This window comes from Pelomonas sp. Root405 (genome assembly GCF_001425165.1).
Taxonomy (GTDB): Bacteria; Pseudomonadota; Gammaproteobacteria; order Burkholderiales; family Burkholderiaceae_C; genus Pelomonas.
This window is the reverse complement of record NZ_LMDU01000013.1, coordinates 280744-396086: the sequence shown is the minus strand read 5'-3', so window position 1 is coordinate 396086 and position 115343 is coordinate 280744. Positions and strand designations below refer to the sequence as shown.

Sequence of the window (115343 nt, the reverse complement as noted above, 5' to 3'; positions counted from 1 at the left end):
TTGGCATCGGCGACCAGATCCTGGACCTGACCGGCTGGGGCATCACCGACCTGAACGCCGTGATGGCACGGCCGAGCAGCGAGCGCCTCGCTTTGCGGCATCGGCTGTTCGACGCCTTGAAACAAGGCGCGCTGGAACTGGAGCTTGCGCTGGTGCCACAGGCCCTCGCCGAGTACGCGCTGCCTTGCCGCATTGGCGACTACACCGACTTCTACACCGGCATCCACCACGCCCGCGCCATCGGCAAGCTGTTCCGGCCGGACAACCCCTTGTTGCCCAACTACCAGTGGGTACCCATCGGCTACCACGGTCGCAGTTCCTCCATCGTCGTCAGCGGCACGCCGCTGCGCCGTCCCAAGGGTCAGGTCAAGCCGCCGGATGCCGACGTGCCCGTCTTCAAGGCCAGCGCACGCGTGGACTGCGAACTTGAACTGGGCCTGTTCGTCGGCCCCGGCAATGCGCTGGGTGAACCCTTCGGTATCGACGAGGCGGACGAGCATGCTTTCGGCCTGACGCTGCTCAATGACTGGTCGGCCCGCGATATCCAGCCCTGGGAGTACCAGCCGCTCGGCCCCTTCCTGGCCAAGAACTTTGGCACGACGATCTCGCCGTGGATCGTCACGATGGAAGCGCTGGCGCCATTCCGCATCCCGTTCACGCGGCCTGAAGGCGACCCGCAGCCATTGCCCTATCTGGACTCGCCTGCGCATCGCGCGAGTGCGAGCTTCGACATCGAATTGGAAGTCTGGTTCAAGACCCCTTCGATGGCCGAACCCACGCGACTTTCACGCTCCAACCTGCGCCACGCCTATTGGTCGCTGGCGCAAATGCTGACGCACCACGCCAGCAACGGCTGCAACCTGCAGCCGGGCGATCTGCTGGGCACGGGCACCATCAGCGGCCCGGCGCCTGAGGAAGCCGGCTCGCTGCTAGAGCTGACCGGTGGCGGCAAGCAGCCAATCACGCTGCCCAACGGCGAGACGCGCACCTTCGTGCTCGATGGCGACACGCTCGGCCTGCGTGCCTTCGGCGAGAAACCAGGCTTTCGCCGCATCGGCTTCGGCGCGTGTGACGGCAGCGTGCTTCCGGCGTTGCCGTAAGCAGCGTGGAGAAGCACTGCCTGCAGCTCTGCCGGGTCGCGGAGAGGGGGCGGCTGCTGACCCCGTTGCAGTCGAGAGCAAGAGCGCCGGACCGCAGTGCAGCGCATCGTGAGCGGTCATCGAAGAATTCAACATCGCCTCTCCCTGCTCATAACCTCCTCACTGTCCCGGGTAAGGCGTGTGGGCGTACCGGCTCGGTGTTGAAGACTCAAAATCCTTACGCAATGCGTAGTGCCACGCGCAAGTTCCGGTAGTCTTTGGGCGATTCAAGGGCGGACAGCATCATCAAGCTGGCCTATCAAATCTTGTATAGCTGCCACGAACTGGCTGCGACATGTGGCGCGGTATGTGGCGCGGTATGTTCAGGATCTGCCGCACCAGCGCGATGAGCTGCTTGGCGCCGAGGTCGTTGATGTCGATGCCGACCTCCATCAGTTCGTCCCGAGCGCAGGCAAGCGGCGAAGCCGAATTGGAGAAGGGGAGGTCGGATTCCCCCACAGCGGATGCGCGATCAGTGCCGGGCTTCTTTTTTGTACGCAGCCATGAAAACGTTCGCCCGCTTCAACACACCGACGCTGTGAAATTGGACTTCCCCTGCGAACCCTGCTGCGCGAGTACTTGCGATCCATTGGGTCAGCAGTTCGGCGCTCGGAATGACATCCGGTCCTAGTGCCAACAGCATGCCGGGAAACACCCGGTTCGTCTGATCCGGTGGCACGTGGGCGCGCGTATCGGCCAACAGCTTTTCGTACCCGGCCGCGTCGCGTCGGTAGAGCTGGGGCAGCAACTCGTCGACCAGGCCAGCGCGCATCCATGCCGGCCAGTCCTGCAGATATTCATCAAGCGCCCAAGGGTACGGGCTGGGTGACAAGCTCAGTACGGCGCTTGGTCGTACGGCCTTGACGGCGGCATGCCATCGTTTGAGGAAAGCGGTCAACCGATCCGCGCGGAATTGCAGCCAGCGCGGGTCTCGGTCGCCGGGCAGCGGCTGGCCGGGCTGCCAGCCATAGTCCTTGAGCACTTGGTCGTGATATCCGCCACTGCTGGGCGATGCAGGCAGGCGGTCGTCGCCTTGCACGCCGTGCAAGCGCGGGTAGCGCGCCAGCAGCTCGGTGCTGAGGTCGATCATCAGCTGCTGCAGTTCGGGGTCAAACGCGTTCATCCAGTGGAAGCCGTTCTTCACCAGGGGCTTACCGTCACGCGTCAAGCCTAGCCAGTCGGGCCGGTGCTTAAGCAGGCCGCTGGGCGCCGTACCACTGCCGTAGTGGCTCGCGAAGCCCAGCTCCAGCCAAGCGACAACGCGCAGACCCAGCGGCTGCGCTTCGTCGAGCACCTCCTGCAAGGCGTCGCGGCTGCCAAGGCTCTCGAACTGGCGCTCGCCGGTGATGCGTGCCATGCGTTCTGACGGATACAGCGTGCGCCCTGTCATCAGCGCCACAACATAGACCGTGTTCAGCCCGGCGCGCTTGAAGGTTTGCAGATCGGCGCGCATGGCCTCGCGGCTGGTCCAGAACTGGTTGTGCTGAGGACCGGCCACCCATACGCCGCGTACCGGCTCCGCGGCCGATGCGTCGAGCGTGAAGCTCAGGGCCAGAGCGGCCACAAGCGTGCGCAGCGGATTCCGAGACTTGATATGCATGGTTTCGAGGCCATTGGCCTAAATAGGTGAGATCCGTCCTGCCGCGGACTTTACCGATGGCAAGAAGAAATCTCAACCATTGGCTTAGGGTTGGTCTCGATGTGGTCCTGGTATTGGTATGGACAATGGTCTACATTGAACTCGCCACATCTGCGTCCAAGGAACCAACCATGTCTCTTCAACGTCTGACCCTCGTCGCCACGGCCGCCGCCATGCTCGCGATGACTCCGCTGGCTTCGGCCCAGCAGGCCCCGGCGCCCGCCCAGCTTGAGCAGGTGGTGGTGACCGGAATCCGCGCTTCGCTGGAAGCATCGATCAAGACCAAGCGAAACGCGCTGACCAACATCGAGGCCGTGACAGCTGAAGACATCGGCAAGTTGCCCGACAAAAACATCGCCGACTCGCTATCCCGGCTTGCGGGTATCCAGGTGACACACGGCTCAGCTTTTGCCTTCGACGAGGCGGAGCGCGTGCAGATCCGCGGCACGCCGGCCAAGCTCAACCTCATCACCATCAACGGCCATTCGCTGTCAAGTGGCGACTGGTTTCTGGGCGACCAGAACGCGACGACGCGCGCTGTCGGCTTTGGCATGCTGCCGTCGCAGCTGATCGGCAAGGCCATCGTCTACAAGAACGGCCAGGCCGACATCACGGAGGGCGGCATCGGCGGCGCGGTGGACGTGCAGACGCGCAAGCCGCTGGACCTGCGCAGCGGGCTGACTGCCGAGGCCGCGCTCGGCGCGGTGCACACGACGCTGGCAGGAAAGACCGACCCGCAGGCGAGCTTGCTGGTGGGTTGGCGCAACACGGCACGCACGCTGGGCGTGCTGGCCCAGGTGTTCCGCGAGGACCGCAGCCTTCGTCGCGATGGCATTGAAAACTTCGGCGTGACCTCGCTCACGACGCAGGCTGCCACCAATCCGGCCAGCTGCTTCGTGCCGCAGGGTGCACCTGCCGGGACCGCGCCCATCTGCGGCAATGCCGATCTCAAGGGCAAGCGCATGCCGGCCAACATCGCTTCGGCGCTGTTCGAAGGTGAGCGCCAGCGCCGCGGCGGCTTTCTGGCCGTGCAAGTCAAGCCAACCCAGGACCTGGACCTCACCGCTACTGCCTTCCACTCCCAGCTGGATGCGAGCAACTACAACAGCAACACCTTCAACTTCATCGGCACGTTGGTCGCTAACGGCGCCATCCTGAGCAACGTGAAGACCGACGGCGACGTAGTGACGGCTGCAACCGTCAACCCCAACCCGGCCCGCGTCACCGCCGCGTCGGCCACGGGTGGCGATGCGGCACTGCAGTCCGGCCACCAGGTGAGGCTGGGCGCCGGCTCCACAGCCGCCTTCTACGATCTGGACGCCGCCTTCCGCGCCACCGACCGCCTGCGCTTCAACGGCAAGATCGGCTTTACCAAGGGCACGGGCGAAACGCAGACCAGCCCCGGCCTGCTGTTCCGCAGCTTCAACAAGACGCTGAACTACGAGATGCTCGGCAACGAGGGCGTGAACTGGAGCGCCAGTGGCGTGAGTCTGAACGACCTCAGCCAGGGCTGGAAGGTCATCAGCGACATCCAGGCCGTGTTCAGGACACAGGACCAGGACCGCTATGTCTACCTCAACGGCGAGTACGACCTGGAGGAGGGCGGTTTCTTCAGCCGCCTCAAGTTCGGCACGCGCTCGGGCAACCATCGCAACAGCAAAGACCAGATCAACGGCGCCTGGAACTTCGTCACGACCGGCAACGGCATCCCGAGCCAGGCGCAAATGGACGCCCAGTTCCCCATCGCCAGCCTACCCATCAACGGTGGCCGCTATCCGGGCGACTACGGCGCCGGCATCACTGGGAACTTCCCGCGCGACATGCTGCGGCTGGACCGCGGCGCCATGGCGAGCATCAACAGCCTCATCAACTACGACCCGGTGCTGAACAAGAACTGGACCGGAAGCTACATCGTCAACGAGAAGACGACGGCGCTGTACGCCATGGCCGAGTTCGAGTCGGGCGCGTTGAGCGGCAATGTGGGTACGCGGCTGGTGACCACGGACGTCAACAGCGTCTTCTACCAGGCCGTGGCGGCCAACAAGGTGTGCCCCGCGCTGGCCGCCAGCTGCCCGTCCAAGGTCGGCGTTCCGGTGACCAACCCGATCGGCAGCTCGCGGCTGTCGGGCTACATGGAGCAGCAGATCACCACCAGCCATAGCGCCCTGCTGCCCAGCCTGAACCTGCGCTACGAGTTCAACAATAACCTGCTGGGCCGCTTCTCGGCCAGCCGCACCATGGCCCGCCCCGAATACTCCGAGCTTGCCGGCGCCGTCAGCCAGAACAACCTCGTCACGCCCAAGACCGCCAGCTCGGGCAACCCCAACCTCAAGCCCACGATGGGCAGCAACGTCGACGCGTCGCTGGCCTGGTACGCCAGCCCGCGCGCCTATGTGCAGGCAGGCGTGTTCCACCAGTCCTTGCAGAACTACGTCAAGCGCGGCAGCAGCTCGGTCACGCTGATCAATCTGGATACTCAGCAACCCGAGGCCTACCTTGCCAACAGCTTCATCGGCCGCAAGGCCAAGCTCAAGGGTTTCGAGTTCAGCGGCGAGACCCCCATCGCCGCGGGCTTCGGCGTCATCGCCAACCTGACGCATGTCGACGGCAAGGACGAGGACGGCGCCAAGGTCATCGGCACGTCGAAGTGGACCTACAACCTGCGCGGCTACTACGAGGCCGGCTCGCTGACTGCCAGCCTGGCCTGGAACTACCGCACCGACTACCCGGTCAGCTACATCGGCAACGGACTCATCACGCCGGGCACGGCCACCGCGGCGCGCAACGACCTGAACTATGCCGACGCGCAAGGCAGCCTGGCCGCGTCGCTCGGCTGGCGAATCAACCCGACCTTCAGCGCGCAGCTCGACGCGACCAACCTTAACAACCCGACGCGCTACTACTACTCGGCCACCGAGACCATGCCGCTGGGCTGGTACCGCAACGGCCGCCAAGTCTTCCTGAGCTTGCGCGCCAAGCTCTGATCAATCCCTTTCGTTGTCTCCTCGTTGTTGGGGCGCCGCTGGCGCCCCCTTTTTTTACTGTTCACATGAGCCCGATCCTGAAGTGCCGCATGGAGGTCGGCCGTGACCACGGACCGAGCACCCCAGCGTAGCCGGCAAAATTGCGGCATCGACAACCGCCGGAATCCGCATGCTTCATGTCGGTCTGCTGGGCTTTGGCTATGCGAGCCAAACCTTTCATGCGCCTCTCATCCAAGCCGTTCCCGGCCTGAAGATCACCGCGGTCAGCAGCAGCGACCCGGCGAAGGTCCATCGGTCGTTGGGCGCTGACGTGACGGTCTATGGCGAAGCCGAAGCCTTGATCGCCTCCGCCGATGTGGACCTGGTGGTAATCGCGACACCGAATCTGACCCACCACGCGCTGGCCTCTGCGGCCTTGGAGGCCGGCAGGCATGTCGTCGTTGACAAGCCATTCACGGCGAGCGCTGACCAAGCCGAAATGTTGATCGCCTTGGCGCAGACGCGGGCGCGTCACCTGAGCGTCTTTCACAACCGGCGATGGGACAGCACCGTCCTGACGGTCCGCAAGCTGCTGCAGGCCGACACGCTGGGCGCCCTTCGCCATGCGCGCATGCATTTCGATCGCTATCGGCCGCAGCCGCGCATCCGGTGGCGCGAGGCGGCGGGCGAGGGCGGCGGGTTGTGGATGGATTTGGGACCGCATCTGCTCGACGAAGCGCTGCAGTACTTCGGCTGGCCGAAGGCGATCCAACTCGATCTCGCCTTGTTAAGGCCGCAGGCGCAGATCGACGACCATTTCCAGGCGGTATTGCGCTACGCCGACGGCTTGAGAGTCACGCTCCACGCGAGCAATGTGGCGGCCGCCCCGGGCCCGCGGATTGAACTGCATGGCCTGAAGGGGAGCTATGTCAAACGTGGCGTCGACCGACAGGAGGATGCCTTGAAGGAGGGACTTCGGCCGCAGCTCGACGCGCCAGGTGAATGGGGCGCCGACCCCGACGACGGTGAGTTGGCAGTCATGGAAGGCGACACGCTGGTCAGGCGGACGGTGGCTACGGAGCGAGGGGCTTATCCCCAGTACTACCGACAGGTTCGAGACCTGCTCCTGGGACATGGCGCCAATCCGGTGCCTGCTGAAGAAGCGCTGGATGTCATGCGATTGCTGGACCTGGGGCTCGGCAGTGCACGGATGAGAAGCGAAGTGCCCGCTGAGAGGTCGATGGGCACCGTCGCCTGATGAGTCGACGGGCCAGAGCCTCTCGGTGGATTCACCGGCAGACGCCCGTTTTCATCCCCTTGCTGCACGCCCAGGCCGCCATGCCGGCCGAAACGCCGTCGAACAGGTCGGCCGCCCAGTCGCGTCCGTTCTCGATGCGGCCAACGCGGTCCTCGATGTCGATCGCGCGGCTGACCTCCATGATGCTCACGGCGGGCGTGTACTCCGCGGCGCGCTCGATCAGCGGGTGCCAGGCCTGGGACGAACCCTCCACCTCGGACCCACCGCCCCGCACGCGCGGTCCGCGGTTGCCCAGGCCGACTCGAGCATAGAAGGGGGCGATGCGCTGCTGAATCGCTTCCTCCCACGCCGCATCGCGCGCATGCAGGCCCGTCACCAGCATCTGCGCGCCGGGCAGCGGGTTGGCGTCGTTCGCGTTGTGGGCGTCGGCGGTCAGCAGCACCACCTGCACATGCCGGTTGCCCTTGGCCACGCCGGCGATGAAATGCTCCAGCCCCTGGAAGCCTTCCAGGCTTTCGCCATACATCTGGATGGTCGGCAGCAACACATGAAAGCCGAGCGCGCGCAGGCGCTTGGCCATCTCGTGCTGCGTGATCTCGTTCCAGACGCGGCCGATGTTGCGCCCGTTGACGATGGCGCCGGGTTGGCGGCCATTGCTGGTGTACTGCTGGGGCAGCACCGCGATGGGCTTGTCGGTCGCGATGGGGATCGCCTTCACGTCGGCATGCGTCCAGTGCTGGCCGGTGTAGTTGAACTGCACGCGGTAGTCGCCGCTGCCGGCGGTGAAGGCATAGGCCGTCGTCGATGCGGCAGACGGCGCATGCGTGCCGCTGCCGGCGGCGAGTGCGGCACTGAACAGGCCGAGGGCGAGCGATCGGTTCAAACGCATGGCAACAGGTCTAGAAGTAAACAATGCGCCGCGACGAGCGCGGTCCGTCAGTCGACAAGGCGGCGCTCACGCCCGCAGCGCCTCGGCCCACAGCAGCGCCTGCAGCCGCTCTTCCCAGACGGGAAAGCTGCTGCGCCGGCCGGGATGGGTGGCGGGGTCGGCGCCAGTGCCGCCGACGACGTAGACGATGCCGCAGCCGCGCCGTGGCGCCATGAGCAGGGCCGACACCAGCCCGTAGGCAAAGCCCAGGTGCCCCCACGCTCGCACCCCGCCGCCGGGCACGAGGCGGTCGCCCCAGCCCGGGCGGCTGCGGTCGATGAAGTGCTGCAGACCGACGCCCCAGGCCTGGAATATGCCGCCGGCCTCATCGCCATTGCGGCCGTCGGCGCGCCAGCTCTCGGTCATCAGCGTGCGGACGCTGGCTTCGCTTAAGAATCGCTCGCCGCCGACGCGCCCGCCGTCCATCAGCATGCCCATCAGTACGCCCAGGTCGCAGACGCGCGTGCGCAGCCGCCCCTGCGGCCCGTACAAGCCGCCGCGGCTGCCCGGCTCGTAGGCCGCGCCGTCGGCCAGCAGCCGCTGCGGCGGCGCGGCATAGAAGTCATCGGCCTGCGCGTGCCATGGCCCGCTTGGCCACCAGGGGCCGCCTTCGGACGGCGCCTTGCGGTAGAGCGTCGCGACTTGGCCGAGCTGGCCTGGCGGTAGCCGTGCCGGGTCGAAGCCGCCCTGCATGCCCAGCGGCCCCAGCACTTCGTCCTGCATCAGTTGGTCAAAGCGCGTGCCGGTCGCCCGCTCCATGGCCGCGGCCAGCACGGCGAAGTTGATGTTGGCGTACTCGAACCAGCGGCCCGGCAGACGTCCATTCCATGTCGGCCCCGGCTGCCCGAGCAGGCGGCGCAGGTTCACGCGCGGGTCGGTGAAGTCGTCGCCACCGTCGCTCAGGCCGCTGCGATGGCACAACAGCAGGCGCGGTGTCAGCGGCTGGTGCAGCGGGTAGCCCAGCAGGTCACCGACGTCTGCGTCCAGGTCGAACCGCCCCCCCTGCACCAGTCGCATGGCGGCCACCGCCACGACCAGCTTGGTGACGGACGCGATGCGAAACAGTGTGTCGCGCGTGACCGGCAGGTCCGGTGCGATGCGCCTTCGGCCGAACTGCCCTTCGAAAACGACGCGGCTGTGGCGGCGCACCAGCACCGACAGGCTGGCCAGCGGCTGTTGCGGGTCGTCGACGAGGGCGGCGAGGGCGCGGTCGAGCGGGGTGTTGTGGGCGAGGGCGGTCACGGTTGGCAGGGTGAGCAGGCCCACCAGGGTGCGACGGCGCACGCCCGGTGGCAGACGGCGGCAGGCGCTATTGGAAGACATGCATCAGCAGGTCGTCACCGCGGCCGGTGTCGGTGATGACGGCCTCGAAGGCCGCGGCCGGGTACTTGACGCCCTTGCCGGTGCGCGTGGTGTCGTAACGCTTGGAGTACTTCACGCCGTCCCACACGCCGTAGGGGTCGTTGACGATGTAGTTGGCGCCGTCAAAGCCGATCACCTCCATGATGTGCCCCGGCTCGGTGAACCAGCCGTGGATGACGACCGGCTTGCCCGCCTGCACCAGGCTGCGCAGTTGCGCGATGCTGCCGGCGCCCGTCCACGCGTCGCGGATGGGCGAGCCGGCCAGTGCGGCCTCGGCGTTGAAGATGCTCGCCATGGACGCGGGCGCGCCGGTGATGCCGTACTTATCGTAGAGATAGTCCGGCGTGCGGCGGCCGAGCCGGGCGGGGTCGGTGATCTTGTGGAAGTCCAGCGCCATCGCCAGCGATGTGATGTTGCAGGCGCGCCAGCCTTCCGAGCGATTTTCGTTCTGGTTGTAGTACGGGAACATCGTCTGCGGCGGCGGCGTGCCCTTCAGGCTCAGGTAGAAGTCGCCGGACCAGCGCTGCTGCAGGCAGGCGAGGCCGCCACCCTTCTGCTGGCAGCTGGTCGCCAGCGAGGTGGGGAAGGGCCCGAACACATTCAATGGGTTGCCCGACGGCGCAGCACCTTCCACGCACAGGCCGGAGAAGCGTGCGTCGGCCGCCGAGCTGCCGCGCGGGCAGGTGGCGCTGCCACGGGCCGACTGCGTCATCGCAAGGCTCCAGCGCGCGGCGCGAAGGGTCACGGTGTTGCCGGCATAGGCCAGCGCGCGCTGCTCGGTGCAGGAGCCGCCGCCGCCCAGGCGCTGGCATTCATTGACCATGGCCGCGGTGAACGGGCCGTACGCGCTCTGTGCGTCGGCGCAGAAACCCAGACTGCCGTTGAAGCTGGCGCCGTCCGGGCAACTGGTGGTGGCGGGCGGCGGCGGCGGGTCGGCAGGGCCGCTCTTCAGCGCGTAGTTGCCGGCGCTGCAGGCCGTTGGCTCCCACTGCGTCTGCTGCCAGTTCATCGCCCCCATGGTGTCCCACTGATTCATGGGCACGGCGCCTCCAGGCACCACCCACAGCGAGGCATGCGGGCCGGCGACCTTGAAGAAGCTGTTCTGCAGCGCCGCCGATGTCGTGCCCTTCTCGTTGGAGCCGATGTGCCAGACCGGCTTGTTGGCGCCCATGCTGCGGTACTCGCAATTGCCCGTCTCGATCCAGCGCTTCGGATCTGCGGCATAGCCCGTGCCCCAAACGTCGAGGTAGGTCTGCGGCATGTGGGCGTCGACATATCGGTCGATGATGTCCATGCGCATGCCGTGGTCCTTGGGGTTGCCCCAGGTCGTGGCAGCCAAGTACCAGTCGCCCTTGATCCAGCCCTTGGCGCGTGCATTGGCCTGGGCCGCCGAGAAGGACTGCAGCAGGGTCTCCAGCGACGCGGTCTGGCCGTCAAACTCCTTTTCCAGATCCAGCACAAAGCCCTGGTAGCCGTACTGCGCCGCGAGGGTCAGGGCTTGCGCCTGCGCGGCGTCGTTGCCTGGGTAGTTGTAGGACCAGGCCCAGGGCTCGATGCCGCGCGCCTTGTAGATSTCGGTGGTCGCCGTCGAGCAGGCGTCGGGAAACCAAGCGCAGCTGTTCATGCCGTCGGCAATTTTGATGAAGATGCGCTTCACGCCGACCGACTTCAGCCGGTCGGCCAGTTGCGCATGCGTCATGCCGGTGTTGGCGATCAGGAACAGCCAGGCGCCGAACTTGTTGGCGGGCGTGCCGGCCGAGGCCAGCGCCAGGTAGAAGGACGCGCTCCAGCGGTTGGTGTAGCAGGCGGGGCCGCCTGAGGCCGCCACGCATTTCGCGATGAGGCTGGCGTCGAACGGGCCGAAAACGTTCTTGCCAGCGGCCAGCGTCTCGGTGCAGCGGTTGGTGACCAGCGGGTCGGGCACGCTGCCTTGCGGGCAAGCCGCGGTGCCACGCAGGGCCTGCGTGAAACCGCGGCTCCAGCGCGGCAGGTTGACCGTCGCGCCGCCGACCGCATAGGGCTTGAGCTCGGTGCAGGCTGGGCCGCCGCCCGTGGCCGAGCACTGGTTGGCCATCGCCTGCGTGAAGGGGCCATACGCATTCGCCGCATCGGCGCAGAAGCCCAATGCGGCGTCGAACGCCGTGCCGTCGGGGCACACCGCGTGCGCACTCGTCGCCAGTCCGGTCAGCACCGCGGCCAACCAACGCTTTGCACCCATGTCGTCTCCTTGGGGGTTGCTGCGTACCGCCGGTGCGGCCGCTGCGGAAAATCCTAGGAGGCGGTTGGCGCGGTCGAAGCAACGTTCGATGCGAGTCCCATAACCGGCGTGAATTTCCCGTGACAACCCCGACAGGGTGATCCCGCAAAAGCAGCCGCCCGGACCCTGTCAGCGGGCGCTGAGTGTCGGAATCCGCAAGCTGCGATGTCGTGTTCGAGCGCCGCTAGCGGCCCGCGCGGCAGCTGGCCAGGTGGTCCACCAGGCCCTCGATGAAGAGCGTCAGCTTGCGCCGACCGCGCTGGCCCTGCGGGTAGACGGCCCACAGCTCTGGCGCGCCGTAGGCATCGCTCTCGAAGCGCCAGTCCTCCAGGCAGGTCTGCAGCTGCCCGGAGCGCAGCTCGGGCCCCACCAGCCAGTCGAAGCAGGGCAACAGCCCCTCGCCGGCGCGCAGGCTGGCCAGCAGGAACTCGTCGCTGTTGGCCATCACCGGGCCTTTGGGCACGATGCAGTGCGACTCGTCGCCTCGGTGGAAGCGCCAGCGCGAATCCAGCGGGCTGCAACGAAAGCCGAGGCAGACATGGCGCGCCAGCGCCGCCGGCGACTGGGGGCAGCCGTGGCGCTCGAAGTAGGCCGGCGCGCCGACGAGGTGGACGCGGTTGCTGCCCAGCGCCCGGCCGATCAGGCCCGCGGCCGTGCCCTGGTCGTGCCGCAGCGCCAGGTCGAAGCCGTCGCGGATGGGATCGAGGTCGACGTCGCTGAGCTCCACGTCGATCTCTACCTCCGGGTGGCGCTGGCGGAAGCTCACCACATAGCTCGCCAGCACCGCGTGGCCGAGCAGCACCGAAGCGGTGATGCGTAGCCGCCCGCTGACCCGGCCGGCCAGCTCGGCGATCTGGTCGGCGGCGGCAAGCAGGCGCTCCTGCGTCTCGCGTGCGACCTCGGCATAGACCCGGCCGGCATCGGTCAGCCGCAACGGGCGGGCGGCATGTTCCACCAGCGCCTGGCCGACCTCTTCTTCTAGGCCGCGAATGATCTTGGACAGGGCGGACGGGGTGCGGTGCAGGCGGCTCGCGGCCTGGGCGAGGCTACCGCACTGCTGGAGCTGGAGCAGGACTTCCAGCGGGTTCAGGGCATCGCGGGGCATGGCGCATGTTCGCCCAGCCTCGGCCGTTGCGCATTCGGCCAAACGCGGGTCGTGTGGCGGAAAGCAGAGCTGTCGGATTCCGACCGCTGTTGCGCCCCGGCCGTCGACAACATCCGCTCCCAGCTGCACTGCCCAGCTCAACGACAACAGCCGGAGAGAGATCCATGAAACGACGCCCCGCCTTGCATCCCCTTGCCGCCAGCATGCTGCTGAGCGTGGGCTATGCGCACGCCCAAGTGGTGGAGCCGCCGGCGCAGGCGGCGTCGGCGCCGAAGGCCGACAAGGCCGAGAAGGCAGAGAAGGCGCCCAGCGACCGCAGCAAGCTCGACACCGTCATCGTGACCGCCAGCAAGCGCGAGGAGGCGGCGCACAAGCTGGCCATCAACATCGAGGCGCTGTCCGAGAACAAGCTGCGCGAGGAGAACATCACCGACCTGAAGTCGTTGATCGCCGCCAGCCCTGGCATCGAGGCGCCCGCCAACGGCGCGCGCTTCACCGACTCGGTCACCGTGCGCGGCCTCAACGTCTCGTCGGTCAGCGCCAACAACATCGAGTGGTTCACCCGTTCCACGCTGTCCTATTACCTCGACGACACGCCGCTGCCCGACATCGGCCTGCGCATCAAGGACGTGGCCCGCGTCGAGACCCTGCTCGGACCGCAGGGCACGCTGTACGGCGGCGGCGCGCTCGGCGGCACGGTGCGCTACATCACCAACCGCCCCAAGACGGACCGCGTGCAGGCGCGGCTGTCCACCAGCTTCTACCAAACGCGCGGCGGCGGCGTTTCCAACGACACCGACGGCATGGTCAACATGCCGCTCGGCGACGACCTGGCGCTGCGCTTCTCCTTCGCGAGGCTGGACGAGAAGGGCCGCACCGACCGCTACGCCTGCACACCAAGCTATCTCGCGTCCTCACCGTGGAAGGCCAAGTCCGACGCCGGCCAGTGCGTCTACAAGGACGACGACTGGGTCAAGACCAACACCGGCCGCCTGGCGTTGCTGTGGAAGGCCACGCCGGACCTGAGCTTCACGGTGTCGTACGCCCAGCAATCCCAGCTCGCCCACGGCAGCACCGGCGCGCAGCTGCTGCCCGCCACCGGCAACCCCGGCCGCTATATCGCGCAGATGGCCTTCGACAACCAGACCGTGCTGTCGCCTTACCCTGAGTTCACCGACCGCGACATCGAGGTCGCCACGCTGGAGATCGACTGGAAGCTGGCCGGTGCGCGGCTGCATTCGGCCACGTCCAGCTACAGCGACAGCCGCGTGGGGCAGGGCGACTATCTCGGCACGGGTTCCTTCTTCTACGGCGACCTGGGCTATTCGCGCTTTCGCCTGGGCAGCGCCAGCTGGGCCGGCAACACCGCCTACATGACCTACGACAACCAGTACCGCGGCACGGTGCACGAGACCCGCGTCGTCTCCGACCCCGGCGTCTGGAGCTGGGTGGCGGGCCTGTACTTGTCGGACCAGAAGCGCAGCCAGCAGTACAGCGAATGGATGCCCGGCCTGGAGCAGCTGAAGACGCCGGGCCGGGGCCGCACCGACGAGGGCTATACGGAGAACCAGGCGAGCAACTACCGCGAGACCGCGCTGTTCGGCGAGATTCACTGGAAGGGCATTGACCGCCTGACGCTGACCGCCGGCGCGCGCATGTTCGGTTACAAGGACCGCGCCGATACGCAGGTGGAGGATTACGCCTTCGACCTCGTCACCGGCAATGTGCAGAACCAGGAGAAGACCAGCGGCAAGAGCTACTACAAGCTCAACGCCGCCTACCAGCTGACGAACGACCTGCTGACCTACGCCACCTTCTCGCAGGGCTTCCGCCGCGGCGGCGCCAACGGCTTCCGCGCCCAGGCCGGCCAGCAGGTCGACCCGGCCACGCGCCGCTACCTGCCCGACAGCACGGACAATCTGGAGCTGGGCATCAAGGGCTTCCTGCTGGACCGCACCGTCTATGTGCAGGCCAACGTCTACCGGCTGAACTGGAAAGACCCGCAGACCTACTTCTCGCAGGACGTCAACGGCTTCCCGGTCTGGGGCACCACCAACGGACCGAAGGCCTACTCGCAAGGCGTCGAGCTGCAGGGGCGCTGGCGGGTCATTTCGGACCTGGAGCTGACGGCGGCCACGACTTACTCCGAAGCGAAGTGGGACGGCAGCAAGACGGTGTGCCTGTACGCCAACGCCACCGAATGCCGCACCTACGAGAAGGGCGGCGAGCTGGGCGGCAGCGCGCCGTGGAAGCACACGCTCGGCGTGCGCTGGAGCGGCGGCACCGACAACGGGCTGGACTGGTGGGTGGCGCTGAACGCGCGCCACATCGCCAACAAGGCCAGCGACCGCGGCGATGCCCCCGGCGAGACAGTATTCTCCTACCCCGCCTACACCACGCTGGCGCTGCGCGGCGGCCTGAGCTTCGGCGACTGGGACTTCTCCGGCTGGGTCAACAACCTGACCGATACCCGCCCGCTGGTCTCCTTCCAGGGCACCTCGGCCGTAGCCCAGCGCGTCGGCCTTCGGGCCATCTACCTGACGCCGCGCACCGTGGGCCTGAGCGCCAGCTACCGCTTCCGCTGACGCGCGCTTCCTGACCCGCGGCCCCTTCTGCTGGCATGAAGCCGCCTGTCTTAGCGCATCCAGGACGCCACCCTTGAGCCGCATCACCGACATCGAAGCCCACAGCTTCGAGCAGATCCCCGCGTCCGCCCGCCAGGCGCGGCCGGTGGACTTGTTCCGCCTGCTGTTCGGGGGTTGCAACACCTTCTCGACGTCGGTGTTGGGCAGCTTCCCCATCCTGGTCGGGTTGTCGTTCCGGGATGGCGCCTGTGCCATCACCGTTGGCCTGTTGGTGGGTGCCGCGCTGCTCGCCCCCATGAGCCTGTTCGGCCCGCGCAACGGCACCAACGACCCGGTCTCGTCGGGCGCCCACTTCGGCATCCGCGGCCGGCTGGTGGGGTCCTTCCTGCTGCTGCTCACGGCCATCGCCTTCTTCTCGCTAGCGGTCTGGAGCTCGGGCGACGCGCTGGTCGGCGGAGCCCATGCCTTCATGAGCCTGCCTGTCACGCCGCTGACACTGAGCCTGGCCTATGCCTTTTTCGCGGCGCTGGTGGTTGTCATCTGCATCTACGGCTTCCAGTTCATGCTGTGGGTCAACAAGATCGCGGTGTGGGCCGCGAGCCTGCTTTTCCTGTTGGCGCTGCTGGCCTTCGCGCCGTCGTTCGACCCGGCCTATGCGGGCAGCCTCCAGCGCGGCGACGCGGCCTACTGGCCGGCGGTCGTTGCCTCGGCGACGGTGGCGGCCAGCAACCCGCTGTCCTTCGCATCGACGCTGGGCGACTGGGGCCGCTACATCCCGGCGCAGACGCCGCGCCATCGGCTGATGGCCGCCGTGCTGCTGGCTCAAGGCGCCACGCTGCTGCCGCTGCTGTTCGGCCTGTGCACAGCCACGCTGATGGCAGTGCAGGCGCCGCAGTACATCCAGGCCAGCGACTACATCGGCGGCCTCATCGCCATCTCGCCCGGCTGGCTGCTGTTGCCGGTCTGCCTCATCGCCATCGTCGGCGGCGTGTCCACCGGCACGACGGCGCTATATGGGTCGGGCCTGGACGTGGCCAGCATGCTGCCACGTCACTTCAGCCGCGCCGGCGGCACTTTGGCGGTCGGCCTGCTGAGCGTTGCCATCATCTTCCTCGGCCGCTTCGTCTTCAACCTGGTCGAGAGCGTGTCGACCTTCGCGACCGTCATCGGCGCGGCCACCTGCCCGTGGCTGGCCATCATGGTGATCGGCTTCGTCACGCGCCGCGGTCACTACCTGCCGGGCGATCTGCAGGTCTTCAATCGCGGCCGGCGCGGCGGCCACTACTCGTTCACGCGCGGCTGGAACCTGCGCGCCATGGTCGCCTGGTGGGTGGCGACGCTACTTGGCCTGCTGTTCGCCCAGGTGCCCGGCCGCTTCACCGGGCCGCTGAACGCGGCGACCGGCGGGCTGGACCTCAGCCTGCCCGTGTCACTCGTGGCCGGCGGCGGCCTCTATCTGGCGCTGCTGTGGCGCTTCCCGGAGCCCGACGCTGTCTATGGGCCGCGCGGCCGCCTGCTGGTGCCGGCCGGCACGCAGGGCGCCAACGCTGCAGCCCCGCGGTCCTCCTCTGTATCGCCATGAACCCCCACGCCCACTTCAACCAGCCGCTCGGCGGCAACGACATGCCGCGCTTCGCCGGCATCGCCACCATGATGCGGCTGCCGCAGGCGACCGACACGCAGGGGCTGAACGCCTGCTTCGTTGGCGTGCCGCTGGACATCGGCACCTCCAACCGCCCGGGCGCCCGCTTCGGGCCGCGCCAGATCCGCGCCGAGTCCGTGCTGCTGCGGCCCTACAACATGGCCACGCGCGCAGCGCCCTTCGATTCGCTGCAGGTGGCCGACATCGGCGACGTGGCCACCAACCCCTACGACCTGAAGGACTCGGTGCGCCTCATCGAGGCTGCCTACACCGGCATCGTCGCCACCGGCTGCCGGCCCATCACGCTGGGCGGCGACCACACCATCGCCTGGCCCATCCTACGTGCGCTCGCGGCCCGCCACGGCCCCGTCGCGGTGGTGCATGTAGATGCGCACGCCGACGTCAACGACACGATGTACGGCGAGAAGATCGCCCACGGCACGCCGTTTCGCCGCGCCGTGGAAGACGGCCTGCTGCAGTGCGACCGCGTCACGCAGATCGGCCTGCGCGGCACCGGCTATCACGCCGACGACTTTGACTGGTGCCGGCAGCAGGGCTTCACCGTCGTGCAGGCCGAGGCCTGCTGGCACCGCTCTCTCGCGCCGTTGATGGAAGAAATCAGGCAGCGCGTGGGCGACGCGCCGGTCTACCTCAGCTTCGACATCGACGGCCTGGATCCGGCCTTCGCGCCCGGCACCGGCACGCCGGAGATCGGCGGGCTGACCGTCATGCAGGCGCTGGAAATCATCCGCGGCCTGCGCGGCCTGAACCTCGTCGGCGCCGATGTGGTCGAGGTGTCTCCGCCCTATGACACCACGGGCACCACGGCGCTCGTGGCCGCCAACCTCGCCTTCGAGGCGCTCTGCGTGATGCCGGGCGTCTCTTACCGGTAACCCGATAGTCATGAGCATCTGTTCTTACCCCTGCGCCCGGGTGGGGCGCGACATCCTGTACGCCGCCGACGACAGCACGCCGGTGTTCGCTGCGTGCGATGGCTCGCTATTTGCCTGGCAGGGCACCGCGACGGCTGCACAGATCGACCAGGCGGTGGCGGCCGCCCGCGCCGCCTGGCCTGCCTGGCGCAGCACCACGGCGGCCCAACGCGGCGCGCTTCTGCGCGCCGTGGCCGAGCGCATCGAGACCGAGCGCGAGACGCTGGTGCAGTTGCAGATGCGGGTCAACGGCAAGCCTCGCTTCGAGGCCGAGCTCGACGTCGGCGACGCCGCGGCGTGCTTCGCCTTCTACGCCGAGCTTTGCCTGCGCGGCGACGCCTTCGCCGTCGAACCCGTTGCCGTGCCCGACGCCACCGTGAGCGCCCGCCGCCGCCACGAGCCGGTCGGCGTCGCGGCGCTGGTGGTGCCCTGGAACTTTCCCATCGTCACGACCGCCTGGAAGCTCGCGCCGGCACTTGCCACGGGCTGTACCGTCGTGCTCAAGCCGTCGGAGCTGACCTCGCCCGCCGAGCATGCGCTGCTGGACATCCTCGACCGCGTCGGGCTGCCGGCGGGTGTCGTCAACATGGTCTGCGGCGGGGCAGCGGTAGGCGCTGCGCTGGTGGCGCATCCAGGCGTCGACAAGATCAGCTTTACCGGCAGCACTGCCGTCGGGCGGCAGGTCATGAAGGTGGCGGCCGACCATCTCAAGCGCGTCACGCTGGAGCTGGGCGGCAAGTCGGCCCTCATCGTCCGCGAGGACGCCGACCTGGCCCTGGCCGTCAGTCTTGCCGTTGGCGGCGCGTTCACGAACGCGGGCCAAATGTGCTCGGCCACGTCGCGCATCCTGGTCCACCAGCGCGTGCATGCCCGCTTCCTGCGCGAGTTCGGCGCGGCCGTGCAGGCGCTCATGACCGGCCCGCCGGGCAAGCCTGGCTGTGCCATGGGGCCGCTGATCTCCAGCCAGCACCGCGCGCGCGTTCAAGCTCTTGTCAACCAGGGCCTGGCGGCTGGCGCGGACGTGCTATTCAGCGGCCGCGTGGCCGATGGCGCGGGCGACGGCTACTTCATGGCGCCGCTGATCGTCGCGCCGGCCAGCGAGCAGAACCCGCTGTGGCAGGACGAGATCTTCGGCCCCGTCGCGTGCGTGCGCCCCTTCGACACAGATGCCGAAGCGCTGGCCGCCGCCAACGCCACCGCCTACGGCCTGGTGGCCACCGTCGTGACCCGCAGCGCCGAGGCCGCCGACCTGTACCAGGGCGAGCTGCGCGCCGGCCTGGTGTGGGTCAACACGCCGCAGCTGATCTTTCCGCAGGTCTGCTGGGGCGGACTGGGCGCCAGCGGCCTCGGCCGCGAGCTGGGCCTCGAAGGCCTGCGCGCCTTCCAGGAACTCCGGCATGCCGTCGCCGCCCGACCGGCCTGACCTCGTCTCCACTTTCAGGGAACCTCATGACCAAACTGATCCGCGACATCACCCGCCTCGGCCCGCGAGTCGGCGACCACGCCAAGCTTGACTACGGCATGGACGAGGACGACTGGTGTGCGTTGCGCGGTACCGCCAGCGGCTACACCGTGGGCTGGTGGGAGGGGCGCGTCGGCGCCGTTGACTTCCCCGCGACCACGGCCGACGAGATCGTCTGGCTGGCCGAGGGCCATATCGCGCTGACCGACGAGGCCGGCGGCCGCATCGAGTTCCGCGGTGGCGACAGCTACCGCCTGCCCGCTGGCTTCGCGGGCCGTTGGGAGACGCTGGCGGATGCCAGGAAGTTCTATGTCCTGCTGGACCCGGCTTGACGGATCGCGCATGGCTGTCTCCTTGCTTCGGGCGTTAGACACGCCGGCACCGCCCGCCGTGCGCCCGGCCGACCTCGCCGATGCGTTCGCGCACACGCGGTTGATGCCCTACTGGCTGGACACGCCCGATGCGCCGCCACCGGTGCCACCGCTGCAGGGCGACACGCGGGCCGACCTGCTCATCGTCGGCGGCGGCTTCACGGGCCTGTGGGCCGCCATCCAGGCCAAGGAGCTGATGCCCGAGCTGGATGTGGTGCTCATCGAGGCCGGCCGCGTGGCGCATGGCGCCTCGGGGCGGGCCGGGGGCATCGTGTCCACGTCCATCATGCATGGCCTGCCCAATGCCGTGCGCGTGTTCCCCGATGACATCGAGCAGCTGGAAGCCTTCGGCCAGGTCAACCTTGACGGCTTCGAGGCGGCGCTGCAGCGTTATGGCATCGACGCGGAGGCCGAATGGAATGGAGAGATGACCGTGGCTGTCGACGACGCCCACATGGCCCAGCTGCGCGCCGACCACGAGCTGCACCGCCACTATGGCCACAACGTCGTGCTGCTGGACCGCGCGCAGACCGCCGAGCACCTGCGTTCGCCGCTGTTCGCCGGTGCGCTGTGGTCGCGCGACCGCAGCGGCACCGTGCATCCCGCCAAGCTGGCCTGGGGCCTGCGGCGCGCTGCGCTGTCCCTGGGCGTGCGCATCCACGAGGGCACGCCGCTGACCGGCAGCCGCGACCGCGGCAGCCATGTGGAGGTGACGACCCCCGGCGGCAGCATCACCGCGCGGCGGGTGCTGTTCGGCACCGGCACGGCCGAGGTGGGCGTGCGCGACATCCAGCGCCGCGTCATGGCCGTGCGTGACCATGTGCTGGCCACCGAGCCACTGACCGAGGAACAGCTCGCCCGCATTGGCTGGACCCAGCGCCAGGGCATCTACGACACCCGCACCCAGCTCAACTACTTCCGCCTGACCCGGGCCAACAACATCATCTTCGGCGGCCTCGTCAGCTACCACTTCGGCGGCAACGCAGAGCCGGCACAGGACGGCTGCAAGCCCACCTACTACCGGCTGGCCCAGGCCTTCTACCGCACCTTCCCGCAACTGGCGGACGTGAGGTTCTCGCATGCCTGGGGCGGCCCCATCGACTACTGCTCGCGCGGCTCGGTGTTCGCCAAGCCCTACCTTGGCGGCAAGGCCGTGTTCGTGGCCGGCTACACCGGCTTCGGCATCGGCGCCAGCCGCTTCGGCGCGCTGATGGGGCTGAACATGCTGTTCGACCGCCCCAGCCCGGAGCGCCAGCTCGGCGTCGCCCGCCAAAGCCCCGCCTGGATTCCGCCCGAGCCGCTGCGCTGGCTGGGCGCTCGCATCACCTTCCACGCCTTCGACGGCGCCGACACCGAGGGCGGCTGGAAGCGCGCCTGGATCAAGGGCATCAAGGCCCTCGGCTTTCCCATGTGAACCCCGTCATGTCTGAACAACACCTCACCAATGCCGACTGGCATGCCCGGCGCCTGGCCGCCACGCCACGTGGCGTCGCCGTGCTGCAGCCCTTCTTCGCCGCCCGCGCGCTGAACGCCGAGCTGTGGGACGTGGAAGGCCGGCGCTACATCGACTTCGCCAGCGGCATCGCCGTGCTGAATACGGGCCACTGCCACCCACGCGTGCAGGCCGCGCTGCGCGAGCAGCTGGAGCAGTTCCACCACACGGCATACCAGGTCGTGCCCTACGCGTCGTACGTCGCGCTGGCCGAGCGCATCAACGCGCTGGCGCCCAGCGCCGGGTCGAAGAAGACGGCCTTCTTCACGACCGGTGCCGAGGCCGTCGAGAACGCCGTCAAGATTGCCCGCGCTGCCACCGGCCGCCCCGGCGTCATTGCCTTCGACGGCAGCTTTCATGGCCGCACGCTGATGGGCATGGCACTGACCGGCAAGGTGGCGCCGTACAAGCGCGGCTTCGGCCCGTTCCCGGCCGAGGTGCACCACGCGCCCTTCCCAAGCGCGCTCGACGGCATCAGCGTCGAGCAGGCGCTGCACGGCTTGCGGCGGCTGTTCAGTACCAGCATCGACCCGGCCCGCGTCGCCGCGTTCATCTTCGAGCCAGTGCAAGGGGAGGGCGGTTTCCGCGTAGCGCCCGAGGCCTTCATCCAGGGGCTACGCCGAATTGCGGATGAACAAAGCATCCTCCTCATCGCCGACGAGATCCAGACCGGCTTTGCGCGCACTGGCCGCTGGTTCGCCAGCCACCACCACAGCGTGCCCATCGATCTGATGTGCTTTGCGAAGAGCCTAGCCGGTGGCATGCCGCTGTCAGGTGTGTGTGGCAGCGCCGAGTTGATGGATGCGGCCGAGCCCGGTGGCCTGGGCGGCACCTACGCCGGCAACCCGCTGGCCCTGGCGGCGGCGCACGCGGTGCTGGATGTCATCGAGGAGGAGGGCCTGTGCGAACGCGCTGAGCGGCTCGGCCGGGCGCTGCGCGAGCACCTGGCGGCGCTGCAGCCGCGCGTACCCGCGTTGGCCGAGGTACGCGGAATGGGCAGCATGGTGGCGGCTGAGTTCCGTTGTCCAACCAGCGGCGCTCCCGATCCGGACTTCACGCGTCGAGTGCAGGCGGCCGCGCTGCGGCGCGGGCTCATCCTGCTCACCTGCGGGCAGCACGGCAACGTCATCCGCTTCCTGCATCCGCTGACCACACCCGATGCGGTGTTCGACGAGGCGCTCGGCATCCTGGCCGAGGCGCTGATCGCCGCCGATGAGGATGCGATGCTGGGAACCACTTCGACCGCCAGATAAGCACATGCCGATGAAAGCCTCGATCCCAGTCTTCTTGCTGGCTGCAGCGGTTCACCTGTCCGCGGCTGCACAGGCCCCGATGGGCCTTTCAAGCGCCGATGCGTCGTGGAACGAATTGCGCTTGAAGTCCGACGTCGCCGGTCTCGACCGGCTTCTCGCGCCGGATTGGCTGCTGACGCATTCTGACGGCCGGGTGCAGGACAAGCGCGATTACCTGGGCGAACTGGCGAGCCGGGGCCGGACCAATCAGGTCATCCTGAACGAGGACGTGGTGGTCCGAGGCTACGGCAACACCGCCGTCGTCACCGGCGTGAGCGTGCAGTCCGGCGTGAGCCAGGGGACGCCGTGGAGCGGTCGATTCCGGTTCACCCGCGTCTGGGTCCTGGTCGACAACAGCTGGAAGATGGTGTCATCGCATTCGTCGCGCATCAGCTCGCCGCCGGACAGCTCGAACGCCGCAGTGCGGTGATGGATGCAGCCGTCCGCCAGCCACAGCGACCTTGGCCGTTTCACTCGTCCTTGGGTGGCCAGCGAAGCTCGGTTGCGTGGCGCAGCCGCCCCGATAGGGCGTGATCCCCGCGCTGCAGCGCGTTCCCGGCAAGCACGACCGTCCCGGCGTGTGCCTCTATCTTCTGGAGAAGATAGGCGACGTCGAGGTTGGCATAGCGATCATGGCTGTCGCGGACGTCGCTGCGCTTGCCGAACAACGCATCAGCCTCGTCGATGAACAACACCGCGCCACTCGCCTCAGCCGCCGCGAAAACGCGATTCAGGTTCTTCTCGGTCTCCGCGATGAACCGGCTGACCACCCGACGCAGGTCAACCCTCACGACGCTGCGATCCACCGTGCGGGCAAGCGCTTCAACAACCTGCGTGCTGTCGGTGCCGGGCGTAACCCTCAGGATGACCGTGCCCGCACGCGCCGTGCCGAGGTGGCGCAGTTGCGCGACGTAGTCGGCTGGCAAAGCGAGACGCTTCAAACGCAATGGGAACCTGTTGACCTTGCGCATGCTGCCTCCCTGGTGTGACGGACGATTCTCGCCTCGTTGGCTTGGTGGACCAGGACACCCGCCTTGCATGCCGCCTGGATCCTTTGCGCGCTACGGCAAGCGGCTTCCGGGCGGCGATGCCAACCCACCGCGGGAATTTGACTCTAAGTTCGGCATTTGAATCGTCCAGCTGCGGGAGCGAGGTCGCGTCTCCCGCTGACAATTGTTAGAGGCTTTTCGCCCAATTCGCTTGACCCACGCGGAGCTAGTCGGCCTCCGCTCTCGGAAGTAGTCATGACAACCATCGGTCGCGCACTTGTCGCCGCGCTTTTCGTCTTCAGCCTGGCCCACGCCAGCGCTCAGTCACACAACACCGCCACGCAAGACACTGAGCTTTCCAAGCGGACAAAAAAACTTGGCGTCTTGGTCGTATCAGGCTACCGGGCGCACGTGATCAAACGGGGCACGCTGATGAACATAGGCAAGCTCGGGAAGTTCGCTTCCTATGACGAGCCTAGATTGGCCGATGCCATCTTCAACGCCGTGTCCATGCAGATCCGGCAGGAAGAGCGATATGAGATCAGCCGCGTGCGCATCGAACCAGAAGCGGCTCGCAACATTGCAACAGAGATCTATGAGAAATACCGCCTGCCCAATGTCTGGGGCAAGCTGCTGACGCCGTACTACGAGTCATGCGACTGCGATGCACTTTTGGTCGTCACGGACGGGCCGTCGGAGAACCCGTTCAGCGAAACGGCGCCCAGCGTGGGCCCAAGCTTCTCCTCGAAAGCTGCCGTCTCCAATTCTGGGGATCCGATCAAATCCCACATGCGCCTCGGGCTGCTGCTCATGCTTGCCGACCCGGTCGAGAAGCGAGCCGTCCGTCACTCCCTGATGTCCGACGTGCCGGACTACAGCGAGGACGTTCAGCGGTACTGGCCGAGCTCTGACACCCAAGTACCCCAGGAATATTGGGGGCGTCTCGTTGCCTATGTGGACTCACCCACCAAGGCCTACCAGAAAGCGCTGTTCTGGATCGGGCTGCGTCCTTCCTGCGCCCTGCCGTATTTCAACAGTTCCCCTTTCGCTCAGCAACGCGGCCAGCAACCGCCAGAGGTGTTGCCCGGGACCGATCCGAGCAAGTGTCAACCTGCGCCCTGAGGGCACGCGTTCCTTGGGCTGTCGCAGGACTGAAAGCCGACGGTGACCGGTGACCGTCGCCTCACTTGGGCGACGAACTCAGCGTTCGCACTGAGACGTCGCAATCCGCATCCCCGCCTCAAACACCGCCCCCGCCGGCAGCTTGTGCAACTGCGGCTTGGCCAGCAGCGCATGCGGCGACGCTGCGTCGTCGTCCCGCCCCCACCAGGGCTCGATGCAGATGAAGGGCGCCCCCGGCCGCGCCCACAGGCCCAGCGTCGGTGCGCCGCGGAACTGCAGGCGCAGGCGCTCGCCGTGGCGGCGGTGCACAAGCGCGACCCAGGATGAGCGCACAGGGTCGAGGATGACGGCGTCGCGGTCGAACAGGTGGGGATGCAGCTGCAGGCTGCCCGGCGCGTCCCAGCGGAAGGGCTCCGCGGTCGCGGCGCGCAGGCCCCAGGGCGGTGGATCGGGCTGCAGCCGCCAGACCGACGCGGCTTCGGGCCGCTCGAACTGCAGGCGCCAGCCGTCCAGCCGGCCCGGCAGCGCAAAGCCCGGGTGGGCGCCGAAGCCGAAAGGTAATGTCTCGTCGCCGTCGTTGTGCACGGCGATGTCCATGGCCAGGCCGTCGGCATCGAGCCGGTAACTGACAAGCAGGCGGAAGTCGAAGGGATAGAGCTTGCGCGTGCGCTCGCTGGCGCGCAGCTGCAGCTGCACGCTGTCGGGCGCCTGGGCGAGCAGGTCGAAGGCCTGCGAGGCGGCAAAGCCGTGCAGCGGCATCTCATGCCAGCGGCCACGGTGCGAGAAGCCGCCGTCGCGCAAGCGGCCGACGACCGGGAACAGCCAGGGCGCCGTCTGCTGCCAATGGCCGGCGCGCGGCTGCCACATCAGCTCGTCGCCGTCACGGGTGAAGGACTGCAGCTCGGCTCCCAGCGCAGCGATGCTCGCTGTCAGCGGCCCATGCGACAGCGCGATGGTTGGGGTCATGCCGCCAGCCGCTGGCCCTCGGCATCGAAGGCATAGACCCTGGCGGCGTCCGGCTGCAGGGCAAGCGCCCCGCCGGGCTCCACGCGCTGCGAACCATCCAGTAGCACGCACAGCCTGCCCAGGTGTTCGGTCTGCGCATAGAGATAGCTGATGGCGCCCAGCCGCTCGACATGCACCGCCTTGGCCGGTACCGCACCGGGCGTGTCTGCGCTCACGCAGCGCCAGTGCTCGGGGCGCACACCCAGGCGTGCCGCGCCAGCGGGCGCCAGCGCGGGCAGGGCCTGCGCGTCGAAGAGGTTGATGGCCGGCGAGCCGATGAAGCCGGCGACGAAGGCATTGGCCGGCTCGCGGTAGAGGTCCAGTGGCGCGCCGATCTGCTCGATGCGGCCGTCGCGCAGCACGACGATGCGGTCGGCCAGGGTCATGGCTTCGACCTGGTCGTGGGTGACGTAGACCATCGGCGCGCCCAGCTCGCGGTGCAGGGCGGCCAGCTCCACGCGCATGTGCAGGCGCAGTTCGGCGTCGAGGTTGCTCAGCGGTTCGTCGAACAGGAAGATGCGCGGCTGCTGCACCAGCGCGCGGCCGATGGCCACGCGCTGGCACTGGCCGCCGCTGAGTTCGCCGGGCTTGCGCTGCAGATAGGGCGCCAGCTTGAGCACGCTGACGGCGCGCTCCAGCTTGTGCGCCATCTCCGCCTTGGGCACGCCGCGCATGCGCATGCCGAAGCTGAGGTTCTGCGCCACGGTCATATGCGGGTAGAGCGCGTAGCTCTGGAACACCATGGCCAGGCCGCGCGCGCTGGGCGCGGCGTGGGTGCAGTCCTTGCCGTCGATGAGGAGCTGGCCACCGCTGGGCGTCTCCAGCCCGGCGATCAGTCGCAGTAGCGTGCTCTTGCCGCAGCCCGAAGGGCCGACGAAGACGAGAAACTCGCCGCCGTGCAGCTGCAGGTCGATGCCGTGCAGGATGGTGGTGTTGCCGAACTGCTTGCGCAGGCCGCGGAGTTCAAGCGTGGGGCTCATGGGGCAAGGCGTGCGGTGAGTTCGGAAGGCCAGGCGGTGGGAATGCCGTCGCTTTGCAGGCGCTGCTGCAATGCCGCAACAACCTCGGCGTTGGCATGCAAGGCGGCAGGCGTCAACTGGTCGTTCAACAGCGTGACGGCGATGTGGGCGGCGACCTCGCCCGCTAACCACTCGGTCGGATGTACGCGCGTGCTGGCATTGGCCAGGTGGGTGACGGACAGGTTCTTGCAGGCCGGCAGCAGGTTGTCCACCTCGGTGCCCAGGAAGACGCCCAACGGCAGCACATAGGGCCGGCCCTTGGCGTTCAGCCCCATGCCGCTCTTTACAGTGGGATGGATGTCCAGGTTGTACCAGGCGATGCCGACGCTCTGCGGATGGGTCATGGCGGTCAACGCGCCGGTGCTGAGGTCGTTCTGCGTCAGCGTTTCCAGCCCGACCAGGCGGCGCGATTCACGCACGTAGATCGCCTGCGCCAGCCCGTCGCGCGTACCGGTCACGTCGGACGCGGGTTGTAGCTCTGGGTGGCCGGCTTCCACCTGCAGCCAGTGCAGCAGGCACAGGCTCAGCTCGCGCGCGGCGGTGCCGATCTCGGCGGGCGTCAGGTTGCCGTCCAGCAGCGGGTGCAGCGCGTAGTCGTTCTGCGCCCAGTTGATGAGGGACACGTCGGGCTGCGGCGGTTGCCACTGATGTTCGGCAACGACGCGGCGGTAGCGCCACCAGTCCAGCGTGGCGCCATTGGCAAACAGCGGCAGGCGCGCCACCTCGCCGACGCGGCTGCCGGGCATGAACTCGCTGAGCTGCGCGAAGCCGTAGTGCGGCACGACGTGCTGGCGCCAGAAGTCGTAGGCCGGCGGCTTGGCGCAGATGGGGCCGGGGCCGGCATGGCGGCGCAGCGCCAACACCCAGGTGACGGGCTGCTGGTCCAGCGGGTCGGACTCGGCGGGCGCCAGCGGCTCGTTGAATTCGGCGCGCGACTCCTTGCCCAGGCGGTAGCGCAGGCCAGCAAGCTTGAGCAGCTCGCCCGTCTCGGTGGCGTCGATGACCATGTCGGCGTCGATGCGCTCGCCGTCGATGTCCACCCCCATGATGCGCCGGCAGTCGCGGTGTACACGGGTGGGCCAGCCGCGGCGCTGCGGCACGTCGGTCAGCAGTGTCTGCAAGTGCGTATGGGCGACCGCGGGCTCGATGCAAAGCCGCGACACCCAGCCGTCGCCGGGGTTGCAGCCTTCCGTCATCGTGGCGGCGTCCTGGAAGCCGGGCTGCGCGCGGTAGTGGTCGTGCATCCCATCGCGAAAGGCGCGGTAGCGCCGAGTGCAACCGCCCAGCTCGATCAGGCGGTGCTCGTCAGGCGGCACGGCCTGGCTGGTGAGCTGGCCGCCGATCCAGTCGTGCTGGGTGATGAGCAGCGGTTGTAGGCCGAGTTCGCGCGCGGTGTGCGCGGCCAGCACGCCGCCCAGCGAGTCACCGACGATGAGGACTTGCGCTTTCTTCATTGGACGTCCAGGCCGATCTCGAAGCTGCGGCGCCAGGGCAGCCAGGCGCGTTTCACGCGCTGCGGGAAGCCCATCGTGGCCAGCCAGGCGTTCGCGTCCTCCACCATCAGCGCCTGCGCCTGTTGCGCCAGCGCGGTAGCGGGCATGGCGGCCTCGTCGACGCGGTCGCGCAGCGTCTGGCGAAGCCGGGCCTGCCATTGCAGGTCTTCGGCCAGGCGCAGGGCGACGACGGCCTGGTTGGCCGGTGTGGCCCAGCGGCCGCGCGCCAGCACGAGCTGGGCGAGCAGCGAGCCGATGCGGTTGCTCGACGTGTTCCAGCCCGCATAGCCGGCCAGCGTGTGCAGCGGCAGATGGGCGGCCAGCTCGGCGACAAAAGCCGGATCGCCGCCATTGGCATGCGCATCGTCGGCCACGGCGACGGCGTGCGCCGAGGCCAGCCGCGGCCAGATGCCGGCGTCCACGCCCACGCGTGCGGTCAGCGGTTTGCGCATCGCCCAGTCGCCCTGGGCACTGCCCTGGCTGTGCACCAGCAACAGCAGCTCGGCGTCGTCGTCCTCAGCGGCCTGCACGGCGCCCACGGCCTGCAGCTGGGCGGCGAGGGCATCGGGCAGCGGGCGATCTTCGTACAGCGGCACCAGGCGCTGCCAGTGCGCGGCGTCGGTCGGCAGCACGTTCACGCGCAAGGGCGGGTCGCCGCGCAGGCGGCCGACGACCCAGGCCGACAGCGTGTGCATGACCTCGTCGGCGCCGGGGTAGATCAACACGCGGTCCAGCAGCCTGCGGCGTGCGGCCTCGGCCTGCAGCGCGCGGCGCTCGGCGATGTTGAAGCCGTACTCGGCCGTGTCGTCCTGCGGTAGCACCAGGCGGTCGATGACGTCTTGTTCGACCAGTTCCAGTGCCGCGAGGTTGATGGCGAAGTTGCGCGCGCGGGTGGCGCGGTAGTCAGCGCGGATGGCGTCGGGCACGCGGGCCGCCGCGACCGCGGCGGCTGCCTGGCTCGCGGCGTCGCCGGTCAACGCATGTCGGTCGGTGTGGAAGCTCCAGGTCCACAGGTCCAGGCCGTGCGGGTTCCAGTAGGGCTTTTCCTCGTCGGCCATGCAGTTGCTGGAGATGCGCATCGTCGCGGCGAAGGCGGTCAGCGGCACGCCGGGGCGCTTGAGCTCGCGCAGCATCGTGAGGCGCTCTCGCAGAGAAGCCTCGGCATCGTCAATGAAGCGGCTGGGGATCAGGCCGCCATAGACCAGCATGTCCAGGCTCAGCACCCAGCCGGCGGCGTCGTCGACCTGGTCGCGCAGCCACTGGGCGAGGTGGTCGCGGTCGGCGGGGATGCGGAAGTCGCCGAGTTCATCGATTGCCGGGCAGCGCAGCTCGAAACCTTGGGTGAGCGCGACGAGCTGCTGCACCTGGGCACGCACGACAGGTCGGCCGTCCACGGGCAGGCCAACGACGGTCTTCATGCGGGCCTCCGGTATGTGGCGATCTGGTGCGCCGTCAGCGCGGCGGGGCCGGTCCAGCCGGGCGGGGCACCGCTGACGGGTTCGTCGAGCGGGTTCCACACGCGCAGTTCCAGCGCATTGCCCACGCGGCGAAGGCTGCTAGGCACGAGGCGAGCGTCCGGCAGCGTGAACGGCTCGCGCCAGGCGTCGTGGCGGTGGCCCGCCAGCACCAGCAGAGGGCGGCGCAGGCGAAGTGCGCGTTGCAGAAGCGCATCGGCATTCAGCGCGAAGGCGAAGGGCGTGACGCCGTCGAAGCCACGCTGTGCGCCGGGTGTGGGCAGATCGGGCCCGGCACCAGCGCCGCGCGTGACGAGGTCGCGACGCGACAGCCAGCCGACGGCGCGCTGCAGGGTCACGGCGAGCGCGTCACCCTCGTGCGGCCCGTCGACAATCTCGAACTCCTGCAGGCCCCGGTGCACGATCGAGACCGAGCCGGCCTGCATGGCCGACAGACTAGGGTTCACGGCCACGGCCATCTCGCGTTGCGGGACGGGCGCGGCCGGGTAAGCGGCCTTGACCACAGGGCGGCGCGTCCAGTGGAAGGCCGTATCGCCGGCGGCGTCGAGCAGCGTCTCGCCAGCCGAGAACACGAGGCGTGTGCGCTGGTCCTGGGCGGCGGTCGAATGCGTGAGCTGCGCTTCGACCCAGGGTGAGCCGTCGGTCAGCAGCACCAGCTCGCCGCGCGTGGTGACGCGCTCGGCGCCGGGGCCACGGCGGTCGTCGGCCAGTGCGCGCGGCTGCTCGAAGGCAAAGCCGACGCGCAGCTGCGTGAACGGGCCGCTGCGGCGCAGGCCCAAGGGCTCGAAGCGCGCATGCCAGTGGCGGTCCGGTTGCGCGGGTGGCGCGAAGTTGTAACTGTCGCCCGCGTCCAGCTCGGTGTGCAGCAGCAGCTGCAGTCGGCCCTGCCAACGCAGGGCGCCGCCGTCGTCCAGTGAGAAGCCGGCGACAGCCAGCGGGCCGTTCACCGGCGTTTCACACGCAAGCACTGCTGCACCTGCTGCGGTCGGATCGCAGGCTTCCAGCCGCAGGGCGATGGCCTGCATCCCTTGCAGCGGCAGCGCGATGCGCAGGGTCAGTCGATGGCCGATCACCGGCTCGGGGAAGTCATCCAGCGGCGACCGCAGCGAGCGCGCCGCGGCCACGCCCAGCCAATGTAGGGGCACGGGTATGCCATCGGCATCCAGGACGCGCACGGCGGCCGGCTTGGGGCCTTGTAGCAGCGGCTCGACGGCCTGCCAACCCTCAGTAGCCAAGGGCAGCGGGTTGAACAGCGTGAACGTGGCGTCGTCGGCAAACACCGACGCGCCCGTGCCTTCATGCCGCGAGGCACTTTGCAGCCCCGCTGCGTGCAAGGCGCCGCCGTTCAACGCACTGAGGCGCTGGTCCAGCGACACCAGCCGCGCCTGCATCTCGTCATGCACCTCGTCCACGCTGCAGCCGCAGATCGAGTCGTGTGCCTGTTGCTGGATCAGGCGCTTCCAGCTCTCGGTCAGCGCATGCGCAGGCGGCGTGACGCCTTGCAGCCAGGCCCACAGCGGCTCGGTCTCGCCGAGCAGACGGTCTTCCAGGCGCTGGTGCAGGTCTTTCAAGTAGCGGCGGGTGGACAGCACGTCGGGCAGCACAAAACTCTGCGCGTTGTCGCGCAGCTCGCCACGCAGCCCGGGCCGGTCCGCCGTGCCCACGGCCTCCAGGTGCTGTTGCAGGCTGTGCTGCACGAGCTCGTAGCGGTCCTGGCTCGCGTTGAATTCGGTGATGCGCCGGGACAGGTCGCTGTGCGGCGCGAGGTGGTCGCCGCCTTGCGTCAGCAGCAGCACACCAGTCAGGCTGCGCGGGGCAATGGCCTCCAGATTGCGCGTCAGCGCGCTTTGCCAATCCGGCAGGTTCAGCGGGTGCTGGTAGTAGCCCTGGGTTAGGTAGATGGCGTCGACCTCACTTCCATCGGGCGCCGCCCAGCGGAACTCGGCATGGCGCAGGTCGATGCCACGCCAGGTGACGGCGGACGTGATGCCGTGCTGGCGCAGCAGCTGCGGCATCTGCGCGATGTGGCCGAAGCTGTCGGGCAGGTAGCCGATGCGCTGCGCATGGCCGAATTTTTCGGCCAGCGCCAGGCCGATCTCCAGGTTGCGCCACAGCGACTCGCCGCTGACGAGGAACTCGTCGGCCATCACGTACCAGGGGCCCAGCGCGATGCGCCCGGCACGCGCATGGGTCAGCACACGCGCAGCGAGCGCCGGTTCTGCCTCGGCCAGCAGGTCTTCCAGCGCGCAGACCTGGCCGTCGAACAGGAAGTGCGCGAGGCGCCCATCGTCGAGCTGGTCGCACACGCGCTCCATGACGGCCAGCAGCCGGCCGGCGAAAGTCTGCTGCGGGAAATACCACTCGCGGTCCCAATGCGTCTGCACGACGACGCTGACGCGGTAAGGCTTGGGCAATGTCACTGCTTCACGGCGCCCTTGAGCGCCCCCTCGATGAAGAACTTCTGGCTGAACGCGAACACGACGAGCACGGGAATGAGGCTGAACACCGCGCCGGCGGCCACCAGGCGCCAGTCAAGGGAGAACAGGCCGGCCAGACGGTTCACGCCCAGCGGCAGCGTGAAACGGGCGGGGTCGTCGTTCAGGATCAGCGGCCACAGGAAGTCGCCCCAGGCCGCGATGAAGGTGAAGACGGCCAGCGTGGCGAGTTGCGGGCGCACCAGCGGCAGGCAGACGAAGGCCCAGATGCGGAACCGCCCGACGCCTTCCATCACTGCCGCCTCTTCCAGGGCACGCGGGATCGCGTCGAAGGCCTGGCGCATCAGGAAGATGCCGAAGGCCGTGCAGGCATGTGGCAGCACCAGGCCGATGAGCGTGTTGCGCAGGCCCAGGCTCAGCGCCAGTTGGTAGACGGGGATCATCAGCAGCTGGAAGGGCAGCATCATGCTGGCCAGCAACGCGCCGAAGACGAGGGGCTTGGCGCGGAAGTCGATGCGCGCCAGCGCATAGCCGGCCAGCGACGCGAAGCACAGGTTGCAGGCCACGGCCAGCAGCGCTACCTCCAAGCTGTTGAGCAGGTAGCTGAACATCGGCTGGCTCTGCAGCACGCGCTTGAAGTTCTCCAGCGTCGGCTGGGCCGGCAGCAGCTGCGGCGGCTGGGCGAACAGGTTCTCGGCCGGGCCCTTCAGCGAGGTGGACAGCAGCCACAGGAAGGGGCCGATGGTGACGACTGCCCAGGCGACCAATGCCAGGTAGCGCAGCAGCTTGCTCATGCCTTTTTCCGCAGCAGGCGCAACTGCAGCAGCGACAGCGCCAGCGTGATGACGAACAGCGCCATGCCGGCCGCGGCGGCCTGCCCCATCTCGAACTCGACGAAGGCCGTCTCGTAGATGAAATACACCAGCGTCTTGGTGGCCGCCATCGGCCCGCCCTGGGTCATCACATAGATCTCCTCGAAGACCTTCATGGCTGCGATGGACGACATGACGGCGACGATGGCCATGCTGGGCCGCAGCAGCGGCACGGTGATGTGCCAGAACTGCTGCCAGGCGCTCACGCCTTCCAGCGCTGCCACCTCGTAGAGCGAGCGCGGGATGCCCTGCAGGCCGGCCAGGTAGATGATCATGTAATAGCCCATGCCGCTCCACAGCGTGACGGCCATCACGGCGAAGATCGCAACGCCAGGGTCGGTCAGGAAGGCGACGGGCGTATCGACCAGGCCCACCGCGAGCAGCGCGTGGTTGAGCAGGCCCTTTTCCTCGTAGACCCATTTCCAGATCAGGCCGGAGATGACCAGCGAGGTCACCACCGGCAGGTAGAACAGCGCGCGGAACAGCCGGATGCCCGGCAGCGCGGCATTCACGCCCACGGCGAGCACGATGGGCAGCAGCACCAACAGCGGCACCACGACGACGAGGTAAAGCAGGCTGTTGCGCAGCGCAGCCCAGAAGAAGGGGTCGGCCGCCAGGCGCGCGTAGTTGTCCACGCCGACGAAGCGGGTCGGCGTGATCATGTTGTAGTCGGTGAAGCTCAGCCACAACGCCTGCGCGGCCGGGTAGAGCACGAAGCCGCCGAGCAGGCTGCAAGCAGGCAGCAGGAATATCAGGGTGACCCAGGGCTTCTCTTTCATGCCAGAGTCTCCCAGGCCATGCGGGCGGCGCCCAGCAAACCGGCGCGCGACCCGAGTTCGGCGGGCTGCACGTCCAGCGGCAGGTCCGCCAGCTCAGGCGTGAGCAGCGGCCACCAGTGCTCACGGGCGTCGATCATGCCGCCGCCGATCAACACGCGGCCGGGGTCGAAGGCCCAGTGCAAGTTGCGCAGCTGCAGGGCCAGCAGGTCGACCCAGGCCTGCAGCGCCGCCTTGGCGGCCGGGTCGCCCAGCCTGGCGATGACCTCGCGACCATCGGCAGCGCCGCCATGCAGGCGGGCCAGGCCCGTGCCCGACAACAGCGACTCCAGCGGTACGCGGTGGCCTTGATGCAGCCATTCGGTGCGGCCGAGATGGCCGGCGAGTTGACCGTGGCCCTCGTGCAGGCGGCCATCGACGAGGAAGGCGGCGCCCAGGCCGGTGCCCAGCGTCAGCAGCGCACCGTGGCGACAATCGCGCAGGGCACCCAGCCAGCTCTCGCCGATGAGCGCCGCATGCACGTCGTTGCGCGCCGCGATAGGCAGATGGAACCCGGCTAGCTCGGCGCGCAGCGCGGTGCCTTTCCAGCCGGGCAGGGCGTCGGTGGCGTCGATGACGCGGGCGGTCTTTGGGTCGATGACGCCGGCAAGCGACAGGCCGATGGCGCGCGGTCGCGCGCCGCCCTGGACCTGCTCCAGCAGCTGGCGCAGGGCTTCGCAAACGGCGGCCGCGCCGCTTTGCGCCGGCGTCGCCACCTCGAACAGCCGCGAGGTGGCACCTTCAGCGTCGACGAGCGCCGCAAGGATCTTGGTGCCGCCCAGGTCCGCCGCCAGCACGCAGTCCGGCGTCATGGCTTGCATCCCAGCAGGTTCGCCCATTGCGCTGTGACGGTCTGAAGGGCGGATGGAAGGCTCTGCTTGCCCAGCATCTGCGATTGCAGCTGGATGGCAAAGCTGTTGCGCAGCTTGCTGTAAGCGCGCATGGGCGGCACCAGCACCTGGCCGTGCTGCACCAGCGCTGCCGACAGCGCCCGCGCACGGTCTGTCAGGTCGCGGCTGGCCGGCGTCGTCGACAGGAAGGGGTCCGCATAGCTCGCCCTGGCGCTGGGCAGCACCGGGACGGCGCGCGCGAATGCCAGCTGGTTGTCGGCGTTGCTGACGAATGCGGCGAATTCGAAGGCAGCCTGCTTGTGACCGGAGGCCTGCGGCACGGCGAGATTCATGACGGCGAGGTTGGGTGGCACGCCGGGCCTGGCCAGCGGCGGCGCAATGTCGATGTCCGCATAGAGGCCGGCATTGCTGGTCTTGATGAAGTTGAGGAATTGCATGCCGGTGGAGATCATGGCCACCTCGCCCGCGACGAAGAGCTCGACCGCCTTGCGATGCCCTTCGGTGACGACGTTGCGCGGCACCAGCCGCTGCTGATACAGGTCGCGATAGAAGCCGAAGGCGGCGGCGCCGTCGGCGTTGTTAAAGCCGGGGCAGCCGCGCGCGTCCAGTAGCGGCGCGCCCATCGCAACCAGCGTCTCCAACGGGTGTGAGCCATCCAGCGCAGGAAAGTAGGCATGGCGCCCCTTCGCGGCCAGACGTGGTGCGGCGGCCAGCAGTTCGGCATGTGAGCGCGGCACGGCGGTAACGCCGGCGTCCCGCAGCAGGCTCGGGCGGTGCAGCGTGAGGTTGACCGTCACGTACCAGGGCAGGGCGAAGGTCTTGCCGGCCAGGCGGTTGCCGGCCCAGGCTGCGGGCAGGTAGCTGGCGACCTGGTCCGGCGTCAGGTATTGCTCGGGCTCGGCCAGCGCACCGAATTCGGCGAGTTTGGCGGCGAACTGCGGGTTCAGATTGACGACATCGGGTGCCTGGCCGGCCGCGATCGCCGTCAACACCTTGCGCTCCATCTCAGCCCAGGGCAGGTCCACCCACTTGACGCGGGTGCCCGGGTGAGCGGCCTCGTAGCGCGCGATCAGCCCCTGCATGTAGCCGTCGAGCTGCGGCGACAGCTGCATGGTCCAGAACTCCAGGCTGCGGCCGTGGGCGCCGGTGGTCAGCAGTGCGGAGGCCGCAATGAGAAGGAAATGGCGTTTCATGTCAGAGGCTGGCACCTTACCTGAACCAAAGCACGGCGGCAAGCAAATGGTATACAAATGGTCTCTTTTCAATCATCCATGAAAAGGCTATATTGGCCGCGTATTTGGTCCAGGACAATCTGCCTGGAAGTTAGACCAATAGAAGGCCATGCATGCCGTCAGACCGAGCCCTGAAACGACAGCAGCTGAAGGAACAGCTGCTGACCCTGGTGGAACAGCACAGCGGTGGCCGCCTCCCGCCTGAGCGCGAGCTGTCGGAGCGCTTGGGCGTGGCCCGCGAGACGTTGCGCCGTGCCCTGAGCGACCTGGAGCACGAGGGCCTGCTAGACCGCCGACAGGGCGCCGGTACCTTCGTCAGTGGTCAGCCGGTGATCAAGCAACTGCAGCTGATGAGCTTCAGCGAGGACATGCGCGAGCGCGGCCTCACGCCCAGCAGCGAGGTGCTCAGCGTGAAGGAGCTGGGCGCCAACGCCAAGCTCGCGCAGAAGCTCAAGCTGACACCGGGTGCCGCGTTGATGGAGCTCAAGCGCCTGCGCTTTGCGAACGAAGAGCCGATGGCGCTGGAGACCGTCTACCTGATCAAGGCGCGGGCACCCGAGGTGGATGCCGAGCAGCTGCGCACCGGCTCGCTGTACGAGCTGCTGCAGCGTTCGGGCGTCGTGATCCGAAGCGCGGTGCAGGAGGTACAGGCCACCGTCCTCAGCGAAGAGGAGGCCGACCTGCTCGAAGTACCGCCGTTCTCGCCGTCGCTGCTGGTGGAGCGCCTGGTGCTGAGCAACACCGGTGAGATCGTCGAGTTCGCCCGCACGCTGTATCGGGCGGACCGCTACCGCTTCGAGGTGAATGTGCTGCGTGCGCCTCAAAGTGTGTCGGGGGATGTCGAGTGACCTTGGAGGAGCTGGACAAGCGCCTGCGGCGGGGCTTGGTGGTGAGTTGCCAGCCCGTTGACGACGGCCCCTTGGACCATGACGAAGTCGTTGCGCGCATGGCTGAGGCGGCCCTGAGCGGCGGCGCCCAGGGCTTGCGCATAGAGGGCGCGGCGCGGCTGGCTCATGTGCGGCGGCGTCTGGCGGCGGCGCTGTTGATCGGCATCGTCAAGCGCTCGCTGCCGGGCAGCCCCGTGCGCATCACGCCGGAGGCCGCCGACGTGCAGGCGCTGGCCGATGCAGGTGCCGATGTGATCGCCATCGACGCCACGGCCCGCCCACGGCCGGCCACCGTCGAGGCGCTGCTGGGCGCCATCCGCTCCCGCGGTTGCCTGGCCATGGCCGACTGCGCGACTCTGGCCGAAGGCCGCGAGGCAGTTCGGCTGGGCTTCGACATCGTGGGCACGACGCTGAGCGGTTACACGGGCGGCCCTGTGCCCACCGATCCCGACTGGTCGCTGCTCCAGCAACTGGCCGCCGAGCACCCGCGGGTGATGGCCGAGGGGCGCATCCATACGCCGGCTCAAGTCCGCGAGGCCCTGGCGCTGGGGGCCTGGGCCGTGACCGTCGGCACCGCCATCACCCGCACGGAACTTGTCACTCAGTGGTTTGCTGCCAGCGGACAGGTCTTGTGACGGCTCCCGCTGGCGAAGGCGGTTCGGTATCTTCATGCGAACGCTGACCGGGCTGGCATGACGGTGGCCGTGCGCGATCCGGCTCTGGACGCGCTGCGCGGCCTTGCCGTGCTCGGCATGGTCCTCAGCGGCAGCGTTGGCTTCGGAGGGGCGCTGCCGGCGTGGATGTATCACGCCCAGTTACCGCCACCCACGCACCGCTTCATCCCGACGCTGGCGGGGCTCACGTGGGTGGACCTGGTCTTCCCGATGTTCCTGTTCGCGCTGGGCGCTGCGGTACCGGTGGCCTTGCGGGACCAGCCGCTGGGCCTGGCCGCACGCAGCGGACTGCGACGGTTTGCGCTCTTGCTGTTCTTTGCCCTCTTCACGCAGCAGTTCAAAACGGCGCATGTGAGCCCCTGGTTGTCGCTCGCTGCGTTTTTCCTGCTGGGCCTGCTGGTGGTGCGGCGCGTATCGCCGCGGGTGAAAGTGTTTGCCTGGGCGGCCATCGCCGCGACGTGGGGGTGGGTGGGCGTTGACCCGTCGCGTCACGACATCATTCTTGTCGTGCTGGCGGCCATGGCCGGCGTCGGCACGCTGCTTTGGGCGGCAACGCGTGGTGGCCGCGAGGCCTGGCGCTGGTGGGCGCTGCTGGCCGTCGTCGCCGTCATGCTGGCGCCGCCTGAGGCGTGGACGCGCGCGTTCATCTGGACGCCGGCCGATTGGGCCTGGCGATTCGCCTTCCTCAAGTACCTGCTTATCGTCGTGCCCGGCATGGCGATGGGTGATGCGCTGGCGCGTGGCGAGGCGGCCAACCGCGACCGCCTGCTGGGGGCGTTGGCGGCGCTGGTCGTGCTGACCAATCTCGCGCTGCTGCAAGCCCGAGAGCCCGCGCTGAACGCGCTGTTGACCGCGCCATTACTCGCCTGGGGCGCCATGCGCGCGGCGCGCGAGGGTGGCTTCGCGGCGCGCGCCTGGCCGATGGCCGCCGGCCTGGTGCTGCTGGCACTGCTGCTGGAGCCGCTGCAGGGCGGCATCCGCAAGGACCCTTCTACTTTCAGCTACCAGGTGCTGACGGCGGGGCTGAGCGCATTGCTCCTTGTCGCGCTGCAGACGGTGCGCGGCTGGGGGCTTGCCGCCGCGCTGGGGCGCAACCCGATGCTGGCCTATGTGGCTGGAAGCCTGTGTATCTTGCCGCTGCTGCAGCTGACCGGCCTGCTTCCGCTGTGGAACGCGCTCAACGGCTCGGCCGCCCTGGCTTTGCTGAAGGGCGTGCTGTTCACTGGAGCAGTGGCCGCGTTGACGCTTGCAGCCAATCGCCTTGGCTGGATGTGGCGGGCTTGATGCGCTGCCCGCTTCTCATGCTTGCCCAGGCCTCGCTGTCAACGCCCAGGGCTGAGATGCACGCCCCGATCTGGCGGACCACCGCCACATGGCCGCGCGCGGTGCTGGCGCTGAGACCGCTGGGCTGACGCCATGAGCCGCGCACGTGCGCCGCCCCGGAACGCCCTGGCAGCTGTACGTCATCCCGGTCATCAACGTCTTTGCCTCGTGAGTCCCACCATGAATGTCGTTCCACGCGCTTCTTCCCTGCTCCTTTTGCTGATCGCCGCGCCCGCCATGGCCCAGACCTGGCACTCGGGCCTGCTCGCCACCAACCAGAAGGTGGCCGACAACCTGCTGCATCCGCTGTCTATCGGCTATGGCGGCTATCCCATCTGGAAAAGCAATAACCCCGAGATCTTCCGCGGCACCGGCTGGCTCATGCAGGACGCCCGCGTGGACTCGACGCGGGGCGGCAGCGCCTATGCGCTGCCCGGCTGCCACAACGCCTACCTCTTCCACATCAACCAGAAGGGCTCGGCCGGCACGCTGCACCTGATCGCCACCAACCCCAACAACGCGACCATCACCGTCAGCGCCAAGGGCTCGATGTACACGAACGCGCAGAAGCCGCTGACGGGCCAGGGTACCGGCCAGAGCTTCTTCGTCGCCAAGGATTGGCTGAACGGCAGCTTCGGCACCAGCTTCAGCGGCCGCTCGGTCGGTGCCTTCCAGGGCACGGAGATCGCCAAGCTGGCGATGAACAACAACAACATGCTCGACGGGCGTTTTGAGGTTTGCGGCAGCCAGCCGATCTACCTCTACAGCGTCGTCACCAGCAGCGGCAGCACGCAGGACGCGATAAACGCCACCCAGGGCGGGTCGGCCGTCGGCGACATCAAGCCGGAGGGCAGCAATGCCTATGGGCGAGAAGCAGGTGTGTTCGACAAGAGCCTGGTGGCCGGCACCACCACGGTCGCGCTGCCTGCCGGCACCGGCCTGCACACGGCCTATGCGTTCAACACGGCGTCCAAGTTCAACGCCAACCTGCAGGACCAGACCCGCCCGGCCTTCTACCGCCTGGCTGACTCCACCAGCCGCAGCTACGGCAACTATGGCCACAAGTACGACGTGACCCTGCGTGTCACCAATGGCAACGCCCAGGCGCGGACGGTGCGGCTGTCCTTCGCCTCCAGCTTCACGGCCGCCACCGACACGCCGAGCTTCACCTTCAACAGCCCGGCGACGCTCAACGGCAATGCAGTGACGCTCTGGACGACACCGACCCAGCCGCGCCAGGTACTGGGCACCTACACCGTGCCGGCCAACGGCAGCACGGATCTGCGTCTCACCACCTTCATTGCAGGCCTGGGTACAGCGGGGCAGCAGCTTGTAGTTGAGGTGCTGTAGCGACCATCGCGCTACGCCGGGCAGGCCGGCGCCAGTGGCGGCATTGGCCGTGCATCCGGTGCGTGATCGTCGATTCCTATGCAAGTCGTTGCATACGAATGCATAGAAAATCTATATGAACCGTTGCACGCGCTGTCTGTCAAGTAAGCAGGTAGTAAAGCGCTTTAGCCCGCGCCACTGACGAACCAACCAACGGCTAGGGTTTTCCTTGTGCATACGCATGCAACAAAGCTTTTAGGATGAATCCATGACGCAGATCAAGTCCAGTCCAGCGCAGAGCGAGTTGCCCTTCACGCTGCCGCCGCGCCCACCGATCACGCGGATTCGCCAGGTCGATCCGATGAGCCTGCGCGCACACAAGCCGGCACGGCTGCAGCCGATGGCTGGCTTCGAGGACGGCTACGCCGACATCGTCGACTTCATCGTCCGCATCACCGAAGAGATTTGGGTGGACCGCGCCGTCGGTCGCATCTACGAGACGTACGACCACGCCTGCACCATCTACTCGCCTTACGGTGTGGTGCGCTCTGTGCAGGAGGTCGTGGCCTCCACAGTGATGACGCTCAACGGATTCCCTGACGGCGAGCTTCACCATGTCAACGTGGCCTGGGACGGCGATGAGGAGCAGGGCTTCTACACCTCGCATTTGGGCTACAGCCGCTCCACCAACCTGGGCGCGTCGAGCTGGGGGCCGCCCACGGGCAAGCGCATTGGCGTGCACTTTGTGGCCGACTGCGTGACCCGTGGCAATTTCGTCCACACCGAATGGCTGGTGCGCGACAACGGCGCCGCAGTCCGGCAGCTCGGCTTGGACGCGCACGAGGTGGCCCGCCGCATCGCGCAGAACAAGCCCGCCAGCCAGTTGGTGCATTCCAGCCCGACGCCGCTCTTGGGCCAGGCGCCGCGGCCGGCGCTGCAAGCCGCCGACAACGGCGTGGAGAGCTGGGCGCGCGTGATGTTCGACCAGCTCTGGAACCAGCGCCGTCTGGACCGCCTGGGCCAGTACTTCAGCACCGACTCCATCTGCCACGCCGGTGGCGGCCGGGTGGCGGCGGGTCTGCGCAATCAGCAGGCGCTGATGCTGCTGATCCTTGGCGCCGTGCCCGATGCCGTCATGCAGGTCGACAAGGTGACGTGGTCCGACGAGACCGACGGGGTCATCGTTGCCGTGCGCTGGCGCCTGGAAGGCAGCAGCCAGCCCGGCGCGCTGTTCGGCGACTGCCCCGCGAACAAGCCGGTGCTGCTCAACGGCATGAGCCACCTGCGCCTGAACGGCGCGCGCGTGGTCGAGCACTGGATGATTTTTGACGAGATCGGTGCCCTGGCCGGCATCTACCGCGCATGACCCACTCCGTTGCCTGGAACCAGCACCCGCAGGTGCGCTCGCCCGTCGGCCGGACCATCGGCGACCTGCTGCAGGTGCGCGAGCGCCAGCAGCCGCTGCAGGGCTTCGACGCCGTCTACAGCGACTTCGTCGACTACATCGTCCGCTGCACCCACCGCATCTGGGAAGAGAAGGACATCGGCCTGTGCCGCACGCACTACGGTGAAGACGTGGTCATGCACACCCTGGCCGGGCCAGCGCGGGGGCGCGAGGCCGTCGTGCAGGGCACGCTGGGCGCGCTGGCCGCCTACGCCGACCGCCAAGTGGTCGCCGAGGACGTGATCTGGAGCGAGGACGCACCGGCCACGTTCTATTCGTCGCACCGGATCACCAGCCGCTCGACGCTGGAGGGCCGGGACGCTCTGTACGGCAATGCCGTCCCTGGCGCCGCGCAGATGGCAACGACCGTGGCTGACTGCCTGGTGCGCGAGAACCTCATCGTCGAGGAATGGCTATTCCGCGACAACGCACGGGCCGCGCTGCAGATGGGCCATTCGCCGCGCGAGGTGGCCCAGGCCCAGGCCGAGGCCGACCGCGTGGGAGACGGCTCGCGCCACGCCTGGCGCCGCGAATGGATGCAGAAGGTGCGCGCCGCTGAACAGGCCTGGCCCGAGGCAGGCCATCCGGCCGAAAGCCCGATGCGCATGCTGCGCGCCGCCTGGGGCGACGACCTGTACGGCCAAGCTGCAGCGGGCGTGTCGCCCAGCATCGAGGTGCGCTGGCCGACCGGCCGGCGTGGCTGGGGGCGTGGCTATTTGATCGGCTGTTTGGTCCAGCTGCGCGCGCAGCTGCACGACTTCCACTTCAACATCGAGCATTGGGCCGCTCGACCGCTGCCCAACGACGAAGTGGCGGTCGCGCTGCGCTGGGCCGCCTGTGGGGTGCACGCCAGCCCGGGGGCATGGGGGCCTGCCAGCGGGCGGGACATCCTCGTCGCCGGTAGCAGCCACTATGTGCTGCGCGCGGGGCGCATCGTGCGCGACCAGACCGTTTTCGATGAACTGGCCGTGTTGCGCCAGGTGCTGGGCGGCCTGGGTACCGACGTTCCGGCGGAGGGCCAGCCATGAATGCCGTGACGAGCGCCACCACAAGTCTGCTGACCCAGCTCGACGGCCTACTGCGCGGCCTGCCGGGCAGCACGGTGCCGCTGGCCAACACCTTGAGCGTGCAGGCCTTGGGCGTCGAGACCTTTGGGCGCACCGATGCGCTGGACCTGTTCGCCCGCCACCCCTTGGTGCTGTCGCCCACGCCCCATGTGCTGGCTGCGCCCGGCGCGCTGATGGTGCTGGACGTGACGCCCGAGGGGCGAGCCATCGGCGTGTTCGCCGATGTGGCCGATGGCGTGCTGACACGGCTGTGGGTGGTCGGCGCGACGGCGGACGACGCCATGGCCGAGCCGGGTGTGCCGGTGGCCAGCGACGACTTCCTGAGCCAGGACCGCAGCGACTGTGCCGGCGACCCGCAAGACCATCCCCATCTGGGCGCCCGTGCCTGGCCCCAGGTACAGGCCGGCGCGGCGGCAGCGCTGCAGTCACTGCCTTCGATGGGCGAGCCGGCCGCCGCCAGCAGCAGCCGCGCGGTCGTCGTGCGCGCCTTCAGCAGCGAAGACTCGTTTGCCGCGCTGTACACGCTGCGCGTCCTGCAACCCGGCGTGCCGCGGCAGGCCCATCGCCGCTGGGCGCTGGTGGCCGGCCGCATCGGCGCCGATGGCAGCTTGCTGCACCGCCGTCTCGCCGTCTCCGATCCCTGGCCCGTGCCTGCGCCGGTCCTGTTCTGACCCTTCAAACCCCACTCGTAAAGCGAGGAAGTCATGCTGCGTTCAATCCACCGCCTGCCCACGCTGCGCCCGACCGCGCTGGCTGCCTTTGCGCTGACCACGATGGCCTTGCCCGCGGGCGCGCAGACCGCGGCGCCGCCTGCGGCACCCGCAAGTGCGCCGGCCTCGGCCAAGCAGGGCGAGGCCTCGGTCGCGCTTGACACGGTGGTCGTCACCGTGCAGCGTCGCGCCGAGACCCTGCAGTCGGTGCCTCTGTCGGTCTCGGCCCTGTCCGGCGAGCAGATCAAGAACGCCGCGGTGAACTCGCCGGAGCGCCTGGAACAGCTGGTACCTGGCCTGCGCATGGGCCGGTCCGGCTCCGATGTGCGGCCAGCCATGCGGGGCACCTACACCGAGAACGTGTCGGCCACGAGCGACCCGCGCTTCGGCATCTATGTCGACGACATCTACCAGTCGCGCACCAGCCAGGTCCCGCCCATCATCGACCTTGCACGCGTCGAGGTGCAGAAGGGCCCGCAGGGCACGCTCTACGGCCGCAACAGCTTCGGCGGCAACCTGGTCTTTCACTCGGCGCTGCCTACTGACGAGCTCGAAGGCGGCATCGATCTGGGCGTCGGCAACTTCCTCGGTCACCGCGCCGAGGGCTTCGTCAACGTGCCGATTGCCGACGGCATCGCCGTGCGCTTTGCCGCGCTGTCGGAGCGCACCAAGGGCTATGTCAAGAACATCGGCAGCGGCAACGACATCGGCGGCGAGTCTCAGAAATTCATCCGCGGCACGCTGCGCATCGCGCCGCCGTCGATTCCTGCCCTTGAGGTCCTGCTGCGCGCCAGCTATCAAGACCTTGGCGGCGAGGGCCAGGCCGGCTTCGGGCAGAAGTACAAAGGCACGCTGGTCGATGCCAGCCTGATCCGTGCGCCCGGTCAGCCGCTGACCTACAACGGCATCACCTACCAGCTGCCCAACGGCTTCAATGGCAACAGCTTCACCGGCACGCCGCTGCTGGTCGACTCCCGTTTTCGTGACGGCATCCCCGACATTAACGGCGCCGACATTGGCATTCCGACGCTGGACGACCCCTACACGGTCAACTACGCGGGCGACATCTTCCGAAACGGCTCGCAGAAGAACCTGGGCGCGACCATCACCTACGACGCTGGCGCGGTGCGGCTGCGCTCGATCACCAGCTTTGCCGACTTCGACCTCATCCGCACTGGCGGCAGCCTGACGCCGGTGCTGCTGAACTACTCGTACCAGGAGACGCTGGCCAAGACCTATACGCAGGAGTTCCAGCTGCTGTCGAAGGACGACAAGCCGGACGCGCTGCGCTGGATCGTCGGCGCCTATTTCTTCGACGACAAGGCCAGCGACCGCAGCGTCACCAATGTCAACCGCGCCTACGTCACCGCCACCGCGCCTGCCGGCGACAAGTATTTCCCGTTCGGCTTCACGCTGCTGCCTTCGGGCGCGGGCCTGGACCAGCGCACGGGCTTCGACAGCTTCGGCGCCTTCCAGAACAAGACCCGCTCCACGGCCGCCTACGGCCAGCTGTCGTACACGCTCTGGGACCAGCTCACGCTCACCGGCGGGCTGCGCCACACCCGCGACGAGAAGGAGGTGCTGTCCTCGCGCTTCAACGCCAGCCCCACCGGGCCGGGCGCCTACTTCGTGCACAACGTCGACGACCCGGTCAACTACAGCTGCGGCGGCTTCGTGCCGGCCAACGCTGCGTCGGTGTCGCAGTCGACCACGGCGGTGGCCCAGGCCTACAACTTCGTCTGCGCCGGCAACGTCTACAGCTACACCAACTACCGCGTGGCGGCCGACTACAAGTTCAACGCCGACCACATGGTCTACAGCAGCTACTCGACGGGCACGCACGCCGGCGGCTTCAACTCCGGTGCTGTAGCCATCGGTGGCGTCCCGACGCTGCTGCCCTTTGCGCCCGAGAAGGTCAAAGCCTTCGAGGTGGGCTCCAAGAACACGCTGCTGGACCGCAAGCTCACGCTCAATGTCGCGGCGTACGTCAACGACTACACCGACCTGCACGCCCAGACCTCGATCCCCAACCCCAACGCACCACAGACCTCCGTGATCGCCCTGGTGCAGAACGTCGGCAAGGACCGCGCCTACGGCGTGGACCTCGAAGCGACCTATCGCCCCACGCGTGACCTGCGTCTGTCATTGGCCTACAACTACCTGAATGCCAAGCAGCTCGACTACGGCGTCAACACCTTCAATTTTGGCGGCGCGGCGGGCTTTTGCGGCATCACGCCGGACTGCGTGCCGGGCAGCGGCGAGGCGAACACGGTGCAGGGCACGCCCTTCCCGAATGCACGGACCGACCCGAACCGCTTCGTGCCGGTCGTCGATGCCAACGGCAACCAGGTGGTCTCGGGCGGCGTGCCGCAGTACCGCTACGTCCTGGCCGGCAAGGGCCGTGACGGTACCAAGTACACGGCACAGCGCGCCTTCTCGCCCAAGCACACCGTGCAGCTCGGCCTGGCCTACACCCTGCCGCTCGGCGCCCTAGGCACGCTGACTCCCGAGGTGCAGACCTACTACAACTCCGGCTACATCCTCACCGACCTGACACCGGGCTACGGCGACAACAAGGCCTTCACCAAAACCGACCTGCGGCTGACCTACCGCAGCCTCGACGGCGACTACACCTTCCAGCTCTACGTCAACAACGTCGAGAACGAGGCCACCATCTCGCGGGCCGTCTACGGCAACCACCGCTCGATGCTGGTGAGCTACGCGCCGCCGCGCAGCTACGGCGCGCGCCTGGCGGTGCGCTTCTGATCGGCCGCGAACCGGCCGTCACTTGCCCAGCTACGCCCATGACGAGCGCCATTGCCCCGCCGATCACCTGGCGCATGAAATATGCGTACGGGATCGGCAGCACCGCCGAGTCCATCGTCATCACGACGACCAGCATGTTCCTCATGCTGTTCTACAACCAGGTGCGTGGGCTCGACCCGGCCATGATCGGCATCGCGCTGGCCATCGGCCTGGCCGTCAATGCGGTGTTCGATCCGCTCGTCGGCTCCTGGTCGGACCGCACGCGCAGCCGCTGGGGGCGCCGGCATCCCTTCATGTTTGCGTCGATGCTGCCGGCCGCGTTCCTGTTCTATGCGCTGTTCAATCCGCCGGACTCGCTGGGCAGCACCGGCCAGCTGGTGTGGCTGACGGTGTTCAACGTGCTGCTGCTGCAGGCCATGACGGTGTTCCACACGCCCCACCTGGCACTGGGCAGCGAGATGAGCGAGGACTACCTCGAGCGCACCAGCATCATGAACGTGAACACGTTCTTCCTGTGGATAGGCGACACGACGGGCTGGCTGCTGTGCTTCCTGGTGTTCTTTCGCGCAACGGCCGAGTTTCCCAACGGCGCGCTCGACCCCAGCCGCTGGCCGGTGTTCTCCGTGACTATCGCCTGCATTGTGCTGGTGTGCCTGTTCTTCTCCAGCCAGGTCACCAAGCGACGCATTCCCTACCTGCTGCAACCGGCCGCTGCCACGCCCGGCTTCAGCGCGGGCGAATGGGCGCGGGACATCTGGCGCGTACTGCGCAACCGCAATTACGTCGTGCTGCTCATCGGCTTCTTTTTCCTGTCGCTGATGACGGGCGTGCGCGGCGGGCTGTGGATCTACAACGCCACCTACTTCTGGCAGCTCAGCAACGACAAGCTGGCCTTCTTCGCCGTCGGCAGCCTGTTCGGCTATCTGTTCGCGGCCTTTTGCGTCAAGCGGCTGCACGCGCGTTTCGACAAGCGCTGGACGGGCATGCTCGCGCTGCTGGTCTATTGCATCGGCCCGGCCATCCCAATGGCGCTGGGCTACTTCGGCATCCTGTCGGCCCAGACGCCGGGGCTGCTGTGGATCCTGATCGCGTTCTCACTGCTGCAGCACGCGCCCTACAGCATCATGACGACGACCGTGTACTCAGCGCTGGCCGACATCGCCGACGAGTGTGAGCTGAAGTACGGTTTGCGGCAGGAAGGCACGCTGTACGCCACGCGCACCTTCTTTGCGCGGGTCGACCAGGCGCTCGGCACGGCGCTGGCCGGCTGGGTGCTGGCCGTCATCGCCTTCCCGGCCAAGGCCACGCCCGGCCAGGTGCCCGAGCCGGTGCTGACCGGCCTGGCGCTGGCGTTCATGCTGTCCGTCGTCCCGGGCGTCGTGGCCAGCGTGTTCTACGGGATGCTCAAGGTCACCCGCGCCACGCACGACGCAACGCGTGAAGCCATCGACGCCCGCAAGCGGGTCGAAGTAGCTGCCGATATCTCTGCCGACACCGGCGCAAATGCTCTCACCGGCCCACGCCCCCCTGCTGCCAACTTAGCGAGCTGAGCCTGCCATGACCACCACCGATTTCGCCGCCAACAAGCGCCGCCTTGCCGAGTTCCTGAACCAGCTCTCCGAAGCGAACGGCACCGGCATCGATACCGTCCTGGAAGCACACTGTGCGCCCGACACCGTCTGGCGCGTCTTCCACCCCTTCAACGACCTGCAGGGCAATGCCGAGGCGGCCGCCAAGCTGTGGGCGCCGCTGCGCGAAGCCTTCCCTGACTGGGAGGCGCGCATGGCCTTCTTCATCGCCGGTCAGTACGAAGGCCGCGACGTCGTCAGCAGCTGGGGCGTGCTGATGGGCAACCTGGCCAAGCCGTGGCTGGGCATTGCGCCGACGCATGGCCTGTGTGCACTGCGATTCGGGATCAACGCAGTGTTCCGCGAGGGGCGCATCGTCAAGGTTTATGTGCTGCTGGACATCATCGACCTGATGCGCCAAGCCGGCCTGTACCCGCTGCGCCGCATGCCCGGCTCGGCCGAGGCCTGGGCCTTCCCGCCCTGCGACAGCGGGGCCAGCGCCAGCAGCGTGGACGCCGAACTGGGCGCGGTCACGCTAACGGCAGTGCGCGAAATGCAGATGGGCCTGGCCAAGGGCGACGACCTCAAGAACCTGGCCGGCACGCGCAGCAAGCACAGCCCGCACTGGCACAAGGACATGATGTGGTACGGCCCTGCCGGCATCGGCAGCAGCCGTGGGCAGAAGGGATTCCTGGACTTTCACGGCGCACTATTCATCCAGGCCTTCCCCGACCGCGAGGGCATCGTGCGCGATCACTCGGGCCCCGAGGACGCGCATGGCCACTACATCCGAGCTGGCGACGGCCACTTCGCCGTCACGGCTGGCTGGCCATCGCTCTATGGCACGCATCTGGGCGGCCAGTGGCTCGGTCTGCCGCCTTCCGGACGCCGCGTTGAGATGCGCGTGGCCGACTGGTACCGCACCGACCGTCACGGCAAGATCATCGACAACTGGGTCATGATCGATGTGCTGCACATCCTTCAGCAGATGGGCTTGGATGTCCTCGACGACCTCCGCTACATCGTCGACCCCAGCTTGAATCGGTGGCCGGGATGAAGTGTCGCCGCCTCGCGCCCTCCCTGTCCGCCGCCGCGTCGATGCACGCGACCGCCAACCCGTCTTTGCACTAAGGAGTTCTCCATGATCCGCTACCTCAAGCGCGGCGCCAGCGCCACCGCATTGGCCGAGGCCGATGCGAAGGTCCGCGCCACCGTCGAAGGCATCCTGAAGGATGTCGAAGCCCATGGCGACGCTGCTGTGCGCCGCTACTCGCAGCAATTCGACCAGTGGGACCCGGCCGACTTCACGCTGTCGCAGGCCGCCATCGAAGCCGCCGTCAAGCAGCTCAGCCCGCGTGAGCTGGAGGACATCCGCTTCGCGCAGACGCAGGTGCGCAACTTCGCGCAGATCCAGCGCGACTCGATGAAGGACGTCGAGGTCGAGACCCTGCCCGGCGTGGTGCTCGGCCACAAGCACATCCCCGTCAACGCGGTGGGCTGCTATGTACCCGGCGGCAAGTACCCGCTCATCGCTTCGGCCCACATGAGTGTGCTGACGGCCAAGGTGGCCGGCGTGAAGCGCATCGTCGCCACGGCGCCGCCCTACCAGGGCGAGCCGCACCCGGCCATCGTCGCAGCGATGCACTTTGCCGGCGCTGACCAAATCCTAGTGCTTGGTGGCGTGCAGGCCGTTGCAGCCATGGCCATCGGCACCGAGAGCGTCAAGGCCGTCGACATGTTGGTTGGCCCCGGCAACATGTACGTCGCCGAGGCCAAGCGGCAGCTGTTCGGCCGGGTCGGCATCGACCTCTTTGCGGGGCCGACCGAGACGCTGGTCATCGCCGACGACTCCGTGGACGGCGAGATCTGCGCCGTGGACCTGCTGGGCCAGGCCGAGCACGGCCCGACCACGCCCGCGGTGCTGTTGACCACCAGCGAAAAGCTGGCCCGCGACACCATCGCCCAGGTGGAGCGCCAGCTCGAACGCCTGCCCACCGCCGGCATCGCGCGGCAGGCCTGGGCCGTGCACGGCGAAGTCATCGTGTGCGACACCGACGAGGAGATGCTGGCCGAGGCAGACCGCATCGCCAGTGAGCATGTGCAAGTCATGACGCGCGACCCTGACTGGTTCCTGCAGCGCATGACCAACTTTGGCGCGTTGTTCCTGGGCCCACGCACCAACGTCAGCTTCGGCGACAAGGTCATCGGCACTAACCACACCCTGCCCACCAACAAGGCCGCGCGCTACACCGGCGGCCTGTGGGTCGGCAAGTTCATGAAGACCTGCACCTACCAGCGCGTGACGACCGACGCTGCCAGCGCGGCAATAGGCGCCGTGTGCTCGCGCCTGTGCCACATGGAGAACTTCGCCGGGCACGGCGAGCAGGCCAACATCCGCGTGCGCCGCTACGGCCAGCAGCCCGACCTGGCATGGTACGAGCCCGTTGCCGCTGCAGGTTGACTAGCGCTCGAACCAGGCCATGATGATCAAGCTGCCCCGTATCCCCAGCTTGCGCCTGGACGGCCGACGCGCCCTGGTCACGGGCGCCGGCCGCGGGCTGGGCTTGGCCTGTGCCGCGGCGCTGGCCGAAGCCGGCGCTGAGGTGTGGCTGGCCGCCCGCGGCAGTGCCGAAGTGGAGGCCGCCGCGCAGGCCCTGCGTGCGCGCGGCGACCGCGCCCATGCGCTGGTGCTGGACGTGACCGACGTCGCAGCCACCGCACGCGCCGTGGCCGAGCACGGCCCCTTCCAGGTGCTGGTCAACAACGCCGGCACCAACCGCCCCAAGCCCTTCGAGCAGGTGAGGGAGGACGACGTGGACGCCTTGCTTGCGCTGAACACCAAGGCGGCATTCTTCGTGGCTCGTGCCGTGGCCATGGGGCTCAAGAAGGCCGGCTTGCCCGGCAGCATCATCCAGATGTCGTCGCAGATGGGCCACGTGGGTGGCGTCGACCGCAGCATCTACTGCATGACCAAGCACGCGCTGGAAGGCATGAGCAAGGCCATGGCGCTGGAGTTGGGCCCCTTTGGCGTGCGCGTCAACACGGTCTGCCCGACCTTCATCGAGACGCCCATGACCCACGACTGGCTGGCCACGCCAGCCTTCCGGGAGCTGGTGCTGGCCAAGATCCCGATGGGCCGAGTTGGCCGGGTCGAAGACGTCATGGGAGCGGTGCTTTTCCTGGCCGGGGACGCCGCCGCATTGGTGACCGGTTCCGCCCTGATGGTCGATGGTGGCTGGACCGCGTCATGATGATGGCCCCCAGACCGCCCCGCCGCCCGGTGTCCTCCGTGAGCAAGAACAGCGTTACTTCCATCGACGTCGCCCGCCTCGCCGAGGTGTCCCAGTCCGCCGTCAGCCGTACCTTCACGCCCGGCGCCAGCGTCGCGCCCGAGACACGCGCCCGTGTGCTGGAGGCCGCGCGCAAGCTAGGTTACCGGCCCAACGCCATCGCCAGCACGCTGAGCACGCGGCGCAGCCGCATGATCGCCGTGGTGCTGTCCAACCTGCAGAACCAGTTCTACCCGGTCGTCATCGAGACGCTGTCGCAGCGTCTGCAGAAGGACGGTTATCACGTCCTGCTCTTTATCACCGAAACCGAGGACGCCGATGAGCTGCTGCTGGAGCTGATGCGCTACCAGGTCGACGGCATCGTCATGGCGTCCACCCACCTGTCTTCGGGCCTGGCGCAGCAGATGGAGGATGCGCGGGTGCCGGTGGTGATGTTCAACCGCACCGCCAGCAAGGGCAGCATCAGCACGGTCAGTTCTGACAACTTCGGCGGCGGCAAGGCCGTGGCGCACTTCCTTGCCGATGGTGGCCACCAGCGCGTCGCCTACCTGGCCGGCGCCGAAGATTCCTCCACCAACCAGGACCGCGAAGCCGGCCTGCGCGCCGGGCTGTCGGAGCGCGGCCTACGGGTGGTGGCGCGGGCGGTCGGCAACTACGAGTTCGACCGCGCAGCCCAGGCCACGCACGAGCTGTTCGACGGCCTCATTAACAGCGCAGAGCGGCCCGATGCGCTGTTCGTGGCCAGCGACCATATGGCATTCGCCGCCATCGACACCCTGCGCACGCTCGGCCTGCGCGTGCCCGAGGACGTGTCGGTCGTCGGCTTCGACAACGTGCCCCAGGCCGCCTGGGGCGCCTACGGCCTGACCACCATTGAACAAAGCGCTGTGCCCATGATCGAGGCGACGGTGCGCATGCTTCTGCAGCAACTCGAGGACGACGCCGTCACCCGCGATCACGTCGTGGTGCCTACGCGCCTGGTGGTGCGCACCTCGGCCCGGCTCGCGCCTCCCCAATCACCCCCCTGAGCCCTGGTCCATCCACGGGGCTCGATCGAGCTGTACCCATGATCCTGACCGCCTCCGAAGTCGCGCGCCGGCACATCCGCCGCGCGCAATACGTCTCTTGCGACGAAGCCTTCGTCGACGTGCGCCTTCCCGGCAGCACGCCCAAGGAGAACTACTCTATCGTCGGGCCCGGCGTGACACAGAACCCCACTCAGGTCGTCAATCTGCGTGAGGCGCATGGCTTCAACATCGGCGCGGCTGGCATGGGCCCGGGCATCACCAACAGCTTGCATCTGCACTTCACCGCGGAGGTCTTCATCGCGTGTGAGGGCACATTCAGGCTCCGCTGGGGCGCTGATGGCCTGGAGGGCGAGGCGGTGCTGGAGGAGGGCGACATCATCTGCATGCCCACCTGGATGTTCCGCGGCTTCTCCAACTCCGGCAGCCGGCACGGCTTCTTGATGACGGTACTTGGCGGTGATGACACCGGCGGCATCATCTGGAGCCCCGACGTGCTGAAGCGAGCGCGCAGCACCGGCCTGTATCTGGGGCGGGACAACCAGCTCATCGACGTGCCGCCCGGCAGCGCGCCGCCAGCGCCGGAGACCTTGCTTCCGCTCATGCCTGACGACGAGGTGGCTGCCTTGCGGCGCTGGTCCGAGGGGGAGCTGATGCAGCGCTGCGTGCGGCCGGCCGATCGGGACTTTCGCCCAGCCACGCTCGACACCGCGCTGCCCGGCCATGGCTGGCAGATCGCCCCGGTCATCGGCTGGGGCATCAGCCAGCACCGTGAGCACCGTCCCGCCGTCACCGACCTGCAGGGCTTCTCCGTCGAATGGATAAAGGTGCCGGCAGGGCAGCGCACCGCGTCGTTTGAGCTGGACCAGACCGCCGTGCTCATCCACGCGGACGGATCACTCGCTGTGAGCTTCAATGACGGCAGTGACGCCGTACATACCGAGCTCGGGCCTTGGGACACCTTGTCTATGCCGGCCGGCAGCCGCCGGCAGTTCATCAACAGCGGCACGCAGGACGCGCACGCACTACTGGTCGTGACCGGCGACGCGCCCAAGCGCCCGATGTTCGACGCCGCCGTGCACACCGCAGCGGCACTGGCCGACCTGGCCCTGGACGCCGGCGGCCGGCTGGCGCGCAAGAGCCTGCTGCCGCCCGCGATGTCGGTGTGACGCCAGCGCCGTTGATCGCGCTGCCGGGCACCTTGCTGGACAGCCGCAGCCTGGCCTTGATGCTGTCCGGTCTCAGCGCGAAGACGCTGGTGCTTGGCGAGGCCGATGGGCTCGATGACGAAGCCGACCGTCTGGCCGCGCAAGCTCACGCGCCCGCCATCTGGGTCGGTCATTCGCTGGGCGGCATCGTGGCGCTGCACCTGGCGCGGCGCCACCCGGGTCGCGTCGCCGCGCTGGTTCTGCTGGCGTCCAACGCTAGGGCAGGGCGCGACACCCCGGAGGCGCGCCGCGCCGCGCATTGGGAGCTGGCGCAACGCCACGGGCTCGCGCGGCTTGCGCGCGATGAACTGGCACCGGCCTACGGGCTGGTTCCTGGCGACGCGATGGTCGCATCGCTGGCTGAACAGGCTGAATGTGTCGGGCTGGCGCGGTTTCGTCGCCAGTTGAGCTATGCGCGCGAACGCCCCGGCCTGCTGGCGCCACCGCACTGGCTGACCTGCCCAGTGCTGGCGCTCAGCGGTGAACGCGACGGCCTGTGCCCACCCGGGCACAGCTGTGAATTGATTGCTCTGGTGCAACCGCCAGCATGCGGCGAGCACCACATGCTGGCCGATGCGGGCCACCTGTTCCCGATGCAGCAGGCGCCGTTGGCAGCGCTGGTGCTGCATCGCTTCCTCACCTCACTCGGACAAGGCGTCATATGAAGAGCAATCGACTGCTCGAGATCTTTCGCAGCAGCCAGGCCGCCGTGGCGGGGTGGATGAGCTTGGATTCAGCCTACGCCGCGGAGCTGGTGGGCTGCAGCGGCTTCGATGCGGTGGTGGTTGACTGCCAGCACGGCATGGCGGGCCACGCGCAGATGGTGGCCATGCTGCAGGCGCTGTCGCACACGCCGGCCGTGCCGCTCGTGCGTGTCAGCCAGAACAACCTGGCGGAGATCAACCGGGCGCTGGACGCCGGCGCCTGGGGCGTGATCTGCCCGCTGGTGAATACAGCGGTCGAAGCGCTGGCATTCGGCCGTGCCTGCCGCTATCCGCTCGACGGTGTCGAAGGCGACCGCTCGTTCGGTCCGGCTCGAGGCCTGCTGGTGGGCGGCGCCGACTACCCGCAGCATGCCAACGCCAACGTGCTGGCGCTGGCGATGATCGAAACGCGCGCCGGTCTCGACGCCGTGGAGGCCATCGCGGCAGTGCCGCAGATCGACGGCCTGTTTATCGGCCCCAGCGACCTGGGTATTGCTCTAGGGCTTGGCCCCGGTGCGAGTCATGAGCACCCCATGCTGGCCGATGCCATCCGGCGCATTCAGGCCGCCTGCAGGACGGTGGACAAGGTGGCTGGCATCTGGTGTGGCAGCGCCGAAATGGCCCGCGCCATGCAGGCTCAGGGCCTGCAGCTGGTGGCGCCCGGCCATGACGCCATCTGGCTCAAGGCCGAGATCGCGCGCCGCCTGGCGGTGCTGCGTGCACCTGCCGCGGCGAGCTGACCCTGCCGAGGCACCATGCGACTCTTCAACACATTTGTCTGCGCCTTGCTGCGTCGCGTGGCCCTGCTCGCGATGCTGGTCAGCGCCAGCGTGCAGTCGCATGCCGCGCTCGCCGTGCCGGCCGATCGCTGGCTGGAGATGGACCTTTACTGGTTCGATCCCGCCGACGTGGACGCCTCCGCGGACCGGTTCTGGGCCCGCTATGCGCCGCTGTACCGCGGCGTGTCCGGCCATCGCGGCGTCGTGCTGAGCGTCGGCCTGACTGCGAACTTCATCCTCAGCTACAGCGGCGACCCGGCCCAGCAGATCTGGCTGCCCAGAACCAGCGGGCAGGAGCTCGGCCACTCGCTGCGCGGGCAACTCGACGGTGACACCGCGCAAAGGCAACGCGCCTGGCGTGAACGCTTTACCGCGGCGAAGCGGGCTGCGCATTCGGTCAGTTATGGTCGCTGGACCTATGCCGACCTGCGCCGGTTGACCGACGCGATGCGCGAGCGAGCACGGCGAGAGGGCATCAGCGATTTCAGGATGGCCGCGTTTGTGGTCGGGCAAGACGGTGCCTACGGCGACCCAATGCCGTTCGCCCGACGCCACCCCGAGGCCTTCACGGGCTGGGGCGAGGTGGCGCCCGGCGCGCTCGCTTCCAGCAGCCACTTCGATCCCGTCAACGCTCTGCGGGCCGATTCCCAGCCGCTGGGCGGGCTGCCGCAAGGCATTCCGGAAGGATTCCCGGTCCACGCCCTGTTTGCGGCGCAGTGGGGCGCCGTGTCGAAAGCCTGCGGTCTGGACGGCCTCATGCTGCGCGATTCCTTCAGCTTTCCGCGCGCCTATACACGCTACGGTCCCTGGGGCCAGTACGTGCCCGACAACGCAACGGCCGAGCGGAACACCGCGGGGCTTGCCGCGCTGCTGCGGGGCGTCAAGCAGGCCAACCCGCGCACGTTGACCATGATGTATTCGACCGCTGCGACCGCGACGGCGGATTGGCGCGGCAACGGCATCGATCTGGAGAGGATCGCCCGCGATGGCCATCTCGACATCTTCGTGGACCAGACCTGGGCCGGCGCCTGGGGCGAGGTCGGCGTGCGTGAGCAGACATTCTGGAACGCGCCGCTGCTCGGCTGGACCTACCAGCTCGGCACACTGTTGATGCACGCGGCCGTGCTCGCCGACACACGGGTGCGCCATTACCCTTTGATCGAAACCTTCGACGCATGGGAGAGCTGGAACACCATCCACACCGCGCCGGAGCGGTTGCGCTGGGCGATCTGGGCCTACTCGCATGCCGGGGTGAAGACGCCGCAGGGTCTGCGCATGCCGGCCGGGGCATACATTTCCTGGGGACACCATGGCGAGGAACTGCTGAGCGACCAGGATGTCGGTTTTCTTAGCGGAGAGCTGGATGCAGCAGCATGGGATGCGGCGCAAACCGTCGACATCGCGGGGCCGACCTTGGTCTATTCGCGCGATGCTGCGGCCGCGCAGATGTCACGCCTTGCGCCAGGGTTCGATCCCCGCGACCGGCTCGATGAACAGGTGGGCACGATCATCAAGTGGCCGCTGCCGGTGCTGTCGGTGACCCGCGCGGAGTGGCTGTCGCAGGTGCGGTCGGATCTGCTGCTTTTCGGCGCCACGAACGACCTACCGCCCGCCCAGCTCGACGTCATCAAGCGCATGGCCGGCCAGGGGCAGGCGATGGCCTTCTTCGGCGCCGTGGCCAGCGGAACGCATTCGGCGTTGTCCGGCCTGCTGGGTGTTTCAAGCGTGCCGCATCGGCCGAACGTGCAGGACCGCATGCTGCGCGCCGTGCCCGGTGCGGCCTGGCCGGCCGTGGCCAACGCGGGCGCCTTCAATGCGCCCCCGCCCGCGACGCAGGTGAGGGCGCCGGCGGGCTCGGTGGTCTACAGCTTCGGAAACGCCGCCGGGCTGGTGCTCGACCAAGGCGGCCAACGCAACCTCGCCTTGTGGGACCCGGTCCCCTTCTTCGACTACTGGTACCGGCCGTTGAAGGACTTGCTCAACGGCGACGCGACGCCCTATGCAGTGGTTGCCGCGACGCTCAACCAGCAGTTGGGCAAGGCGGGTGCTTTCAGAGCGGTGGACTCTGACGTGGCGCACTCTGGCACGGTCTCGGCGTGGGTCCGCGAGGACGGGAAAGTGCGCTTGCTGGTCGGCAATCTGGAAGAGGGTTTGCGCGACGATGCCGACCGCAGCCGGCGCATGACGCTGAGCTTCCCGCGGTCATGGCACGGCTGTCGTTGGCAGTCGGCCGGTGGCATACCACCCCCCGCTGCGGGTGCCAATCAGGCTCGCATCGACTTGCCGCCGCAGGGCAGTGCGCTGTTTCTGTGTGATCGTTGAACGCGGTCGGGGCCGCCCTGGCCTGCGCCGATGCGGTTCGGACGGGTTAAGTTAGGCTAAGTTCTGCACGGGAGGCCCGCAATGTGCCCAAAGCCGGAGTCCGCGACCAGGGGAGTGAATATCAATCTTGCAGCGGTTGCTGTCATCGGCGGTCAGCCGTCGAGTTGACGATGCCTGGTGAAGCGGTCCCCGGCAGCCCTGGCCGTTTGGCCTGAACGACCGGTGTCGCGGGTGATGCGGTGGTCCAGTCTGGCTGATCCTGGCTACGGCGATCGACGCGCGCCGAAATGTCTGCTGCTTGAAGCGTTAGGACGGCGATTTCGACCGGAAGAGACATCCGCTTTCCTGAGTTGGCTGCCGCAAGGCGCTCGTTCAAGCCCGGCCAGAGGCACTAGAAGTCGAGGTTGCAGCAGAGGGCAGATCGGTTGGCAGCCGCCCGCGGCGAATCCAGCTCCTGGCGCAAACAGTACTCAAGCGCGTGCATCGAGGCATTCACTCTCCTATGGTTGGTCGGTACGGAATTCTCAAAGCCTGGTGGGCTTCTTTGGCACCTGCACGTTGGACAGCTGATGTCTTGGCAACGTCTTCTTCGTCGGGGCCATGAATGTGCGGTTTGCTAAAACTCGGATGCGCGCCCTAGCCAGCCCTGGCCGCCTCTGCCGCAGCATGAGCGGCATGTGCCGCTCGGTACACGGAGGCGTGCAGACTGCCCAGCTTGGGCGACTGTCCCAGCGGCGCATTCGGCGGGACGGCAAAGAAGTCCTCGCGCCAAGGCAAGGCCACAGCCTGGCCGACGTTGAACTTCGTGTCGAAGCTCAAGCCTGCGGCCTTGAACGCGGCTGGTGCGCCTTGCTTTGTGATGGCGAACTCGCCGATGTGCAGGCGATTGAGCTGCTGCGATGTCCCATAGGGTGTTAGCGTCAATCAGTGTGGTCAGGTGGTCAGCACAACTGGAGGTCAGAAGCCGGCCTTACAGCGTTGGTCTATCTGGCGCGGTGGGCGGCTGCTATAGGCGACCGGTCTCGAGCTCACTGCGACATACGGCTTGACTGGCTGCGACGCGCCCGACCAGCTGGCGGCCGAGTGTCAGCTGTTCAAGGCTTGGCCTAGCGCTTCCGACTCGATCCCTTGAAGCTCTGAATCTCAAAAGCCGACTGACCGCTCAGCACGCTTCGCGGCGCTTCTGCGCGAGTCCTTGGTCGTGGGATTGGTTGTGACTCAGTGGTTGCTCTGGCAGTTCCAAGCAGCCGCGGGAGCAATCGCTCCACCCGCAGCGCCTGGAGCACCGGCAGCGAGCAGCACCGGCTGGGTTTTTCGCTTGGGCGTGTCGAAACCGATGACCGTCGCTCGTCATAGGGTGTACGCACGGAGGAAATCGATGTTGCTCAAGGACAAGGTGGCTGTGGTGTATGGCGGCAGTGGCGCGGTGGGCGGCGCAGTAGCGAGGGCCTACGCCCGGGAAGGGGCAAGGGTGTTTCTCGCCGCGCGCAATCGCACCGCACTTGAAAAGGTCGCCGCAGAGATTGCGGCGGCCGGAGGACGGGCGGAGGTGACGATCGTCGATGCGACGAGCCCCGTGTCCATCCATGCCCATCTCGATGCCGTGGTTGCCGCCGCAGGCCCGGTCCGGCTCATGTTCAACGGGGTCTCATGGGCGGACACGCAAGGCTCGTCCATGGCAGACATGGGCTTCGCTGCCATGTTCGAACCGATCCGGCTGTCGATGATCAGCTGGTATCACACAGGAATCATCATGGCCCGCCACATGGGGCAACACGGCGGTGGGGCCATCGTCGGCATCACCGCAAACGTGGCCCGCTGGCCGTCACCCGCGATCGGTGGCTTTGGCATCGCTTGCGCAGCAGTCGAGCACTTTCTGCGCCAACTGGGCATGGAGCACGGTCCATCGGGCGTTCGGGTGTGCTGGGTGCGCTCGCCTGGGTCTCCCGATGCCCCGGGCGTACGCGACATCTGGCAGAAGCACGCAGAAGAAGGCGGCATCAGCTTCGAGGACCTGCATCGGGACTACGCCAAGACGACGCCGCTGCGCCGAATCGCCCATCTTGCGCAGGTCGCAGATGCGGCTGTGCTGTTGTCGAGCGACTTGGCTTCCGCAATGACCGCGACGGTCGCCAACGCCACGGGTGGTAGTCAGATCGACTGATTGCATAGAAAAGGAGAAACCATGCTGACCTTGCCGAAAATCATTGCGCGACCGGCCCAGGCGTATGCCTATGTGCGCTTCACAGTCCGCATGGACGAGATGATGAAGCCCGCCGACGAGGGGTTTCCGCTCGTCTTTGAGACCCTTGCCGAGCAAGGCATCAAACCGATCGGAGCGCCTTTCTACAACTATCGCCGCATCAACATGGCTGAGACGCTGGACGTGGAGGCCGGGATCGCCATCGAGCGGCCCGGTTCAGCGACGGAGCATGTGAAGTTCGCGACGCTGCCGGCGGGGCGGTTTGTCACGCTGCGTTGGCACGGACACCCTGACAAGCTCGAGGCGGTGACCGCCATGCTGATCGGTTGGGTTCGGCTGACCGAGCAGCCGCTCGACGTCGAAGAGCGAGCGGATGGCGATCACTTCGCCTGTCGGCTCGAGCTTTACGAAACCGATCCCGCCGAGCAGCCCGATATGGCGCAGTGGGTGACCGAACTCGCTTTCAAGCTCAGGCAATAGTCGGCTCGAGGTCCCCGTCGTCCGGTCGCTTCCAACAGCAGGCCAGCGCCTGGCGTGCCAACTGCCTCGGACGCGGGGATCAGGCGTTGTCAGTCGCTGCGGCTTGGCCAATGAACCCGTAGCCCGGCAACCCGATCCCAGTAGGTTCGCATGCTGTCGCGGGCCCACTCACGATCCTGCGGAAGCAGGAAGCCGGCAGCGACTTGATCCTCGATCGCGCGGCCGACGGCTGCCATGTAGCCTTCGAGACCCACGTACCGCTCGGCCACCGAGAGACGTGGATCTTTGCTGCGCCTGCCGCTCGCAGGCGTCGCCGGGAAAGGGATGAATGCCCCTCTCAGCCCAGATAGGAAGCCGAACGTGAGCAGCGCCGGATCCTGCGGGTTCCAGGCCGTGTAGGTGCCCAGCGGGACCGACTGCGCCAGGCCTCGCCAGGATCCGAGTTCATTGCCGTCCCGGTCCACCCGCGGAACTAACAGTGGGTAGCGCAGACCGAGCTGTGGGGGCTCGGTGATGATGCCGTGCGAACGGTACTCGCGGCCGAAATCGAGTTGATACCGTGGCGGCGGCCCGGCTGGAACGACGACGCTAGGGATGGCCGGAAAGTTGAGCTTGTCCGGCGAGACCAGCGTCGACCCCAAACGCGGGCGGTACGACGGCGGTGGTTCGGCGCGCCCGGCAACCCACTTGTCCAGGCCGACCAGCAAGGCGGGCAGCGCAAGCGCCAGATCGTCGTTGTCGTTGTATGGGAGTGGCGCGCGGTCACGCCTCTCCAGGAACAGGGTGGAAGGCTGAGGGCTGTGCGCAGTGCCTGCGAAGGCATAGGTTCGCGTGCCGTCAGCTTCGGGTACTTCCTGGGTTCCATCCGTGGTGGTGTGTAGCAGCGAGCCTGCCCTCGCCCAGTACTCGGTGGAATTGAGCACATGGAAGATGCGCGGCTGAACGCCGTCGCCAAGCGCGCGGTCCAGCAACCCTTGCGGCGGGCCGCGGTCCCCGATGTCCGGCGTCGGCATGTCGGCGAACGGGTACAGATCGACAGCACGCAGATGGCTTCGAACCGAGTTTCCGGCCTCGCTGGGCAGCGCATAGCGGTGGTTGAAGGACCCACGGCCCCCACCGCTGGCCGTGTCGAGTACGCCGTCGAACACGCGCCGTCCCCGCACGTCGGCGTTGAATCCCCGGTAAAGGAAGTCACGAAGGAAGCGCGCGCCTTGCGAGTAGCCGTAGCCGATCAGCCGACGCGCGTACGCTGGGCGGCTGTTCAGCGAGCTGGCGGTGTCGTTGTGCTTCAGGTGCGAGGCGAAGTCACGCACGGCCGCTTCACCCAGCCCCATCACCTTGGATGGCCCGGCCGTGAAGACGATGGTGACAAGCGACGGCCCATCGACCGGCGTCGACAGAAGGAAGGCACACCGATCCTCGGCCACGCGACCGTCGGCTTGCCGTCTCGCAAATCGCCATGCCTCCCGGGGAACGACCTGCCCCGGATCTTCCAGGCTCCGGTGAATGCGGAGTACGGCGGCGGCCTCACCGGTTTCGAGCGCACAGATGGCACCCTCACCGAAAGCGCCACTATCCAGGCTGGCGCCACCGAAGCCCAGCAAGGCCGTCGCCCGGAACGGCCCCGTCACGGGTGCGGACGGCACGTCTAGACCGAATTCTTCTGTTTTGAGGTCGCCCTGCCAGCCGGCCCACGCAAAGGTGTAGCCCAGGTCGAACAAGGTCGAACGAGAAACTTCGCGCGTCTCGTTCTTCCTGAGGGCGAAGGCGTCCGCTTGGAACAAGAGCCCGTTCGATTGATCTCGGCCGCGGTTGGCCACTTCCAAGATCGTGGTCCCATTCGCCCGCGCCGCGTCACGAGGGCGCAGCAGCAGGAACGGCCCCTGAAACTCGACCTTCCCTCTGCTATTGAGTGGCGCAAGGCGAATGTCGGCAATGTCGCGTGATGACGCGGCGGTGGGGTCGACCTCGTAGCGGACAGTGCCCGACAGCAGCTCGTACTCGCCGGCGCCGAAGGCGCGACCCTGTATCCAAGGGCGCTGTTCCGCCACCTCAACGGCTACGACCTCGGCCGAGGCCGGGGCGGCGATACACGCAACGATGCAAGCTGCAGCAAGACGGCCAAGCATCAGGTATACCTCCCGCAGCGGGCAGCGCGCCACCGCGAGGACGGCGGCGGCGCCCAGCTGCTAGCCTTCACACTGCAGATCAGCGCGGCGCTGTCGCCGCGCCGGCTCGGTGAAATGTCGAACGCAGACCAGATGCGTGGCACCAGGGCCTGTGCCTCGACGGGGGCATGGGTATTCATCGCTTGATCCAGGGGTTTGACCTTGGCCCCAATGTCGCACCAGTTCCATCGCGTTCTCAAAGCCATCTTTTGAGGATGTGGACGAACCGTGCAGTCGGCGTGGCTGTGTGTTCACTGACCGGCCGGCGACTGACCCTGCGCTGATAGGGAAGCTCTTCTCTGCCGATCAAGCGTCGGATTTCGCTCCAAGGGGGCGTTGGCCGGAGCTAACGTTGATCTTGCGAACTTCTGTTGCCGGCTTTCGGGCCGCGACTTTGCAGCCCCAATCGGGTGATGAGCGTGTTCAAGGCTTCAAGCGTCATAGCTTCCGATGTGGCCCCCACCGCTACAGTCAATAACGCCACAGCGATCTAGCCTCTCGCCCTCCTGCCTCGACTGCTCTGAATGACCGACGACGACCTCCACCGCCTTGCCGAGGACGCTTTGCGCGAGCGTGGGTTTCTTCCGCGCTTTTCCCCTGGCGCGCTCGCCGAGGCGCAAGACCGCCGCCGCACCGGCCCGTTGCGCCCGGGTGATGCTCGCGACCTCCGGCAGCTCGCGTGGTTCTCGATCGACAACGATGACACGCGCGACCTGGATCAGCTCAGCGTGGCCGAGCCGCTGCGGGGCGGCGCCACTCGTCTGCTTGTCGCGGTCGCCGACGTCGAGGCCTTCGTGCCTGTGGGCAGCGCGCTCGACGAGCATGCCGCGGTCAACACCACCTCGGTCTATACGGCTGCAGGCGTCTACCCGATGCTCCCCGAGACGCTGTCCACCGACCTGAGTTCGCTCCACGAGGGTGAGGAACGCTTGGCTGTCGTGGTTGACCTGCGTGTCGAGGCCGACGGTGCGGTATCTGGGGCTTCGCTGTACGCAGCCATCGTCGTCAACCACGCGAAGCTGGCCTATGACGCGGTTAGCGCCTGGTTGGCCGACGAGTCGTTGCCGCTGCCGCGGCTTGACGAAGTGCCGCGACTGGCGGAGCAGCTTCGCCTGCACGACGCGCTGGCGGCACGGCTGGCACGCAGGCGCCACGAGCATGGGGCCCTGAACATGACAACCGCGTCGGCGCGGCCCGTCTTCGCCGGAGGCCGGTTGGTCGACCTGCGGGCCGACGAGAAGAACCGTGCGAAGGACCTGATCGCTGAACTCATGATTGCGGCGAACAGCGCCACTGCCAGGTTTCTGGACCAGCACGGCTTTCCGTCGCTGCGCCGCTTCCTGCGGGCACCGCAGCGTTGGGACCGCATCGAGGCGCTCGCCGCGTTGCACGGCGGCCGCCTGCCGGACGAGCCGGATGCCGCTGCGCTCGACCGTTTTCTTTCCCGGAGCCGCCAGGCCGATCCTGCTGGCTTCGCCGACCTGTCGCTGGCGGTCGTCAAACTGCTCGGCGCGGGCGAATACCTGGCCGCCGGGCCGACGAGGCCAGGACAGGGCCATTTCGGCCTCGCCGTCCACGACTACGCGCACACCACAGCGCCCAATCGCCGCTTTCCCGACTTGGTCATGCAGCGACTCGTCAAGGCGGCCCTCGCGGGCAAGCCGCCGCCTTACACGGTCGAGGCGCTCGACGGCATTGCGCGGCACTGCACCGAGCAGCAAGGCCGGGCCAATGCGGTTGAGCGCCAGGTGCTCAAGGCAGCTGCCGCCTTCCTGCTCGACCAACGCATTGGCGAGGTCTTCGACGCCGTGGTGACGGGCGTCGCGTCCAAGGGCACCTTTGTGCGCCTGCGCCAGCCACTCGTCGAAGGTCGGGTCATGCGGGGCTTCGAAGGTCTCGACGTGGGCGACACGACGCGCGTGCGGTTGGTCGCTGTCGACCCCCACCAGGGCCACATCGACTTTGAAGGGGTCGCCTGAGCTGCGGATGTAACGTCTTTGGCGTGCCCTTGTGGCGGACAGAACAAGAACCATCTACCGGGCGCGGCATTGGTCGCCGTTCACTGGAGGCTCCGCCATGTTCAAACGCCTGACCCTGCTCTGGACCGTCGCGAGAGGCGATGCTCAGCGGCTCTGGATCGCCTTGCGCCATCCCGCCGCACCGACGTGGCTCAAGGTCGGCACCGCGCTCATCGTGCTCTACGTGCTGTCGCCTATCGACCTGCTTCCCGACGTCATTCCTGTGCTGGGATGGATGGACGACGTTGTGCTGGTGCCAATGGCGATCCGCTTCCTGCTGAACCGGCTGGAGAAACGTGCGTGACTGGCGTGCTTGCCGCGGTCGAGGCAAAGGACCGTAGGCGGCATCAACCAGCGTGACAAGTTCCAATCTCCGCACAAACCGGCACCAACATCAGCTGTACGCCAGCGCGCGCGCCGCCGGTACACGCAGGGCCCGTCGAGCGGGGAGCGCGCAGGCCAGCAGCGAGATCAGCGCCATCAGCCCCAGCCAGCCGAAGGCCACGCCAGCGCTCGGCACCAGCCGCCATGGCACGCTGAACATGATGCGGCCGAAGGCCATCTCGAGCAGGGCGCTGATGGGCAGGGACAGCGGCAGCGACACCAGCCAGGCCAGCACGACGATGGTCAGGCCCTCGGCCTGGACCATCGCGAGGATGGCGCCGTCGCGCGCGCCGATGGCGCGCAGCACGCCGATCTCGCGCTGGCGCTCCAGCACGGCCAGGCCCATCGTCGAGGCCAGGCCCATTGCGCCGACAGCGATCATGACGACGCCCATCGCGCCCAGGAAATCCACCACCATCAGCAGGTGGTCTTCGACGACGCGGCGGCTGTCGGCCTGGGACTGGCTGCCCGCCACGCCGATGCCGGCCTCGGCCAGCACCTCGCGCAACTGCCGCACGGCGTCCACCAATGCGATGGGTGAGCCCGGTGCGTCGAGCCGCAGCACCAGGCTGTTCGCCAGCGTGTTGCTGGCGGCGGCATCCAGCGTGGCGCGCGACGTGTAAGCCAGCGCCTGCGGACCGCTGTCGACCAGGCCGACGACGGTCCAGTCCCGGTCGGCGAAGCGGTGCCTGCTGCCGACGGCGAGCGCGGGTTGCTGCAGCAGCAGCAGGCGGCTGACCACGACCTCGCCGTCGCCGGCGAGCCAGCGCCCCTCCAGCAGGCGCGGTGCCAGCAGGCGGCTGCTGGGCGGCAGGCCGAGCAGCGTGAGCGGCTCACCGCCAACGGTGCTGCGCAAGCTGCGCCAGGCTTCGGCCTCGGCAATGCCGGGGACCTCGGCGGCCAGGGCCTCCAGCCTTGCCGCCGGTGCGGGCGCGGCAACGCGCATCTGCAACTGGTAGTGCTGCGCGCCGAAGAGATCATCCACGGAACCACGCACGGCGCTGCGCAGGTTGGCGGCAGCCAGGTAGACCGCACCGCCGCTGGCCAGCGCCAGCACGGTCAGCAGCATGCGCTGGCGGCGCCGGAAGGCATTGCCCACCGACAGCAGCATCGGCCGCGCCCAGCCGCCGAGATGGGGCACCAGCCGCGCCGCGAGCGCGCCACGCTTCAGGCTCAAGGACTGGCCTTCGCGGGTGATGCCGATGTCGCGCAGTGCCTCGCCGACGGGTCGGCGCAGGGCCGCGCGCACGGGCAGTGCGGCAGCGGCCAGCGGCAGTGCCAGGCCGACCGCGAGCTGCAGCGCCACGCCCCAGGCCGGCGTTGCGATGCCGTGGAGTGAGAAGTTCAGCAGCTCGGCCTTGAGTCCTCCATACAGGCGGCCTAGCCACAGCGCGGCCGGCAGCGCGATCAGCGACGCCAGCAGGCCGAGCGCGCCGGCCTGGGCCAACACCATCGCGCCGATCTGCCGGGGCGGGCCGCCCAGCACTTTCATGATGGCAATCTCGCGTGTCTGCCCGGCCAGCATCGCCGCGACGAGGTTGACGACGAGGAATCCGCAGGCCAGCAATGCCAGCAGGCCGAAGGCGCCCTGCGTCATCAGCAGCGAGTCCATCTGTGCCGCATGGATGTGCTGGCCGGGTTCGGGCACGTCGATGCGCCTGACCGCATAGCCGGCCGTGGTCAGCCGGGTCGCCAACGCCTCGACGCTGCGGCGGACATCCGCCCGTGCGGCGCGATGGTCCCGCATGCGGACCTGCAGCTCGTCGAAGCCTGCGCCTGCACCCAGCCGCTGCAGCGTCGCCTCGCTGCCGTAGAGGTAGACGAGGTTCTCCATCCAGCCGGGCGCCTGGCTGACGTCGCGCACCAGGCCCTGCAGGTCAACGGACTGGGTCTCGCCGCCAGTCAGGCGCAGCGACACCGGCTCGCCGATGCTGGCGCCGGAGAAGTCCAGCGAGGAGCGCTCGATCCACAGGCTGCCGTCTGCGAGCGGTGCGTCGAACTGCAGCCGCCCGATGTCGGCGCGCTGGAAGTCATCCAGCGCGATGACGACGGCATTGCGTGCGCGGCCATTTGCCAGCACGGTGGCGCCCACACTGCGGCGCAGCCGCGCGGCGGCGATGCCGGGCTGGGCCTGCGCAACGGCAAGCGCCTGCGCGTCGGCGCGGTCCAGCACCAACGTGGCCGAGGCGGGCAGGCTGGCGCGGTAGCCTTGGTCGGTCGCGCGCTCGACCAGCGTCCACGCGTTCAGGATGGTGCCGGCGGCCGTCAGCCCCAGCGCCACCGCGAGCACGACCAGCAAGCTGCGCGCGCGGTGCTGCCACAGGTCGCGCCAGGTCTTGAGCACCCTAGTCATGGCGACGGTCCTCGACCAAGCGCCCATCGCGCAAGCGCAGGCTGCGCTGCACCTGGCCCAGCGCCGCTGCCTCGTGCGTGACCATGACGATGGTGACGCCCTGTTCGCGCGCCAGTTCAGCCAGCAGCGACAGCAGCGCCTCGCCGTTGGCCGAGTCGAGATTGCCGGTCGGCTCGTCGGCCAGGATCAGTGGTGGCGAATTGGCCAGCGCGCGGGCGATGGCCACGCGCTGCTGCTGGCCGCCGGACAGCGCCGATGGAAACTTGTGCGCCTGGTCGGCCACGCCGAGGCGTTCGAGCAGCGCCAGCGCTCGCGCGGTCCGCTCGGCGGCCGGCCACTGGTTGCAGAAGTCCATCGGCAGCATGACGTTCTCCAGCGCCGTCAGCGTGGGCAACAACTGGAAGAACTGGAACACGACGCCTACGGCCTTGCCGCGCCAGCGTGACAGGGCGCGCTCCGTCAGGGCGCGCAGGTCCTGGCCCGCCACGCGCAGCTCGCCGCTGCCGGCGCGGTCGATGCCGGCGAGCAGGCTGAGCAGCGTGGACTTGCCGCTGCCCGAGGGGCCGACGACGGCAACGAACTCACCCGCATGGATGTCGAGGTCGAGGTCGGCGAGGGCCTGGAAGTCGCCGCCCGCGGCGGGGTAGCTCTTGCCGACGCCGCGCAGGCGGATGAGTGCTGGGCTTGCTTGCATGCAGCCAATGTAGGAAGCGGCTGGCCGCGCGGCGCACCGTTGGACGGCACGGTTGTGCCACTCGGCGAATCGGCCCTCGCCAGGCGTGTCGCGCGTCGCGATGCTGGCGGCATGTTGCATCTGGAGACGCCATGAAAGCCCTCGTCCTGACCCTCGCTCTCGCCTTCACGGGCTCAGCCCATGCACAGCACGGTGCTGCGCCTGCGGCGATGTCGGTGCCGGCCGAGGCCGCACAGTTCGACTTCCTGGTCGGCCAGTGGGAGCTGGAGGTCAGCCCGAAGGTCGGCGGCCTGGCCGCCATGATCCACGGCGCGCCAAAGCTGGTGGGCAGCTGGAAGGCCTGGAAGTCATTCGACGGCCACGGCATTGACGACGAGCTGCGCATCGTCGACGCCTCAGGCAACCCGCGGTCGCTGAACCATAGCCTGCGCATCTTCGACGCGAAGGCCAAACGTTGGCAGGTCAGCGGGCTGGACGTCTACCGCGCGCGATTCGGCAGCAGCAGCGGCACGTGGCAGGGCGGTGAGATGCGGCTGGAGGGCAGCGGCCAGAACGCCGAAGGCAAGCCGATGCTGACGCGCACGCGCTTCATGGAGATCAGCGCCGACCGTTTCAAGATGCGCCAGGATCGCTCGCTCGACAATGGCGCGAGCTGGGATGAGGGGACGCTGACGGTCGTCGCCAAGCGCGTATCCCGCAAGGCGGTCCGTTAAACGCGGAGCAGGAATGGGGCGAACGTGGATCTGGGTGCAATGGCTGATCGGCTGGCTGCCGGTGGCGGCGCTGTTCGCGGTGCTGATGATGACCGTGCATGGCGCGGGCTTTGCGTCCGCGCTGCACTACTCGTTGCGGCTGATGGCGACGGCGGCGCTGCTCGGCCTGGTCGTGCACCGCTTCACCGCGCGCCTGCCCTGGCCACATCCGCTGACCCTCGGCTTCGTCGCCAGGCATGCGGTGGGCGCGGCGCTGTACGCCGTGGCCTGGGTGGCGGCCAACAGCCTCGTCGAAAGCCTGCTTGTGGGCCGCATCGTCTTGGTGGTCGGCCCCGGCATCGCGGCCTACCTGGTCACCGGCGTGTGGTTCTACGTGATGATCGCCGGCGTCGCCTACGCGCAGCGGGCCGCCGCGCGCAATGCGCAGCTGGAAGCGCTGCAGGCGCGCAGCCAGCTCGCGGCGCTGCGTGCCCAACTGCATCCGCACTTCCTTTTCAATGCGTTGCACACCGTGGTGCAGCTGATCCCGCTGGACCCGGAACGCGCGGTGCGGGCTGCCGAACAACTGGCAGCGCTGCTGCGCGCGAGTTTCGACAACCCGCGCGAGCAGGTCACCCTGCGAGAGGAATGGAAAGTCGTGCAGCTGTATCTCGACATCGAGGCGATCCGCTTCGGTGACCGTCTCATCGTCGACGCCGAATTCACGCCCGAGGCGCTGGCCGCGCCGGTGCCAAGTTTTGCACTGCAGACCTTGGTGGAGAACGCCGTGCGCCATGGCGCCGCGCCGCGCGTCGCAGCAACGACTCTGAGCGTGCGCGCCCGCATCGACGGCGACGCCTTGCTGGTGATCGTGGAGGATGACGGCCAGGGCGCCGAACCCGCGGCATTGCAAGCCGGAGGCACCGGCCTGCGCCGGCTGCGCGAACGCCTGGGCTGGCTGCATGGCGGTACCGCGGCGCTCAGCCTACACAGCGTGCCTGGTCAAGGCCTGCGCGCCGAGTTGCGCCTGCCACTGCCAGGCGCCGCGGACGAATGACGGCCGCCGTCACCGCGCTGATTGCCGACGACGAGCCGGTGGCCCGCGCCGGCCTGCGCCACCTTTTGCGCGGCCTGCCCTGGCTGGATTGCGTGGGTGAGGCAGCCGACGGCCCCACAGCGCTGGCCGAGATCCAGCGGCTGCGGCCGGAGCTGGTCTTCCTGGACATCCAGATGCCGGGCTTGCTCGGCACCGAGGTGCTGCGCCGCTTGCTGGAAGGCGGCGCCCATGCCCCGCCGCTGGTCGTCTTCACGACAGCCCATGCCGAGCATGCCATCGCCGCGTTCGAGCTGGGTGCGCTGGACTATCTGCTCAAGCCTTTTGGGGCCGACCGCCTGTACTCGACGCTGGATCGTGTGCGCGCCGCACTCGGCGAGCCCTGTGCACCTGCGCTGGAGCGCCTGGCCGAACTGCTCGGCCGCGGGCCGCTGAAGCGACTTTTCGTGCGACGCGGTGCAGCCATCGTTCCGGTGGCCGTGGCCGAAGTCAGCCATTTCGAGGCGGTGGGCGACTACGTCTGCGTACATGCCGGAGGTGCCGAACACCTGCTCCACGTGGCGCTGGCGCGGCTTGAAGAGCGGCTGGACCCGGGGCGCTTCGTGCGCATCCACCGCGGCTGCATCGTCAACCTCGACGCGGTGGCCCGATTCAAACGCCTGGCCAACGGGCAACTCAGCGCCGAGCTCAAGGACGGCCGCGCGCTGCTGGTGAGCCGCAGCCGGTCCCAGGTCTTGCGCAGTTTGGCCGGCTAAGGGTCAACCCGCGGGCCACATCGGGGCGGCGCCGGCCCGTTTTTGTGCGATCACCCGTTGCCGCGGTACACCAACGGTGCGGACTGCACCGGACAGGGGACTGCGCAGCCCATAAACGTGCGGCGATACGGGGCGTAGCGGGTGTGACGAAGTGCACGAAGCTGGCACGAGGCTTGCGCTCGGTGGTGTTCGGCTACTCGACCTCTCACATCCAACCTTGGAGGCTTCCCTGATGCTTCGCCGTTCTGCCCTTGCACTGGCCACCGCTGCCACCCTGCTCCCCCACGCCGCCTTTGCCGCCGACACCATCAAGGTCGGCGTCCTGCACTCGCTGTCGGGCACCATGGCCATCTCCGAGACGGTGTTGAAGGACACCGTGCTGATGGCCATCGACGAGATCAACGCCAAGGGCGGCCTGCTCGGCAAGAAGCTGGAGCCCGTGGTTGTCGACCCGGCGTCCAACTGGCCGCTGTTCGCCGAAAAGGCCAAGCAGCTCATTTCGCAAGACAAGGTCGCGGTCGTGTTCGGCTGCTGGACCTCGGTCAGCCGCAAGTCGGTGCTGCCGGTGTTCGAGCAGACCAACTCGCTGCTGTTCTACCCCGTGCAGTACGAGGGTGAAGAGCTGAGCAAGAACGTGTTCTACACGGGTGCCGCGCCCAACCAGCAGGCCATCCCCGCGGTCGAGTACCTGATGAGCAAGGACGGCGGCGGCGCCAAGCGCTTCGTGCTGCTGGGCACCGACTACGTCTACCCGCGCACGACCAACAAGATCCTGCGCGCCTTCCTGAAGAGCAAGGGCATCCCCGAGTCCGACATCATGGAGGACTACACCCCCTTCGGTCACGCCGACTACCAGAGCATCATCGCCAAGATCAAGAAGTTCGCCGCCGAAGGCAAGAAGACGGCGGTCATCTCGACCATCAACGGTGACTCCAACGTGCCCTTCTACAAGGAACTGGGCAACCAGGGACTGAAGGCGACGGACGTGCCGGTGGTGGCCTTCTCGGTCGGTGAGGAAGAGCTGCGCGGCGTGGACACCAAGCCGCTGCAAGGCCACCTGGCCGCGTGGAACTACTTCATGTCCATCAAGGCCCCGGCCAACGACGGTTTCATCAAGAAGTGGAGCGCCTACGCCAAGGCGAAGGGCATCGCCGGCCACAAGGACAAGCCGCTGACCAACGACCCGATGGAAGCCACCTACATCGGCATCAACATGTGGGCCCAGGCCGTCAAGAAGGCCGGCAGCACCGACACCGACAAGGTCATCGCCGCCATGGCGGGGCAGACCTTCACGGCGCCGTCGGGCATCACGTCCAAGATGGACGAGAAGAACCACCACCTGCACAAGTCAGTCTTCATCGGCGAAGTCAAGGGTGACGGCCAGTTCAACGTGGTGTGGAAGACGCCTGGCCCGGTCAAGGCCCAGCCGTGGAGTCCCTACATCCCCGAGAACAAGGGCAAGAAGGACGAGCCCACGAAATAAGGCACACCCCCGAGGCGCGTAGCGCCTCCCCCTCAAGGGGGCACCGCCAGTGGCCTGGCAGAGCCAGTTCCACGGCGGTCGCTGGAGGGGCGTGCGCGCTGCGCGCGGCACTTGTCGCTTTCGCCTGGGTCTCATGATCAAACGACTTCTTCTTGGTTGCCTGCTGGCCGTGCTGGGCTGCTCGGCTTGGGCGCTGTCGCCCGAGCTGCAGAACCGCATTGCGGCAGGCGAGGGCGATGAGCGCGTCGCCGCGCTTCAGCAGGCGCTGGCCGCCGGCGATGAATCGCTGGGGCCATTCTTGCGTGCCTTGCAGGACGGCCGCGTGCGGCTCAAGGGCGGGCAGGCCATCGTCATCGCCGAGGGCGCTGAGGCGCCGGCCGATGCCGAGGAGCCGATGTTGAACAACCGCATGCGCCGCGAGATCGACTCCGCGCTGGCGGGGCTGGACCTGCTGTCCAGCGACCGCGCCACGCGCGCCAAGGCGCTTTCAACACTGCGCGACGACGCCGACGCGTCCAAGCTGCCACTGCTGGAAAAGGCGCTGGCCGCAGAGACCGATGCCGAGTTGCGCGCCAACCTGGGCGCGCTGATCGCCGGCGCCAAGCTGTCGTCGCCCGATGCCACGCAACGTCGCTCTGCCGCCGTCGAGCTGGCCGGCAGTGCCGACCCCGCGACCCGCGCATTGCTGCTGGAGCGCATGGGCGGCGAAACCGACCCTGCCGTCAAGGCCGAGATGCGCAAGGCCATCGACGCCATCGGCGATCGCCTCGCCTGGGGCGAGCGCGCGCAGCTGCTGTTCTCCGGCCTGAGCCTCGGCTCTGTGCTTCTGCTGGTCGCGTTAGGCCTTGCCATCACCTACGGCCTGATGGGCGTCATCAACATGGCCCACGGCGAGCTGCTGATGGTGGGCGCCTACGCCACCTACATGGTGCAGCAGGGCTTCCGCGCCTGGGCACCCGCCGCCTTCGACTACTACCTGTGGCTGGCGCTGCCCGCCAGCTTCCTCGCCGCCGCACTCGTCGGCGCGGCCATGGAGCGCAGCGTCATCCGCTGGCTCTATGGCCGGCCGCTGGAAACGCTGCTGGCCACCTGGGGCATTTCGCTGGTGCTGATGCAGGCCGTACGCACGCTGTTCGGCGCGCAGAACGTGGCGGTGGAGAACCCGACTTGGCTGTCCGGCGGCTGGGCGTTGTTGCCCAACCTGACGCTGCCCTACAACCGCCTGGCCATCCTCGCCTTCGCGGCGCTGGTGTTGGTCGGCATGGCGCTGCTGCTGGCCAAGACACGCCTGGGCCTGATGGTGCGCGGCGTCACGCAGAACCGCCGCATGGCCGCCTGCGTGGGCGTCAACACGGCCCAGGTCGACACAATGGCCTTCGCGCTCGGCTCGGGCATTGCGGGCCTGGCCGGCTGCGCGCTGAGCCAGATCGGCAACGTCGGCCCCGACCTGGGACAGAGCTACATCGTCGACGCCTTCATGGTGGTCGTTCTCGGCGGCGTGGGCCAGTTGGCCGGTACTGTCTACGCCGGCCTGGGCCTGGGCGTGCTGTCTAAGCTGCTGGAGGGTTGGCAGGGCGCCGTGCTCGCCAAGATTGCGCTGCTGATGCTGCTCGTGCTCGTCATCCAGAAGAAACCGCAAGGCCTGTTCGCCCTCAAGGGCCGGAGCGTCGAATGAAGCGCGCTGCACTCATCGCCATTGCGATCACGCTGCTGCTGGCGCCGCTACTGCACCTGGCCTTTCCGCCGGGCCATGCGCTGCACCTCAGCGAGTTCTATGTCGGCCTTCTCGGCAAGTTCCTGTGCTTTGCCATTTGTGCCCTGGCCTTGGACCTCATCTGGGGTTTCGGCGGCATCCTGTCGCTGGGCCATGGGCTCTTCTTTGCCCTCGGCGGCTATGGCATGGGCATGTATTTGATGCGCCAGATCGGCCGCGAAGGCCAGTACCAGTCGGACCTGCCGGATTTCATGGTCTTCCTGAACTGGAAAGAGCTGCCCTGGCACTGGGCACTCAGCGACTCGTTGGTCGGCCAGATCTTCCTGGCCCTCGCGGTGCCCGGCCTGCTCGCGGCGGTGTTCGGCTACTTCGCCTTCCGCTCGCGCATCCAGGGCGTCTACTTTTCCATCATCACGCAGGCGCTGACAGTCGCGGCCATGCTGCTCTTCTTCCGCAACGAGACGGGCTTTGGTGGCAACAACGGCTTCACCGACTTCAAGCGCATCGCCGGCATGCCGCTGAACACGCCGGGCATGAAGGTCGGCCTGTGCGTGGCCAGTGGCGTCGCGCTGATCGCCTGTTACCTGATCGCCCGCGCGCTGACGCAAAGCCGCTGGGGCCGCATCCTGCAGGCCATCCGCGACGCCGAGGGCCGTGTGCGTTTCCTGGGCTATGACCCGGTCGCCTTCAAGCTCAGTGCCTACGTGATCTCGGCCGTCATGTGCGCGTTGGCCGGCATCCTCTATGTGCCCCAGGTCGGCATCATCAACCCCGGCGAGATGAGCCCGGCAGCCAGCATCGAGATGGCCATCTGGGCGGCGGTCGGCGGCCGCGGCACGCTGGTCGGGCCGGTGATCGGCGCCTTCTTCGTCAACGGCACCAAGTCGGTCTTCACTGCCGTGTGGCCGGAGGGCTGGCTCTACGTGCTCGGCGGCCTGTTCATCGCCGTGACGCTGTTCCTGCCGCAAGGCCTGATGGGTCTGGCGAAGAGGTTCAAGAAATGACCCCAGAACTTCTCGAAGCCGGCGCGGAGGCGCGCTCGAAGGCGTTCACACGCATCGCGACGTCCGGTGAACCGGTCTTCAACCAGGGCGTGGCGCTCTATGTCGAAGACCTCAAGGTCGCCTTCGACGGCTTCCAGGCGCTTGGCGGCCTGAGCTTCACCGTCGGCGTGGGCGAACTGCGCTGCGTCATCGGCCCCAATGGCGCCGGCAAGACGACGACGATGGACTGCCTCACCGGCAAGACCCGGCCTGACAGCGGCCGCATCTTTTTCGGCAGCAACCTGAATCTGCGCTTGATGAGCGAGCAACAGATTGCCCGCGCGGGCATTGGTCGCAAGTTCCAAAAGCCCACGGTGTTCGAGGCGCTGACCGTCACCGAGAACCTGGAGCTGGCACTTGCCGGCGACAGGCGGGCGCGCTTTGCGATGAGCGCCAAGCTCAGCGGGGAGCAGCGCGACCGGTTGGGCGAACTGCTGAAGACCGTCCACCTGACCGAGGAGCGCGACCGCGTCGCGGGCCTGTTGAGCCACGGCCAGAAGCAGTGGCTGGAAATCGGCATGTTGCTGGCGCAGGACCCCAAGCTGCTGCTGCTGGACGAACCCGTCGCCGGCATGACCGACGAGGAGACCGAGCGCACCGCCGAGCTGTTCCTGAGCCTGGAAGGCCAGCACTCGCTCGTCGTCGTCGAGCATGACATGAACTTCGTCGGCACACTGGCCGGCTCGCATCGCACGGTCACGGTCTTGCATGAAGGCAAAACCTTGGCCGAAGGCACGATGGCTGCCGTGCAGTCCGACGAGAAAGTGATCGAGGTGTACCTTGGCCGATGACATCCTCAAGGTCCAGGATCTGCACAAGCACTACGGCGGTTCGCACATCCTGCGCGGCCTCAGCTTTGACCTGAAGCCCGGCGAGATCACGGTCGTTCTGGGCCGCAACGGCGTCGGCAAGACCACGCTGCTGAAAAGCCTGATGGGCGTCGTGCCCGTCACGTCCGGCAGCATCACGCTGGCCGGCGAGGCGATCAACAAGCTCAAGACCCATCAGCGCGTGCGCGCCGGCCTGGGCTATGTGCCGCAAGGCCGCGAGATCTTTGGGCGCCTGTCGGTCATCGAGAACCTGCAGATGGGCCTGTCCAGCCAGCCCGCCGGCACGCCACTGCCGGTCGAGCTGTTCGAGCTCTTTCCCGTGCTCGCCAAGATGCGCTCACGCCGCGGCGGCGACCTGTCCGGCGGCCAGCAACAGCAGCTCGCCATCGCCCGTGCGCTCGCGCCCGGCCCCAAAGTGCTGCTGCTGGACGAACCGACCGAAGGCATCCAGCCCAACGTCATCCAGGACATCGGCCGCGTCATCAAGCACCTGGCCCACGACAAGGGCCTGTCCGTCGTGCTCGTCGAGCAGTTCTACGACTTCGCCGAGGAACTGTCCGACCAGTACTTGCTGATGCAGCGTGGCGAGATCGTCATGCGTGGCCGGGGTAAGAACATGCAGGCGGATGGGGTGCGGGAGCGGCTGGCGATCTGAGCGTTCGCTCGACTCGGAACTTCTACCGGCAAGACGGTTGTGCAGTTTGAGCCTGTCGCAACCCGCCTGCAGCATTGGAGCTGGCGTGGATGGGCGCGTGCTCAAATTTTGAGCACGAAGACGCTCAGTGATGTCTTCTCTTCACCCGTCCTGCGCATTGGGACGTGGAACGGACTTTCTTAGGCGGACATCGTCTTCGAGGAAACACCTGGGGTGTGCCTGCTGGACGGGACGCCTGCGCTGGCCATGGTTGCTTTCAATCTGCAGTTGTTGCAGGCAGAACGTGCGCAACAAGGCATTGCCGTCGCGCCCATGGCCGATCCCGGCAAACTGCATTTGTAACGAACTCGATCGGCAGGCGTGCCGTAGCCCTGCGATGCAAGCGGTGGCAGTAAAGTAGTGCACACGCTCTACATAGCACTTTGATGCCACTTGCCTTGCTAAGGTTGTGGAAGCAAAGTAGTATTTGCCTCCAAAGGCACTACTTTGATGCCATGAAATCGATCCGAGAAGTTTCCTCCATCTTGCGTAGCTCCGTTGCTGAGCGAGCGATCCGTCAAGCTGACCTGCATGAGCAGGCCGGGATCTCCCAACGCACGCTGACGAACGTGCTCAGCGGCAGTGAAGACTACAAGCTGAGCACACTACTTTCGGTGGCGGATCGGTTGGGTTTGGAGCTTGCCTTGGTTCCCAAGGCCATGAACGCAGCTGTGCAAGCAGGGCCAACGAGCGAGCCACGTGTGAAGTCGCGGGTGGCTGCCGCCTTGGATCGCATCAAGCGTCCCGAAGAGTTCCACGCACGTTCCGTGGATCAGATGAGGTCCGACGCATCCAGGTGGGAGAACCTAGGCTCCGTCTTGCGAAGGTCCGAGTCGGTAGCCTCTTTCCCGGCCCCTGCAGCAGTCAAGACCATGTCGCGGTCTAGGAAGAAGTGAGCTTCGCGTCGCTGGCGATCTTCCTGCCCAAAGGGCAGAGGATCGGCGTCTTGTTCCGGTACAACCTCTCAGAGGATGCCGTGACGACGCGGTTTGTGGCTGATGAGAAGTTCGTAAAGCAAGGCATACAGCCGACCGTGTCGGTGTCGTACCTTGCGGACTCGCCCGAAGATCAGGCTGCACTCTGGCGAGACTTCAGGGCGCCGTCCATGAACGGGCGGTACTCGAACAAGAATGGTTGGCTGCTTCCGGCCTTCTTCCAGAACCTGCTGCCAGAAGGCGTGTTTCGTGATCGCATCGCCGAGCTTCGCCAGTGCCGTTCCGACGACCACTTCGAGATGCTGGCTGCTTGCGGCAAGGATCTTCCTGGAGGGCTCTACGCGTTGCCCACCGAGCTGACGCGTGAAGAGTTGGGGCTCTACGTCGGGGAGGGCAATGATGCGCTCGAGATGTCCGTCGTCGAGGAGCCGATGGAAGAGGGGGTCTCGTTGTCAGGCGTCCAACCGAAGGTCGGCGTCAACTTGATCGAAGGCCGGTACGTCGGGCGGACCAAGGATGCCGACACTCATGTCATCGCAAAGCTTCCTGTGGTTTCACAGCCGATGCTGCCGGAGGTGGAAGAGCTCTCCCTTCGACTTGCACAAGCTGCCGGCGTGAACATTTGTTCCGCGACGCTCCAGCCGCTGGAAACCTTGGCGGTGCAGCACGGCTATGACCTCGGCGACGCCGACAGCCTCACGAAGTTTCTGGCAGTCAGGAGATTCGACAGGACGTCAGAGAAGCGAATCCACTGCGAAGATTTTGCGCAGGTGCTCGGCATCATGCCGGAAGACAAGTACGGTGCCTTCAATGGCGAGGACCGCACGTCATACCTCGATGTCGCCGCGGTGCTCCTGTCGTTCGAGAGCATGGGTGAACCGGCGGTGCACGAACTCTTGCGCAGGCTGGTCGTGAACGAGCTTCTCGGCAACCCGGACATGCATCTGAAGAACATCGGGTTGCTCTTCCTGGATGGTGTCACGCCTATCCTCAGCCCCGCGTACGACATCGTCGCCTACTCGGCGTTCAACAAGAATTCGGGGCATGCACTGCAGATCCTGCCCCGAAGCATGGTTCCGCAGAAGGACGAGGCCCAGGAGAAGGGATCGCGCCAGAAACAGCGCCTTTCGCCAGGCATGGTGCGGGCGTTCTGCCAGGCGCTGGATATCGTTGAGGCTCCGGCGATGACAGCGATCCGAGACGCGGTCAGGAAGGCCTACGACGCCTGGCCCCAGATGATCGCCGATGCGGGCATCACGTCAGCGCAGAAGGAGCGGCTGTTTGAGTACCTCAAGCGCCATCCGATGATCCAGTCGCTGGACCGGCGGCACGCCAGGGGTTCCGGATCGCCAAGTCTCGATCCATCACGATGACCTGGGCCGGAAAGTCCGCTGGTGTGGCGCAAGCACGTCTCGTGAGTGCATTGCCCCACCAGTAGCTTGCTGCCGCGTCGGGGCGAAGTCCCGCCCGCGCTCGTCGGGCAGTCCTCCGGTGGTTGCTCGCAAAAATCTGGCCCTATCTGAAGACGTAAGGCGTCTGCACGGTGAGTTTGGGGTGATCGCCGTGACATCAACGCCGGACGCATCACGCCGGGGCGCCGCCAGCGCGCAGCCACGCCGACCACGCCCAACCCGGCGAGAAGCAGCACCCACATCGACGACTCGGGCACCGGCGTGGCGGTAAAAGTGAGGTAGCTCGACAGGCTGGCGCGCGCGGAGCCACCGCCGACCGGTGCGTCGCTGATTGCAACGCCTTCGACTTCCAGGCGATAAATGCCCGGCTCGGCCAGGAAACTGATCGGCCCGAGGTCCATGAACCAGTTGGCGGTCGCCCCGTTGGCTTGATCGCTCCACAATTCGCGCAGCAGCGTGCGGCCGTCGGGCGCGAACAGGGTCAGGCCGTAGGAAAGGCTGCCGGCGCCGCTGCTGGACGGCAGTTGCACGCTAGCTTCGACCGAATGCGCGAATGTCACCCACTGCGGGCTGCTGGTGTCGGCGAACCGGAAGATCTGGGTCGAATCGAAATCCGCCATCGCGCGACCCGAGCGCGCCACGGCGGTCGCGCTGAGGCCGCCACCCGTGCTGGTGGACGACTGCACCGTGACGCTGCCCAACCCGTCGCGGTCCAGCGAGGTGCTAAAAGGCGCTTCGAATCGTCGCGTGACGGGGCTGCCGCCCAGCACCAAGGTGGCTCGGGACTGGATGCTCACAAGCTCCACGTCGGCTGGCTCGGCGGCATGCGACGGTTGCCCCCAAACGACCCAGGCCAGCACGGCGGCGGCCAGCTTGCGTGCAATCATGTTCAGCTCCTCTCGTCTGCAGTCTCGGCGCGCGCTGTTACGGCCGGCGCTGCCTGCTGCCGCTGCGGCAGCAAGGTCAACCCAGGCTGCATTGTCAGCACGAACATGGCGTTCGCACCCCGCGTGGTCTGTCCCTATTTCGGGTGCTTGCCGCCGATCACTGCGGTGGCTCCACGCCCTGGTAGCGCACGGTGGACTCCACGCCCGCGCCGCTGTTGCGGTAGGTGCGGCCGTCCGCGGCGCCTATCCACATCTGTGACACCGTCGGCGGCTCGCCGCCCAGCGCGCGGGTGGTGACGCGCCACACTTCGGTGGCCACGCCGTCGATGCGGTCGCTGCCGGTGCGCTCGCAGCGCGCGAGCACCGCGCCGGCCTTGTGCGCCGCGCGCTCGAAGGCTGCCGGCCCCATCTTGGACAACTTCCAGCCCGTGCCGCCGATGCGCTGCCAGACGCGCTCGTCCACGCGCAGCAACTCCATCTCCGCGCCCTGGCCGCTGACGCGCTGGTGGTAGCGCGGCGCTGTCAGCGTCGCGATGCTGGCCTGGGCAACGCGTTCGCAGCCGGCGGGCACAGCGTCGGCGGCCGTGGTGCTCAGGCAAAACAGGGCTGACAGCGGCAGCAGGAGTCGGGTAAGGCGTGTCGGCATGGTCACTCCGTTCGATGGATGGGTTGAAGCGGACGCATCGCGATGCGTGCAACCCTACCAACGCGGCGCGCGGCCCGAACCGGACACATCGGCTGGAAGCTGGGGGTACCTGTCCGGTTGTTGGTGCTGCCTGCGTTGGTGCTGGCATGACGCCTTTGCACACATCACCCGTTCGCCTGGCCCTGGCCGGCATCCTCGTCCTGGCACTTGGTGGCTGCCAGCCTGCAGCCGCGCCACCGGCAGCCCCGCTGCAAGCTGCCTCGGCCCCCGCCGTGGCCGGGGTGCGCCCGTGCGCGCTGCTCGACCGTGTGGCCGCGCAGGCGGTGCTGGCCCAGTCGGTCGAGCCCATGAACGACGACGCCGAGAACTGCATGTGGCGCTCGGCCGACTCGCCGATGGCTTTCACCACGCTGATGCTGACGCTGGTGAACAACGACGACGACGCGATGGCGGCGCAGGTCTACGAGGGCGTGTCCGGCATCGGTAGCAAGCTGGGCAAGCTGGTGAACCAGCCGCTTGGACAGACGACGCGCAAGACCGTGCGCGTCGTCGACGGACTGGGCGACGAGGCGGTCTTTCTGGCCAGCAACCAGGGCGAGATGGTGCAGAGCAGCCAGTTCGTCGTGCGCAAGGGGCGACGCGTGGCCGCCTTCGTGATGACCGGCATGGGCGAGGCCGAGGGTGCCGTCGCCCGGCTGGAGTTGGCCGCGCGCCGCGCGGTGGAGGGCATGTGATGCGCGCGTTGGCGGCGTTATGCCTGGCCGCCGCCGCGCCGATCTGGGCGCAGGGCGACGCGGCACCCGCCGGCCAGGTCGGCATCTCCGTCCGCGCGACGCCGCAGCAGGCCGCGCCGGGCGCCACCTTCACGCTGGACGGCGTCGTGCCGCTCGACGGCAAGGGCAAGCTGCGCCTGACCATCACGCCGCCGGCCGGCAGGCCGCCCACGGTGCTGGAGGTGCCGCCCGCCGCCAACGGCGACTGGCGCGCGCAGTTCGGCAGCACGCAGGTGCCGGGCGACTACCGCGTGGACGCCACCTCGCCCGGCGGCCAGCTCAAGGGCGTTGGGCGCTTCACCGTGCTGGAGACCGATTTCGCCGACGACTTCGAGCAGGCCACCGGCCGTGCCCGGGCCGAGGCGCAGGCGGCGGTGAAGGCCGTGGACGGCATCGTGGCCGACGTGGATGCGCAGATCGCCCGCCTGCCCGACAACCCCGCGCGGGATGCGCTGAAGGCCAAGTGGGCCGAGTTGAAGCCGAAGCTGCAGCGTGTCGTGCGCGACCTGGGCGACATCGACGCCCTCGTCACACCGCTGAAAGCCGCCGTTGCCGGCGAGCGCGAGGCCGCCCCGGCGCTCGCGCCGGCCACGCGCGCGCTGAACGACTGGACCACCCGCTCACGCGCCGAGCGCGAGCGCATCCTGCGGCAGCTGTCGGCCAGCCGGCGCGAGGGCGCCACTTGCGAGAACCTGGAGCGCGTCATCGAAGGCTTCAAGTGGGCGATGGCCCTGTCCAACCTGCTCGACGGCTTCAACGGCGTGATGATCTCGGCCGCCAAGGAGCTGGTGGAGGGCGCGCTGCTGCGCACGCTCAAGCCTCACATGCAGGGCAAGCTGGCCGGCTACCAGCGCGCGCTGGAGGCCACGGCCAAGCTGCGACAGGAGAGCAATGGCAACCTTGTCGGCTGGCTGTCGGAGGCGGTGGCGTGGATGGGCACGCAGCAGTTCGACAAGTTCTGCAGCCGCTTCTCGGGCCGCTTCGACGGGCTGATGCATGCCGAGTTCTTCGCGCGCGTCGGCGGCGAGAAATGGTGGAGCTACGACATGCAGCTGCGCGGCCAACTGGAGCTGCGCTACGCCAAGAGCCCGCTGGGTGATGGCCAGTCGGTGGCCGTGCGTGGCGAGTTCGTCGGCCAGGCGGTGCGTTTCACGCTGGCCGAAGATGCCATCCGCGTCGGCTGGCCCAAACTGACTGCGGGGGCGCGGCTCTACAAGCGGGCGCTGTTGCCCATGCCCATCCTGCCCAACATCGCGCCGCCCGAGGAGGGCAAACCCATCGAGATCGACGGCAAGGCCTCGGCGGCCATGGTGCAGCCCTATGGCTTCTTCGTGCCGGTGGAGGGCGAGATCGTCGACAACGTGCTGACGCTGCGAGTGCAGGCCGCCACCAGCGACTTCGACGCCAAGGCCCGCGTGGTGTACGTCATCGTCTCGCCGCTGTCGCTGGTGCCCGTGGCCACCGCCTTCGAGCTGCCGTACAAGGACGCAGGCTTCTTCTTTCTGCGCGCCGCCGGCGGCCAGCCGATGCGCTTCAAGGTGGAGAAGTCGGCCAAGGCGCTGCGCATCGTCGGCGAGGTGGATGAGCACAAGGGCGCTGGCGTCGCCAAGGGGCGCTACCAGCTCAAGTTCAACCTGTGCAACCCTGCGGGAGCTTGCTGATGCGGCGGCGTCCGCTCTTGTTGGGTGCGGTCTGCCTGCCAGTGCTGGCGCAAGAGGCAGAGGCGACACGGGTGCCGCTGGTGCCGGGGCTGACCGTGGTGACGGCACTCCACGAGCCGGGCGTGGGCGACTATGAATCGGTCAAGCGCCTGGCCGCCCGCATGCAGCGCCCGGCGCCCGGCTGGCGCATCGATTACCGGGCCAGCCTCCCCGCCGGGCAGGTGCAGAGCACGCGCCTGCAGTCGGATGCCGACCTCGCCAGCGCCACCGTCTACCGCAGCCGCTTCGAGAGCGATACCGAGGAGCACTACCCCGGCAGCACCGCTCTCGGCATGTCCGCCGCCGTGTTGCGCGCCTTGCGCACGTCTGGCAGCACGCCGTTCACGGTGGTGGAGGCGCCGGAGTGGCTGCGCCAGCCCGCCAGCGCAGGTGCTGGTGCGCTGGCGCTGGCCCGCGCATTGACCGCTGTGGAGCTGTTGTTGCGCGGTGAGCTGAAGGCTGCCGTACCGCCCACGGGCACCCAGCCGGTGTTGGTGAACGGCCGTGTGGTGGACCTGTCCGTGCGCTGGGCCGAGGGTTTGCTTACCGCGCGTGATGGCACGCGGGTGGCCGTACGTCTGGCCGTGCTGGACGACGATGCCAATCCGCTGGCACTGGCCTGGCGCATCGCCGCTGCGCAGCTCACCGTGGTGCGGCTGGACTGGCCGCGTCCGGACGCGGGCACGGCACTCGCCGGCGAGCTCAAGCGCACCGGCCGTGCGGCTTTGCCCGGCCTGTATTTCGACTTCGGCCAGGCGACGCTGCAGCCGGGCTCCGACGCGACGATCTCGGCCTGCGTACAGGCCTTGAAGTCGCTGCCCGGCCGCTGGCGCGTGGAAGGCCATACCGATGCCATTGGCCGCGAGCCGGCCAACCGCGCGTTGTCGCTGGCGCGATCGCAGGCGGTACGGCAGGCGCTCGTCACCCGCGATCCGGCGCTGGCGGCCCGGCTGGAGAGCAGCGGCCTGGGCGCCGTGCGGCCGGTGGGGGACAACGCCACCGCGGACGGCCGCGCACGCAACCGCCGCGTGGAGCTGGTGCAGCTCTAAAGGTCGAGATGGAGCAGCCGCTGCGCTGACGGCGCCTCGGGTGCGTCATAGCGGCGGCTTGCGGCCAGCGCTTCGTCGCGCAGTGCCTGTGCCGTCGCCGACTGGCCCTGTGCGGCCAGCACCGCGGCGCGCACGCGCTGCAGATAGGGCTCCATGCGGATGTCGAAGAAGCCCTGTTTCTCACGCCAGGTGGCCCATGCCTTGTCGGCGTGCTGCGCGGCCTGGTCCACGCGGCCGGACGCGAGCGCTACGCGAGCCAGGCCGGCCTCGGCCAGCGCGACATGCGTCCAGCGCGGGTTGCCGGCGCGCTCGACCACGGCGCTGAACTGCGCCTGCGCACCCGCCACGTCGCCTTGCGACAGCAGGAAGCGCCCCCAGCGTTCGCGCATTGCGGCGACGGGCTGGGCGCCCGGCGTGTCCCGCGCTTCGAACTCGGCCAGCGCAGCCACGAAGGTGCGGCGGGCGTCGTCCGCCCGGCCGGCGCGTGCGTAGGCGTCACCCAGGTGGCGGCGCGTGCGGCGCAGCGCGAAGTCGTTTGGCGGCGCGCGCTGGTAGCCGCGTTCGACGGACTCCAGCACCGGAATGGCCAGCAAAGGCCGGCCCTCCGCGGCGAGCCGCTCCGCCCAGTCCTCGCGCACCTGCTGGGCGTCCGGATCGTTAGCGCTTTCGGGCGGCAGCCGCGCCAGCACCGCGTCGAACGCCGTCAGTGCGCGCACCCGGCCGCCCGCCAGATGCGCCGTGCGGGCGCGCCTGGCCGCAGGCATCCAGGCCTGGCGGGCATCGGGGCCGGTGGTGCGCTCCGCGATGGCGGCCGAGATGGCGAAGGCGGCTTCAGCACCGGCCAGATCACCGCCTTGTTGCAGGGTCAATGCGATGTTGGCGTGGATGGTCTGAAGCTCGGCGTCGTCGCGTTCGGGGTTGGCTTCGGCCTGCTTGGCAGCCTCGCGGTTCAGCGCCACGGCGTCGGCGTATCGGCCGGCTTGGGAGGCTTCGTTGGCCAGTTCGATCAGAACGGTGACCCGGCCCCGTTCGGTGGCGGGCGCATCGGCGAAGGCGCTGCGGGCGGCTTGCAGCGCGGCGTGACGGGCGGCCTCCTGGCCTGGCTGCTGGCGCAGGCAGACAGCGCGTGCCATCCACCAATGCCCACGCAGCGGCCCGCTGTCACGCTGCGCGGCACGCAGCAGGTCGTCGGCCTGTTGCAGCAAGGCGCCGCAGCGCGTGTTGGCCCGAGCAGCCGCGCGGGCCGCGCGCTCGACAGCGTCGTCCAGGATGTTGTCGTGCAGCGGCCCGAGGTGCTCGCGCACGAGGGCGAGCTGGCGTACCTGCAACTGCTCGTACGAGGCCTCGTCACCCAGCTCGCGGTAGATGTCGGCAGCGGTACGCAGCAGCTCGATGCGCAGCTTCACGTCCGCCGCGAAGGCGCTGTCGATGCGACCCACGCTCGCGTCCAACAGCGCCTTGGCGCTGATCTGGCCGCGCGGGGTGTCGGACGCGATGCGCGGGTCGTTGGCGCGGTAGACCGACAGCAGGAAGGCCTTGACCGCCTCGGCCCGCCGCGTCTGGGCCTGCGCCTCGCGGGCCTGCCACAGCACGCCGGCCAGGCCCGCCACCAGGCTGGCGCACAGCAGCGCCGCCATCACGACGGCAGCGCGGCGCCGGCGCGCAGCCTTGACCAGCCGCGTCCAAGCGGTGATGCGGCGCGCCTGGATGGGCTGGTCGGCGCGATGGCGTTGCAGGTCGGCGGCCAGGTCGGCCACCGACGCATAGCGCGCATCCGGTGCGGTGGCGAGCGCCTTGGCGAGGATGGCGTCCAGGTCCCCGCGCAGGCGCTGCCGCCAGGCCTTGGGCGTGCTGCCGGCCTCGGCGGCGAGCGCGGGCGTGGCGCAGTCGGAGGCGAGCAGGTCGCCAGCCGCCAGGTTGGATGACTTCAGCACCGCATGCGGCGTGGTGCCGGTCAGCAGCTCGAACAGCAACACGCCGAGTGCATACACATCGGTGGCCACGGTCACCGCGCCGCCGGCCACTTGCTCCGGAGCCGCGTAGGCGGGCGTGGCCAGCAGCGCGTCCGCGCGGGTCAAGGCGGTGTCGCCCGCCGGGTTGTCGGCCAGCAGCTTGGCGATACCGAAGTCCAGCAGCCTCACGCCCTGGGCACTGACCAGCACGTTGGCGGGCTTGAGGTCGCGGTGTGCCACCAGCCGGCTGTGCGCATGCCCGACGGCGTCGGTCACCTGCGCGAACAGATCCAGCCGCGCATCCAGCATGAGTGCGTGCTCGCGTGCCCAGTGCGTGATCGGCTGGCCATGCACCGCTTCCAGCGCGATGTAGGGCTGGCCGCTGTCGTCCAGCCCTGCGTCGTAGAAGCGCGCGATGTGGGGGTGGGCAAGGCGGGCCAGGATGTCGCGTTCGCGCAGGAATCGCTCGCGCACGCTGCCGGCCAGCAGGTGGGCATGCGGCAGCTTCAGCGCCACCTCGCGCTGGTAGGCGCCGTCGGCCCGTTGCGCCAGCCACACCTCGCCCATGCCGCCCGCGCCGAGCAAGCGCAGCAGCCTGTAGGGCCCGATGTGCTGGCCGGCCAATCGCTCGCTTCGGCCCGTCCCGTGGCCAGTGGATAGGGCGGCGGGCGTTTCCATATAACCCGCTGACTGGACGTCATCCAGCTCCCTTAGGAAGATGGCAAGCGCGTCGTGCAAGGGCGCGAGGTGCGGCGCCAGGCCCGCCAGCCAGGCGGGGCGCTCGGCGGGGTCCAGACCCATGGATTCTTCGGTGAGGCGCGAATACTCGCCCCACCATTCGTCGCTGAAAGCCAGCTGCATGGCAGTGGATGGATCGGATGGCATCAGCGGGGCCAACGGATTCCGCGCTGTAGGCCGGACATTCAGGCGGGCAATTCAGGCCATCAGCTCAGGCGGCCAGCAACGTGCGCAGCAGCGCACGCGCCTTGTCCCAGTCGCGCCGCACGGTGCGTTCGTTGATGCCCAGCACCTCGGCCACTTCGGTTTCGGTCATGCCGGCGAAGTAGCGCAGCTCGACCACACGGGCCAAGCGGGGTTCGCGCGCCTCCAGCGTACGAAGCGCGTCGTCCACCTGCAGCGGTTCGTCCTCGGGCGCGGGCACGCGCTCGCCCAGCGCGGTGTCCAGCGTCACCCACTGCACCGCATCGCCCGCCTGGCCGCCGCCGCGCCGCTGCGCCGCGCGCTCACGCAGCAGGTCGACCACGATGGAGCGCATGGCCCGCGAGGCGTAGGCGAAGAAGTGGGCCCGCGTCGGAAAGCTCAGGCCGCCGGCACCATCCGTTTGGCCCGGCTGGCCCGATTGATCCGATTGACGGGCCGCCCGAGCCGACAGCTTGAGCCAGCTTTCGTTGACCAGCATGGTCGTGTTGCAGCCGGTCGGGTCGCCCGCCGAGCGCAGCCGCGCACGCGCGACCTTCTTCAGTTCATCGAAGGTGTCGCGCCAGAGCTGGTCGTCCAGCGGCACGGGGCCGGGGTCAAGCAGGGCAGGGGGCGCAGCATCGGGCATGCGCCGATTATGGGAGGGCTGATGACCGGCCCTAGGCCTCCAGCCACAGCACCGCGAACCAGTGGTTGGGGTCGGTCCACACCTTGCCCGGCTTGAAACCCGCCCGTGCGGCCAGCGCCTGGAAGCCGTCGACCGTGTACTTGTGCGAGTGCTCGGTATGCAGGGTCTCGCCCTCGTTGAACACATAGATCTCGCCGCCAAGTTGCAGCTCCAGCGGGCGGGTTGCGCGCAGGTGCATCTCGATGCGGCGGTAGGCCGGGTTGTAGAAGGCCAGGTGCTGGAAGCCGTCGGTCGGGAACTCGGCACCGAGTTCCTTGCGGGCGCGGTCCAGCAGGTTCATGTTGAAGGCGGCGGTCACGCCCTCGGCATCGTTGTAGGCAGCGTGCAGCACGTGCTCGTCCTTGACGAGGTCGATGCCGATCAGCAGGCCGCCGCCGGCCAGCTCGGCCGCCGCCAGGCGCAGGAAGGCGTCGGCCTCGGCAGGCGTGAAGTTGCCGATGCTGGAGCCGGGGAAGAAGCCGACGCGCCGGCTTCCTTCGGCACAAGCAGGCAGCGCGTGCTGGCGTGTGAAGTCGGCCACCAGCGGGTGGATGGCCAGGCCCGGGTAGTCGCCGGCGAGGCCGTCGCAGGCCGACAGCAGATGCGGACCCGAGATGTCCACCGGCACGAACTGCAGGCTGTCGCGCGGGATCGTGTCGAGCAGCAAGCGAACCTTGCGCAGCGCGCCGGCGCCGTACTCGATCAACTGCACGCGCTCGCCGAACTGCGCGGCCATGTCGGCCGCATGCGTCTGCAGCAGTGCCAGCTCGGTGCGGGTTGGGTAGTACTCGGGCAGGTCGCAGATCTGCTCGAACAGCTTGGAGCCGACCTCGTCGTAGAAATACTTGGGGGAGATGGCCTTGGGGATGCGGCTCAACGCGGCGTGCAGGTCGTCGGCGAACTGTTCGTTTTCCACTGCAGCGCGGGGCTGGCGCCATTCGATACCTGGTTTCATCGTGCGAGCCTCACTCCACTGAACTGCCAGCGCGCGGCCGGCGGGAAAAAATTGCGGTAACTCGACCGCGCGTGTCCGACCGGCGTTGCCAAGCTGCCGCCCCGCAGCACCTGCTGGCCGACCATGAACTTGCCGTTGTACTCGCCTACAGCGCCCGCGGCCGGCCGGTAGCCGGGGTAGGGCGCATAGCTGGAGCGGGTCCATTGCCAGGCCTGGTTATCGGCCTGCGCGAAAGAGGGCAAGCCGCATGCCGCCTCCCATTCGAACTCGGTCGGCAGCCGTGCACCGGCCCATTCGGCGAAGGCGCAGGCTTCGTAGAAGCTCAGCTGCATCACGGGCGCCTGGGGGTCCATCGGCTGCACGCCGTGCAACCCGAAGACGCGGCCGTCGTCCAGCCAGTAGGCCGGTCGCTGCCAGCCCTGGGCCTGCACGGCGGCCCAGCCGTCGGACAGCCACAGCAGCGGCTCGCGGTAGCCACCCGAGGCGATAAAGTCGGCGAACTCACCGCAGGTGACAAGCCGGTTGCTGATCTCGAACGGCGCCAGCAGCGCCTGGTGCCGCGGGCCTTCGTTGTCGAAGGCGAAGCCGCTGCCATCGTGGCCCATGTCGACGATGCCGCCGGGGTGCTGCAGCCAGCGCTGCTCGGGTGGCATCGTCTGCTGCGGTGCCGAGGTGTCGTAGGCCGGCAGCAGCGGGTTGCAGGAAAAGGCGTGAAGGATGTCGGTCAGCAACAGTTCCTGGTGCTGTTGCTCATGCTGGCAGCCCAGCTCGATCAGCCGGCGGGTCTCGACAGGGGCTTGGGGAAGCAGGTCGGCCAGGGCCGCATCAACATGGGCGCGATAGGCCTTGACCTCGTCGAGCGAGGGCCGGCTCAACAGACCGCGCTGCGGCCTTGCGTGCCTGGGGCCGAGACTCTCGTAGTAGGAATTGAAAAGGCGCGGCCAGCGTTCGTCGAAGACGCGATAGCCGTTCAGATCCGGCGCCAGCACCATGGTCTCGAAGAACCACGTCGTGTGCGCCAAATGCCATTTGGCGGGGCTGGCATCAGGCATGGACTGCAGCTGGGCGTCTTCATCCGACAGGGGCGCTGCCAGAGCCAGCGAGTGGGCGCGGGTAGCGCGGAGCAAGTCGGTCAACATGGGAAGCAACCGTAACGCAATCTGCTGCCAACGGTATGTCAGTGCAGGGTCATGCGCTGTAGGACGTTGCCGGAGCTACCCGAGGCGCGCGGCAAGGGGCCGGGCGCCGACCCCCTAAGTTGCAATGGCCGCGATGGGGGTCATGGTCGTCGTGCTGCGGTGCCTGCGACGGGCCAGGCGGCGGCCAGGCCGATGGCGATGCCAAGGCCATCGGCCAGCACGTCGAGCCAGTCGGCGCTGCGCGACGGCACGAAGCCTTGCGCAACCTCGATGGCGCCGCCGTAGACCAGCAGGGCGGCGACCAACACCAGCCATTGACGCGGCCGCGGCCACATAGCCCAGACGGCGGCAAAGGCCAGCGCAGCAAATGCGAGCGCGTGGTTGGACTTGTCCCAACCGGTGTCAACCGTCCTGGGCGGCGCGGGCGACAGGGCCAGCCAGGTAATGACGATGAGAAGCAGCGCGAGCAGCGCACGCCACATCGCGCGGCGCTCGGGGGCAAAGAGGTTCAGGAACGGGCTTGGCATGGCGGGCCGCATTGTGGCTGCGCGCCATGACAGCGCTGGCCGTCCTACTTCATCAGCAGCATCCAGCCCTTGGCCTGGCGCAAATGCGCGTTGAGCTGGGCCTGTGCGGGGCCCAGGTCGGCATCGGTGACGGGCAGCTTTTCGAGCAGCGCTGCGTCGATGAAGTCTCGTGAGGCCGAGTTCAGCATCCAGTTCATCGACGGCGGGCGCTGTCCCTTGACCGCGGGCATGCGAAGCTCGGCGACCTGGCCGCACCCGCCGATGCGCTTGATGAGTTCGACCGACGAGTCGCGGCCGCGGCCGCCGTTGCTGTTGAGGATGCCGCGCGGCGGCGCCACGAGCTCGTGCAGGTTCATGTGCGTGGCGCGATAGCGGCGACCGTCCAGCGGCTGGGCATCCGCCGCCTGAGGGGCGTCGCGGCACAGCCAGTCCTCGACCTGGGACGGGCTGTTGACCAGCAGCAGCAGGCGCAGCCGCGAGCGGTCGAGCACGCCCTGCGCCGCACAGTCTTCCTCGGGCTTGCAGACGCGCAGCCGGCCTGATGCCTCCAGGTCGCGCAGCAGGTCGGACAGCATGAGCGTGCCGCTGGCCTCTACATAGCCGCCGTCGCCCAGGCGGTCCCATATGCGGCCCACGTCATTGGCCGCTTCGTCCGTGTGCGCTTCCTTGAAGAAGACGGCAGCGGCCGGGCTGATGTAGGGAAAGCGGGCGCTGTTGTGCACGGCCTGGGCCAGTGTCAGGTGCTCGACGTCCAGGCCCAGCGCCGGGTCGAGCAGGTCGATGCCGTCGCTGGCGGGCAGGATGAAGTCGGCCTGGTAGACGCGCTGGCCGCGCTCCAGCGCCGCAGTGTTCAGCGCCAACAGCGGCAGCCATTCGACTTCGGTGGCGCGGCCGTGCAGGGCGGTCAGCGGCTGGCCCCACGGATTGGGGTGGGCGCCGGGCCGCAGCGGGCACTGCCTGGTCAGGCTGCCGGGCCAGTCGCGCGCCCAGGCCTGCTCCAGCCCCAACGAGCGGTCCGCGCCGGGCAGGACCACCGGCAGAAGGCGCTGCATCAGGTCGGGATAGAGCATGTAGCCCACCGGCGTGGCGAGGTGATCCTGGCCGGTGAAGTCGCGCACCAGCTTCCACGGCGTGCAGGCCGCGCTGTCCACGGACTGGCGGCGCGCGTCCACGGCGGCGACGAAGCTGGCGGCACCCAAAGCGCCACCCGAGGTGCCGCTGATGGCGAAGACCGAGTCGGCGAAGTTGACGCCCTGCTGTTCGCCCAGATCCTGCAGCCGGGCCAGTGAGGCGCCGCCCCAGTAGGCCGCACGCGAGGCGCCACCGGTCACGGCGACGAGGACCAGCGGACGATTGCCGTCGGCGCCGACGGTGCGCAGCCAGGCCTGCAGCCACGCGTCGGCCGGCTGCCGACTGGCGATGGTGGCGTGGGCGCTGCGGTAGGGATTGGCCACGCGGTGGTTGTCGTTCAGCGGCGCGAAGGCGACGAAGAGCAACAGGGGCAGGGCGGTCAACGGGTAACCGAACAACGCCTTGGGTGCATAGGTCAGCAGGATGCCGCCAAAGACGATCCAGCTGCCCATGGCCAGCAGCACGAGGGCGGGCGAGCCGAGGGCACGGGCGGTCGCCTCAGGCCAGGCGGCCAGCGCGGCAAAGATGGCCCATTGCAGCAGCAGCACCAGCACGATCAGCAGACGCGACGGCGTGCTCATGCGGTCCTCGCGCTCCAGCAGCGCAATGGCTTCGCGCCGGCCATCCAGGGCGAGCCAGCGCGCCAGACGCGAGCCGGGGCCGAGCTTGAGGAGCCAGGCGCGCCGGCGCCAGACGAAGAGGCTCAGGCCTACCGTGACGGCCAGCAGTGCCACGCCGATGAGGCGCTCGCGTGGCTGCATCAGGAAGAACAGGGCGATGGGCAGGCCGCCGCCGGCGATGAGGGCTCGCGGCAGCCAGCGGCGCAGGCGCTCGCCAAACAGCGGCCGCGTGCATTCGCCCAGCGAGTCGGGCTTGAAGCGGCGGTCCAGCAGCAGGCGGGCCGTGTACCAGGCCAGCAGCAGCCACAGCGCGAAGGCGAACACGAGCACGGCGGTCTGGGCGCTGCCCACTTCGAGCGACAGCAAGGTCTCGCGCGCCTGCTCCAAGCAGAGCAGCACCGCCACACCGGCAATGACGATGCCGACCGGGAAGGCGCACAGCCACAGGACGCGCAGCAGATAGAGCACGCGGGGCACGTCGCCTTCGGGTGGCGTGGGAGGTGTCGTTGCCGAAGGTGGCTCGGGCGGCGGCGGCGGGCCGGGCTCCACGGGCGATTGAGGCGGCGGCGGCGGGGAAAACTGCGGCGGCGGCGCGGGCTCGCGGGGCGGGTAGACGACCGGAATCAGCATGGCCCGCACTCTAGCCCCCGCATGTGAGGCCACCAAGGGCGCCGCAACGTCAAGTTGGCGTGGCGACTTGTGGGAAACCCTGCTCCGGCAAGCGGCGCGCGGCGGCGCTCGTACATTTGCCGAACGAGGATGTCGGGGAGGACAGATGGACAACAACGAATTGCTGCCGCTGCTGGGCGGCTTCCTGCTGGGCGGCATGGTGACGGCGGGCTCGCTGTGGGGCTGGCTGTCCCGCCAGCTCAAACGCGAGCGCCAACGCGTTCACAACGTCGAGCAGGCTCGCCAGTTGTCGGCCCAGCAGTTGACGCAGGCGCGCAAGCAGATCGAGCAGGTGCAGCGCGAGAACCATGAGTTGCGCCTGGCTGTGCGTCCCACGCCGCGCCCCGCGCCTGCTGTCGAGGCGCCCGTGGACCCGGCCGAGGCGGCGCGCCTGTATGCCGAATCCAAGATGCAACCGGCGCCGCCCAAGGAAGGCCCCAAGGCCTTCAAGGACACCGTGGTGCTCAAGCGAAGCCCGGATTCGATGCTGGACTGAGGCGTCGCGCAGGCCTTGTCACTGCCGGGACAAGACCGCGTCACGGCGGCTGCCTAGAATCGAACGGTCGTTCTATTCTGGGCCGGCTGCGCGAGGCGCGGCATGGCCCGCCAACCGAGGTCGTGCCCATGACAGCCCATTACGAAGTTCGCGGCAGCGTTGCCGTGATCACGCTCGACAACCCGCCGGTCAACGGCCTGGGTTTTGCCACCCGCTCTGCCTGCGCAGCCGGCGTGGAACGCGCGGAGGCCGATCCGGCCGTCACGTCGGTCGTCATCACCGGCGCCGGCAAGGCTTTCTCCGGCGGTGCCGACATCAAGGAGTTCGGCTCGCCCAAAGCGCTGGCCGAGCCCAACCTGCTAAGCCTGATCGCTGTCGTCGAGAACTGCAGCAAGCCGGTCGTTGCCGCCATCCACAGCGTCTGCATGGGTGGCGGCCTGGAGTTGTCGCTGGGCTGCCATTACCGCGTCGCACAGACCGGCACCAAGGTCGCGCTACCCGAAGTGAAGTTGGGCTTGCTGCCCGGCGCCGGCGGTACGCAGCGCCTGCCGCGCGCGCTGGGTGTGGAGCCCGCGCTGAACATGATCGTCAGCGGCGAGCCGGTCGAGGCGCAGATGCTGGCGATGGTCCCGGGCCAGAAGCTGTTCGACAAGATCGTCGATGCCGACGTGGTGGATGCAGCGGTCAAGTTTGCTGAGGAAATCTCCGAGAAGCGGCCGCTGCCCAAGGTGCGTGAACTGAAGGCGCGCCACCCGAATGCCGATGCTTACTTCCAGTTCGCACGCAACATGGTGGGAGGCATGAGCAAGAACTTCCCGGCGCCGCTGCGCTGCCTGGAGGCGGTGGCTGGTGCGGTCAACATGAAGTTCGATGACGGCATGCGGGCCGAGCGCGAAGGCTTCGCGGCGCTGATGATGACGCCCGAATCGAAGGCCCTGCGCCACCTGTTCTTCGCCGAGCGCGTGGCCAGCAAGATCAGCGACGTGCCCGAGGACACGCCGCTGCGCACCATTGCCAAAGTGGGCGTCATTGGCGCCGGCACGATGGGCGGCGGCATCTCGATGAACTTCCTGAACGCGGGCATCCCGGTCACCATCCTGGAGACCAAGCAGGAAGCGCTCGACCGCGGCGTCGCGACGATCAAGAAGAACTACGAGTCCCAGGTCAAGAAGGGCAAGCTCAAGGAAGACAAGTACGCGCAACGCATGGCGCTGCTGTCGACGACGCTGAGCTACGCCGACCTGAAAGACTGCGACCTCATCATCGAGGCGGTGTTCGAGGAGATCGGCGTCAAGGAAGCCGTCTTCAAGCAGCTGGACGAAGTCGCCAAGCCCGGCGCCATTCTGGCTTCCAACACATCGACGCTGGATGTCGACAAGATCGCGTCGTTCACCAAGCGCCCGCAGGACGTGGTGGGCATGCACTTCTTCAGCCCGGCCAATGTGATGAAGCTGCTGGAAGTCGTGCGCGGCAAGGAAACCGCCAAGGACGTGCTGGCCACGGTCATGGCCATTGGCAAGAAGATCAAGAAGACGGCCGTCGTGTCGGGCGTCTGCGACGGCTTCATCGGCAACCGCATGATCGAGCAGTACAGCCGCCAGGCAGGCTTCCTGCTGGACGAGGGCTGCTCGCCGCAGCAGGTCGACAAGGCCGTCGAGAAGTTCGGCTTCGCGATGGGTCCCTTCCGCATGGGCGACCTGGCAGGCAACGACATCGGCTGGGCAATCCGCAAACGCCGCGCCGTCGAGCGCGCCAACATGAAGTACTCGGCCAGCGCCGACCGCCTGTGCGAGCTGGGCCGCTTCGGCCAGAAGACCGGCGCCGGCTGGTACGACTACCAGGCCGGCAAGCGCGACGCGATCCCGTCGCCGGTCGTCGACGAAATGCTGGCCAAGCACCGCGAGGCCATTGGCGCCAAGAAGCGCGACATCAGCGACGAGGAGATCGTGCACCGCCTGGTGTTCGCACTCGTCAACGAGGCCGCCCACCTGCTGGAAGAAGGCATCGCCCAGCGCGCGTCCGACGTGGACATGGTCTATCTCACCGGCTACGGCTTCCCGATCTTCCGCGGTGGCCCGATGTGCTACGCCGACACGGTCGGCCTCTTCAACGTCGTGCAGGCGATGAAACGCTTTGCCAAGAACCCAATGGACGACGGCGCGTTCTGGACGCCAGCACCCTTGCTTGCACGCCTGGTCGCCGAAGGCAAGAGCTTCACCTGATCAATCTGATGACTTGCGTGCCAGACCGACCGAGCGAAGCGAGTAGCTCTGGCATCAACTGACTTGGAAAAAACATGAGCAACGCACTGATCGTCTCCACCGCCCGCACCCCGCTCACCAAGAGCTGGAAGGGCGCTTTCAATATGACTCATGGCGCGACGCTGGGCGGCCATGCCGTTGCGGCGGCCGTCGAGCGCGCCGGTATCGATGGCGGCGCCATCGAAGACGTGCTGATGGGCTGCGCCAACCCCGAAGGCGCCACCGGCGCCAACATCGCGCGCCAGATCGCGCTGAAGGCCGGCCTGCCGGTCACGGTGAGCGGCGTCACTATCAACCGCTTCTGCTCCAGCGGCCTGCAGACCATCGCGATGGCTGCGCAGCGCATCATTGCTGGCGAGGGCGACGTCTACGTCGCCGGTGGCGTGGAAAGCATCTCCTGCGTGCAGCAGGAAATGAACAAGCACATGCTGGCCGACCCGGCGCTCTTGAAGATCAAGCCCGAGATCTACTGGAACATGTTGCAGACAGCTGAGAACGTGGCCAAGCGCTACAACATCTCGCGCGAGCGCATGGACCATTACGGCGCCGGCAGCCAGCAGAAAGCCTGCGCCGCACAGGCCGCCGGCAAGTTCAACGACGAGATGATCTCGGTGACGACCACCATGGGCGTGGCCGACAAGGTCATGGGCATGATGAGCAAGGAAGTGACCGTCAGCGCGGATGAAGGCCTGCGCGAGGGCACCACCTACGAAGGCATCAAGGACCTTCGCTCGGCCATCCCTGGCGGCCTGGTGACTGCCGGCAATGCCAGCCAGTTCAGCGATGGCGCCGGTGCCTGCGCGCTGGTCAGCGAGCAGTACGCGTCTACGCACAACCTGAAGCCAATCGGCCGCTTCCTCGGCTTCGCGGTGGCGGGCTGCGAGCCCGACGAAATGGGTATCGGCCCCGTGTTCGCGGTGCCCAAGGTGCTGAAGAAGTTGGGCCTGACGGTCGCCGACATCGACCTCTGGGAACTGAACGAAGCCTTCGCGGTGCAGGTGCTGTATTGCGCCGACACGCTGGGCATCCCGATGGATCGGCTCAACGTCAACGGCGGCGCCATCGCCGTCGGCCACCCTTACGGCGTGTCGGGCCAGCGCCTGACGGGCCACGCCCTCATCGAAGGCAAGCGCCGCGGCGCCAAGCGCGTCTGCGTGACGATGTGCATCGGCGGCGGCATGGGCGCGGCGGGTGTCTTCGAAGTGCTCTGATGAGTGTTTCGCCCGAGGTGTTCCTTGCGATGGGTCGCGAGGTCCTCGCCAAGCAGCCGTTCAGCGTGCTGCTGGGCGCGGAACTGGCGGCCTTGTCGCCGGCCAAGGTCGACCTGCAACTGGCGCTCAAACCCGAGCACCTGCAGCAGAACGGCTTTGCACATGGCGGCGTCGTCAGCTACCTGGCTGACAACGCGCTGACCTTTGCCGGCGGCACGGCGATGCAGGTACCGGTCGTGACCTCGGAATTCAAGATCAACTATGTGCGCCCGGCCGTGGGCGAGCGTCTGATCGCCCGCGCCAGCGCCGATGCCGTCAGCAAGACACAGGCGGTGTGCCGCTGCGATGTCTTCGCGGTGAAGGACGGCGTGGAGAAGCTCTGCGCGCTCGCCCAGGGCACCATCGTCCGCCTCGCCCAGGACTGACATGCAGGTCGACCTCGACACGCTGCGCGGCTTCTTCCGCTCGGCGCCCTTCATGGTCGACCTCGGCGTGGAGCCGACGGCGGTTGAGCCCGGGCGCGTGTCCACCCAACTGATCGTTGCAAAGCGCCACTGCCAGCACACCGGCGTCGTGCATGCCGGCGTCATCGCCGCGCTGGCCGACCATTCGATGGGCGCGGCGGCGCAGACGATGGCCCCCGACGGCCACTGGGTGCTGACGGCCGAGTTCAAGACCAGCCTGCTGCGCGGCGCGAGCGGCGAGCGGCTGGAATGCGAGGCCTGGATCATCAAACCCGGCCGACAAGTCTCTTTCACCGAGGCTGAGGTGTACGCGGTGGCGACGAGCGGCGAGCGCAGGCTCGTGGCCAAGGCCAGCGGCACCATGGCCATCACCAAAGCCTAGACATGCGCGAGACCCTGGAGTTCCTGCTCTACGACTGGCTTCACGCCGGCGACCTGACGGCGCGCGAGCGCTTCGCCGACCATTCGCGCGAGACCTTCAACGCGGTGCTGGACACCAGCGAGCGCATCGCGCGCGAGAAGTTCGCGCCCATCTACCGGCTGCTGGACACCGAGGAGCCGCGCTTCGATGGCGAGCGAGTACACCTGCCGGCGGCGACGCTGGATGCGGTCAACGCCCACGTGGCCTCGGGCCTGTTGGCGGCGGCCAAGGACTACGACGTCGGTGGCATGCAGCTGCCCTGCCTCGTCGAGACGGCGGCGCACGCCTTCCTCAGCAAGGCCAACGTGGCCGTCGGTTCGTACGCTGTGCTGACGACCTGCAACGCCAACCTGTTGATGGAACACGGCAGCGAGCGCCAGCGCGAGGTCTTCGCCAAGACGCTGCTGGCCGGCCAGTGGTTCGGCACCATGTGCCTGTCCGAGCCGCAGGCGGGCTCGTCGCTGTCCGACGTGGTCACGCGCGCCGAACTCGAGAACGCGGATGACCCGCTTGGCCCGCGCTACCGGCTGCGCGGCAACAAGATGTGGATCTCCGGCGGTGAGCACGAGCTTCGCGAGAACATCGTGCACCTGGTGCTGGCCAAGATCCCCGGGCCGGACGGCAAGCTGATCCCGGGTACCAAGGGCATCTCGCTGTTCATCGTGCCCAAGCAGATGGTCGGTGCGGACGGTCAGCTGACCGGCGAGCGCAATGACATCGCGCTGGCCGGCCTGAACCACAAGCTCGGCCACCGCGGCACGACCAACTGTCTGTTGAACTTCGGCGAGGGCCGATTCCAGCCGGAAGGCAAGGCCGGCGCCGTCGGCTACCTCGTCGGCAAGCCTCACGAAGGCCTGCGCTGCATGTTCTTCATGATGAACGAGATGCGCATTGGCGTCGGCCTGGGCGCCGTCATGCTGGGCTATGCGGGCTATGAAGCAAGCCTGGAGTACGCCAAGCAGCGGCCCCAGGGGCGCGCCATGACTGCAGCCGGCAAGGACGCGGCCAGCCCGCAGCGGCCCATCATCGAACATGCCGACGTGCGCCGCATGCTGCTGGCGCAGAAGAGCTATGTCGAAGGCGGACTGGCACTGGAGCTGTACTGCGCGCGCCTCGTTGACGAGCTGAACACGGGCCTCGATGCGTCTCACAAGGCGGAGGCGCAGGCGCTGCTCGACGTGCTGATCCCCATCGCCAAGAGCTGGCCGAGCGAGTGGTGCCTGGAGTCCAACTCCCTGGCCATCCAGGTGCTGGGCGGCTATGGCTACACGCGCGACTTCCCGGTAGAGCAGCTGTGGCGTGACCAGCGACTGAACATGATCCACGAGGGCACTCACGGCATCCAGGCGCTGGACCTGCTGGGCCGCAAGGTCGTGCAGCAGGGCGGGGCGTCGCTGGCCGCATTGGCCGCACGTGTACAGCAGACCATCGAGCGCGCGATGCAAACCGACTGGGCTCCCCAGGCCAACCAGCTGGCCGCCGCGTTGGCCCAGGTAGGCGGCGCAACCAAGAAGGCCTGGAGCACCGGCGAGCCCGAGGAGGCGCTAGCCAACGCGACGCCCTATATGCAGGCCTTCGGCCACACGGTGCTGGCCTGGCTCTGGCTGGACGTTGCGCTGGCGGTGGCCAGTGACAGCGACTTCGCCCAGGGCAAGCGAGCTGCCGCTCGCTATTTCTTTGCCTACGAGCTGCCCAAGATTGGCGCCTGGCTCGACGTCGTCGCCCGCCGCGAGCCGCTGTGCCGCGAAATGAAACCCGAATATTTTTGAGAAGCTGGAGACACCATGAGCACCAAAGTTCAAGACCTCTTCGACCTGAGCGGCCAGGTGGCCCTCGTCACCGGCGGCTCACGCGGCCTGGGACTGCAGATCGCCGAGGCGCTCGGTGAAGCCGGCGCCAAGATCATGCTGACCTCGCGCAAGGCGGCCGACCTGGAGGAGGCCGCGGCCCACCTGCAGGCGCGCGGCATCGACACGCGCTGGGTGGCGGCCGATGCGTCCAAGCCCGAGGAGGCGCAGCGCGTCGTCGCCGAGACCATGGAGCGCCTGGGCCAGATCGACATCCTCGTCAACAACGCCGGTGCCAGCTGGGGCGCGCCCGCCGAGGAGCACCCGATCGAGGCTTGGGACAAGGTCATGGACCTGAACATCCGCAGCCTCTTCGTCTTCGCCCAGGCGGTGGCCAAGGCCAGCATGATCCCGCGCAAGTCGGGCCGCATCATCAATGTCGCCTCCATCGCCGGCCTGGGCGGCAACTCGGCCGTCATGAAAACCATCGCCTACAACACCAGCAAGGGCGCGGCCGTGAACTTCACGCGCGCGCTGGCCGGCGAATGGGGCCAGTACGGCATCACGGTCAACGCACTGGCACCGGGCTTCTTCCCCAGCAAGATGACCAAGGGGCTGCTCGCCGCCGTCGGCGAGGAGAAGATGGCTTCGCACGCGCCGCTGAACCGCATCGGCGATGACGACGACCTGAAGGGTGCAGCGCTGCTGTTCGCGTCGCGCGCCGGCAAGCACATCACCGGCCAGATCCTGGCGGTAGACGGCGGCGTCAGCGCCATCCATGGCGGATGATGGGCGGATGGAGTTCCCGATCCACATCCCTTTTGTCCAGCAACTCGGCTTCGCGCTGCATTCCGTCGGCGACGGTGAGGCCGAGCTGCGGCTGACGATCAGCGAGCAGCACCTGAACTCATGGCGTGTGGCGCATGGCGGCGTGGTGATGACGCTGCTTGACGTGGCCATGGCGCATGCGGCGCGCAGCGTGAACGGGCACCTGCCTGATCTCGGGCCCGGCGTCGTCACCGTGGAGATGAAGACCAGTTTCATGCGCCCGGGCGAGGGCGAATTGCGGGCGGTGGGCAGGCTGCTGCACCGCTCGACGACGATGGCCTTCTGCGAGGGCTCGGTCTTCGGTGCCGACGACAAGCTCTGCGCCCATGCCACGGGCACCTTCAAATACCTGCGCGCGCTGCCGGCAGGCCGGCAGCTGAAGCCACTGGGTGGCGAAGGCGATTGACGGAGTCCTCACTTTGCGCTCGGGATTGAGCGAGGTTTTCTGAAACGTCGTTCCAATAGCGGGCACAATTGCGACTGCGCCAGCACCTTCACCCAGGTGCGCGGTTGGCCAGGTCGCTCAGCGGGACCATGCAGTTCCGCCCCTTTCAGGACGACGCCTGGCATGACGGCCCGCGCTCAAGGCCCCTCTGGCCTGAGCCGCAGCGGCCCATGCACCGAGGCGGTCCTTAGCCCGCCTCAGCCCTCATTCCGCTACCGAAAGCACCGTCATGAAGATCGCCCTCATCATCGAGAACAGCCAGGCCGCCAAGTCCGAGATTGTCCACAGCGCGCTCAAGACCGTCGTCGAGCCGCTGGGCCACCAGGTCCACCACTACGGCATGTACGCGCCGGAAGACAAGGCGTCGCTGACCTATGTCATGAACGGCCTGCTGGCCGGCATCCTGCTGAACTCCAAGGCCGCCGACTTCGTCGTCACCGGCTGCGGCACCGGCATGGGTTCCATGCTGGCCTGCAACAGCATGCCCGGCGTGTTCTGCGGCCTGGTCATCGACCCGACAGACGCATTCCTGTTCGGCCAGATCAACGACGGCAACTGCCTGTCCATGCCCTACGCCAAAGGCTTCGGCTGGGCCGCCGAGCTGAACCTGCAGGACTGCTACCGCAAGCTGTTCGAGAACGAGCGCGGCGCCGGCTACCCCAAAGAGCGCGCCGCCATCATGGCCAAGAACCGCGGCGTGCTGAAGGACCTGAAGGCCGCTTCCTGCAAGGACATGCTGACGACGCTGAAGGGCGTGGACCAGGAGCTGCTGAAAGCCGCCGTGTCGGGCGAGAAGTTCCAGGAACTGTTCTTCACGAACTGCCAGGACGACGCCATCGCCGGCCACATCAAGGCTGTTTTGGCCTCCTGACCCCGCTGCGACGGTCTCGCACACTGCGAGACTGTCGCGATGCCTGTTTCACCGCCCCACCTCACGCTGCGCACGCTGACGCGCGGTGACGGCCTGCTCGGCCTTCGCCCGCGTGGCCCGTTGGGGCCGCGCGGCGAACAGGTGACGGTCGCGATACTGGCCTGGCGGGATGCGGCGGCCGAGCAGGCGCTGCTGACGCGCGGACTTGTTGCTCTCGACCCCCGCCTGCTGCAGTGGCGCGGTGAGCCGCTGCAGCTGGGTGCGTCGCTGTGGACCCTCGTCCAGGAAGAGTTCTTCGGCGACTTCCACGTCGACAAGGTGCCCGAACTGCTGGCCATGGGCTGGCAGGTCACGACCGCGCCCGGCTTTGCCCATCACAGCCGTGCGGTCAACGGCTGGCAGCTCGGGCTCAGCGAAGCCGAGGACGCGCCCCAGCCAAGTCGCCGCGTCGAAGGCATCGGCCTTGAGCGCCGCAAGGGTGCATGGCTGGTCAGCCTCGGCATGGAGGTCGACGGCGAGCGCATCGACCTCGCGCCGCTGATCGCCAACCTGCTTCGCCGCGACAAGCGCTGGCTGGACGCCGTGGCCATCGCGGCCATCGAGGACGACGCCATCGTCTCGCTGCGCGCGCCCGGCGGGCGGCGCTATCACGCACAGGCGGCGCCGCTCAAGGCCATCATGCTGGCCTTGCTGGATCTGCTGAAGCCGGTGCAGCTGGAAAAGGGCGAGCCGCTGAAGCTCAATGAATGGGATGCGGACCGCATCCGCTGCATCGAGGAAGAATCGCGCGGCCGCTGGCAGATTCACGGTGACGCAGGTCTCAAGGCACTGGGCCGGCGCCTGCTAGCGTCCGGCGCGCCCACATCGCATGAACAGCCGCCCGGCCTTGGCCTGCAGCTGCGTCCCTACCAATTGCACGGCCTGGCCTGGCTGCAATACCTGCGCCAGCAGGGCCTCGCCGGCATCCTGGCCGATGACATGGGGCTGGGCAAGACGGCCCAGGCGCTGGCCCACATCTGGATGGAGAAGCAAGCCGGCCGCCTGGACCGCCCGGCCCTGGTTATCGTGCCGACGTCGCTGCTCTTCAACTGGCAGCAGGAGGCTGCGCGCATCGCGCCGGGGCTGGCGGTCAAGACCTGGCACGGCGCCGACCGTGCGACCGTCGACCTGGCGGGCGCCGACCTCTTGCTCAGCACATATAACCTCGTCTGGCGCGACTTGCGCGTGCTGGCGGCGCAGCCTTGGCATCTGCTGATCCTCGACGAAGCCCAGGCGGTCAAGAACGCCCGGGCCCGCGCAGGCCGCGCGCTGCGGCGGCTGGACAGCCGCCACCGTCTCGCGCTGACCGGCACGCCTCTGGAAAACCACCTCGGCGAACTGTGGTCGCTATTCGACCTGTTGATGCCCGGCTTTCTCGGCGACTCGCGCACCTTCGCGCGCCACTGGCGCAAGCCCATCGAGGTGAACCGCGATGGCGCCCGCGCCCGTCTGCTGGCCGCCCGAGTGCGGCCTTTCATCCTGCGCCGCATGAAGACTGAAGTGGCGACCGAGTTGCCGCCGCTGACCGAGTTGGTCAAACGCGTGACGCTGGTCGGCGCACAGAAGCAGCTTTACGAGAGCGTGCGCGTCGCGGCTGACCACCTGGTGCGGCGAATCCTGGCGCGCGACGGCTTCAGCGCGACCAGCCTCATCAGCGTGCTGGATGCGATGCTCAAGCTGCGCCAGGTCTGCTGCGACCCCTTGCTGCTCAAGGGCGTGGACATTCCTCCCGGCGTCGGTCGCGCCAAGCTGGAATGGCTGCGCGAGCATGTGCCCCACTTCGTTGCCCAGGGCCGCCGCCGGCTGCTGGTGTTCTCGCAGTTCACCGGCATGCTCGACCTGATTGCCGCTGAGTTGGACCGTTTATGCCTGCCCCACCTGCGCCTGACCGGCGAAACGGCGGCGGCACAGCGCGGTGATGTAGTGAGCCGCTTCCAGGCCCGCGAGGTGCCCATCCTGCTGGCCAGTCTCAAGGCCGGCGGCGTGGGCCTGAACCTGACCGCGGCCGACACTGTCATCCACGTCGATCCGTGGTGGAACCCGGCCGTGCAAAGCCAGGCGAGCGCGCGTGCCCATCGCATCGGCCAGGATCAGCCGGTCTTCGTCTATCAGCTGGTTGCCGAGGGCAGCATCGAGGAGCGCATGCTGGAGTTGCAGGCCAGCAAGAAGGCGTTGGCCGATGGTCTGCTGGGGCGGGACGACGGCGGCGGCTTGACCAAGTTCAGTGCGATGGAGCTGAACTTGCTGCTGGCACCGCTGGAGGCTGCAGAGTCGGCCGACGAAGGTTAAGTCTCCAGGAAGAAGCGCAGCATTTCTGTACTCGCGTCCGGCCCTTTGGCATCGGCGTAAGAGCCCGTTGCATCACCGCCCGACCATGCATGGCCGGCGCCGTGGATGACCCACTGCTCGGTCACGATCCGGCCATTGCCGTCCTGGTGGATGCGCCGCGTGCAAGTGCGCCCGCCGCACTCCAGCCGTGTCTCTTGCCGGGCGGTGGCGCCGGTGCGGTGGGCGTTGGCCACGTGGTCGGCATTGCCGGGGTGCACGGTGGCGTCGGCATCGCCGTGGAAGATGATCACGCGCGTACCGGGCGCGGGGCTGGGTGCCCAACCGCCCTGGCCCTTGCCCTGCATTGCCGCCAGCGCGCCCGGCAGGTCGCGCGCTGCGCCGGCGGGCAGGCCCGAGTGCACGCCGGCGGCGGCGAAGACGTCCGGGTAGGCCGTCGCCAGGATGGCCGCCATCGCGCCGCCCGCTGACAGGCCGGCGACGTAGACCTTTGCCGTGTCGACACCATGGCTGTGGACGATCTGCCTGGCCATGTCCGCCAGGATGGCTGGCTCGCCCTTGTCGCGGCGCTGGTGGTTGTGCTTGAACCAGTTCCAGCACCCCTGGGCGTTCATCTGGCGCGACTGGGCGGGGTAGAGCACCACGACGTTGTGCACTTCTGCCAGTGCGTTCATGCGCGTGCCCCTGGCGAAGTCGTCGGGGTTCTGCGTGCAGCCGTGCAGCATGACGATCAGGGCGCGCGGCGGTTCGGCTCGCGCCGACGGCGTGAAGAGGCGGTAGTCGCGCGCGCCGGCCCGATGCGCGAAGTGGCCGGAGACGAAGCGGGCCGGTAAATCTGCAGCCCGGCAGGGCGCCGGGCCGGCTGCGGGCTCGCTGCCGATCAGGCGTGCATCGATGTCGATGACGAGGTCGGCGTTCTGCGGCGTGGCCGGAGCGACACCGGGCGAGCCCTTCAGCGCCTGGCGGATTGCTGCCATCGCGGCATCGAGATCACCGGCGCGCGTGTGCGCCGTGGCGTCTTTCATCAACTGTCCGAACTGCGGGTGCATGGGAACTTTCATGGTCTGGGTTAGAGGAGCCGCCCAACGAGGGCTGTCTTCACGGCGGGGCTTGCATGCAGAGCGCCGAGCACCGTCAGCGACTCGATGGTCTCCAGCGCCAGCTCTGGCGTGACGTCGGGGGCGATGACGGCCAGCCCGAGGACGCGGATCTGCAGCTTCTGGCCAGCCGCGCGGACCTGCGCCAAGTCGGCCGCGCTGAACTGCTGGATGCCCAGCACGATGCTCTTGCGCGTGACTACCTGCTTGACCACCTCGGCGTGCGTGGCGATCTGGTTGCGGATCGCCGTGCGGATCAGATCGCTGCGGTTGGCATAGAAGCCCTCCTGCACGAGGAGGTCGATCTGGCCCAGGTCGACGCAGCCGATGTTGATGGTCAGTTTTTCATCAACCGGTTTCGTGGCTTTGGGCGACAGCAGTGGGGTGGAAGGCATGGTGCATGATTAACCATCCACTTGGAATCTACTAGGAATACTTTGTAAGCGTCTGGTGACGGCAACTACGGCGACTACGGCACCGCGAAAGCGCGCTTGATCGCTCTAGAACGGGGCAGAGAACCGCTTCGGTGCGTCTGCGTTGATGATGCCTTGGGCCGTGCCGGCACTGGTCCGAAGGCGGCCAATCTGGGCGTTCTGTCCTGGCGTCAGACGCCGAAATTGGCTATCGCGCTTTCGGCCTAAAACGGGCACCACCGGCGTGCAGAACGCAGCCGAAATTCCTGGCACGGCTCGTGCTCGTCATGACTCGTCATAACGAGTTGGACGGCCATGAGCAAAGGCGCTCTTGCAGCTAGCAAATCCCTGACGCTGGTCACCGCCCCCGAGGCGGACAGCGTGCACCGGATCAAGCTCTCCTCACCACAGCCGCTGTACGCGCAGATCAAGGAAATCTTGCGCGCACGCATCCTCGATGGCAGCTACCAGCCGCATCAGCAGATGCCGTCGGAGAGCGAGATGATGGCTGCGTTCGACGTCAGCCGCATCACCGTGCGGCAGGCGCTCAACGACCTGCAGAACGAAGGTCTGATCTTTCGCATCCACGGCAAGGGCAGCTTCGTCTCCAAGCCCAAGGCCTTCCAGAACCTGGGCCGGCTGCAGGGCTTCGGCGAGGCGATGCGGCAGATGGGCTACGAGACCTTCGCCCGCGTGCTGTCCATCAAGACGGTGACGCCCTCGCCCCAGGTCGCCGAAAAGCTGCAGCTGCCCAAACGCGCCAAGGTCACGGAGCTGCAGCGCCTGCGCTTCCTGAACCGCGAGCCGATCTCGCTGGACGTGACCTGGGTGCCTTTGTCCATCGGCCAGCGCCTGGCCAAGGAAGACCTCGCCGCGCGTGACATCTTCGTCATCCTCGAGAACGACTACGGCCTGGCCCTCGGCCACGCCGAGTTGCAGATCGGCTCCACGCTGGCCGACGAGATGCAGGCCGCGCAGCTCAAGGTGGAGGCCGGCTCGCCGGTGTTGTTCATCGAGCGCACCACCCACACGGCCGACGGCGCGCCCATCGACTACGAGCACCTCTATTACCGCGGCGACGCCTTTCAGTACAAGGTCCGCGTCGACCGTGTGCCGCTGGCGGAGCGCGCCACATGAGCCCGCGCTCAGCGCATATCGACATGCGGACAGCTTCGTTCACCCCGCTCAACCCGAACCCGAGACTGAGGGAATTTCAATGAACACGATCGAAACCGAGTACGACATCGTCATCGTTGGCGGCGGCACCGGCGGCCCGATGGCTGCGGTGAAGGCCAAGGAGAAGAACCCCAAGCTGCGCGTATTGGTGCTGGACAAGGCCAACGTCAAGCGCAGCGGCGCCATCAGCATGGGCATGGACGGTCTGAACAACGCCGTCATCCCTGGTCACGCGACGCCGGAGCAATACACCAAGGAGATCACCGTCGCCAACGACGGCATCGTTGACCAGAAGGGTGTCTACGCCTACGCGGCCAACAGCTTCCCGATGATCGAGGAGCTGGACCGCTGGGGCATCAAGTTCGAGAAGGACGAGACCGGTGACTACTCGGTGCGCAAGGTCCACCACTTGGGCAGTTATGTGCTGCCCATGCCCGAGGGGCACCACATGAAGCGGGTGCTCTACCGGCAGCTCAAGCGGGCGCGCGTGGAGATCACCAACCGCGTCGTGGCGACACGGCTACTGACGGGGCCGGACGGCGAGATTGCCGGCGTCATGGGCTTCGATTGCCGCACGGCGGACTTCCATGTCATCAAGGCCAAGGCAGTCGTCATCTGCACGGGCGCTGCCGGGCGCCTGGGCCTGCCCGCCAGTGGCTATCTGTTCGGCACCTACGAGAACCCGACCAACTGCGGTGAAGGGCACGTGATGGCTTATCACGCAGGCGCCGAGCTGACCAACCTCGAGTGCTTCCAGATCAACCCGCTGATCAAGGACTACAACGGCCCCGCCTGCGCCTACGTGACCGGCCCGTTCGGCGGCTACACGTCCAACAACGCCGGCCAGCGCTTCATCGAGTGCGACTACTGGAGCGGCCAGATGATGATGGAGTTCTTCAACGAACTCGAAGGCGGCAAGGGCCCGGTGTTCCTGAAGCTCGACCACCTCGCTGAGGAAACTATCAGCGAGATCGAGCACATCCTGCACACCAACGAACGCCCCAGCCGCGGCCGCTTCCACGAAGGCCGAGGCACCGACTACCGCAAGCAGATGATCGAGATGCACATCTCGGAGATCGGCTTCTGCAGCGGCCACAGCGCCTCGGGCATCTGGACCAACGAACGTGGCGAATGCTCCATTCCCGGCCTGTACGCGGCCGGTGACTGCGCCAGCATCCCGCACAACTACATGCTGGGCGCCTTCGTCTACGGCAAGTTCTGCGGTGAGAACGCGGCGGACTACGTCAGCGGAACTGGGCAGTCCAACGTCGACGCGGGCCAGATCGAGAAGGAGAAGGCCCGCGTCTACGCGCCGCTGGGCCGCACCGAAGGTCTCACGCCCTTCCAGGTCGAATACAAGACGCGCCGCATCGTCAACGACTACCTGCAGCCGCCCAAGGTCACCCGCAAGATGGAGATCGGCCTGCAGCGCTTCGACGAGATCCGCGAGGACCTGCAGCACATGGGCGCGGCCGACCCGCACGAGCTGATGCGGGCGATGGAGGCCCACACCATCCGCGACTGCGCCGAGTTGGCGGCACGCGCCTCGCTGTACCGCACCGAGAGCCGCTGGGGTCTGTACCACCTGCGCGTGGACCACCCCGAGAAGAACGACGCCGACTGGTTCTGCCACACCAATGTGACCAGCGATGCCAACGGCAACGCCGTGTTCCGCAAGCGCGAGGTGGAGCCCTACGTCGTGGAGCTGAATGAGGAAGAGAAGTCCGCCTACCAGCGCCTGCGCGTCGCCACGCCCGTAGCAGCCTAACGAGGAGATTGCCATGACCATTGCCATCACCCGCACCCAGGCGCCCGTCGTCATCGACGAGGACAAATGCATCGCCGACAAGGGCTGCACCGTCTGCGTCGACGTCTGCCCACTCGACGTGCTGGCCATCGACCTGACCAAGAACAAGGCGTTCATGAAGTTCGATGAATGCTGGTACTGCATGCCCTGCGAGAAGGACTGCCCCACCGGCGCGGTGCGCGTCGATATCCCCTACCTGGTGAGGTGAACATGCTGGCTACATCCATCCATGACCGCCTGCGCCACGAGGACGCGGGCGTGCGCCGCATCGCCGTCATCGACCTGCCCTACACCGACGAGGAAGATGACATCGCGCCGCTGCTGATAGCCGCGCTGTCGGACGCCGACGCCACCGTGCGGCTCGAAGCCGCCAAGGCGCTGGAAGGCTTCGAGGAGCCCGAGGTGCTCGCCGCCATTGCGCCGCTGCTGAAGGACGAGGACGCCGGCGTGCGCGCGGCCGTCGCCTACACGCTGGCGGAGCTGAAGGACCCAGCCTCGGCCATAGCCTTGCTGCCCTACCTTGGCGATGCCGATCCGGAAGTGCAGGCCGCCGCGCTGCAGGCCGTGAAGGCCTTGCGCGTGGACGCCGCCTTCGACCCGGCCCTGGCGGCGCTCGCGCATGCCGAGGCCAGGGTGCGCCGCGCGGCCGTCAGCGTGCTGGGCTATCTGAAGAAGCCCCAGGCCATCTCCGCACTCACCGAAGTGGCTGCGCATGACGGCGACGCCGAGGTGCGCCGCGTCGCCGTCGGCGCGCTGAGCTTCGCCAACGATGCCGATGTCAGCGTGCACCCTGCGCTCAGCCGCGCACTGGCCGACCCGGTGTGGCAGGTGCGCGAGGAGGCCGCGACGACCTTCGCCAAGACGGGCTCCATCCTCGGCGTGCCCAACCTCGTACGCGCCATGGACGACGAGTTCTGGCAGGTGCGCGTGAAGGCCGCCCGCAGCCTGGGCAAGCTCAAGGCGCGCGATGGCGTGATGGCGCTGGTGGAGGCGCTGATCCACCCGGTCAGCAACCTGCGCAAGGAGGCCGTCATCGCGCTGGGCGAGATCGGTGACCCGCGCGCCATCACGCCGCTGGAGCGCACGCTGCGCGACCCCGATCCGGACGTGCGCAAGCTCTCGAAGCTCGCGCTGACCACCATTCAGATGAATGGGGGTGCGGCATGACCTTCGTCGTCACCGAGGCTTGCATCCGCTGCAAGTACACCGACTGCGTCGCCGCCTGCCCGGTGGAGTGCTTCCACGAAGGCCCAGACTTTCTCGTCATTGACCCCGAGGTGTGCATCGACTGTGGCGTCTGCGTACCCGAGTGCCCGGTCGAGGCCATCTTCGACGAGAAGGACTTGCCCGCCGATCAGCGCGAATACGTCGAGTTGAACCGCCGGCTGGCCGCGCAATGGCCGCTCATCACAGCCGCCCAGGATCCTCTGCCCGATGCCGAGCACTGGGCCAGCCAGACGAACAAGCGTGCGCTGCTGACCGAAAGCGCCGAACAGGTTTGAGACATCCCAGGTGGAGCCACCGCGCCAGGCACTGATCTTGCGCAACGGCTTCTTGAACGTGAATCGACTGCCCAGGAGATTGAGATGAGAAACCCCACGCTCTCGCATGTTCCCGCCGCCCTTCTGCGGTGCCTCACCGGCCTTGTGCTCGGCATGACCCTTCTGCAGGCACAGGCCGCCAAGGAGGTGGTGATCATCGGCATCGGCACGCAGAACACCACCACCAACACCGTCACCGGCGGCGTGGTGCTCAAGGAGATGAAGCTGCTCGAGAAGCACCTGCCCAAGACGGGCAAGTACGCCAACATCGAGTGGAAGCTCGACTGGCAGAACTTCACCTCCGGCCCGCCCGTCACCAACGGCATGATCGCCGGCAAGCTGCAGATCGGCATGATGGGCGACTACCCGCTGCTGGTGAACGGCGCGACCGGCCAGCAGAACAAGGGCAACGAGACGCAGCTGATCGCCGTCATCGCTTATAACGCCTTCGGCTCGGGCAATGGCGTGGTGGTGCACAAGGACAGCCCCTACTACGAGCTGGCCGACCTGAAGGGCAAGGTTGTCTCGGTGCCCTTCGGCTCGGCCGCTCACGGGATGATGCTGCAGGCCATGCAGGAGCGTGGCTGGCCGGCCGACTACTGGAACCTGGTCAGCCAGAGCCCCGAGGTGGGCACGACCAACCTGCAGGAAAAGAAGATCGACGCGCATGGGGACTTCGTGCCGTTTGCCGACCTGTTGCCGCACCGCGGCTTCGCCCGCAAGATCTTCGACGGCGCGCAAACCAAGGTGCCGACCTTCCACGGCGTCGTCGTGCGCAAGGCCTTCGCCGACAAGTACCCCGAGGCGGTGGTGGCCTACATCAAGGCGCTGATGGAGGCCAACGACTGGGTGCGCAAGGACCCCAAGCTCGCGGCCACCAAGATCGAGGAATGGACCAAGATCGAGAAGGAGGTGGCCTACCTCTACCTGGGCCCGGGCGGCATCCACACGCTGGATCCGAGCATCAAGCCGCGTTGGGTCGAGACCATCAAGATCGCCCATGGCGTGCTGTCCAAGCTGGGCCGGGTCAAGGAGTTCGACATCGCCGCCTGGGTCAATGAGACCTATGTGCGCGAGGCCTTCAAGCAGCGCGGCCAGGACTATGAGGCGCAGAAGCAGACCCTGGCCAACTACGACATCGCCGGCAACGACCCGATCTGCAAGACGCCCGTCACGCGGCCCAAGGACGCCGGCGAAATTTGGCTGTCGAGCGGCGAGATCGTCGTGCTCAGTTCGCCCGCCTGCCTGCTGGCCGGCGTGAAGTTCTACGAGGCGGCCGGCAAGAAAGTCAGCGTGGCCTATCTGTATGACAAGGAGCTGGGCATCAAGGTGGTCGCCGACAAGGCCTTCTACGCGGTCGACGCCAGCAACCCCAAGGCGCCGCTGGCTGTGCCCTTCTTGCTCAAGAAGGACGCCGAGGCCTACGCCGCCAAGGGCAACGGCAAGCTCGCCACGTTCGCGGAGGCCCTGGGCCAGGCCACCGCCACCGTCGTCGCCAGCACCGCCAGCGCGAAGTGACGGCCATGAGCGCGCTGCCCCACCTCGACACCTATGCGCCGCTGGCTGCAGCGGCGCCTCCCAAGCCGACGCTGCCGGCCCATGTCGGCCAGGGCGTGACGCCGTTGCCCCTGCCGCCGCCGGCCGCCGCTATGCCCAGTCTGTGGCAGCGCTTCTGGCAGGGCCGCGGCGCCACGGCGCTGATGGGTGCCATCTCCATCGCCAGCATGTTGCTGTTCTGGCAACTGGCCACGCACTACAAGCTCGACGCCTACGTCCGCTTCAACAACATCCCGACGCCGGCGGAGGTGCTGGAGAAGGTGGTGGAGGTCAACGCCAGCCCGAAGTTCGTCACCAACATCGGTATCAGCGTGCGGCGCATCCTGCTGGGCTTCCTGGTGGCCACGGTGCTTGGCGTGGGCCTGGGCGTGGTGATCGGGCGCTATCGGCTGGCGCGCGCATTGACCATGCCGGCGCTGGAGGTGCTGCGCCCCATCCCAGCCATCGCCTGGGTCCCCATGTCCATCATGCTGTGGCCCGACAACGAGGTGAGCATCGTCTTCATCACCTTCCTGGGTGCCTTCTTTCCCATCCTGCTCAATACCGTGCACGGCGTGGAGGCCATCGACCCCGTGCTGCTGCGTGCGGCCCGCACGCTGGGGGCCGGCGAGACCAGCCTGCTGCGCCATGTCGTGGTGCCCGGCGCGCTGCCGCACATCTTCACGGGCCTGGCGGTGGGCATGGGCGTGGCGTGGGTGTCGCTGATCGCCGCCGAGATGATCTCGGGCCAGTTCGGCATCGGCTACTTCACCTGGGAGGCCTACTCGCTGATCAGCTACGCCGAGATCGCGCTCGGCATGATCACCATCGGCGTGCTGGGCCTGCTGTGCAGCGGCGCGATCCGCTTGCTGGCGAAGCTCGCCATGCCCTGGCAGGCCCACTCAACCGGAGCACCCTGATGGACATGAGCGTCGCATCCCATGGCCGCGTCGACGTGCGCGACCTGCACATCCGCTTCCAGAGCAAGGGCCAGGACTTCGAGGCCGTTCGCTCCGCCAACGTCCACGTGCGCCCCGGCGAGTTCGTGTCGTTGATCGGCCCGTCCGGCTGCGGCAAGTCGACGCTGCTGAACGCGGTGGCCGGCTTTCTCAAGCCCACCGGCGGCCAGGTGCTGCTGGACGGCCAGCGCATCACCGGCCCGGGCTCCGACCGCGGCGTGGTGTTTCAGCAGTACTCGCTGTTTCCGTGGATGACGGTGCGCGCGAACGTCGAGTTCGGTCTGCGCATGAAGGGCGCCACCGCCAACGAGCGGCAGGCGCAGGCGCGCACGCTGCTGGGTCTGGCCGGGCTGCTCGCGTTCGAGAACCACTACCCTGACCAGCTCTCCGGCGGCATGAAGCAGCGCGTGGGCATCGTGCGGGCGCTGGCCACCAGCCCGCAAGTGCTGCTGATGGACGAGCCCTTCGGTGCGCTGGACTCGCAGACCCGCGTGGTGATGCAGGAGATCCTGACCAACATGTGGCAGCGCCTGCGCATCTCGGTGCTGTTCATCACGCACGACATCGAGGAAGCGGTGTTCCTGTCCGATCGCATTTACGTGATGACGGCGCGGCCCGGCCGCATCAAGGCCGAGCTGGACGTGCCGCTGCCCCGGCCGCGCACTGCAGCGATGACGTCCGAGCCCGAGTTCGCCGCCATGGTCAAGCAGATCAAGGGACTGATCCGCGAGGAGAGCATCGCCGCCATGGGCGGCGAGCTGAGCGAGGGCGGCCTCGTGGGCCTGAGCACCGAGGTCGGCCCGCAAGGCGTCGGCCACCTCGTCTAGGAACCGCCATGCCCCTCTACACCGACACGGTGCCCACCCAGCTGGTGTGGCATCAGGCCAGCGGCATGCTCGAACTGGGCTGGGCCGACGGCCGTGAGGCCTACTTCACGGCGCCGCAACTGCGCTCGGCCTGCAAATGCTCGGCCTGCGAGAAGCGCCGCCGCGATGGCCATCCGCTGGCTGCGCCCACCGACACCGCGCTGACCGGCATCGAGCCCGTCGGCGAGACCGGCGTGCAGCTGCTCTTCAGCGATGGCCACGACCGCGGCATCTATCCCTGGCCCTATCTCCACCAACTCGCCCTGGAGGCTTGAGCACCATGAGCGTTCTCTTCGATGCCGAGGTGCTGGACGTCCGCCACTGGACTGACCGGCAGTTCTCCTTCACCTGCACCCGCGACCCGGCCTTTCGCTTCCAGAGCGGCCAGTTCACGATGCTCGGGCTGATCGTCGACGGCAAGCCGCTGTTGCGCGCCTACAGCGTCGTCAGCCCGCACTGGGAGGAAACGCTGGAGTTCCTCAGCATCAAGGTGCCCGACGGCCCGCTGACGTCGCGGCTGCAGCACATCCAGGCCGGCGACAAGATCCAGATCGGCCGCAAGGCCTCCGGAACGCTGCTGACGCAGAACCTGCTGCCCGGCCGCCACCTCTACCTGCTGTCCACCGGCACGGGCCTGGCACCCTTCATGGCCATGGTGCGCGACCCCGAGGTCTACGAGCAGTACGAGAAGGTCATCCTCGTGCACGGCTGCCGGCAGGTGGCGGAGCTGGCTTATGAAGACGTCATCACGCGCGAGCTGCCCGACAACGAATACTTCGGCGACCAGGTGCGCGAGAAGCTCCTCTACTACCCCACCGTCACCCGCGAGCCCTTCCGCAACCAGGGCCGCATCCCAACGCTGATGCAGAGCGGCAAACTGGCCCAGGATCTCGGCCTGCCGCCGCTGTGCATCGAGAACGACCGCTTCATGCTGTGCGGCAGCCCGGAGATGCTGCGCGACACCCGCGCGCTGTTCGACGTCATGGGCATGACCGAGGGCAATATGAGCCACCCCGGCCACTTCGTCATCGAGCGCGCCTTTGTAGAAAAGTGATGTTGGCCCGCACAGCCCTCCTGGACGCCCCGGGCCAGGCCTTTCGCCGCGTCTGGCCGGGCTGGGCCACCTGCGTGCTGATCGCGCTGGCTGCGTCCTTCGTGGCGGCGCTGCACCAGGGCCCGCCCATGTTGTACGCGCTTCTGTTCGGCGCGGCGCTGCACAGCCACAACCCGCAAGACCGCACGGCGGCCGGCGTGGACTTCTGCAGCCGCACCGTGCTGCGCCTGGGCGTGGGCCTGCTGGGTGCGCGCATCGCCTGGGAGCAAGTGGCGGCGCTGGGTTGGCCGACCGTGCTCATCGTGCTGGGCATGGTGGCCAGCACGCTGCTGTGCGGCTGGTGGGGCGCCAAGGCCTTGCGCCTGCCCTGGGCCGTGGGCGTGCTGGCGGGCGGCGCCACGGCCATCTGCGGCGCGTCGGCGGCACTGGCCATCGGTGCCGTGCTGCCGCAGGCGCGTGACGGCGACACGCCCAACGAACGCCACGCCGTCATCGTTGCCGTGATGGCCACTTTGCTGTCGACGGCGGCCATGGTGGCCTACCCGCTGATCGCGCTGCAGCTGGGCCTGTCGCCCGGCGCCGCAGGCCTGTTTCTTGGAGGCAGCATCCACGACGTGGCGCAGGTGGTGGTGGCCGGCTATTCGGTTTCGCCCGCTGCCGGCGATGCGGCCTCGTTGGTCAAGCTGCTGCGAGTCAGCCTGCTGATCGTGGTCGTGCTGGGGGTGTCCATGGCGTTCGGCCCGCCGGCCCGCGAGCCCGCCGCGCAGCGGCTCCCCGTGGTGAGGCGGCTGGGCGGACTGATGCCGGGCTTCCTGTGGCTATTCATCGCGCTGGCCGCGATCAACTCGCTGGGCTGGCTTCAGGGGCTGCACGAGCCACTGAACACCACCTCCCGCGCCTGCCTGATGCTGGGCGTGGCGGGGCTGGGCATGAAGACATCCTTCCCCCACCTGGCCAGCGCCGGCTGGCGGCTGGTGCTGCTGATGCTGGCCACGAGTGCATGGCTGGCCAGCGTTGCGCTTGGCGCAGCCTGGTTGCTGGACGGCGGCCCGCACTGAGCGGGCGCAGCGTTCAACGGCCTGTCACACGCTGATAGCGCTTGCGAAGAAAGTCGGCCGCCAAGCTGGCGTCACCGCCGACACGTTCGCCGATGTAGAGCTCCTGGCGGCGCTCCGCGATCTGGGCGCGCAACCGCGCGGCCATGATGTCCAGCGGGCGCATGCCCCCGGCCTCGGCGCGCTCAATCGCGATGCGCAATTGATGCATCTGCAGTGAATGCAGCAGGGCGGTCTGCGCCTGCACGATGCGGATGCGGCCCTGCACCAGGTGCTCACACAGGCCCAGCCAGGCGCGCACGGCGTCGGCGGGGCCGCCGATGACCTTCTCAGGTGCTTCACCGGCCGCCAGCAGCATGGTCTCCAGCTTGTGCCGGTCGCCACTCGCATAGGCGTCGTTGACGATCATCATGCGCTGCTCGCAGACCTCGCGCTCGGGGCCGTGTGGGGCCAGGTCGGGGTGGAAGCGCATGGCGGCGCGGCGGTACAGCGTCTTCAGGCTGGGTGGCGGCAGGTCCATCGTGGGGCCGACCGGCTCGGGCGGCAGCGGTGTCGCGCTGGGCAATGCGGCAATGTCGGGCCAGGCCTTGGCGGCGGGCGTTGCCGGCAGCGGCGCCTCAACACCCTGGCGCCGCAGCGCATCGGACAGCAGGGCTGTGGCCTGGTGCAACTGGGCTTCGAGCTCGTCGAGCTCGCGCATCAGCGGGCCCAGCGCTTCGAGGTAGCGCTGGCGAAAGCCGAGCAGTTTGGCGCGAGCACCGTCGTGGTCGGCCTCCAGCACGGCTAGATAGCGCTGCAGGTCCTGCAGTTGCTCGCGTCGCCGCGTCAGTTCGTGCCTCGTGATCGCCATGCTCGCCATGAGCTGCGATTCTGCCGTGGGCCAGATGTGCAAACGGCCCGAGAAGTGTGATTTCTCGGGCCGTCATACCGGGGACTTCCCCGGGGCTACTGTGAAGCCGCCGAGGCCGGCATCTCGGCCATGCTGGCAGCCGGCGCCATCACTGAGGCCTGCGTCGGTGCGGGCGCGGGCGCCGTGCTGCTCGCGGGTATGGGCAGCAGCGGCACGATCAGCAGGGCCACGATGTTGATGATCTTGATCAGCGGGTTCACGGCCGGGCCGGCGGTGTCCTTGTAGGGATCACCCACGGTGTCGCCCGTGACAGCGGCCTTGTGCGCCTCCGAGCCCTTCTTGTGCAGCACCCCGTTGCTGTCGGTGAAGCCTTCCTCGATCAGCTTCTTCGCGTTGTCCCAGGCGCCGCCGCCCGTGCACATCGAGATGCCGACGAAGAGGCCGGTGACGATGGTGCCCATCAGCAGGCCGCCGAGCGCCGCC

99 protein-coding genes (2 of these 99 only partly in view) are annotated in these 115343 nt (G+C 67.9%); 68 read left to right on the top strand and 31 right to left on the bottom strand.

All coding sequences use genetic code 11. The features are described 5' to 3' along the window. On the top strand, positions 1-1100 hold the 3' portion of the coding sequence (gene fahA / locus ASC81_RS17755) for a fumarylacetoacetase (RefSeq protein WP_056269793.1). It extends 145 nt beyond the left edge of the window; 1100 of the gene's 1245 nt are visible here — the last part of the coding sequence; its start codon lies beyond the left edge, outside the window; it ends in the stop codon at positions 1098-1100. Between the two features lie 285 nt (positions 1101-1385). On the opposite strand, the gene ASC81_RS27090 is transcribed toward fahA, so the two are convergent. Next, positions 1386-1532, bottom strand: a complete 147-nt coding sequence (locus ASC81_RS27090; RefSeq protein ID WP_156392213.1) for a hypothetical protein — start codon at positions 1530-1532, stop codon at positions 1386-1388. Between the two features lie 79 nt (positions 1533-1611). Next, positions 1612-2739: a glycoside hydrolase family 10 protein gene (locus ASC81_RS17750; RefSeq protein WP_056269791.1), complete on the bottom strand. Its 1128-nt coding sequence runs from the start codon at positions 2737-2739 to the stop codon at positions 1612-1614. A 170-nt stretch (positions 2740-2909) separates the two neighbouring features. On the opposite strand from ASC81_RS17750, the gene ASC81_RS17745 reads away from it, so the two are divergent. Both ASC81_RS17745 and ASC81_RS17740 read left to right on the top strand, forming a co-directional pair. After that, on the top strand, positions 2910-5762 hold the full coding sequence (locus ASC81_RS17745; RefSeq protein WP_056269788.1) for a TonB-dependent receptor: 2853 nt from the start codon (positions 2910-2912) through the stop codon (positions 5760-5762). Between the two features lie 169 nt (positions 5763-5931). Next, complete coding sequence (locus ASC81_RS17740; protein WP_056269786.1) at positions 5932-6999, top strand: oxidoreductase; 1068 nt, start codon at positions 5932-5934, stop codon at positions 6997-6999. A 31-nt stretch (positions 7000-7030) separates the two neighbouring features. Here the strand turns inward: ASC81_RS17740 and ASC81_RS17735 are convergent, their stop codons facing one another. From ASC81_RS17735 to ASC81_RS17720, 4 genes are all read right to left on the bottom strand, one after another. Continuing rightward, positions 7031-7888: a hypothetical protein gene (locus ASC81_RS17735; RefSeq protein ID WP_056269783.1), complete on the bottom strand. Its 858-nt coding sequence runs from the start codon at positions 7886-7888 to the stop codon at positions 7031-7033. Between the two features lie 66 nt (positions 7889-7954). Next, positions 7955-9250, bottom strand: coding sequence for a serine hydrolase (locus ASC81_RS17730; protein WP_082536609.1), 1296 nt, complete (start codon positions 9248-9250; stop codon positions 7955-7957). Beyond that, on the bottom strand, positions 9237-11507 hold the full coding sequence (locus tag ASC81_RS17725) for a C39 family peptidase (RefSeq protein WP_082536608.1): 2271 nt from the start codon (positions 11505-11507) through the stop codon (positions 9237-9239). The genes ASC81_RS17730 and ASC81_RS17725 overlap by 14 nt, the downstream gene beginning before the upstream one ends. A 223-nt stretch (positions 11508-11730) precedes the next feature. Next, a complete protein-coding gene (locus ASC81_RS17720; RefSeq protein ID WP_056269773.1) occupies positions 11731-12651 on the bottom strand; it encodes a LysR family transcriptional regulator in 921 nt (306 codons plus the stop codon). 164 nt (positions 12652-12815) lie between these two features. Here ASC81_RS17720 and ASC81_RS17715 point away from each other — a divergent pair, with 164 nt between their 5' ends. The 8 genes from ASC81_RS17715 to ASC81_RS17680 all read left to right on the top strand — a co-directional run bounded on the left by ASC81_RS17715 (position 12816) and on the right by ASC81_RS17680 (position 22857). Next, entirely contained in the window at positions 12816-15236 is a 2421-nt protein-coding gene (locus tag ASC81_RS17715) for a TonB-dependent receptor (protein ID WP_162245920.1), read from the top strand. 73 nt (positions 15237-15309) lie between these two features. Continuing rightward, the gene (locus ASC81_RS17710; RefSeq protein ID WP_056269767.1) at positions 15310-16818 is read left to right on the top strand and encodes a cytosine permease; all 1509 of its coding nucleotides are present in this window, start codon (positions 15310-15312) and stop codon (positions 16816-16818) included. Beyond that, the gene (gene speB, locus ASC81_RS17705; RefSeq protein ID WP_056269765.1) at positions 16815-17771 is read left to right on the top strand and encodes an agmatinase; all 957 of its coding nucleotides are present in this window, start codon (positions 16815-16817) and stop codon (positions 17769-17771) included. Before ASC81_RS17710 ends, speB begins: the two co-directional genes overlap by 4 nt. A gap of 10 nt (positions 17772-17781) precedes the next feature. Further along, positions 17782-19233, top strand: a complete 1452-nt coding sequence (locus ASC81_RS17700) for an aldehyde dehydrogenase family protein (protein ID WP_056269762.1) — start codon at positions 17782-17784, stop codon at positions 19231-19233. A gap of 26 nt (positions 19234-19259) precedes the next feature. Further along, on the top strand, positions 19260-19604 hold the full coding sequence (locus ASC81_RS17695; RefSeq protein WP_056269759.1) for a cupin domain-containing protein: 345 nt from the start codon (positions 19260-19262) through the stop codon (positions 19602-19604). Positions 19605-19707: 103 nt separating this feature from the next. Further along, positions 19708-21057 carry an FAD-binding oxidoreductase gene (locus tag ASC81_RS17690; RefSeq protein WP_235533702.1) on the top strand — a complete coding sequence of 450 codons (1350 nt, stop codon included), beginning with the start codon at positions 19708-19710 and terminating at the stop codon, positions 21055-21057. 8 nt (positions 21058-21065) lie between these two features. Next, positions 21066-22388: a 4-aminobutyrate--2-oxoglutarate transaminase gene (gene gabT / locus ASC81_RS17685; RefSeq protein ID WP_056269753.1), complete on the top strand. Its 1323-nt coding sequence runs from the start codon at positions 21066-21068 to the stop codon at positions 22386-22388. A gap of 10 nt (positions 22389-22398) precedes the next feature. Next, complete coding sequence (locus ASC81_RS17680) at positions 22399-22857, top strand: nuclear transport factor 2 family protein (RefSeq protein WP_056269749.1); 459 nt, start codon at positions 22399-22401, stop codon at positions 22855-22857. Between the two features lie 40 nt (positions 22858-22897). Here the strand turns inward: ASC81_RS17680 and ASC81_RS17675 are convergent, their stop codons facing one another. Further along, complete coding sequence (locus tag ASC81_RS17675; RefSeq protein WP_235533695.1) at positions 22898-23398, bottom strand: AAA family ATPase; 501 nt, start codon at positions 23396-23398, stop codon at positions 22898-22900. Between the two features lie 273 nt (positions 23399-23671). On the opposite strand from ASC81_RS17675, the gene ASC81_RS17670 reads away from it, so the two are divergent. Beyond that, a complete protein-coding gene (locus ASC81_RS17670) occupies positions 23672-24538 on the top strand; it encodes a hypothetical protein (RefSeq protein WP_056269743.1) in 867 nt (288 codons plus the stop codon). Between the two features lie 78 nt (positions 24539-24616). On the opposite strand, the gene ASC81_RS17665 is transcribed toward ASC81_RS17670, so the two are convergent. The 9 genes from ASC81_RS17665 to ASC81_RS17625 are packed head-to-tail and all read right to left on the bottom strand — an operon-like array spanning position 24617 to position 35696. Next, positions 24617-25504 (bottom strand): aldose 1-epimerase family protein, encoded by an 888-nt coding sequence (locus ASC81_RS17665; protein WP_056269741.1) that lies wholly within the window; start codon positions 25502-25504, stop codon positions 24617-24619. Then, complete coding sequence (locus ASC81_RS17660) at positions 25501-26523, bottom strand: ABC transporter ATP-binding protein (protein ID WP_056269737.1); 1023 nt, start codon at positions 26521-26523, stop codon at positions 25501-25503. The genes ASC81_RS17665 and ASC81_RS17660 overlap by 4 nt, the downstream gene beginning before the upstream one ends. Further along, positions 26520-28016, bottom strand: a complete 1497-nt coding sequence (locus tag ASC81_RS17655; protein WP_056269734.1) for an FAD-dependent oxidoreductase — start codon at positions 28014-28016, stop codon at positions 26520-26522. Before ASC81_RS17655 ends, ASC81_RS17660 begins: the two co-directional genes overlap by 4 nt. Further along, complete coding sequence (locus ASC81_RS17650; RefSeq protein ID WP_056269731.1) at positions 28013-29473, bottom strand: DUF4127 family protein; 1461 nt, start codon at positions 29471-29473, stop codon at positions 28013-28015. Before ASC81_RS17650 ends, ASC81_RS17655 begins: the two co-directional genes overlap by 4 nt. Beyond that, positions 29470-31950, bottom strand: a complete 2481-nt coding sequence (locus tag ASC81_RS17645) for a hypothetical protein (RefSeq protein ID WP_082536604.1) — start codon at positions 31948-31950, stop codon at positions 29470-29472. The genes ASC81_RS17650 and ASC81_RS17645 overlap by 4 nt, the downstream gene beginning before the upstream one ends. Then, complete coding sequence (locus tag ASC81_RS17640; RefSeq protein ID WP_056269727.1) at positions 31947-32759, bottom strand: carbohydrate ABC transporter permease; 813 nt, start codon at positions 32757-32759, stop codon at positions 31947-31949. The genes ASC81_RS17645 and ASC81_RS17640 overlap by 4 nt, the downstream gene beginning before the upstream one ends. Then, positions 32756-33616, bottom strand: a complete 861-nt coding sequence (locus ASC81_RS17635; RefSeq protein ID WP_056269724.1) for a carbohydrate ABC transporter permease — start codon at positions 33614-33616, stop codon at positions 32756-32758. Before ASC81_RS17635 ends, ASC81_RS17640 begins: the two co-directional genes overlap by 4 nt. Continuing rightward, positions 33613-34464 carry an ROK family protein gene (locus tag ASC81_RS17630; RefSeq protein ID WP_162253770.1) on the bottom strand — a complete coding sequence of 284 codons (852 nt, stop codon included), beginning with the start codon at positions 34462-34464 and terminating at the stop codon, positions 33613-33615. Before ASC81_RS17630 ends, ASC81_RS17635 begins: the two co-directional genes overlap by 4 nt. Then, entirely contained in the window at positions 34461-35696 is a 1236-nt protein-coding gene (locus ASC81_RS17625; RefSeq protein ID WP_056269720.1) for a sugar ABC transporter substrate-binding protein, read from the bottom strand. Before ASC81_RS17625 ends, ASC81_RS17630 begins: the two co-directional genes overlap by 4 nt. 152 nt (positions 35697-35848) lie before the next feature. Between ASC81_RS17625 and ASC81_RS17620 the strand changes: the two genes are divergently transcribed. The 17 genes from ASC81_RS17620 (at position 35849) to ASC81_RS17540 (ending at position 56831) form a co-directional block, all read left to right on the top strand. Next, positions 35849-36583, top strand: a complete 735-nt coding sequence (locus ASC81_RS17620) for a GntR family transcriptional regulator (protein WP_056269718.1) — start codon at positions 35849-35851, stop codon at positions 36581-36583. Then, on the top strand, positions 36580-37257 hold the full coding sequence (locus ASC81_RS17615) for an N-acetylmannosamine-6-phosphate 2-epimerase (protein ID WP_056269715.1): 678 nt from the start codon (positions 36580-36582) through the stop codon (positions 37255-37257). Before ASC81_RS17620 ends, ASC81_RS17615 begins: the two co-directional genes overlap by 4 nt. A gap of 57 nt (positions 37258-37314) precedes the next feature. Further along, a complete protein-coding gene (locus ASC81_RS17610) occupies positions 37315-38580 on the top strand; it encodes a DUF5009 domain-containing protein (protein ID WP_056269712.1) in 1266 nt (421 codons plus the stop codon). Positions 38581-38799: 219 nt separating this feature from the next. Further along, positions 38800-39969, top strand: a complete 1170-nt coding sequence (locus ASC81_RS17605) for a DUF3370 family protein (RefSeq protein WP_162245919.1) — start codon at positions 38800-38802, stop codon at positions 39967-39969. A gap of 247 nt (positions 39970-40216) precedes the next feature. Continuing rightward, the gene (locus ASC81_RS17600; protein ID WP_056269707.1) at positions 40217-41314 is read left to right on the top strand and encodes an ester cyclase; all 1098 of its coding nucleotides are present in this window, start codon (positions 40217-40219) and stop codon (positions 41312-41314) included. Further along, positions 41311-42420 carry an ester cyclase gene (locus tag ASC81_RS17595; protein WP_056269706.1) on the top strand — a complete coding sequence of 370 codons (1110 nt, stop codon included), beginning with the start codon at positions 41311-41313 and terminating at the stop codon, positions 42418-42420. The genes ASC81_RS17600 and ASC81_RS17595 overlap by 4 nt, the downstream gene beginning before the upstream one ends. Beyond that, on the top strand, positions 42417-43130 hold the full coding sequence (locus ASC81_RS17590) for a hypothetical protein (protein WP_056269703.1): 714 nt from the start codon (positions 42417-42419) through the stop codon (positions 43128-43130). The genes ASC81_RS17595 and ASC81_RS17590 overlap by 4 nt, the downstream gene beginning before the upstream one ends. Positions 43131-43163: 33 nt before the next feature. Then, entirely contained in the window at positions 43164-45935 is a 2772-nt protein-coding gene (locus tag ASC81_RS17585) for a TonB-dependent receptor (RefSeq protein ID WP_056269701.1), read from the top strand. A 74-nt stretch (positions 45936-46009) separates the two neighbouring features. After that, positions 46010-47485: an MFS transporter gene (locus ASC81_RS17580; RefSeq protein ID WP_162245918.1), complete on the top strand. Its 1476-nt coding sequence runs from the start codon at positions 46010-46012 to the stop codon at positions 47483-47485. A gap of 7 nt (positions 47486-47492) precedes the next feature. Then, positions 47493-48560, top strand: coding sequence for an ester cyclase (locus ASC81_RS17575; protein WP_056269697.1), 1068 nt, complete (start codon positions 47493-47495; stop codon positions 48558-48560). Between the two features lie 84 nt (positions 48561-48644). Continuing rightward, positions 48645-49964 (top strand): histidinol dehydrogenase, encoded by a 1320-nt coding sequence (gene hisD, locus ASC81_RS17570; protein ID WP_056269694.1) that lies wholly within the window; start codon positions 48645-48647, stop codon positions 49962-49964. 22 nt (positions 49965-49986) lie between these two features. After that, positions 49987-50754 carry an SDR family NAD(P)-dependent oxidoreductase gene (locus tag ASC81_RS17565; protein WP_056270039.1) on the top strand — a complete coding sequence of 256 codons (768 nt, stop codon included), beginning with the start codon at positions 49987-49989 and terminating at the stop codon, positions 50752-50754. A gap of 38 nt (positions 50755-50792) precedes the next feature. Next, the gene (locus tag ASC81_RS17560; RefSeq protein WP_235533694.1) at positions 50793-51821 is read left to right on the top strand and encodes a LacI family DNA-binding transcriptional regulator; all 1029 of its coding nucleotides are present in this window, start codon (positions 50793-50795) and stop codon (positions 51819-51821) included. A 38-nt stretch (positions 51822-51859) separates the two neighbouring features. Next, a complete protein-coding gene (locus tag ASC81_RS17555) occupies positions 51860-52987 on the top strand; it encodes a hypothetical protein (protein ID WP_056269688.1) in 1128 nt (375 codons plus the stop codon). After that, entirely contained in the window at positions 52984-53691 is a 708-nt protein-coding gene (locus ASC81_RS17550) for an alpha/beta fold hydrolase (protein WP_156392209.1), read from the top strand. The genes ASC81_RS17555 and ASC81_RS17550 overlap by 4 nt, the downstream gene beginning before the upstream one ends. Next, positions 53688-54470, top strand: a complete 783-nt coding sequence (locus tag ASC81_RS17545) for an HpcH/HpaI aldolase/citrate lyase family protein (protein ID WP_056269683.1) — start codon at positions 53688-53690, stop codon at positions 54468-54470. Before ASC81_RS17550 ends, ASC81_RS17545 begins: the two co-directional genes overlap by 4 nt. 15 nt (positions 54471-54485) lie before the next feature. Next, positions 54486-56831, top strand: coding sequence for a hypothetical protein (locus ASC81_RS17540; protein WP_156392207.1), 2346 nt, complete (start codon positions 54486-54488; stop codon positions 56829-56831). Between the two features lie 636 nt (positions 56832-57467). Here ASC81_RS17540 and ASC81_RS27925 read toward each other — a convergent pair. Continuing rightward, the gene (locus ASC81_RS27925) at positions 57468-57755 is read right to left on the bottom strand and encodes a hypothetical protein (protein WP_056269678.1); all 288 of its coding nucleotides are present in this window, start codon (positions 57753-57755) and stop codon (positions 57468-57470) included. 454 nt (positions 57756-58209) lie between these two features. On the opposite strand from ASC81_RS27925, the gene ASC81_RS17530 reads away from it, so the two are divergent. Beyond that, on the top strand, positions 58210-58995 hold the full coding sequence (locus ASC81_RS17530; protein WP_056270036.1) for an SDR family NAD(P)-dependent oxidoreductase: 786 nt from the start codon (positions 58210-58212) through the stop codon (positions 58993-58995). Positions 58996-59016: 21 nt separating this feature from the next. Then, a complete protein-coding gene (locus tag ASC81_RS17525; protein ID WP_056269676.1) occupies positions 59017-59514 on the top strand; it encodes a GyrI-like domain-containing protein in 498 nt (165 codons plus the stop codon). Between the two features lie 89 nt (positions 59515-59603). Here the strand turns inward: ASC81_RS17525 and ASC81_RS17520 are convergent, their stop codons facing one another. After that, positions 59604-61643 (bottom strand): alpha/beta hydrolase domain-containing protein, encoded by a 2040-nt coding sequence (locus ASC81_RS17520; RefSeq protein ID WP_056269673.1) that lies wholly within the window; start codon positions 61641-61643, stop codon positions 59604-59606. A 563-nt stretch (positions 61644-62206) separates the two neighbouring features. Between ASC81_RS17520 and ASC81_RS17515 the strand changes: the two genes are divergently transcribed. Continuing rightward, complete coding sequence (locus ASC81_RS17515) at positions 62207-63661, top strand: RNB domain-containing ribonuclease (RefSeq protein WP_056269669.1); 1455 nt, start codon at positions 62207-62209, stop codon at positions 63659-63661. A 97-nt stretch (positions 63662-63758) separates the two neighbouring features. Beyond that, positions 63759-64004: a YkvA family protein gene (locus tag ASC81_RS17510; RefSeq protein WP_056269667.1), complete on the top strand. Its 246-nt coding sequence runs from the start codon at positions 63759-63761 to the stop codon at positions 64002-64004. Between the two features lie 90 nt (positions 64005-64094). On the opposite strand, the gene ASC81_RS17505 is transcribed toward ASC81_RS17510, so the two are convergent. Further along, on the bottom strand, positions 64095-66437 hold the full coding sequence (locus ASC81_RS17505) for an ABC transporter permease (RefSeq protein ID WP_162245917.1): 2343 nt from the start codon (positions 66435-66437) through the stop codon (positions 64095-64097). After that, a complete protein-coding gene (locus ASC81_RS17500) occupies positions 66430-67131 on the bottom strand; it encodes an ABC transporter ATP-binding protein (RefSeq protein WP_056270033.1) in 702 nt (233 codons plus the stop codon). The genes ASC81_RS17505 and ASC81_RS17500 overlap by 8 nt, the downstream gene beginning before the upstream one ends. A gap of 131 nt (positions 67132-67262) precedes the next feature. Between ASC81_RS17500 and ASC81_RS17495 the strand changes: the two genes are divergently transcribed. The 11 genes from ASC81_RS17495 (at position 67263) to ASC81_RS17450 (ending at position 77704) form a co-directional block, all read left to right on the top strand. Beyond that, positions 67263-67844, top strand: a complete 582-nt coding sequence (locus ASC81_RS17495; protein ID WP_056269662.1) for a hypothetical protein — start codon at positions 67263-67265, stop codon at positions 67842-67844. 13 nt (positions 67845-67857) lie between these two features. Beyond that, complete coding sequence (locus ASC81_RS17490) at positions 67858-68880, top strand: sensor histidine kinase (protein ID WP_056269659.1); 1023 nt, start codon at positions 67858-67860, stop codon at positions 68878-68880. After that, entirely contained in the window at positions 68877-69632 is a 756-nt protein-coding gene (locus tag ASC81_RS17485; protein ID WP_056269658.1) for a LytTR family DNA-binding domain-containing protein, read from the top strand. The genes ASC81_RS17490 and ASC81_RS17485 overlap by 4 nt, the downstream gene beginning before the upstream one ends. Before the next feature lie 232 nt (positions 69633-69864). Next, a complete protein-coding gene (gene urtA / locus ASC81_RS17480; RefSeq protein WP_056269655.1) occupies positions 69865-71115 on the top strand; it encodes an urea ABC transporter substrate-binding protein in 1251 nt (416 codons plus the stop codon). Positions 71116-71248: 133 nt separating this feature from the next. Beyond that, positions 71249-72790 carry an urea ABC transporter permease subunit UrtB gene (gene urtB, locus ASC81_RS17475; protein WP_056269653.1) on the top strand — a complete coding sequence of 514 codons (1542 nt, stop codon included), beginning with the start codon at positions 71249-71251 and terminating at the stop codon, positions 72788-72790. Further along, on the top strand, positions 72787-73833 hold the full coding sequence (gene urtC / locus ASC81_RS17470) for an urea ABC transporter permease subunit UrtC (protein WP_056269650.1): 1047 nt from the start codon (positions 72787-72789) through the stop codon (positions 73831-73833). The genes urtB and urtC overlap by 4 nt, the downstream gene beginning before the upstream one ends. Then, a complete protein-coding gene (gene urtD, locus ASC81_RS17465) occupies positions 73830-74663 on the top strand; it encodes an urea ABC transporter ATP-binding protein UrtD (protein ID WP_056269648.1) in 834 nt (277 codons plus the stop codon). Before urtC ends, urtD begins: the two co-directional genes overlap by 4 nt. Position 74664: 1 nt before the next feature. Continuing rightward, on the top strand, positions 74665-75357 hold the full coding sequence (gene urtE / locus ASC81_RS17460; protein ID WP_056270030.1) for an urea ABC transporter ATP-binding subunit UrtE: 693 nt from the start codon (positions 74665-74667) through the stop codon (positions 75355-75357). 213 nt (positions 75358-75570) lie between these two features. Beyond that, complete coding sequence (locus tag ASC81_RS28105) at positions 75571-75699, top strand: hypothetical protein (protein ID WP_255354438.1); 129 nt, start codon at positions 75571-75573, stop codon at positions 75697-75699. Between the two features lie 83 nt (positions 75700-75782). Next, complete coding sequence (locus ASC81_RS28295; RefSeq protein WP_156392204.1) at positions 75783-76292, top strand: helix-turn-helix domain-containing protein; 510 nt, start codon at positions 75783-75785, stop codon at positions 76290-76292. Beyond that, positions 76289-77704, top strand: coding sequence for a type II toxin-antitoxin system HipA family toxin (locus ASC81_RS17450; protein WP_056269644.1), 1416 nt, complete (start codon positions 76289-76291; stop codon positions 77702-77704). Before ASC81_RS28295 ends, ASC81_RS17450 begins: the two co-directional genes overlap by 4 nt. Positions 77705-78787: 1083 nt before the next feature. Here the strand turns inward: ASC81_RS17450 and ASC81_RS17445 are convergent. After that, a complete protein-coding gene (locus ASC81_RS17445; protein WP_056269641.1) occupies positions 78788-79276 on the bottom strand; it encodes a hypothetical protein in 489 nt (162 codons plus the stop codon). A gap of 146 nt (positions 79277-79422) precedes the next feature. On the opposite strand from ASC81_RS17445, the gene ASC81_RS17440 reads away from it, so the two are divergent. Genes ASC81_RS17440 through ASC81_RS17430 form a run of 3 tightly spaced genes read left to right on the top strand, consistent with a single transcriptional unit; the run spans position 79423 to position 82798 of the window. After that, positions 79423-80010 (top strand): DUF295 domain-containing protein, encoded by a 588-nt coding sequence (locus ASC81_RS17440; protein WP_056269639.1) that lies wholly within the window; start codon positions 79423-79425, stop codon positions 80008-80010. Then, positions 80010-81710, top strand: a complete 1701-nt coding sequence (locus ASC81_RS17435) for a hypothetical protein (RefSeq protein ID WP_056269637.1) — start codon at positions 80010-80012, stop codon at positions 81708-81710. The genes ASC81_RS17440 and ASC81_RS17435 overlap by 1 nt, the downstream gene beginning before the upstream one ends. Next, complete coding sequence (locus tag ASC81_RS17430; RefSeq protein WP_056269635.1) at positions 81710-82798, top strand: OmpA family protein; 1089 nt, start codon at positions 81710-81712, stop codon at positions 82796-82798. Before ASC81_RS17435 ends, ASC81_RS17430 begins: the two co-directional genes overlap by 1 nt. Here ASC81_RS17430 and ASC81_RS17425 read toward each other — a convergent pair. The 6 genes from ASC81_RS17425 to ASC81_RS17400 form a co-directional block, all read right to left on the bottom strand. Next, entirely contained in the window at positions 82795-85611 is a 2817-nt protein-coding gene (locus ASC81_RS17425; RefSeq protein ID WP_056269632.1) for a serine/threonine-protein kinase, read from the bottom strand. The genes ASC81_RS17430 and ASC81_RS17425 overlap by 4 nt on opposite strands. An 88-nt stretch (positions 85612-85699) precedes the next feature. After that, a complete protein-coding gene (locus ASC81_RS17420; protein ID WP_056269629.1) occupies positions 85700-86317 on the bottom strand; it encodes a sigma-70 family RNA polymerase sigma factor in 618 nt (205 codons plus the stop codon). Positions 86318-86348: 31 nt separating this feature from the next. Next, positions 86349-87311 carry an L-histidine N(alpha)-methyltransferase gene (egtD, locus tag ASC81_RS17415; protein WP_082536600.1) on the bottom strand — a complete coding sequence of 321 codons (963 nt, stop codon included), beginning with the start codon at positions 87309-87311 and terminating at the stop codon, positions 86349-86351. Beyond that, positions 87308-88450, bottom strand: a complete 1143-nt coding sequence (gene egtB / locus ASC81_RS17410) for an ergothioneine biosynthesis protein EgtB (protein ID WP_056269626.1) — start codon at positions 88448-88450, stop codon at positions 87308-87310. Before egtB ends, egtD begins: the two co-directional genes overlap by 4 nt. 140 nt (positions 88451-88590) lie before the next feature. Then, positions 88591-88977 (bottom strand): VanZ family protein, encoded by a 387-nt coding sequence (locus tag ASC81_RS17405; protein WP_235533693.1) that lies wholly within the window; start codon positions 88975-88977, stop codon positions 88591-88593. A gap of 44 nt (positions 88978-89021) precedes the next feature. Beyond that, a complete protein-coding gene (locus ASC81_RS17400; protein WP_056269624.1) occupies positions 89022-91358 on the bottom strand; it encodes a hypothetical protein in 2337 nt (778 codons plus the stop codon). Between the two features lie 145 nt (positions 91359-91503). On the opposite strand from ASC81_RS17400, the gene ASC81_RS17395 reads away from it, so the two are divergent. From ASC81_RS17395 to ASC81_RS17350, 10 genes are all read left to right on the top strand, one after another. Next, positions 91504-91893, top strand: a complete 390-nt coding sequence (locus ASC81_RS17395; RefSeq protein WP_056269620.1) for a hypothetical protein — start codon at positions 91504-91506, stop codon at positions 91891-91893. A gap of 128 nt (positions 91894-92021) precedes the next feature. Continuing rightward, positions 92022-94115, top strand: coding sequence for a 3-hydroxyacyl-CoA dehydrogenase NAD-binding domain-containing protein (locus ASC81_RS17390; RefSeq protein WP_056269616.1), 2094 nt, complete (start codon positions 92022-92024; stop codon positions 94113-94115). 74 nt (positions 94116-94189) lie between these two features. Beyond that, complete coding sequence (locus ASC81_RS17385) at positions 94190-95365, top strand: acetyl-CoA C-acyltransferase (protein ID WP_056269611.1); 1176 nt, start codon at positions 94190-94192, stop codon at positions 95363-95365. Then, positions 95365-95790 (top strand): PaaI family thioesterase, encoded by a 426-nt coding sequence (locus ASC81_RS17380; RefSeq protein ID WP_056269608.1) that lies wholly within the window; start codon positions 95365-95367, stop codon positions 95788-95790. Before ASC81_RS17385 ends, ASC81_RS17380 begins: the two co-directional genes overlap by 1 nt. Position 95791: 1 nt before the next feature. Then, positions 95792-96211 (top strand): PaaI family thioesterase, encoded by a 420-nt coding sequence (locus ASC81_RS17375; protein WP_056269606.1) that lies wholly within the window; start codon positions 95792-95794, stop codon positions 96209-96211. Positions 96212-96213: 2 nt separating this feature from the next. Further along, complete coding sequence (locus tag ASC81_RS17370) at positions 96214-98019, top strand: acyl-CoA dehydrogenase (RefSeq protein ID WP_056269604.1); 1806 nt, start codon at positions 96214-96216, stop codon at positions 98017-98019. A gap of 15 nt (positions 98020-98034) precedes the next feature. Beyond that, on the top strand, positions 98035-98826 hold the full coding sequence (locus ASC81_RS17365) for an SDR family oxidoreductase (protein ID WP_056269601.1): 792 nt from the start codon (positions 98035-98037) through the stop codon (positions 98824-98826). Positions 98827-98833: 7 nt separating this feature from the next. Beyond that, positions 98834-99271 (top strand): PaaI family thioesterase, encoded by a 438-nt coding sequence (locus ASC81_RS17360; RefSeq protein WP_369820863.1) that lies wholly within the window; start codon positions 98834-98836, stop codon positions 99269-99271. 268 nt (positions 99272-99539) lie between these two features. Then, a complete protein-coding gene (locus ASC81_RS17355) occupies positions 99540-100181 on the top strand; it encodes an RpiB/LacA/LacB family sugar-phosphate isomerase (RefSeq protein ID WP_056269595.1) in 642 nt (213 codons plus the stop codon). A gap of 39 nt (positions 100182-100220) precedes the next feature. Further along, complete coding sequence (locus ASC81_RS17350) at positions 100221-102509, top strand: DEAD/DEAH box helicase (protein WP_056269592.1); 2289 nt, start codon at positions 100221-100223, stop codon at positions 102507-102509. On the opposite strand, the gene ASC81_RS17345 is transcribed toward ASC81_RS17350, so the two are convergent. Beyond that, entirely contained in the window at positions 102506-103567 is a 1062-nt protein-coding gene (locus ASC81_RS17345) for a PHB depolymerase family esterase (RefSeq protein WP_235533692.1), read from the bottom strand. The two genes, ASC81_RS17350 and ASC81_RS17345, sit on opposite strands and share 4 nt — an antisense overlap. 8 nt (positions 103568-103575) lie before the next feature. Next, positions 103576-103998, bottom strand: a complete 423-nt coding sequence (locus ASC81_RS17340) for a hypothetical protein (RefSeq protein WP_056269587.1) — start codon at positions 103996-103998, stop codon at positions 103576-103578. Positions 103999-104331: 333 nt separating this feature from the next. Between ASC81_RS17340 and ASC81_RS17335 the strand changes: the two genes are divergently transcribed. The 11 genes from ASC81_RS17335 to ASC81_RS17285 all read left to right on the top strand — a co-directional run bounded on the left by ASC81_RS17335 (position 104332) and on the right by ASC81_RS17285 (position 114013). Further along, the gene (locus ASC81_RS17335) at positions 104332-105153 is read left to right on the top strand and encodes a GntR family transcriptional regulator (RefSeq protein ID WP_082536599.1); all 822 of its coding nucleotides are present in this window, start codon (positions 104332-104334) and stop codon (positions 105151-105153) included. A gap of 79 nt (positions 105154-105232) precedes the next feature. Continuing rightward, positions 105233-106960: a fumarate reductase/succinate dehydrogenase flavoprotein subunit gene (locus tag ASC81_RS17330; RefSeq protein ID WP_056269584.1), complete on the top strand. Its 1728-nt coding sequence runs from the start codon at positions 105233-105235 to the stop codon at positions 106958-106960. Positions 106961-106973: 13 nt separating this feature from the next. Further along, the gene (locus tag ASC81_RS17325; RefSeq protein WP_056269581.1) at positions 106974-107207 is read left to right on the top strand and encodes a ferredoxin family protein; all 234 of its coding nucleotides are present in this window, start codon (positions 106974-106976) and stop codon (positions 107205-107207) included. A 2-nt stretch (positions 107208-107209) separates the two neighbouring features. After that, a complete protein-coding gene (locus ASC81_RS17320) occupies positions 107210-108166 on the top strand; it encodes a HEAT repeat domain-containing protein (protein ID WP_200946889.1) in 957 nt (318 codons plus the stop codon). Further along, positions 108163-108501, top strand: a complete 339-nt coding sequence (gene fdxA / locus ASC81_RS17315; RefSeq protein ID WP_056269575.1) for a ferredoxin FdxA — start codon at positions 108163-108165, stop codon at positions 108499-108501. Before ASC81_RS17320 ends, fdxA begins: the two co-directional genes overlap by 4 nt. A 153-nt stretch (positions 108502-108654) precedes the next feature. Continuing rightward, positions 108655-110058, top strand: a complete 1404-nt coding sequence (locus tag ASC81_RS17310) for an ABC transporter substrate-binding protein (RefSeq protein ID WP_235533691.1) — start codon at positions 108655-108657, stop codon at positions 110056-110058. A gap of 5 nt (positions 110059-110063) precedes the next feature. After that, positions 110064-110996: an ABC transporter permease gene (locus ASC81_RS17305; protein WP_082536598.1), complete on the top strand. Its 933-nt coding sequence runs from the start codon at positions 110064-110066 to the stop codon at positions 110994-110996. A gap of 5 nt (positions 110997-111001) precedes the next feature. Further along, complete coding sequence (locus tag ASC81_RS17300) at positions 111002-111862, top strand: ABC transporter ATP-binding protein (RefSeq protein WP_200946886.1); 861 nt, start codon at positions 111002-111004, stop codon at positions 111860-111862. An 8-nt stretch (positions 111863-111870) separates the two neighbouring features. Further along, a complete protein-coding gene (locus ASC81_RS17295; RefSeq protein ID WP_056269567.1) occupies positions 111871-112176 on the top strand; it encodes a DUF971 domain-containing protein in 306 nt (101 codons plus the stop codon). A 5-nt stretch (positions 112177-112181) separates the two neighbouring features. Then, positions 112182-112955 (top strand): ferredoxin--NADP reductase, encoded by a 774-nt coding sequence (locus tag ASC81_RS17290; RefSeq protein WP_056269563.1) that lies wholly within the window; start codon positions 112182-112184, stop codon positions 112953-112955. Beyond that, positions 112955-114013 carry a YeiH family protein gene (locus tag ASC81_RS17285; RefSeq protein ID WP_056269559.1) on the top strand — a complete coding sequence of 353 codons (1059 nt, stop codon included), beginning with the start codon at positions 112955-112957 and terminating at the stop codon, positions 114011-114013. Before ASC81_RS17290 ends, ASC81_RS17285 begins: the two co-directional genes overlap by 1 nt. A 13-nt stretch (positions 114014-114026) precedes the next feature. On the opposite strand, the gene ASC81_RS17280 is transcribed toward ASC81_RS17285, so the two are convergent. Both ASC81_RS17280 and ASC81_RS17275 read right to left on the bottom strand, forming a co-directional pair. Continuing rightward, positions 114027-114869, bottom strand: a complete 843-nt coding sequence (locus ASC81_RS17280) for a J domain-containing protein (RefSeq protein WP_156392201.1) — start codon at positions 114867-114869, stop codon at positions 114027-114029. 86 nt (positions 114870-114955) lie between these two features. Beyond that, positions 114956-115343, bottom strand: partial view of a sodium-translocating pyrophosphatase gene (locus ASC81_RS17275; protein ID WP_056269553.1) — the 3' end only. Its footprint extends 1781 nt past the window's final position; 388 of the gene's 2169 nt are visible here — the last part of the coding sequence; the start codon falls outside the window, past its right edge; the stop codon is at positions 114956-114958.

What these genes read in the sequence shown, in the direction of transcription:
- ASC81_RS17575 (WP_056269697.1), top strand. Translation starts at nt 47,493, where the DNA reads ATGACCACCACCGATTTCGCCGCCAACAAGCGCCGCCTTGCCGAGTTC.
- ASC81_RS17595 (WP_056269706.1), top strand. Translation starts at nt 41,311, where the DNA reads ATGACCCACTCCGTTGCCTGGAACCAGCACCCGCAGGTGCGCTCGCCC.
- ASC81_RS17370 (WP_056269604.1), top strand. Translation starts at nt 96,214, where the DNA reads ATGCGCGAGACCCTGGAGTTCCTGCTCTACGACTGGCTTCACGCCGGC.
- ASC81_RS17400 (WP_056269624.1), bottom strand. Translation starts at nt 91,358, where the DNA reads ATGCTGATTCCGGTCGTCTACCCGCCCCGCGAGCCCGCGCCGCCGCCG.
- ASC81_RS17660 (WP_056269737.1), bottom strand. Translation starts at nt 26,523, where the DNA reads ATGAGCCCCACGCTTGAACTCCGCGGCCTGCGCAAGCAGTTCGGCAAC.
- ASC81_RS17675 (WP_235533695.1), bottom strand. Translation starts at nt 23,398, where the DNA reads ATGCGCAAGGTCAACAGGTTCCCATTGCGTTTGAAGCGTCTCGCTTTG.
- ASC81_RS17715 (WP_162245920.1), top strand. Translation starts at nt 12,816, where the DNA reads ATGAAACGACGCCCCGCCTTGCATCCCCTTGCCGCCAGCATGCTGCTG.
- ASC81_RS17420 (WP_056269629.1), bottom strand. Translation starts at nt 86,317, where the DNA reads ATGCCCGATGCTGCGCCCCCTGCCCTGCTTGACCCCGGCCCCGTGCCG.
- ASC81_RS17730 (WP_082536609.1), bottom strand. Translation starts at nt 9,250, where the DNA reads ATGTCTTCCAATAGCGCCTGCCGCCGTCTGCCACCGGGCGTGCGCCGT.
- ASC81_RS17650 (WP_056269731.1), bottom strand. Translation starts at nt 29,473, where the DNA reads ATGAAGACCGTCGTTGGCCTGCCCGTGGACGGCCGACCTGTCGTGCGT.
- ASC81_RS17380 (WP_056269608.1), top strand. Translation starts at nt 95,365, where the DNA reads ATGAGTGTTTCGCCCGAGGTGTTCCTTGCGATGGGTCGCGAGGTCCTC.
- ASC81_RS17440 (WP_056269639.1), top strand. Translation starts at nt 79,423, where the DNA reads ATGACGCCTTTGCACACATCACCCGTTCGCCTGGCCCTGGCCGGCATC.
- hisD (WP_056269694.1), top strand. Translation starts at nt 48,645, where the DNA reads ATGATCCGCTACCTCAAGCGCGGCGCCAGCGCCACCGCATTGGCCGAG.
- ASC81_RS17500 (WP_056270033.1), bottom strand. Translation starts at nt 67,131, where the DNA reads ATGCAAGCAAGCCCAGCACTCATCCGCCTGCGCGGCGTCGGCAAGAGC.
- ASC81_RS17300 (WP_200946886.1), top strand. Translation starts at nt 111,002, where the DNA reads ATGAGCGTCGCATCCCATGGCCGCGTCGACGTGCGCGACCTGCACATC.
- ASC81_RS17585 (WP_056269701.1), top strand. Translation starts at nt 43,164, where the DNA reads ATGCTGCGTTCAATCCACCGCCTGCCCACGCTGCGCCCGACCGCGCTG.
- urtA (WP_056269655.1), top strand. Translation starts at nt 69,865, where the DNA reads ATGCTTCGCCGTTCTGCCCTTGCACTGGCCACCGCTGCCACCCTGCTC.
- ASC81_RS17325 (WP_056269581.1), top strand. Translation starts at nt 106,974, where the DNA reads ATGACCATTGCCATCACCCGCACCCAGGCGCCCGTCGTCATCGACGAG.
- ASC81_RS17590 (WP_056269703.1), top strand. Translation starts at nt 42,417, where the DNA reads ATGAATGCCGTGACGAGCGCCACCACAAGTCTGCTGACCCAGCTCGAC.
- ASC81_RS17445 (WP_056269641.1), bottom strand. Translation starts at nt 79,276, where the DNA reads ATGCCGACACGCCTTACCCGACTCCTGCTGCCGCTGTCAGCCCTGTTT.
- ASC81_RS17390 (WP_056269616.1), top strand. Translation starts at nt 92,022, where the DNA reads ATGACAGCCCATTACGAAGTTCGCGGCAGCGTTGCCGTGATCACGCTC.
- ASC81_RS17340 (WP_056269587.1), bottom strand. Translation starts at nt 103,998, where the DNA reads ATGCCTTCCACCCCACTGCTGTCGCCCAAAGCCACGAAACCGGTTGAT.
- ASC81_RS17285 (WP_056269559.1), top strand. Translation starts at nt 112,955, where the DNA reads ATGTTGGCCCGCACAGCCCTCCTGGACGCCCCGGGCCAGGCCTTTCGC.
- ASC81_RS17670 (WP_056269743.1), top strand. Translation starts at nt 23,672, where the DNA reads ATGACAACCATCGGTCGCGCACTTGTCGCCGCGCTTTTCGTCTTCAGC.
- ASC81_RS17345 (WP_235533692.1), bottom strand. Translation starts at nt 103,567, where the DNA reads ATGAAAGTTCCCATGCACCCGCAGTTCGGACAGTTGATGAAAGACGCC.
- ASC81_RS17635 (WP_056269724.1), bottom strand. Translation starts at nt 33,616, where the DNA reads ATGAAAGAGAAGCCCTGGGTCACCCTGATATTCCTGCTGCCTGCTTGC.
- ASC81_RS17605 (WP_162245919.1), top strand. Translation starts at nt 38,800, where the DNA reads ATGAATGTCGTTCCACGCGCTTCTTCCCTGCTCCTTTTGCTGATCGCC.
- ASC81_RS17385 (WP_056269611.1), top strand. Translation starts at nt 94,190, where the DNA reads ATGAGCAACGCACTGATCGTCTCCACCGCCCGCACCCCGCTCACCAAG.
- ASC81_RS17310 (WP_235533691.1), top strand. Translation starts at nt 108,655, where the DNA reads ATGACCCTTCTGCAGGCACAGGCCGCCAAGGAGGTGGTGATCATCGGC.
- ASC81_RS17655 (WP_056269734.1), bottom strand. Translation starts at nt 28,016, where the DNA reads ATGAAGAAAGCGCAAGTCCTCATCGTCGGTGACTCGCTGGGCGGCGTG.
- egtB (WP_056269626.1), bottom strand. Translation starts at nt 88,450, where the DNA reads ATGTTGACCGACTTGCTCCGCGCTACCCGCGCCCACTCGCTGGCTCTG.
- ASC81_RS17425 (WP_056269632.1), bottom strand. Translation starts at nt 85,611, where the DNA reads ATGCAGCTGGCTTTCAGCGACGAATGGTGGGGCGAGTATTCGCGCCTC.
- ASC81_RS17520 (WP_056269673.1), bottom strand. Translation starts at nt 61,643, where the DNA reads ATGCTTGGCCGTCTTGCTGCAGCTTGCATCGTTGCGTGTATCGCCGCC.
- ASC81_RS17395 (WP_056269620.1), top strand. Translation starts at nt 91,504, where the DNA reads ATGGACAACAACGAATTGCTGCCGCTGCTGGGCGGCTTCCTGCTGGGC.
- ASC81_RS17630 (WP_162253770.1), bottom strand. Translation starts at nt 34,464, where the DNA reads ATGACGCCGGACTGCGTGCTGGCGGCGGACCTGGGCGGCACCAAGATC.
- ASC81_RS17280 (WP_156392201.1), bottom strand. Translation starts at nt 114,869, where the DNA reads ATGGCGAGCATGGCGATCACGAGGCACGAACTGACGCGGCGACGCGAG.
- ASC81_RS17580 (WP_162245918.1), top strand. Translation starts at nt 46,010, where the DNA reads ATGAAATATGCGTACGGGATCGGCAGCACCGCCGAGTCCATCGTCATC.
- ASC81_RS17360 (WP_369820863.1), top strand. Translation starts at nt 98,834, where the DNA reads ATGGAGTTCCCGATCCACATCCCTTTTGTCCAGCAACTCGGCTTCGCG.
- ASC81_RS17555 (WP_056269688.1), top strand. Translation starts at nt 51,860, where the DNA reads ATGATCCTGACCGCCTCCGAAGTCGCGCGCCGGCACATCCGCCGCGCG.
- ASC81_RS27090 (WP_156392213.1), bottom strand. Translation starts at nt 1,532, where the DNA reads ATGGAGGTCGGCATCGACATCAACGACCTCGGCGCCAAGCAGCTCATC.
- ASC81_RS17295 (WP_056269567.1), top strand. Translation starts at nt 111,871, where the DNA reads ATGCCCCTCTACACCGACACGGTGCCCACCCAGCTGGTGTGGCATCAG.
- ASC81_RS17625 (WP_056269720.1), bottom strand. Translation starts at nt 35,696, where the DNA reads ATGAAACGCCATTTCCTTCTCATTGCGGCCTCCGCACTGCTGACCACC.
- ASC81_RS17515 (WP_056269669.1), top strand. Translation starts at nt 62,207, where the DNA reads ATGACCGACGACGACCTCCACCGCCTTGCCGAGGACGCTTTGCGCGAG.
- ASC81_RS17305 (WP_082536598.1), top strand. Translation starts at nt 110,064, where the DNA reads ATGAGCGCGCTGCCCCACCTCGACACCTATGCGCCGCTGGCTGCAGCG.
- urtD (WP_056269648.1), top strand. Translation starts at nt 73,830, where the DNA reads ATGACCCCAGAACTTCTCGAAGCCGGCGCGGAGGCGCGCTCGAAGGCG.
- ASC81_RS17365 (WP_056269601.1), top strand. Translation starts at nt 98,035, where the DNA reads ATGAGCACCAAAGTTCAAGACCTCTTCGACCTGAGCGGCCAGGTGGCC.
- ASC81_RS17610 (WP_056269712.1), top strand. Translation starts at nt 37,315, where the DNA reads ATGACGGTGGCCGTGCGCGATCCGGCTCTGGACGCGCTGCGCGGCCTT.
- ASC81_RS17375 (WP_056269606.1), top strand. Translation starts at nt 95,792, where the DNA reads ATGCAGGTCGACCTCGACACGCTGCGCGGCTTCTTCCGCTCGGCGCCC.
- ASC81_RS17600 (WP_056269707.1), top strand. Translation starts at nt 40,217, where the DNA reads ATGACGCAGATCAAGTCCAGTCCAGCGCAGAGCGAGTTGCCCTTCACG.
- ASC81_RS17640 (WP_056269727.1), bottom strand. Translation starts at nt 32,759, where the DNA reads ATGAGCAAGCTGCTGCGCTACCTGGCATTGGTCGCCTGGGCAGTCGTC.
- ASC81_RS17405 (WP_235533693.1), bottom strand. Translation starts at nt 88,977, where the DNA reads ATGCCAAGCCCGTTCCTGAACCTCTTTGCCCCCGAGCGCCGCGCGATG.
- ASC81_RS17350 (WP_056269592.1), top strand. Translation starts at nt 100,221, where the DNA reads ATGCCTGTTTCACCGCCCCACCTCACGCTGCGCACGCTGACGCGCGGT.
- ASC81_RS17720 (WP_056269773.1), bottom strand. Translation starts at nt 12,651, where the DNA reads ATGCCCCGCGATGCCCTGAACCCGCTGGAAGTCCTGCTCCAGCTCCAG.
- ASC81_RS17485 (WP_056269658.1), top strand. Translation starts at nt 68,877, where the DNA reads ATGACGGCCGCCGTCACCGCGCTGATTGCCGACGACGAGCCGGTGGCC.
- ASC81_RS17355 (WP_056269595.1), top strand. Translation starts at nt 99,540, where the DNA reads ATGAAGATCGCCCTCATCATCGAGAACAGCCAGGCCGCCAAGTCCGAG.
- egtD (WP_082536600.1), bottom strand. Translation starts at nt 87,311, where the DNA reads ATGAAACCAGGTATCGAATGGCGCCAGCCCCGCGCTGCAGTGGAAAAC.
- ASC81_RS17290 (WP_056269563.1), top strand. Translation starts at nt 112,182, where the DNA reads ATGAGCGTTCTCTTCGATGCCGAGGTGCTGGACGTCCGCCACTGGACT.
- fdxA (WP_056269575.1), top strand. Translation starts at nt 108,163, where the DNA reads ATGACCTTCGTCGTCACCGAGGCTTGCATCCGCTGCAAGTACACCGAC.
- ASC81_RS17490 (WP_056269659.1), top strand. Translation starts at nt 67,858, where the DNA reads ATGGGGCGAACGTGGATCTGGGTGCAATGGCTGATCGGCTGGCTGCCG.
- ASC81_RS17620 (WP_056269718.1), top strand. Translation starts at nt 35,849, where the DNA reads ATGCCGTCAGACCGAGCCCTGAAACGACAGCAGCTGAAGGAACAGCTG.
- ASC81_RS17740 (WP_056269786.1), top strand. Translation starts at nt 5,932, where the DNA reads ATGCTTCATGTCGGTCTGCTGGGCTTTGGCTATGCGAGCCAAACCTTT.
- ASC81_RS17435 (WP_056269637.1), top strand. Translation starts at nt 80,010, where the DNA reads ATGCGCGCGTTGGCGGCGTTATGCCTGGCCGCCGCCGCGCCGATCTGG.
- ASC81_RS17430 (WP_056269635.1), top strand. Translation starts at nt 81,710, where the DNA reads ATGCGGCGGCGTCCGCTCTTGTTGGGTGCGGTCTGCCTGCCAGTGCTG.
- ASC81_RS17525 (WP_056269676.1), top strand. Translation starts at nt 59,017, where the DNA reads ATGCTGACCTTGCCGAAAATCATTGCGCGACCGGCCCAGGCGTATGCC.
- ASC81_RS17745 (WP_056269788.1), top strand. Translation starts at nt 2,910, where the DNA reads ATGTCTCTTCAACGTCTGACCCTCGTCGCCACGGCCGCCGCCATGCTC.
- ASC81_RS17495 (WP_056269662.1), top strand. Translation starts at nt 67,263, where the DNA reads ATGAAAGCCCTCGTCCTGACCCTCGCTCTCGCCTTCACGGGCTCAGCC.
- ASC81_RS17530 (WP_056270036.1), top strand. Translation starts at nt 58,210, where the DNA reads ATGTTGCTCAAGGACAAGGTGGCTGTGGTGTATGGCGGCAGTGGCGCG.
- ASC81_RS17335 (WP_082536599.1), top strand. Translation starts at nt 104,332, where the DNA reads ATGAGCAAAGGCGCTCTTGCAGCTAGCAAATCCCTGACGCTGGTCACC.
- ASC81_RS17510 (WP_056269667.1), top strand. Translation starts at nt 63,759, where the DNA reads ATGTTCAAACGCCTGACCCTGCTCTGGACCGTCGCGAGAGGCGATGCT.
- ASC81_RS17690 (WP_235533702.1), top strand. Translation starts at nt 19,708, where the DNA reads ATGCCCTACTGGCTGGACACGCCCGATGCGCCGCCACCGGTGCCACCG.
- ASC81_RS17735 (WP_056269783.1), bottom strand. Translation starts at nt 7,888, where the DNA reads ATGCGTTTGAACCGATCGCTCGCCCTCGGCCTGTTCAGTGCCGCACTC.
- ASC81_RS17695 (WP_056269759.1), top strand. Translation starts at nt 19,260, where the DNA reads ATGACCAAACTGATCCGCGACATCACCCGCCTCGGCCCGCGAGTCGGC.
- ASC81_RS17750 (WP_056269791.1), bottom strand. Translation starts at nt 2,739, where the DNA reads ATGCATATCAAGTCTCGGAATCCGCTGCGCACGCTTGTGGCCGCTCTG.
- ASC81_RS17700 (WP_056269762.1), top strand. Translation starts at nt 17,782, where the DNA reads ATGAGCATCTGTTCTTACCCCTGCGCCCGGGTGGGGCGCGACATCCTG.
- urtC (WP_056269650.1), top strand. Translation starts at nt 72,787, where the DNA reads ATGAAGCGCGCTGCACTCATCGCCATTGCGATCACGCTGCTGCTGGCG.
- ASC81_RS17330 (WP_056269584.1), top strand. Translation starts at nt 105,233, where the DNA reads ATGAACACGATCGAAACCGAGTACGACATCGTCATCGTTGGCGGCGGC.
- ASC81_RS17320 (WP_200946889.1), top strand. Translation starts at nt 107,210, where the DNA reads ATGCTGGCTACATCCATCCATGACCGCCTGCGCCACGAGGACGCGGGC.
- speB (WP_056269765.1), top strand. Translation starts at nt 16,815, where the DNA reads ATGAACCCCCACGCCCACTTCAACCAGCCGCTCGGCGGCAACGACATG.
- gabT (WP_056269753.1), top strand. Translation starts at nt 21,066, where the DNA reads ATGTCTGAACAACACCTCACCAATGCCGACTGGCATGCCCGGCGCCTG.
- urtB (WP_056269653.1), top strand. Translation starts at nt 71,249, where the DNA reads ATGATCAAACGACTTCTTCTTGGTTGCCTGCTGGCCGTGCTGGGCTGC.
- ASC81_RS17540 (WP_156392207.1), top strand. Translation starts at nt 54,486, where the DNA reads ATGCGACTCTTCAACACATTTGTCTGCGCCTTGCTGCGTCGCGTGGCC.
- ASC81_RS17565 (WP_056270039.1), top strand. Translation starts at nt 49,987, where the DNA reads ATGATCAAGCTGCCCCGTATCCCCAGCTTGCGCCTGGACGGCCGACGC.
- ASC81_RS28295 (WP_156392204.1), top strand. Translation starts at nt 75,783, where the DNA reads ATGCCACTTGCCTTGCTAAGGTTGTGGAAGCAAAGTAGTATTTGCCTC.
- ASC81_RS17680 (WP_056269749.1), top strand. Translation starts at nt 22,399, where the DNA reads ATGAAAGCCTCGATCCCAGTCTTCTTGCTGGCTGCAGCGGTTCACCTG.
- ASC81_RS17505 (WP_162245917.1), bottom strand. Translation starts at nt 66,437, where the DNA reads ATGACTAGGGTGCTCAAGACCTGGCGCGACCTGTGGCAGCACCGCGCG.
- ASC81_RS17545 (WP_056269683.1), top strand. Translation starts at nt 53,688, where the DNA reads ATGAAGAGCAATCGACTGCTCGAGATCTTTCGCAGCAGCCAGGCCGCC.
- ASC81_RS17665 (WP_056269741.1), bottom strand. Translation starts at nt 25,504, where the DNA reads ATGACCCCAACCATCGCGCTGTCGCATGGGCCGCTGACAGCGAGCATC.